This is a genomic window from Rhizobium bangladeshense (assembly GCF_017357245.1).
Lineage (GTDB): Bacteria > Pseudomonadota > Alphaproteobacteria > Rhizobiales > Rhizobiaceae > Rhizobium > Rhizobium bangladeshense.
Genome location: NZ_CP071612.1, coordinates 1476456 through 1590916, shown reverse-complemented (window position 1 = coordinate 1590916; position 114461 = coordinate 1476456). Strand labels below are relative to the sequence as shown.

General features: G+C 61.1%; 106 protein-coding genes, 1 tRNA gene and 2 pseudogenes (2 of these 109 cut by a window edge). 58 read left to right on the top strand and 51 right to left on the bottom strand.

The window, feature by feature from the left end:
- The 7 genes from J2J98_RS07680 to bcsN all read right to left on the bottom strand — a co-directional run.
- Positions 1 to 26, bottom strand: a tRNA-Pro gene (locus J2J98_RS07680); it reaches 51 nt to the left of the window's first position.
- 100 nt (positions 27 to 126) lie between these two features.
- A complete protein-coding gene (locus tag J2J98_RS07675) occupies positions 127 to 795 on the bottom strand; it encodes an HAD family hydrolase (RefSeq protein ID WP_207602784.1) in 669 nt (222 codons plus the stop codon).
- Between the two features lie 78 nt (positions 796 to 873).
- Complete coding sequence (locus J2J98_RS07670; RefSeq protein WP_207602783.1) at positions 874 to 3222, bottom strand: cellulose synthase; 2349 nt, start codon at positions 3220 to 3222, stop codon at positions 874 to 876.
- 11 nt (positions 3223 to 3233) lie between these two features.
- Positions 3234 to 4280 (bottom strand): family 8 glycosyl hydrolase, encoded by a 1047-nt coding sequence (locus tag J2J98_RS07665; RefSeq protein WP_207602782.1) that lies wholly within the window; start codon positions 4278 to 4280, stop codon positions 3234 to 3236.
- On the bottom strand, positions 4277 to 6727 hold the full coding sequence (locus tag J2J98_RS07660; RefSeq protein ID WP_207602781.1) for a cellulose biosynthesis cyclic di-GMP-binding regulatory protein BcsB: 2451 nt from the start codon (positions 6725 to 6727) through the stop codon (positions 4277 to 4279). The genes J2J98_RS07665 and J2J98_RS07660 overlap by 4 nt, the downstream gene beginning before the upstream one ends.
- Positions 6724 to 8916, bottom strand: coding sequence for a UDP-forming cellulose synthase catalytic subunit (gene bcsA / locus J2J98_RS07655; protein WP_138395088.1), 2193 nt, complete (start codon positions 8914 to 8916; stop codon positions 6724 to 6726). The genes J2J98_RS07660 and bcsA overlap by 4 nt, the downstream gene beginning before the upstream one ends.
- 58 nt (positions 8917 to 8974) lie before the next feature.
- Positions 8975 to 9949 carry a cellulose biosynthesis protein BcsN gene (bcsN, locus tag J2J98_RS07650; RefSeq protein WP_064706874.1) on the bottom strand — a complete coding sequence of 325 codons (975 nt, stop codon included), beginning with the start codon at positions 9947 to 9949 and terminating at the stop codon, positions 8975 to 8977.
- A 315-nt stretch (positions 9950 to 10264) separates the two neighbouring features.
- On the opposite strand from bcsN, the gene J2J98_RS07645 reads away from it, so the two are divergent.
- A complete protein-coding gene (locus J2J98_RS07645) occupies positions 10265 to 10579 on the top strand; it encodes a DUF1236 domain-containing protein (RefSeq protein ID WP_064706873.1) in 315 nt (104 codons plus the stop codon).
- A gap of 23 nt (positions 10580 to 10602) precedes the next feature.
- Here J2J98_RS07645 and J2J98_RS07640 read toward each other — a convergent pair whose 3' ends face one another.
- Complete coding sequence (locus J2J98_RS07640; protein WP_064706872.1) at positions 10603 to 12261, bottom strand: ATP-binding protein; 1659 nt, start codon at positions 12259 to 12261, stop codon at positions 10603 to 10605.
- Between the two features lie 271 nt (positions 12262 to 12532).
- On the opposite strand from J2J98_RS07640, the gene J2J98_RS07635 reads away from it, so the two are divergent.
- Positions 12533 to 12880, top strand: coding sequence for a response regulator (locus J2J98_RS07635; protein ID WP_064707074.1), 348 nt, complete (start codon positions 12533 to 12535; stop codon positions 12878 to 12880).
- Between the two features lie 356 nt (positions 12881 to 13236).
- Here the strand turns inward: J2J98_RS07635 and J2J98_RS07630 are convergent, their stop codons facing one another.
- The 6 genes from J2J98_RS07630 to J2J98_RS07605 all read right to left on the bottom strand — a co-directional run bounded on the left by J2J98_RS07630 (position 13237) and on the right by J2J98_RS07605 (position 17670).
- On the bottom strand, positions 13237 to 13779 hold the full coding sequence (locus tag J2J98_RS07630; protein WP_064706871.1) for a MerR family transcriptional regulator: 543 nt from the start codon (positions 13777 to 13779) through the stop codon (positions 13237 to 13239).
- 151 nt (positions 13780 to 13930) lie between these two features.
- The gene (locus J2J98_RS07625; RefSeq protein WP_064707073.1) at positions 13931 to 14269 is read right to left on the bottom strand and encodes an integration host factor subunit alpha; all 339 of its coding nucleotides are present in this window, start codon (positions 14267 to 14269) and stop codon (positions 13931 to 13933) included.
- A gap of 106 nt (positions 14270 to 14375) precedes the next feature.
- Positions 14376 to 15347, bottom strand: a complete 972-nt coding sequence (locus J2J98_RS07620) for a beta-ketoacyl-ACP synthase III (RefSeq protein ID WP_064711301.1) — start codon at positions 15345 to 15347, stop codon at positions 14376 to 14378.
- A 20-nt stretch (positions 15348 to 15367) separates the two neighbouring features.
- Complete coding sequence (gene plsX / locus J2J98_RS07615) at positions 15368 to 16414, bottom strand: phosphate acyltransferase PlsX (RefSeq protein ID WP_207602780.1); 1047 nt, start codon at positions 16412 to 16414, stop codon at positions 15368 to 15370.
- 99 nt (positions 16415 to 16513) lie between these two features.
- Positions 16514 to 17068 (bottom strand): YceD family protein, encoded by a 555-nt coding sequence (locus J2J98_RS07610; RefSeq protein WP_064711300.1) that lies wholly within the window; start codon positions 17066 to 17068, stop codon positions 16514 to 16516.
- Between the two features lie 11 nt (positions 17069 to 17079).
- Entirely contained in the window at positions 17080 to 17670 is a 591-nt protein-coding gene (locus J2J98_RS07605; protein ID WP_207603096.1) for a ubiquinol-cytochrome C chaperone family protein, read from the bottom strand.
- Between the two features lie 187 nt (positions 17671 to 17857).
- Between J2J98_RS07605 and J2J98_RS07600 the strand changes: the two genes are divergently transcribed.
- Positions 17858 to 18391 (top strand): outer membrane protein assembly factor BamE, encoded by a 534-nt coding sequence (locus tag J2J98_RS07600; RefSeq protein WP_064706869.1) that lies wholly within the window; start codon positions 17858 to 17860, stop codon positions 18389 to 18391.
- Between the two features lie 101 nt (positions 18392 to 18492).
- On the opposite strand, the gene J2J98_RS07595 is transcribed toward J2J98_RS07600, so the two are convergent.
- From J2J98_RS07595 to ribH, 3 genes are all read right to left on the bottom strand, one after another.
- Positions 18493 to 20631 (bottom strand): sodium-translocating pyrophosphatase, encoded by a 2139-nt coding sequence (locus tag J2J98_RS07595; protein ID WP_207602779.1) that lies wholly within the window; start codon positions 20629 to 20631, stop codon positions 18493 to 18495.
- Between the two features lie 198 nt (positions 20632 to 20829).
- Complete coding sequence (gene nusB, locus J2J98_RS07590; protein WP_064706868.1) at positions 20830 to 21312, bottom strand: transcription antitermination factor NusB; 483 nt, start codon at positions 21310 to 21312, stop codon at positions 20830 to 20832.
- 3 nt (positions 21313 to 21315) lie between these two features.
- On the bottom strand, positions 21316 to 21771 hold the full coding sequence (gene ribH / locus J2J98_RS07585; RefSeq protein ID WP_207602778.1) for a 6,7-dimethyl-8-ribityllumazine synthase: 456 nt from the start codon (positions 21769 to 21771) through the stop codon (positions 21316 to 21318).
- A 346-nt stretch (positions 21772 to 22117) separates the two neighbouring features.
- Here ribH and J2J98_RS07580 point away from each other — a divergent pair, with 346 nt between their 5' ends.
- The 9 genes and pseudogenes from J2J98_RS07580 (at position 22118) to rfbA (ending at position 30509) form a co-directional block, all read left to right on the top strand.
- Positions 22118 to 22477: a hypothetical protein gene (locus J2J98_RS07580; RefSeq protein WP_207602777.1), complete on the top strand. Its 360-nt coding sequence runs from the start codon at positions 22118 to 22120 to the stop codon at positions 22475 to 22477.
- Positions 22478 to 22648: 171 nt separating this feature from the next.
- On the top strand, positions 22649 to 23152 hold the full coding sequence (locus tag J2J98_RS07575) for a cupin domain-containing protein (protein WP_207602776.1): 504 nt from the start codon (positions 22649 to 22651) through the stop codon (positions 23150 to 23152).
- Between the two features lie 24 nt (positions 23153 to 23176).
- Positions 23177 to 23689, top strand: a pseudogene (locus J2J98_RS07570) (GNAT family N-acetyltransferase); the annotation flags it as partial.
- A 363-nt stretch (positions 23690 to 24052) separates the two neighbouring features.
- Positions 24053 to 24859 carry a hypothetical protein gene (locus J2J98_RS07565; protein WP_207602775.1) on the top strand — a complete coding sequence of 269 codons (807 nt, stop codon included), beginning with the start codon at positions 24053 to 24055 and terminating at the stop codon, positions 24857 to 24859.
- 254 nt (positions 24860 to 25113) lie between these two features.
- Complete coding sequence (locus J2J98_RS07560) at positions 25114 to 27108, top strand: CgeB family protein (RefSeq protein WP_207602774.1); 1995 nt, start codon at positions 25114 to 25116, stop codon at positions 27106 to 27108.
- Positions 27098 to 27676 carry a dTDP-4-dehydrorhamnose 3,5-epimerase gene (rfbC, locus tag J2J98_RS07555; RefSeq protein WP_207602773.1) on the top strand — a complete coding sequence of 193 codons (579 nt, stop codon included), beginning with the start codon at positions 27098 to 27100 and terminating at the stop codon, positions 27674 to 27676. Before J2J98_RS07560 ends, rfbC begins: the two co-directional genes overlap by 11 nt.
- A 6-nt stretch (positions 27677 to 27682) precedes the next feature.
- A complete protein-coding gene (gene rfbB / locus J2J98_RS07550) occupies positions 27683 to 28738 on the top strand; it encodes a dTDP-glucose 4,6-dehydratase (protein WP_207602772.1) in 1056 nt (351 codons plus the stop codon).
- A 3-nt stretch (positions 28739 to 28741) separates the two neighbouring features.
- On the top strand, positions 28742 to 29629 hold the full coding sequence (gene rfbD / locus J2J98_RS07545) for a dTDP-4-dehydrorhamnose reductase (RefSeq protein WP_207602771.1): 888 nt from the start codon (positions 28742 to 28744) through the stop codon (positions 29627 to 29629).
- A 10-nt stretch (positions 29630 to 29639) separates the two neighbouring features.
- Positions 29640 to 30509, top strand: coding sequence for a glucose-1-phosphate thymidylyltransferase RfbA (gene rfbA, locus J2J98_RS07540; RefSeq protein ID WP_207602770.1), 870 nt, complete (start codon positions 29640 to 29642; stop codon positions 30507 to 30509).
- A 93-nt stretch (positions 30510 to 30602) separates the two neighbouring features.
- Here rfbA and J2J98_RS07535 read toward each other — a convergent pair whose 3' ends face one another.
- The 7 genes from J2J98_RS07535 to J2J98_RS07505 all read right to left on the bottom strand — a co-directional run bounded on the left by J2J98_RS07535 (position 30603) and on the right by J2J98_RS07505 (position 37360).
- A complete protein-coding gene (locus J2J98_RS07535; RefSeq protein ID WP_207602769.1) occupies positions 30603 to 31232 on the bottom strand; it encodes a riboflavin synthase in 630 nt (209 codons plus the stop codon).
- Positions 31232 to 32536, bottom strand: coding sequence for a bifunctional diaminohydroxyphosphoribosylaminopyrimidine deaminase/5-amino-6-(5-phosphoribosylamino)uracil reductase RibD (gene ribD, locus J2J98_RS07530; RefSeq protein ID WP_207602768.1), 1305 nt, complete (start codon positions 32534 to 32536; stop codon positions 31232 to 31234). The genes J2J98_RS07535 and ribD overlap by 1 nt, the downstream gene beginning before the upstream one ends.
- Before the next feature lie 3 nt (positions 32537 to 32539).
- Positions 32540 to 33016, bottom strand: a complete 477-nt coding sequence (gene nrdR, locus J2J98_RS07525) for a transcriptional regulator NrdR (RefSeq protein WP_064706856.1) — start codon at positions 33014 to 33016, stop codon at positions 32540 to 32542.
- 9 nt (positions 33017 to 33025) lie between these two features.
- The gene (gene glyA / locus J2J98_RS07520) at positions 33026 to 34324 is read right to left on the bottom strand and encodes a serine hydroxymethyltransferase (protein ID WP_207602767.1); all 1299 of its coding nucleotides are present in this window, start codon (positions 34322 to 34324) and stop codon (positions 33026 to 33028) included.
- Positions 34325 to 34541: 217 nt separating this feature from the next.
- Positions 34542 to 35843 carry a L,D-transpeptidase family protein gene (locus J2J98_RS07515; RefSeq protein WP_207602766.1) on the bottom strand — a complete coding sequence of 434 codons (1302 nt, stop codon included), beginning with the start codon at positions 35841 to 35843 and terminating at the stop codon, positions 34542 to 34544.
- A 433-nt stretch (positions 35844 to 36276) separates the two neighbouring features.
- Complete coding sequence (gene ldtR, locus J2J98_RS07510) at positions 36277 to 36792, bottom strand: transcriptional regulator LdtR (protein WP_064706853.1); 516 nt, start codon at positions 36790 to 36792, stop codon at positions 36277 to 36279.
- A 130-nt stretch (positions 36793 to 36922) separates the two neighbouring features.
- On the bottom strand, positions 36923 to 37360 hold the full coding sequence (locus tag J2J98_RS07505; RefSeq protein WP_138395072.1) for a DUF6163 family protein: 438 nt from the start codon (positions 37358 to 37360) through the stop codon (positions 36923 to 36925).
- A gap of 132 nt (positions 37361 to 37492) precedes the next feature.
- Between J2J98_RS07505 and hemB the strand changes: the two genes are divergently transcribed.
- From hemB to J2J98_RS30265, 5 genes and pseudogenes are all read left to right on the top strand, one after another.
- Entirely contained in the window at positions 37493 to 38506 is a 1014-nt protein-coding gene (gene hemB, locus J2J98_RS07500; protein WP_207602765.1) for a porphobilinogen synthase, read from the top strand.
- A 74-nt stretch (positions 38507 to 38580) separates the two neighbouring features.
- A complete protein-coding gene (locus J2J98_RS07495; protein WP_207602764.1) occupies positions 38581 to 39039 on the top strand; it encodes an RDD family protein in 459 nt (152 codons plus the stop codon).
- A gap of 195 nt (positions 39040 to 39234) precedes the next feature.
- Positions 39235 to 40011 (top strand): arginyltransferase, encoded by a 777-nt coding sequence (locus J2J98_RS07490; protein ID WP_064706849.1) that lies wholly within the window; start codon positions 39235 to 39237, stop codon positions 40009 to 40011.
- Positions 40012 to 40887, top strand: a complete 876-nt coding sequence (locus tag J2J98_RS07485; RefSeq protein ID WP_207602763.1) for a DMT family transporter — start codon at positions 40012 to 40014, stop codon at positions 40885 to 40887. It begins immediately after the preceding gene.
- 1 nt (position 40888) lies between these two features.
- Positions 40889 to 40972, top strand: a pseudogene (locus J2J98_RS30265) (type II toxin-antitoxin system death-on-curing family toxin); the annotation flags it as partial.
- Here J2J98_RS30265 and J2J98_RS07480 read toward each other — a convergent pair.
- Positions 40962 to 41423, bottom strand: coding sequence for an SRPBCC family protein (locus tag J2J98_RS07480; protein WP_064711174.1), 462 nt, complete (start codon positions 41421 to 41423; stop codon positions 40962 to 40964). The pseudogene J2J98_RS30265 and the gene J2J98_RS07480 sit on opposite strands and share 11 nt — an antisense overlap.
- Positions 41424 to 41671: 248 nt before the next feature.
- On the bottom strand, positions 41672 to 43927 hold the full coding sequence (gene parC, locus J2J98_RS07475) for a DNA topoisomerase IV subunit A (protein WP_207602762.1): 2256 nt from the start codon (positions 43925 to 43927) through the stop codon (positions 41672 to 41674).
- 233 nt (positions 43928 to 44160) lie between these two features.
- Here parC and J2J98_RS07470 point away from each other — a divergent pair, with 233 nt between their 5' ends.
- The gene (locus tag J2J98_RS07470) at positions 44161 to 45348 is read left to right on the top strand and encodes a YdgA family protein (protein WP_207602761.1); all 1188 of its coding nucleotides are present in this window, start codon (positions 44161 to 44163) and stop codon (positions 45346 to 45348) included.
- 119 nt (positions 45349 to 45467) lie between these two features.
- Here the strand turns inward: J2J98_RS07470 and aspS are convergent, their stop codons facing one another.
- Positions 45468 to 47258 carry an aspartate--tRNA ligase gene (gene aspS, locus J2J98_RS07465; RefSeq protein ID WP_064711172.1) on the bottom strand — a complete coding sequence of 597 codons (1791 nt, stop codon included), beginning with the start codon at positions 47256 to 47258 and terminating at the stop codon, positions 45468 to 45470.
- Between the two features lie 255 nt (positions 47259 to 47513).
- Between aspS and J2J98_RS07460 the strand changes: the two genes are divergently transcribed.
- The 4 genes from J2J98_RS07460 to J2J98_RS07445 all read left to right on the top strand — a co-directional run bounded on the left by J2J98_RS07460 (position 47514) and on the right by J2J98_RS07445 (position 52884).
- Positions 47514 to 48905: a multicopper oxidase family protein gene (locus J2J98_RS07460; protein WP_138395066.1), complete on the top strand. Its 1392-nt coding sequence runs from the start codon at positions 47514 to 47516 to the stop codon at positions 48903 to 48905.
- 131 nt (positions 48906 to 49036) lie between these two features.
- A complete protein-coding gene (gene rnd, locus J2J98_RS07455; protein WP_207602760.1) occupies positions 49037 to 50182 on the top strand; it encodes a ribonuclease D in 1146 nt (381 codons plus the stop codon).
- Positions 50183 to 50355: 173 nt separating this feature from the next.
- Entirely contained in the window at positions 50356 to 51417 is a 1062-nt protein-coding gene (locus J2J98_RS07450) for an adenylate/guanylate cyclase domain-containing protein (RefSeq protein WP_207602759.1), read from the top strand.
- A 108-nt stretch (positions 51418 to 51525) separates the two neighbouring features.
- The gene (locus tag J2J98_RS07445) at positions 51526 to 52884 is read left to right on the top strand and encodes an esterase-like activity of phytase family protein (protein ID WP_207602758.1); all 1359 of its coding nucleotides are present in this window, start codon (positions 51526 to 51528) and stop codon (positions 52882 to 52884) included.
- A 158-nt stretch (positions 52885 to 53042) separates the two neighbouring features.
- On the opposite strand, the gene ppx is transcribed toward J2J98_RS07445, so the two are convergent.
- The 4 genes from ppx to J2J98_RS07425 form a co-directional block, all read right to left on the bottom strand.
- The gene (gene ppx, locus J2J98_RS07440; RefSeq protein ID WP_064706840.1) at positions 53043 to 54563 is read right to left on the bottom strand and encodes an exopolyphosphatase; all 1521 of its coding nucleotides are present in this window, start codon (positions 54561 to 54563) and stop codon (positions 53043 to 53045) included.
- Positions 54564 to 54575: 12 nt separating this feature from the next.
- Positions 54576 to 56780 carry an RNA degradosome polyphosphate kinase gene (locus J2J98_RS07435; protein ID WP_064706839.1) on the bottom strand — a complete coding sequence of 735 codons (2205 nt, stop codon included), beginning with the start codon at positions 56778 to 56780 and terminating at the stop codon, positions 54576 to 54578.
- Between the two features lie 64 nt (positions 56781 to 56844).
- Positions 56845 to 57558 carry a DnaA regulatory inactivator HdaA gene (gene hdaA, locus J2J98_RS07430; RefSeq protein WP_207602757.1) on the bottom strand — a complete coding sequence of 238 codons (714 nt, stop codon included), beginning with the start codon at positions 57556 to 57558 and terminating at the stop codon, positions 56845 to 56847.
- Positions 57551 to 58675, bottom strand: a complete 1125-nt coding sequence (locus tag J2J98_RS07425) for an AI-2E family transporter (RefSeq protein WP_064706837.1) — start codon at positions 58673 to 58675, stop codon at positions 57551 to 57553. Before J2J98_RS07425 ends, hdaA begins: the two co-directional genes overlap by 8 nt.
- Before the next feature lie 246 nt (positions 58676 to 58921).
- Here J2J98_RS07425 and purM point away from each other — a divergent pair, with 246 nt between their 5' ends.
- Together purM and purN are read left to right on the top strand one after the other, a co-directional pair.
- On the top strand, positions 58922 to 59995 hold the full coding sequence (purM, locus tag J2J98_RS07420; RefSeq protein ID WP_138395061.1) for a phosphoribosylformylglycinamidine cyclo-ligase: 1074 nt from the start codon (positions 58922 to 58924) through the stop codon (positions 59993 to 59995).
- A complete protein-coding gene (purN, locus tag J2J98_RS07415) occupies positions 59992 to 60663 on the top strand; it encodes a phosphoribosylglycinamide formyltransferase (RefSeq protein WP_064706835.1) in 672 nt (223 codons plus the stop codon). The genes purM and purN overlap by 4 nt, the downstream gene beginning before the upstream one ends.
- A 257-nt stretch (positions 60664 to 60920) precedes the next feature.
- Here the strand turns inward: purN and J2J98_RS07410 are convergent, their stop codons facing one another.
- The 3 genes from J2J98_RS07410 to J2J98_RS07400 all read right to left on the bottom strand — a co-directional run bounded on the left by J2J98_RS07410 (position 60921) and on the right by J2J98_RS07400 (position 64963).
- Positions 60921 to 62090, bottom strand: a complete 1170-nt coding sequence (locus J2J98_RS07410) for an alpha-D-ribose 1-methylphosphonate 5-triphosphate diphosphatase (protein ID WP_207602756.1) — start codon at positions 62088 to 62090, stop codon at positions 60921 to 60923.
- A gap of 147 nt (positions 62091 to 62237) precedes the next feature.
- A complete protein-coding gene (locus tag J2J98_RS07405) occupies positions 62238 to 62828 on the bottom strand; it encodes an NUDIX domain-containing protein (protein ID WP_064706833.1) in 591 nt (196 codons plus the stop codon).
- Positions 62825 to 64963 (bottom strand): molybdopterin-containing oxidoreductase family protein, encoded by a 2139-nt coding sequence (locus J2J98_RS07400; RefSeq protein ID WP_245296714.1) that lies wholly within the window; start codon positions 64961 to 64963, stop codon positions 62825 to 62827. Before J2J98_RS07400 ends, J2J98_RS07405 begins: the two co-directional genes overlap by 4 nt.
- 81 nt (positions 64964 to 65044) lie before the next feature.
- On the opposite strand from J2J98_RS07400, the gene J2J98_RS07395 reads away from it, so the two are divergent.
- Together J2J98_RS07395 and J2J98_RS07390 are read left to right on the top strand one after the other, a co-directional pair.
- Positions 65045 to 65914 carry a 23S rRNA (adenine(2030)-N(6))-methyltransferase RlmJ gene (locus J2J98_RS07395; RefSeq protein ID WP_064711161.1) on the top strand — a complete coding sequence of 290 codons (870 nt, stop codon included), beginning with the start codon at positions 65045 to 65047 and terminating at the stop codon, positions 65912 to 65914.
- A gap of 58 nt (positions 65915 to 65972) precedes the next feature.
- Complete coding sequence (locus J2J98_RS07390; protein WP_064706830.1) at positions 65973 to 66569, top strand: glutathione S-transferase; 597 nt, start codon at positions 65973 to 65975, stop codon at positions 66567 to 66569.
- A gap of 95 nt (positions 66570 to 66664) precedes the next feature.
- On the opposite strand, the gene J2J98_RS07385 is transcribed toward J2J98_RS07390, so the two are convergent.
- Positions 66665 to 67300, bottom strand: a complete 636-nt coding sequence (locus J2J98_RS07385; protein WP_064706829.1) for an outer membrane protein — start codon at positions 67298 to 67300, stop codon at positions 66665 to 66667.
- Positions 67301 to 67664: 364 nt separating this feature from the next.
- Between J2J98_RS07385 and J2J98_RS07380 the strand changes: the two genes are divergently transcribed.
- The 6 genes from J2J98_RS07380 (at position 67665) to J2J98_RS07355 (ending at position 72147) form a co-directional block, all read left to right on the top strand.
- Complete coding sequence (locus J2J98_RS07380) at positions 67665 to 68432, top strand: SDR family oxidoreductase (protein WP_207602755.1); 768 nt, start codon at positions 67665 to 67667, stop codon at positions 68430 to 68432.
- On the top strand, positions 68429 to 70468 hold the full coding sequence (uvrC, locus tag J2J98_RS07375; protein WP_207602754.1) for an excinuclease ABC subunit UvrC: 2040 nt from the start codon (positions 68429 to 68431) through the stop codon (positions 70466 to 70468). Before J2J98_RS07380 ends, uvrC begins: the two co-directional genes overlap by 4 nt.
- Before the next feature lie 162 nt (positions 70469 to 70630).
- Positions 70631 to 71221 (top strand): CDP-diacylglycerol--glycerol-3-phosphate 3-phosphatidyltransferase, encoded by a 591-nt coding sequence (gene pgsA / locus J2J98_RS07370; protein WP_011424811.1) that lies wholly within the window; start codon positions 70631 to 70633, stop codon positions 71219 to 71221.
- A complete protein-coding gene (gene moaD / locus J2J98_RS07365; RefSeq protein ID WP_064706826.1) occupies positions 71218 to 71472 on the top strand; it encodes a molybdopterin converting factor subunit 1 in 255 nt (84 codons plus the stop codon). The genes pgsA and moaD overlap by 4 nt, the downstream gene beginning before the upstream one ends.
- Positions 71473 to 71488: 16 nt before the next feature.
- The gene (locus J2J98_RS07360) at positions 71489 to 71692 is read left to right on the top strand and encodes a hypothetical protein (protein ID WP_207603174.1); all 204 of its coding nucleotides are present in this window, start codon (positions 71489 to 71491) and stop codon (positions 71690 to 71692) included.
- On the top strand, positions 71689 to 72147 hold the full coding sequence (locus tag J2J98_RS07355; RefSeq protein ID WP_064706824.1) for a molybdenum cofactor biosynthesis protein MoaE: 459 nt from the start codon (positions 71689 to 71691) through the stop codon (positions 72145 to 72147). Before J2J98_RS07360 ends, J2J98_RS07355 begins: the two co-directional genes overlap by 4 nt.
- Here J2J98_RS07355 and J2J98_RS07350 read toward each other — a convergent pair whose 3' ends face one another.
- Positions 72148 to 73044 (bottom strand): branched-chain amino acid ABC transporter permease, encoded by an 897-nt coding sequence (locus J2J98_RS07350; RefSeq protein WP_207602753.1) that lies wholly within the window; start codon positions 73042 to 73044, stop codon positions 72148 to 72150.
- Between the two features lie 64 nt (positions 73045 to 73108).
- Between J2J98_RS07350 and J2J98_RS07345 the strand changes: the two genes are divergently transcribed.
- Positions 73109 to 73654 carry a CGNR zinc finger domain-containing protein gene (locus tag J2J98_RS07345; protein ID WP_207602752.1) on the top strand — a complete coding sequence of 182 codons (546 nt, stop codon included), beginning with the start codon at positions 73109 to 73111 and terminating at the stop codon, positions 73652 to 73654.
- Complete coding sequence (locus J2J98_RS07340; protein WP_064706821.1) at positions 73651 to 74154, top strand: hypothetical protein; 504 nt, start codon at positions 73651 to 73653, stop codon at positions 74152 to 74154. Before J2J98_RS07345 ends, J2J98_RS07340 begins: the two co-directional genes overlap by 4 nt.
- An 86-nt stretch (positions 74155 to 74240) precedes the next feature.
- On the opposite strand, the gene ndk is transcribed toward J2J98_RS07340, so the two are convergent.
- Positions 74241 to 74663 (bottom strand): nucleoside-diphosphate kinase, encoded by a 423-nt coding sequence (ndk, locus tag J2J98_RS07335; RefSeq protein WP_011424805.1) that lies wholly within the window; start codon positions 74661 to 74663, stop codon positions 74241 to 74243.
- Between the two features lie 81 nt (positions 74664 to 74744).
- On the bottom strand, positions 74745 to 75434 hold the full coding sequence (locus J2J98_RS07330; protein ID WP_207602751.1) for a glutathione S-transferase family protein: 690 nt from the start codon (positions 75432 to 75434) through the stop codon (positions 74745 to 74747).
- Between the two features lie 138 nt (positions 75435 to 75572).
- Between J2J98_RS07330 and J2J98_RS07325 the strand changes: the two genes are divergently transcribed.
- The 7 genes from J2J98_RS07325 (at position 75573) to J2J98_RS07295 (ending at position 83964) form a co-directional block, all read left to right on the top strand.
- Positions 75573 to 76082 (top strand): DinB family protein, encoded by a 510-nt coding sequence (locus J2J98_RS07325; protein ID WP_064706819.1) that lies wholly within the window; start codon positions 75573 to 75575, stop codon positions 76080 to 76082.
- A 145-nt stretch (positions 76083 to 76227) separates the two neighbouring features.
- A complete protein-coding gene (locus J2J98_RS07320; RefSeq protein ID WP_207602750.1) occupies positions 76228 to 77277 on the top strand; it encodes a GGDEF domain-containing protein in 1050 nt (349 codons plus the stop codon).
- A 109-nt stretch (positions 77278 to 77386) separates the two neighbouring features.
- On the top strand, positions 77387 to 79270 hold the full coding sequence (locus J2J98_RS07315; RefSeq protein ID WP_207603095.1) for an ABC-F family ATP-binding cassette domain-containing protein: 1884 nt from the start codon (positions 77387 to 77389) through the stop codon (positions 79268 to 79270).
- Between the two features lie 127 nt (positions 79271 to 79397).
- The gene (locus tag J2J98_RS07310; RefSeq protein ID WP_064706817.1) at positions 79398 to 80246 is read left to right on the top strand and encodes a polysaccharide deacetylase family protein; all 849 of its coding nucleotides are present in this window, start codon (positions 79398 to 79400) and stop codon (positions 80244 to 80246) included.
- A gap of 87 nt (positions 80247 to 80333) precedes the next feature.
- A complete protein-coding gene (locus tag J2J98_RS07305) occupies positions 80334 to 80765 on the top strand; it encodes a hypothetical protein (RefSeq protein ID WP_207602749.1) in 432 nt (143 codons plus the stop codon).
- A 134-nt stretch (positions 80766 to 80899) separates the two neighbouring features.
- The gene (locus J2J98_RS07300; RefSeq protein ID WP_138395052.1) at positions 80900 to 82939 is read left to right on the top strand and encodes a prolyl oligopeptidase family serine peptidase; all 2040 of its coding nucleotides are present in this window, start codon (positions 80900 to 80902) and stop codon (positions 82937 to 82939) included.
- 98 nt (positions 82940 to 83037) lie between these two features.
- Positions 83038 to 83964: a Gfo/Idh/MocA family protein gene (locus tag J2J98_RS07295; RefSeq protein WP_064711152.1), complete on the top strand. Its 927-nt coding sequence runs from the start codon at positions 83038 to 83040 to the stop codon at positions 83962 to 83964.
- Positions 83965 to 84010: 46 nt separating this feature from the next.
- On the opposite strand, the gene J2J98_RS07290 is transcribed toward J2J98_RS07295, so the two are convergent.
- Positions 84011 to 84460 carry a DNA polymerase III subunit chi gene (locus J2J98_RS07290; protein WP_064706815.1) on the bottom strand — a complete coding sequence of 150 codons (450 nt, stop codon included), beginning with the start codon at positions 84458 to 84460 and terminating at the stop codon, positions 84011 to 84013.
- Positions 84457 to 85950, bottom strand: a complete 1494-nt coding sequence (locus J2J98_RS07285; protein ID WP_064711150.1) for a leucyl aminopeptidase — start codon at positions 85948 to 85950, stop codon at positions 84457 to 84459. Before J2J98_RS07285 ends, J2J98_RS07290 begins: the two co-directional genes overlap by 4 nt.
- 144 nt (positions 85951 to 86094) lie before the next feature.
- On the opposite strand from J2J98_RS07285, the gene J2J98_RS07280 reads away from it, so the two are divergent.
- The 7 genes from J2J98_RS07280 (at position 86095) to rsmA (ending at position 94555) form a co-directional block, all read left to right on the top strand.
- On the top strand, positions 86095 to 86868 hold the full coding sequence (locus tag J2J98_RS07280) for a phosphatase PAP2 family protein (protein ID WP_064711149.1): 774 nt from the start codon (positions 86095 to 86097) through the stop codon (positions 86866 to 86868).
- Between the two features lie 99 nt (positions 86869 to 86967).
- Entirely contained in the window at positions 86968 to 88149 is a 1182-nt protein-coding gene (lptF, locus tag J2J98_RS07275) for an LPS export ABC transporter permease LptF (RefSeq protein ID WP_064707065.1), read from the top strand.
- Positions 88146 to 89234 carry an LPS export ABC transporter permease LptG gene (gene lptG / locus J2J98_RS07270; protein WP_064706812.1) on the top strand — a complete coding sequence of 363 codons (1089 nt, stop codon included), beginning with the start codon at positions 88146 to 88148 and terminating at the stop codon, positions 89232 to 89234. The genes lptF and lptG overlap by 4 nt, the downstream gene beginning before the upstream one ends.
- Positions 89234 to 91564, top strand: coding sequence for an LPS-assembly protein LptD (locus J2J98_RS07265; protein ID WP_207602748.1), 2331 nt, complete (start codon positions 89234 to 89236; stop codon positions 91562 to 91564). Before lptG ends, J2J98_RS07265 begins: the two co-directional genes overlap by 1 nt.
- Before the next feature lie 184 nt (positions 91565 to 91748).
- Positions 91749 to 92693, top strand: a complete 945-nt coding sequence (locus J2J98_RS07260; protein ID WP_064706810.1) for a SurA N-terminal domain-containing protein — start codon at positions 91749 to 91751, stop codon at positions 92691 to 92693.
- A 6-nt stretch (positions 92694 to 92699) separates the two neighbouring features.
- The gene (gene pdxA / locus J2J98_RS07255) at positions 92700 to 93728 is read left to right on the top strand and encodes a 4-hydroxythreonine-4-phosphate dehydrogenase PdxA (protein ID WP_207602747.1); all 1029 of its coding nucleotides are present in this window, start codon (positions 92700 to 92702) and stop codon (positions 93726 to 93728) included.
- Entirely contained in the window at positions 93728 to 94555 is an 828-nt protein-coding gene (gene rsmA / locus J2J98_RS07250; protein ID WP_207602746.1) for a 16S rRNA (adenine(1518)-N(6)/adenine(1519)-N(6))-dimethyltransferase RsmA, read from the top strand. The genes pdxA and rsmA overlap by 1 nt, the downstream gene beginning before the upstream one ends.
- Positions 94556 to 94591: 36 nt before the next feature.
- Here rsmA and gmk read toward each other — a convergent pair whose 3' ends face one another.
- The 7 genes from gmk to fabD form a co-directional block, all read right to left on the bottom strand.
- Positions 94592 to 95254 (bottom strand): guanylate kinase, encoded by a 663-nt coding sequence (gmk, locus tag J2J98_RS07245; RefSeq protein WP_064706807.1) that lies wholly within the window; start codon positions 95252 to 95254, stop codon positions 94592 to 94594.
- A 3-nt stretch (positions 95255 to 95257) separates the two neighbouring features.
- Positions 95258 to 96145, bottom strand: a complete 888-nt coding sequence (locus tag J2J98_RS07240; protein WP_207602745.1) for a YicC/YloC family endoribonuclease — start codon at positions 96143 to 96145, stop codon at positions 95258 to 95260.
- A 19-nt stretch (positions 96146 to 96164) separates the two neighbouring features.
- Positions 96165 to 97382, bottom strand: a complete 1218-nt coding sequence (gene mltG, locus J2J98_RS07235; protein WP_207602744.1) for an endolytic transglycosylase MltG — start codon at positions 97380 to 97382, stop codon at positions 96165 to 96167.
- Positions 97383 to 97513: 131 nt separating this feature from the next.
- Positions 97514 to 98776, bottom strand: a complete 1263-nt coding sequence (gene fabF, locus J2J98_RS07230; protein WP_064706804.1) for a beta-ketoacyl-ACP synthase II — start codon at positions 98774 to 98776, stop codon at positions 97514 to 97516.
- Between the two features lie 93 nt (positions 98777 to 98869).
- Positions 98870 to 99106 (bottom strand): acyl carrier protein, encoded by a 237-nt coding sequence (locus tag J2J98_RS07225; RefSeq protein WP_003547058.1) that lies wholly within the window; start codon positions 99104 to 99106, stop codon positions 98870 to 98872.
- 287 nt (positions 99107 to 99393) lie between these two features.
- A complete protein-coding gene (fabG, locus tag J2J98_RS07220) occupies positions 99394 to 100131 on the bottom strand; it encodes a 3-oxoacyl-[acyl-carrier-protein] reductase (protein ID WP_064706803.1) in 738 nt (245 codons plus the stop codon).
- Between the two features lie 30 nt (positions 100132 to 100161).
- Positions 100162 to 101106 (bottom strand): ACP S-malonyltransferase, encoded by a 945-nt coding sequence (fabD, locus tag J2J98_RS07215; RefSeq protein ID WP_138395044.1) that lies wholly within the window; start codon positions 101104 to 101106, stop codon positions 100162 to 100164.
- 200 nt (positions 101107 to 101306) lie between these two features.
- Here fabD and J2J98_RS07210 point away from each other — a divergent pair, with 200 nt between their 5' ends.
- The 6 genes from J2J98_RS07210 to J2J98_RS07185 all read left to right on the top strand — a co-directional run bounded on the left by J2J98_RS07210 (position 101307) and on the right by J2J98_RS07185 (position 106992).
- Positions 101307 to 102350 (top strand): aldo/keto reductase, encoded by a 1044-nt coding sequence (locus tag J2J98_RS07210; RefSeq protein ID WP_138395043.1) that lies wholly within the window; start codon positions 101307 to 101309, stop codon positions 102348 to 102350.
- 313 nt (positions 102351 to 102663) lie between these two features.
- The gene (rpsF, locus tag J2J98_RS07205; RefSeq protein WP_064706801.1) at positions 102664 to 103122 is read left to right on the top strand and encodes a 30S ribosomal protein S6; all 459 of its coding nucleotides are present in this window, start codon (positions 102664 to 102666) and stop codon (positions 103120 to 103122) included.
- A gap of 12 nt (positions 103123 to 103134) precedes the next feature.
- Positions 103135 to 103383, top strand: coding sequence for a 30S ribosomal protein S18 (rpsR, locus tag J2J98_RS07200; RefSeq protein WP_004680498.1), 249 nt, complete (start codon positions 103135 to 103137; stop codon positions 103381 to 103383).
- A 156-nt stretch (positions 103384 to 103539) separates the two neighbouring features.
- On the top strand, positions 103540 to 104526 hold the full coding sequence (locus J2J98_RS07195) for a DUF2232 domain-containing protein (RefSeq protein ID WP_064706800.1): 987 nt from the start codon (positions 103540 to 103542) through the stop codon (positions 104524 to 104526).
- Positions 104527 to 104548: 22 nt separating this feature from the next.
- The gene (gene rplI / locus J2J98_RS07190; protein WP_138395041.1) at positions 104549 to 105127 is read left to right on the top strand and encodes a 50S ribosomal protein L9; all 579 of its coding nucleotides are present in this window, start codon (positions 104549 to 104551) and stop codon (positions 105125 to 105127) included.
- A 368-nt stretch (positions 105128 to 105495) separates the two neighbouring features.
- Positions 105496 to 106992, top strand: a complete 1497-nt coding sequence (locus J2J98_RS07185) for a replicative DNA helicase (protein ID WP_064707063.1) — start codon at positions 105496 to 105498, stop codon at positions 106990 to 106992.
- 24 nt (positions 106993 to 107016) lie between these two features.
- On the opposite strand, the gene J2J98_RS07180 is transcribed toward J2J98_RS07185, so the two are convergent.
- The 3 genes from J2J98_RS07180 to J2J98_RS07170 all read right to left on the bottom strand — a co-directional run bounded on the left by J2J98_RS07180 (position 107017) and on the right by J2J98_RS07170 (position 108924).
- Positions 107017 to 107319: an AzlD family protein gene (locus J2J98_RS07180; protein WP_207602743.1), complete on the bottom strand. Its 303-nt coding sequence runs from the start codon at positions 107317 to 107319 to the stop codon at positions 107017 to 107019.
- Positions 107316 to 108035: an AzlC family ABC transporter permease gene (locus tag J2J98_RS07175; protein ID WP_207602742.1), complete on the bottom strand. Its 720-nt coding sequence runs from the start codon at positions 108033 to 108035 to the stop codon at positions 107316 to 107318. The genes J2J98_RS07180 and J2J98_RS07175 overlap by 4 nt, the downstream gene beginning before the upstream one ends.
- Before the next feature lie 67 nt (positions 108036 to 108102).
- Complete coding sequence (locus J2J98_RS07170; RefSeq protein ID WP_138395166.1) at positions 108103 to 108924, bottom strand: AraC family transcriptional regulator; 822 nt, start codon at positions 108922 to 108924, stop codon at positions 108103 to 108105.
- A 187-nt stretch (positions 108925 to 109111) separates the two neighbouring features.
- Between J2J98_RS07170 and alr the strand changes: the two genes are divergently transcribed.
- Positions 109112 to 110275, top strand: coding sequence for an alanine racemase (alr, locus tag J2J98_RS07165; protein WP_138395038.1), 1164 nt, complete (start codon positions 109112 to 109114; stop codon positions 110273 to 110275).
- Positions 110276 to 110284: 9 nt separating this feature from the next.
- Here alr and J2J98_RS07160 read toward each other — a convergent pair whose 3' ends face one another.
- Complete coding sequence (locus J2J98_RS07160; protein WP_207602741.1) at positions 110285 to 110920, bottom strand: LysE family translocator; 636 nt, start codon at positions 110918 to 110920, stop codon at positions 110285 to 110287.
- Positions 110921 to 111085: 165 nt separating this feature from the next.
- Between J2J98_RS07160 and radA the strand changes: the two genes are divergently transcribed.
- From radA to purF, 3 genes are all read left to right on the top strand, one after another.
- Positions 111086 to 112486 (top strand): DNA repair protein RadA, encoded by a 1401-nt coding sequence (gene radA, locus J2J98_RS07155; protein WP_207602740.1) that lies wholly within the window; start codon positions 111086 to 111088, stop codon positions 112484 to 112486.
- 89 nt (positions 112487 to 112575) lie between these two features.
- Positions 112576 to 113193, top strand: coding sequence for a CvpA family protein (locus tag J2J98_RS07150; protein WP_138395036.1), 618 nt, complete (start codon positions 112576 to 112578; stop codon positions 113191 to 113193).
- 231 nt (positions 113194 to 113424) lie between these two features.
- Positions 113425 to 114461: the 5' portion of an amidophosphoribosyltransferase gene (gene purF / locus J2J98_RS07145; RefSeq protein ID WP_207602739.1), read on the top strand. The gene runs 454 nt beyond the window's last position; the window shows 1037 of its 1491 coding nt (coding positions 1–1037); its start codon is at positions 113425 to 113427; the stop codon falls past the right edge of the window.

The following is a 114461-nucleotide window of genomic DNA, read 5'->3' as shown; positions in this document are numbered from 1 at the left end:
GCGCTACCGGGCTGCGCTACGCCCCGACCTGCCGAAACGGCTTGCTTCGTTTAGTTTTTCGGAGCGTGCAATGCAAGCAGAAAAAGCCTGCATCGGATAAAAAGGAAGGAGTTCTCCGGGTAACCGTCAGATCGCCGTGAGCTTGAGCCGGCCTTCTGCGGTCTGGCGGGGCTGCCACGCCCGGTAGTTGGCAATCGAAAAATGTGGGGTTTCGAAAGGGGTGGCGTGGGTTTCGGTGATGACCGCGACGTCGGCGCCGGAGGCCTCGCCGGCGAGAATGCCGGCAACGGCATCTTCGAAGACCAGGCACTTCGCGGGTTCGACTCCGAGGCGGCTTGCACCGAGCAGATAACCTTCCGGGCTGGGCTTGCCGGCCCTGACCTCCTGGCCGCTGACCATGACCTTCGGCATCGGAATCCCGGCTGCAGCCATGCGGCGCCTGGCGAGCTCGATCGGCGCCGAGGTGACGATCGCCCATCTGCCGTCGGGGATGGCGTTAAGGAAGCGGACGGCATCGGGGATTTCGACGATGCCGGAGACGTCCTCCATCTCCTCGGCCAGCAGCAGATCCGCCTCGTAGGCCGGATCGACGCCCGGCAAACCGAGGCCGCGGATCACGTCGGAGGCACGGATGCCGTGGATCGTTTTCAGGAAAACCTCCGGCTCGAAGTCATGACGTCTTGCCCATTCGCTCCAGACGCGCTCGACGACGGCAATGGAGTTCAGCAGCGTTCCATCCATGTCGAAGAGGAAAGCATCATAGGATCTGTCGAGGATGTCATGGCGAGCGGGCACGGCTGTTTCCTTGCGAGCACGAGGCAGCGGGCGGCCCCTTCGACAGGCGAGTAACCGAGAGCGGCCACGGCGTCAACGTCAGTTGTTGACCTCCGGATGTATGACGTTGCGAACATCGGCCAGACCGCGTGCGGCGTCGCGATTGCCGGTAGCAGCGGCGGCTTCGAAGATCCGCATAGCGTCGTCGTACATTTTCAGATTGAGGTAGCAGTAGCCGCGCAGAACCATCAGATCGATCCGCTCCTGCTGTAGCTGGGCGCGCTGATCGAGATAGATGAGGGTTTCGCGGTAACGTCCAGCGTCGAAGGCCGATAAGGCACGATCGCCGAGGATCGCCACCTGCAGTTCGGCAGCACGCTGGCGGCTCTGCGGCGCCTTGGTTGCCGCAACGGCGGCATTGCTGGAAAGGCCAGCGCGCAGATAGGCAAGGCTCTGACCGTAGGCTGCGTCTTCCCGGATCTTGCGGGCCGGGCTCTGCAATGCCGTCTCAAAGGCAGAGACCGCCTCCATCGGCCGGTTGATATCCATGAGGCACCAGCCGCGCGACAGCGCCTCGCCCGGCCCGAGTCGTCCCGCGTCGATGGTCGTCGAGCAGCCACGCGCCTGGCGCGGGCCGCGCTCGACAGTCACCGCCTGCATCGGCGGTCGTGCGGCGCGGACGGCGACTTCCGGCTCCGGCTGCCGCCCAGCTCGCGGGTCGGCCGGAGGCGGCTCCGTGCGGGCGGTCGGATGCTGCGGCGGCTCTTCCGGCTGTACCGGCTGCTGCAGCGCAAGCGGCTGCTTTGCGGGCGTACCGGCATTCGAAACCGGCAAGGAAGTGTCCCTGAGATTGGCGATTCGCGCGGACCGGCCGGCCCAGGCGCGCTGGAGTTCGAGAACGCCCTTGCGGTCGTTCAGCTGCTCGCGGGTGACGGCAAGGCCATAAGCGGATGGTTCGTCGTCAGGTTTCCAGGCCAGCGCGGCTTCGAACCAGCGCGCTGCGGTCTGGAACTGGTTGAGGGAGCGGGCATACCATCCGAATTGCTGCGCCGTGGGCACATGTTTCCGGGCGATGACCTCGGCCGCGATCCGATGAAGCACATCCTCGGTCAGGTCGGCTGGCGGCTGCAGCGCCATCAGATTGGCGGTGGCGGCAAGATAGGTTGCGGTCGAATCATCGGAATCGGCGCGCCAGCGGAACATTACGTCCTCGGCTTCCTGAGGCGCCTTGCGGGCGATCAGCGCCAGCGCAAGCCCCTGCGAGGCAGCCGCCGTATCCTCCTTGGCTCGAGCGGCGCGAAACCACTTTTCAGCATCGGGAGGATTGTTGCGGCGCAGCTGGTGCCAGCCGAGCAGCAGCGCATCAGAGGCGAGCCCCTGGTTCGCGGCGAGCCTTTCCAGGCGAGCGATGTAATCCGGCGCGATGGTGAGCTTCGGATCATCATTGCTTTCGGCGACGAAGCGTCGCGCAAGGTTGTCGCGGATCGCGTCGAACTCCCTACTGCCGTCGATGGCGGGCTTCTCCATCGCAAGCAGCACCTGCATCGGCTGGTAGTCGAGCAGTGTCGAGGCTTTTTCGACCGTCGCCTGCCGTTCGGCGGGGTCGGTGCAGTTTTTCAGGATATAGGTATAGGCATCCTGGCCGCGCTGTGCCCTTTCCGTGCGAATGAAGGCTTCGGCGACACGCCAGAGCACGTCAATCTCGCCGCAGGTGAGCAGGCTCGGCGTCGCGGCGGCGATATCGACCACGGTCGCATATTGCTTGAGGTCCGAAGCGTTGATGAGGCGGGAGCGGGCCTCCGCCACACCAATCCGATCGATGAGATCGGCCGGTGGCTGCCACCCGACATTGGTTGCCTGGCGATCGGCGATCGCTTTGCGCAGCTCCGCATAGCGGCCATCGGAATAAAGCCTCCACATGGCCTCGAGCTGCTTGTCGCCATTCTGCGGCACGGCGAGCGGATCGGCAGGCGGAACCCAGTTCGGATAGAGCGCCTGCAGGCGGGAGATTTCAGCTTGCAGGCGCACCTTGTCGCCGCGGCTGGCAAAATAGCGAAGCGCGCTTTCATCGATGGCAGGCGGCGGCCCGCCGGCCTGCTGAGGCGCCGGCGGTTCCGAAACCATCGGCGGCGAGACCTGGTCTGGCGGTGCATCCGTCTGAGCCATGTCAGATTGCGGCGCTGCCGGCTGCTCAGCAGCGGTGTCCGGCTCGCGCGTGTCCGGTGTCGATGCCGGCGCAGAGGTAATCGCTTCGATCTTGTCGGCGACTGTCTCGGCGTTGAATTCGGAACTGCCTGCGGGAGCATCGGCCGGCTTGATGCGGCCCATCATCAGCAGCTCCGGCGCCGGGTTGGCTCCAGAACCAAGACCGAACTTTTCCTGTAGAGCGCGACGATCCTTCAGCCCCGTGACGAGAGTCGCCACCACGACTGCTGCTGAAATCGCCATGAGAGAAGACTTCACAGACACTCCGGATGCTTCTCCCCAATATAGGCCAGCCCCAACAGCTGAAGCGTGGACGGATAATAGAGTGTTGGCGCAAATTGCAGAGCCGAAACAGGCAGTTTGGTCCCGTCGACTACACAGGCCACAACATCGTTAACAATTCTATAACCAGGATCCGGCAACACCGTCTTCGGCCGGCCCGTGGCGAGATCGATCGTGGCCGGAATGCCATCCTGCGACATCCCCGCTCGCAGACGGTTCAACAGCGGCTTGTCGATGATGCCGCCGCGAGCGAGATAGAGTGGGATGCGAAGGGCATTATAGGCAAATTCCGCATCGAAACCTTTTGCCGGCCGCGGGGGGCCGCTGAGGCTGACCCATTCGGCGGGAAGCTTGCGCGGGCCGAACTGCATCGTCTTCAACAACGCCACGCCATCGTCGGACAGCTCCTTCCAGGCGCCGGAGGGAGCAAGCGCCGCCATGACAGGCATTGCCTCGTAAATCCAGTAGGAAGGATTGACGACAGGGCCGTCGTCACGATCGGCGGCGCCGAAACCTTCGTTGCCCGGCATCAGCAGCGTTCGGCCCGCCGAGCGTACGACGGTTTCCGCAAGTAGCGACTGCGCCATGCGGGAGGCAGCCAGGATATAATCGTTGCGCTTCCATGCGGTGCCGGCAAGCGCCAGGGCATAGGCGATCAGTATGTCCCCGTCCGTGGCATTATTGGTATCGGTCACGTGCGGCCGGACATTGGGATTCCATTTCCAGACAGCCAGGCCATCGTCGCGCAACAGCAGTTCGGTACGGGTAAAGTACCAGATCTGCTCAAAATCCGCGGGGCTCGCCGAGAGATAGGCGAGCAGCATTCCATAGCCCTGCCCTTCGCTATGGCTGATATTGCCGTTGCCGTTGTCGATGATCCGGCCGCTCGCATCGAGAAACTTCGCCTTGTAGGCGGACCACGCATCGGCATTGATCATCGCCTGCTGTGCAGCGGCGGGTGGGCTTGCGGGGGCGAACGTCACGGCTGCCGCAAAGAAGAACGTGCGCAGCCCCCTCATTCCGACCGGCCCAGTGTTTTGAGCATCTTGGACGTGGCGACGCCGATCAGCAGCAGGAAGACGACGAGCAGCGAGGCATAGGATAGGATATTCGTCGACAGCCAGTTGGCCGCGATCAAGCGGTAGTTGGAAATCGACCACGGCGTGGACGGGACGAAATCGAAACGAGTGACTGGCACTGTCTCGATCTTGCCCGTCTTGTTCGAATAGGTGGTGATGTGACCGGACATCTGCGACCAGTTCAGCTGACCGGTCAGCACCTCGAGCCCTTCGCGCAAGTCCTTCGCCGAGGGTGCCGCCACCACGGTCCACGAGCCCCCTCCCAAGGGGCTGGAGCCTTGCGCAACCATGAGGGTGTCGGCGTTGGACGGAGTGAAAACCTTCTCGGCGCCCGGGATGAATTGCAGCGAGCTGCGGGTGATGTCGAAACTGCGCCCAAGCCATTCGCGGAGGGCCGTGATGCGGCTGCGCAGGATGCCGCCGCTCACCTTTGAATTCCACTCCTCAAAGGCCGTGTCGGTATCAACAGCGCCTGGCTGCGGGTCGGCCACCGGACGCCATGAGGCTTGGCTCGCCGTGGAGATATTGGCCTGCGTCAGCGCCGTTGCCGGCATCTGCGAAATTGACCCGATAAAGATGGTGTCCCGATCACCGATCGTGTTCGGCGAAGCGACAGTCTCGACGGCGATTGGATGGCCGGCCATTACCGCCATCTGACCGAGCAACGTCGCGGCCGCCGAAAGCGTATCGGCATCGACGCGATCGATGAACAGCGGCGTCGGCTCCGCCGCTCGGCCATAGGGATAGGCCGTGCCTGACATTGCCGCCAGGTTCGGACGCTGCCCGACGCGGGCAAAATCCGGAATGTGCACTTCGGAAGTATCGAACAGGGCAAAACGGGGATTGGCAGTGGCCGTAGCACCCGGAGCGCAAGCGGCATCGTCTTTCGTCATCAGGATGGTCTCGATCGCAATCGTATTGAGACCGGGCTTGAAATGGCGCATCGTCACGCGGATCGGCAGATGACGGAGAATGCCGCCGGTGGTCGTGGTAAGCGGCACGGTGGAGGCGATATTATCGTTGACGTAGATATCGATGTGGCTGCCGGGCAACACGTTGTCGGTATAGGCGGCATCGAGCAGCACCTTCGCCTCGCCATAGCCATTGGCATAAAAATCGGCCGGCACGGCGATATTGAAGCTGGTACGGAACCTGCGGCCAGAGAATTCGGTGGTTTTTACGCCAAGCTGAGACAGAGCTATCCTGGTATCGGAAAAGACCAGCGGCGCGTTCGGCGCGCTCCAGCGCTCTGTGGTCAGCGCATCGCGGCGGACGCCGGCGGATCTGTCCGTTGGCGAAACGATCGTATCGATCGCCGACGAGACCGCCTGCCAGGAGGGGCCGCTGATCAGAAGTACCGGCGAGCCGCTGCGCGGATCGGTCACGAAAGCGGCGAGCGGCGCACTTTCGGCGCCGGGCGGCAGCCTGGGAAAGAGCGGCCGCAGTTCCGCGGCGGTGCCGACAAGTACCCCGAGCTTGCCGGGACCGGCGGCCGGAAGCGACGCGGTGCTGAAGGCAACTATCTGGTTCGGCATGCTGCTCAGCACCGACAGACCCTGTGCCAACCGCAACAGTGGTTTGGTCGTCCCCGGCTGCTCCAGCGCCGGGACGACGATGTCGAACTCCGTCCTTCCGGCGCCGTCGACGCCTATGGCGCGGATCGCGTCCGCACTCGAAAGCTCCGCGGCATTCCCGCCGGCAAAGCTCAGATAGGTTCCGGCCGGATCGATATTCGACCATAATTCATAGGTGGACTGGATGCTGCAATCGGTCCGATGGCGTTGCTCCGCCTGGAAGGTGACAAGATTGGCGCCCGGCTGCAGCAGGCCGGAGGGAACTTCGAAAGTGACGGCGGAAGAGCCGTCTGCCGAGCCGACCCGCTGCTGGCCGATCGGACGATTGTTGAGATAGACGGTCAGTGCGGAGGCCTCGGGCGCGACGACGATCGAATTCTGATAGGCGAAGGTGAAACTTGCCTTGGCGGCGGCCTGCTCCGGCGTCAGGTAGACAGACCATGACCGGCGATCATATTCGCCGCCGAGGCTGAATTTAGAAAAGGGCACGAGATAACGCCTGATATCGCGCGGGCGCGGCTGCGAAGCGGCATTTGCCGCCGCGCCAGGCTGAGATGCCTGCGCCGCCGGCTGCGGCAGGACAGTGATCGGCGCAGCAACGGGCGCAGGCGGCCTGGCCGGCGCTGGCGTTACGGAAATGGGCGGCGTGACGGGTACAGGCGGCGTCGCTGCGGGCGGAGCCGGCGGCGTCAGTCTCGGGGTCGTGGACGCGCCTTGTGGCCGCTCGCCCGACATGTCGAACGGCGCGGTCTGCGCCTGGGCTGCGGCGGAGGCATGCAAAAGGAGAAGCGAGGCGGCGACGATCTTTCTCATCCGGCATTGACCTTTGCCGCCTGCTGCTGCGCCTCCCGCTCCGGCCGCATGCTGCGGAAGAAGTAAACGAGGCCTCGGCTGGTCTGATAGAGCGACAGGCCGAGGAACCAGATAGTGCCGCGGATCAGGCCGGGATTGCGGCGGCGTGATTCCTGAAACTGGGTCCATTGATCGGAATTGGCAAACATCAGATCGGCTATCAGACGATGATCGAGCGCGCTCTTCGGCACATATTGGCAGCCGACATTGCTGATATCGCCTGATGGCTCGATGTTGCGGACGATGAGCGGCAGGGTTTCAAGATCAGCGCCGCTATAGGGCCGGAAGCGCATCTCGCCGGGGGTGCCGACGATCAGTTCATCGAGATGCTTGTTGAAGATATGCAGCCTTGCACCGTGAACAGAGACATCCTCGATCGAGGCCGCATACCACTTGCCGTTGGCATAGAACTCGCAGCGCCTGTTGACGCGGACGCGGCGGGACAAGGCACGTTCGCCGCGTTCCGACACGACGCCGAGCGCGCAGCCGGCCATGATCAGATTGATGACATTCCAGCCGCCGACGACGAGGGTCACGTCGGCCTTATAGGGTTCGGCATAGATCCTGTAGATGGTTATGACGAGCGCAATGATCTGCACCGCAAAGATCACGAAGAACGGACGGCTGATCTCCGAGAGGCGGCTGACGGCGATGGATTCATCCTTGGCGGTGACCTTGAAGGTGGGCTTTCTCGGATTGAGCATGACTGAAACGACGGCCGGCAGCAGGTGCACCGTCTGCACATATTCGTAAAGCTCGGAAATCCAGGGCCAGCGGAACGACCCGTAGAGATAATTCTGCATCATCAGGTTCACGAGCATGTAGGCAAGGGTATATGCAAGGAACTCGCCGCCAGACGCCGTGAAGATTTCCAGGTCGAAGAACAAGTAGAAGAGCGGCGCGAACAGGAAGATCGTGCGCGGGAATGGGAAGAGCCAGAAAAGCGTGGATGACATGTAGCACAGGCGCTGCGGGATCGACAGGCCGCGCTTCAGAAGCGGGAAGCGGAAGCGCAGGATCTGCATCATGCCCTGCGCCCAGCGGCTGCGCTGGCCGATGAAGCTCGCGAAGGTGGCCGGCTGCAGCCCGGCGATCAGCGGCTTGTCGACATAAATGCTGTTCCAGCCGCTGCCATGGAGCGCCAGCGCCGTCTCGCAATCCTCGGTGATGCTGATACCGGAAAAGCCGTTCTGGGATTCGAGCGCCTTGCGGCTCAAAACCGCGGCCGAGCCGCAGAAGAAGGCGGCGTTCCATTTGTCGAGGCCGCGCTGGATGATGCCGTAGAACATCTCATTCTCGCTCGGCATCTTTTCGAAAGTGCGCAGGTTGCGCTCCAGAGGATCGGGATTGATGAAGAAGTGCGGGGTCTGGACGAGAAATAGCTTCGGGTCGTCTTCGAAATAGCCGACGGTTTCGATCAGGAAATCGCGCGCCGGGGCGTGGTCCGCATCGAAGACGGCGATGAGCTCGCCGGTCGAATGTTTCATGCCGTTGTTGAGATTGCCGGCCTTCGCGTGCTCATTGCGGTCGCGCGTGAGATAGGTAACGTCAAGATCTTGGCAGAGTTGCTTCAGCTCGACATGTCGGGCTGCCGCCGCCTGGGCCTCGAGCAACTTGCCGGAATTGCGCTTCTGCAATGTGCCGCCATCGTCGAGCAGCCAGACATGCAGCTTGTCGGCGGGATAGTCCATGGCCTTGGCGGCAGCCAGCGTGTTTCCCAGGAGGCCGGCATCCTCGTTATAAGTGGGCACGAAGACGTCGACATGGGGCAAACGCCCCGGATTGGCGGCACGCGACCGGCGCGGCGGAAGCGGAGTGGCGACGATAAAAAGGCTGAGCGCCAGCATCGCGACACTGTACATTTCTGCAAGATAGAGCAGCAGGCCCGGAATGAAATTCTCCGGCTGATTCAAGGGCGGCAGCGTGTTGGTGGTGCGCCAGTAGACGTAGCGCAGCACGATCGACGTGCCGAAGGCCAGCGCGACCAGGCGCCACGTCCCCTCGCCTTTCAGTATCTTGATCAGCGCCATCACAGTGACGACGGTGATACTGGTGATGAGCTGAGTCTGCAGATTAACCGGCAAGGTGATCAGCACGATCATGCAGAGCGTAACCACGGCCCAGATGATGACACTGCGGGCTTTGCGCATCGACCTTCCTTCGAAATCGCTCGCCGGGGCCCCGTCCGTTCCCCGGGGGGCATGTTCATTATCTCCGGCAGACGGCCGCCGCGTCGCCTATGCAGTCCGGCGACGGCACGGTGACGCCGATCGCCCTTGCTGATTGTTTGAGCGAGGCGGCTGCTGCCTCCGGCGCTGCACTCGTCTGTGGCACCTCGCTCGGCAGCGGCACCCGCGGACCGATGGGCGCCGGCAAGGGTGCAGTGCCTTGCGCCGGTTTCGGACCCGGGTCGCTGCGAACCGGGGCCGTCCCCCGCGAACGGATTACGACGGGCGCCGGCTCATAACCGATCGGCATCGGGCTTGGGCGATATCCGCCCTCATCGGGATAGATCGGTTCACCGGTACGACCGAGCGACGCGCTGGCAGGCGGCGGGCTACCATACGGGTTCCAGGTAGGACCGTCGAAGGTGCCGGTGATGGTATAGCCGTAGACCATGCCGAGCAGCTGGCGCTCGGTTGCGCGGGCGTCACAGAGGCGCAGGCGCAGCTGGATCATGCCGAAATTGCGTGCCTGGGTATTGGCTGCCGCGCTCGAGCGGATCTGCTGCCAGGCATAGATGCAGGCATCGCCGGCGCGGCTGCGGCCAGAGGCATAGCCGAAGGGACCATAGGCGTTCTGCAGGAAAGTCGCCGATGTCGCCATCGGCACGCCGGGGACCGAACGGGCCACCTCGCGAGCAATGCCGCTCTCGTTGATCATGCTGAAGTTGGCATCACCTATTCCGGGATTGGCCCCGGAAGCGCCGAAAAACTGGGCCTTCAGAAAATTCTGGCCGGGTACGGAAGATGAGGTAAACAGCGATATGGTCTGTTCGACGCCATTGCCGCGCTTGCGCTCGACGACGCTGACGATCGAAGGGCCGCCCGGCGGCGGCAGAACCAGCGCTTTCTCAGGCGCCACCGTCTCCGGCCCCGAAGGATGGCGCACACCGCCTGTCGACGTGCAGCCGGCCATCACGCCCGCCACGGCTACCAGCGATATCGTCTTCCCCAAGCGCATGTCTCGAGCCGCCGTAATCGTCTTTCCAGATATCCATTCGCAGACCGAAACGCGACGGACCTTCGAATCAACAGCCGTCCGGCCGTTCACCTGACATAAATCGCCGACATGGTTAACGAAGGGTAAAAAGCCCGAACCTGATGCCATCGGACGACTCGCTGAACCTGATTCGGACGGCTCAACCGTATGGTGCATATATTAGTTTAGCAACAAACAATTGGCACCCCGCCGCGGCCACGATGGCAAGCCGGTGGCGGAACTATGCCCTACGGCCGGCGTTGCGTTGTTGTCCGACTTCAAAAAGGAGAACATCCCATGCGCAAGATCATGCTCGCTACGGCCGCCGTGCTGACCATCAGCTCGGCCGCCTTCGCCCAGAGCACCGTCGTCGTCACCGACCCCGCACCAACCGGCTCCGTCGTCCTACCCGGCGAGGTGCGCACCTATGTCATGGAGCAAAACACGCCATCGGTCGTCTATGACGGCGAGATCACTGTCGGCGCGACGCTGCCGGATACCATTGAAGTCCATACCGTGCCCAATGTCGACGGCTATGCCTACACCGTCGTCAACGAGCGGCGCGTGATCGTCGAGCCGAAGACACACCGCGTGATCCAAGTTCTCGAATAACGGATGTGGGGGGCTGGAGCGCGTCATGCGCGACTTCCCGTCCCCTCGCCTCCCGCGCTGACCGGCACATTCAGGAGTTCGCGGATCTTATGGGCGAGTTGCTCGAGGCTGAAAGGCTTGGCGAGCAGCGAGACGCCGTGGTCGAGCACGCCATTGTGGACGATGGCGTTGCGAGTGTAGCCGGTGGTGTAAAGAATCCGGATCCCCGGCCATTTTTCCTGAACGGCATCAGCAAGCTGACGTCCGCTCATCTGCGGCATAACGATATCGGTGAAGATCAGATCGACCTCGGGGTTCCCCTCCAGAAGAAGAAGTGCCTCCACACCGCTTGCCGCCTGCAGCACGGTGTAGCCGAGTTCGTGCAGACTTTCGGCGGTCATGGTGCGGACATGTTCATCGTCCTCCACCACCAGTATAGTATCGTTGACGCTTCCTTGAGGGATCGGCTGGGCGCCGGCGGCGGCGAGGCGGGCATCCGCCTTGCCGACATGACGCGGCAGATAGATCTTCACCGTCGTTCCCCGGTCAATCTCCGAATAGATCTTGATGTGGCCGCCGCTCTGCTTGATGTAGCCGTAGACTTGGCTAAGCCCGAGACCAGTTCCCTTGCCGGGTCCTTTGGTGGTGTAGAACGGGTCGAAGGCGCGGTCGATCACCTCGGGCGACATGCCGGTGCCGGTGTCGGTCATGCTGATCATCACATATTGGCCCGCCTCGACCTCCGAATGCATACGCGAATATCGCTCGTCAAGTTCGGTATTGGCGGTCTCGACCGTCAGATGGCCACCGCCGGGCATGGCGTCTCGCGCATTGACGGCAAGGTTGAGCATGGCGTTTTCGAGCTGGCTCAGATCGGCGAAAGTCGGCCAAAGGCCGCCGGCAAGCACCGTCTCGATCCGGATATGTTCGCCGAGCGTGCGCCGCAGCAATTCCGACATGCCGCCGACAAGCTTGTTGACGTCGATCACCTCCGGGGCCAGCGGTTGCTGGCGTGAGAAGGCGAGAAGGCGCGCGGTCAATACCGCGGCCCGCTGGGCTCCATCCCTGGCATTCTGAAGGGAGTTCAGCAGGCGCGGATCCTCGTGTCCGGTCATCCGCCGCTGGGCGAGATCGAGATTGCCGATGATGATCGCCAGCATGTTGTTGAAATCATGGGCGACGCCCCCCGTGAGCTGACCGATCGTCTCCATCTTCTGCAGCTGGCGCACCTGTGCCTGGGCGGCGGCGTTCTCTTCCATCTCATGCCGGAGTTCGGCAGTGCGCTGGGCCACCGTCTCTTCAAGGCGCGCATTGAAGCTGTTGAGTTCGCTGCGGAGGCGGCTTTGTCTGCCATGAGCGACAATAATCATCTCCATCAGGCTGACAATGATGACGGCATTGATAAGAAAAGTCGCAAGCCCTATCCACTGGACGGCGCTCACCGGCCAGAAAGCATCGTGCGGCTCGACGAAAAATTGCTGGACGAGGGCACCGGCGAGCATGGCCGCCAGCAGGCCCGGCCCGGCGCCGCCCACGAAGCTTGCGAGCAAAACCGCCGGAAGGAAGCTCAGGAAGGGAAACCCGGAGAGATCGTCGCCAGCGGCAACTCTTAGAAGAAAGGTCAGGCCAACCAAGGCAACGGCAAGCGGATAGGTATAGCCTGGCCTGTGACGCAGCCAATCGGTGGCACTCAGCAAATCCATTCCACACCCCTTCTCGGCCGTCACAGAAACGGCATTCTAGCTTTTGCACATCGAATTTCGCCGGGCAATATGCTGTTTCCAAAGGGCGGCGCGATCTTTCAGATTCGCTTGCCGCGCCTTAAGCTTTTATGTTTACACATATCGCCGTTGCAAAACGGCTGCACTGTTTTGTGCGACAAGTTTACCACCGCTGCGCGTGGCATCTTGACGAGCTGCGCAAGCGGTCCACATAAATCTTCGTGCCCGGCAGGGGGAATGGGTGGACGGGATCATGAAAGACATATTCATCGTCGAGGACGATGCACTGATTGCCATGTTGCTCGAGGACATGCTCAGCGATCTCGGCTATCGGGTTTGCGCGAGCGCGCCAGATCTGGAACGGGCGCTCGTAACCGCGAGGGACGCGGAGTTCGACGCCGCAATCTTAGACGTCTCCCTCGCCGGCAAGAGTTCACTGCCGGTCGCGAAGCTGCTCGACGAACGCGGTAAGCCCTATCTCTATGCGACTGGGTATGGCAGCGCTCCAGAAGGCAGCGCACCCAGCACACTCCCAGTGCTGCGAAAGCCGTTCCAGCTCAGCGAACTCGAACTGGCGATGAAGCAGCTTTCCGAAAGCTAGAGCCTTTCCGGGTTAGCTTGAAGCATTCTGCCGGAGCAGGTTTTCGTCAGGGCAAAGGCGATTGGCGACGGGCATACCTCTTGGTACGTCCGAGCCGATCGCCCTTGATCCTGGCCAGAGATGCCGGCCCCACCGGACGCACCGCTTCGCCGTGGCGAAGCGACAAGTGCGTCCGGCTGAATCTAAAGTCTCGCAGATTTGCGAGGCAAATCTGCGGGAGGGTTGGCTGAAACGGGCCGGCTGATCGACCGGCCGGCTTGGCCGTAGAGCTTGGCTACGGCGCGCGCCGGCCGGTCGATGGACTCCGTTTTGAGCCAACAGAATGCTTCAAGCTAACCCGGAAAGGCTCTCGACAATCAGCGCACCTGGTCGAGCAGACGCTTGCATTCCAGGAGGTCGTAGAGCGCCTCCTGAAGCAGTGCCCTGTCTTCCTTGCCGACGCTCGATTTGCCGATCGAAACTTCCGGTTGCTCATCGTCTCCGGCAACGAAATTGAAGAACCGGCGGGTGATCGGCGGCTTGGCGCGGCCGACGATCTGGTCTTCCTCGGCCATGGCGACACGCGGCTCCCCTGCGCCCATCTCCTGTGCACCCGAGGCGAGCGCCTCGACGCTGGCGAGATCGCCGTGGCCGACCGAGATGACGAACTTGTTGCCGTTGGTCTTCAGAAGCTTCTGCACGCCCTTGATCGTATAGCCGTGATCATAGAGCAGATGCCGGATGCCCTTGAGGAGGTCGACGTCCTCGGGCCGATAGTAACGACGGCCGCCGCCGCGCTTCATCGGCTTTATCTGGGGAAACCGTGTCTCCCAAAAGCGCAGCACATGCTGCGGCAGATCAAGATCGTCTGCGACTTCGCTGATGGTGCGAAAGGCATCGGGGCTCTTGTCCAACGTCATACTGCTACGCAACCTCGCAGGCTCGATCCAACGGCGACTCACCATATTTCAAAGGTTTGGCGCGGACAATTCAAGTCATGTCTCGACGTTGCGCACAGGGGATGGACTTGCGCCAGAAAAAAACGCCATTCCGAGGGGAGGAAGCTCGATATCAGGGAGCCGGATTCTGCGGCTTCAGCTTGACCTTGCGGGCGACATGGGCCTTGAGGATGCGCGTCTTCAGCACGTTCGACGCCTTGAAGGTCATCACCCGGCGGGGAGAGATCGGAACCTCCTCGCCAGTCTTCGGATTGCGGCCGATCCGCTCGTTCTTGTCGCGCACCTGAAAGGTGGCGAAGGAGGAAAGCTTGACGGTTTCACCACGCACAATGGCGTTGCAGATTTCGTCGATGACGGTTTCCACCAGTTCGGCAGATTCTGTCCGGGAAAGACCAACCTTCCGGAAAACGGATTCCGCCAGGTCTGCTCGCGTCACTGTCTTTCCGGTCATGGTTTCCCCGCCCATTACAAAATATTTTTTGAAAGCGAACGAAGAGTATTTGTCTTGCGCCTCACGGTCAAGCTCTTGTTCGCCGCCAGTTTTTTAGGATTCGTGCTTACCAGCGCAGGAGAACGGCGCCCCAGGTGAAGCCGCCGCCCATTGCTTCGAGCATCACGAGGTCGCCCTTCTTGATGCGGCCGTCGCCGGCAGCGGTCGCAAGCGCGAGCGGGATCGACGCGGCCGATGTATTGCCGTGCAGGTCGACGGTGACGACGACCTTGTCCGCATCGATGTTCAACTTCTTCGCCGAACCGTCGATAATGCGTCGGTTGGCCTGGTGCGGCACCAGCCAATCGAGGTCTTCGGCGGTGGTCCCGGTCGAATCGAAGGCGGCTTGGATGACATCGGTGATCATGCCGACGGCATATTTGAAGACTTCGCGGCCTTCCATGCGCAGCTTGCCGACGCTGCCCGTCGTCGACGGCCCGCCATCGACATAAAGCTTGTCCTTGTGCGAACCGTCGGAGCGCAGATGCGCGGTCAGCACGCCGCGGTCGGCAGACGTCCCCTCACCTTCGGCCGCCTCAAGCACGATCGCGCCGGCGCCATCGCCGAACAGCACGCAGGTGGTGCGGTCGTTCCAATCGAGAATGCGCGAAAAAGTTTCGGCGCCGATGACGAGAACTCGCTTTGCCAGCCCGCCGCGAATATAGGCATCGGCGGTCGTCACCGCATAGACGAAGCCGGTGCAGACTGCCTGGACATCGAAGGCGAAGCCGTGGCTCATGCCGAGACGGTTCTGGATATTGACCGATGTTGCAGGAAAGGTGTTGTCAGGCGTCGAGGTGGCGCAGATGATAAGATCGATATCGGCGGGCGTCAGGCCGCCATTGGCTAGCGCCGCACGCGCGGCCGCCTCGCCGAGCGAGGCCGTCGTCTCGTCGTCGCCGGCCACGTAACGCTGGCGGATGCCGGTGCGCTGGACGATCCATTCGTCCGACGTATCGACGATGGCCTCCATGTCACGATTGGTCATAACGCGCTTCGGAAGTGCGGCTCCGAACCCGCGAACCACTGAACGGATCATATTCGATTGAACCTCATCGCTCATGCCGCTTCCGGGCCCATCGGGGGCAAGCGCTTGGCATGATATTTCTTAAGATCGTTTTCTATTTTCTGATTGAGGCCGTTCTTGGCCATGTCGTAGCCGACCTCGATGGCAGCGGCGATGCCTTCGGCATTCGCGCCGCCATGGCTCTTGATGACAATGCCGTTCAGGCCCAGGAACACGCCGCCATTGACCTTGCTCGGATCGAGCTTCTCTCGAAGCATATCGAAGGCGCTTTTGGCGAAGACGTAGCCGATGCGGGCGAGCAGCGTGCGCGACATTGCGGCACGCAGATATTCGGCGATCTGCTTGGCGGTGCCTTCGGCGGTCTTAAGTGCGATATTGCCGGAGAAGCCTTCGGTCACGACGACGTCGACCGTGCCCTTGCCAAGATCGTTGCCCTCGACGAAGCCGGAATATTCGAGAGAATCGATATTCGCCTCGCGCAACAGCCGGCCGGCCTCCTTGACCTCTTCCTGGCCTTTAACCTCTTCGACTCCGACGTTCAGAAGACCGATTGTCGGGCGCTCGATCTCGAAAAGCGCGCGCGCCATGGCACCGCCCATCAAGGCGAAATCCATCAGTTGCTGTGCATCGGCGCCGATCGTCGCACCGACATCGAGCACGATGCTTTCGCCCTTCAGTGTCGGCCAGATAGCCGCGATCGCCGGGCGCTCGATATTGGCCATCGTGCGAAGACAGAATTTCGCCATCGCCATCAGTGCGCCGGTATTGCCGGCCGAGACCGCGACATCGGCATCACCCGCCTTCACCGCCTCGATCGAACGCCACATGGTGGAGACATAGCGGCCGCGGCGCAGCGCCTGGCTTGGCTTCTCTTCCATGCTGACAGCAAGCTCGCAATCATGGAAGACCGATTTTTCCTTGAGTTTCGGGAACTTGGCGAGAATGGGATCGCATTGTTCCTTAAGACCGTAGAAAACGAAGGAAATATCCGGATGCCGGTCCAGCGCCTTGGCGGCGCCGGGGATGACAACCTGGGGACCAAAGTCGCCACCCATGAGGTCGAGAGATATTCTGATCACGCGTCCCTGATCCTTCTTTTCGCCGAGGGGCGAAATTTCGGCCAAAATACCGGTTTTGGCGTCGCATACAACTGAATTGTGTCAAATGCCAGAGAGGCTTCAGTCCTTTTTCCAGTCCTTCAGGACCGCGAAAGCGGAAGGCTTTTTATCGTTTTCGCCGCTGTCCTCGATATGAGCTTGGAACTCGACGCCTTCCTTGCGCGGATAGGGATCGATCGCAAGGGCGGCGAATTCCGCGACCACCTCGCCGGCGTCGATCGTATCGCCAACAAAGGTCTCTGGCAGATCAGGACCGTCTGGGTCGAGCAGCATTTCGCCGGCGTCATTACCGGGCTGGCGGGCAAGCTTGGAACCCTCAGGCACGAAGATCTGCTCGAAGCTCTCGTCGATCAACGATTGGACCGGCTCCAGCGTCACGACGCAGGACTGGACGATCTTCGCCTGCACACGGCCTTTGACGCGCACGCCGTCGCGCTTCCAGCGGGCGATCTGCAGATCGGCGCTGAGATCGTCGACGGAGACCACGCTCCAGGCCTCGGCAAGTGCCTTCAACTCGCTGGGGTCGGCCTCGATATGGACTTCGACGGGGTTGGCGGAGATATGGCCGACCTTCACGCGATAGGAGAAGGGAACATCGTCCAGATTATCTTTCATCGTTTCCTCCTTCATGCAACTGGCGGCAGCGTTGCCGAACCGCTGGCAATCACCGCTTCCGGAACGGCGGACAGATGAGCTTCCGCGGCCACCATCCAAGCGGCAAGGCCGGACATATCCGCCGGCGCCTGGCTTTCGGGGTAGATATTGCGCTGGAGAGCAAGAGCGAGCGCTTCGGGATCGCCGGCATCCATCGCCTTGGAATAGGTTTCGAGCCGGCCATAGAACATGCCGGCGAGCTTCTTCATCCGTTTCGGCACGCTATTGTCGCCGATGCCGAGTTCGCGAATCGAATAGTCGATGTCCTGGAAGAAGGCGTCGACGATCTCCTGAGCTATCTCCTGGCCGCTGACAGCCGAGGCGCGCGTGCGCCGAAAAAACAGAATCATGACGATCGACAGCATTTCGAAACGGCCCATGACCGTATCCGGTACATTGAGCCGCTCATAGAGATCGGGCATGCGCGCAGCCGCCGTCAGCGCCGCATACTGCCGGTCGACGATCGCCTGATTGTTGTTTTTCTTACGGAAGAGCCCGAGGATCATTGTTTTTTCCGGAAATGCCTCATTCTTCACGCCGGCTGGCGTCCGGCCTTGTTGCATGATTTCGAAAGCTGGTTTACCGAAGCAGGCGCGAATTGCAATGCCGATCGTGGCCAGCTTCGGGACGACCCCTTCGAGACGCCAGCGAAGCAAATTCGGGAAACTCGACCCGGAATGGCCACAATGGTTTTGCAGGAGGAAAGCGTACAAGGCCCAAAATGGCTGCTATCGACACTCAAGGGAGTAGATGTCGTTGAAGAAACGGTATTTCAAGTCTGACATGAAATTCTTCAGCAGCGCGGCCATTGCCTTCATAATCGCCTCCACATCAGCTCTTTCAGGCTGCCAGACAGGCACCGTCCTCAACGGCGGCTATGTCGTCGATCAGCAGTCACTCGATCTCGTTCCGGAAGGGTCCAGCCGGGAACAGGTACTGCTATCGCTCGGCACGCCGTCGACGACGGCGACCTTTGACGGCGAGGTCTTCTATTATATCTCGCAGCGGCGCACGCGCGCCGTCGCCTTCCAGAAGCTGAAGGTCGTCGATCAGACCGTTCTGGCCATCTATTTCGACAAGGAGGGCGTCGTCAACCGCCGCGCCAACTACACGCTGCAGGACGGCAAGGTCTTCGATACGATCGGGCGTGTCACGCCGACCGGCGGCAAAGAACTCACCTTCCTGCAGCAGATGCTCTCCGGCGGCAGCGCAGCAAGTGCGGCCCGCAGCCTGTTCGGCGGCGGCGCCGGCGGCACGCCGCAAAATCCGAGCAGCCTGCGCTGATCGAACATGCCTTCAACGAAAACCCGCCGGAGCGATCCGGCGGGTTTTTCAATGAGCGTGCTTCGGCGCCGCGGCTGACCGCGGCGCCTTTGCGACGTGCGTCAGCCGGCGAGAACGGCGAGCAGCAGCAGCGCGACGATGTTAGTGATCTTGATCGCCGGATTGACGGCGGGGCCTGCGGTATCCTTGTAGGGATCGCCGACGGTATCGCCGGTGACGGAGGCCTTGTGCGCCTCCGATCCCTTCATGTGACGCACGCCGTCCTTGTCAACAAAACCGTCCTCGAAGCTCTTCTTGGCATTGTCCCAGGCGCCGCCGCCCGAGGTCATCGAGATGGCGACGAAGAGGCCGTTGATGATGACGCCGAGCAGCGATGCGCCGAGAGCGGCAAAGGCCGAGGCCTTGGAGCCGGAAATCAGAAGCACGCCGAAATAGACGACGACAGGCGCCAGCACCGGCAGAAGCGAAGGCACGATCATCTCGCGGATGGCCGCCTTGGTCAGCAGGTCGACCGCCTTGCCGTAATCCGGCTTTTCCGTGCCCTGCATGATGCCCGGCTTCAGCTTGAACTGCCGGCGCACCTCCTCGACGATCGAGCCGGCGGCGCGTCCGACGGCCGTCATGGCGATGCCGCCGAAGAGATAGGGAATCAGGCCGCCGAAAAGCAGGCCGGCGACGACGTAAGGATTCGAAAGTTCAAAGGAGATCGTGCCGATATTGGCGAAGTAGGGATATTGGTCGCCGTGGGCCGCAAAATATTGCAGGTCGTTGGCGTAGGCGGCAAAGAGCACCAGCGCGCCGAGACCGGCAGAACCGATCGCGTAACCCTTGGTGACCGCCTTGGTGGTGTTGCCGACGGCGTCGAGCGCATCGGTCGACTTGCGCACTTCCGGCGGCAGATGCGACATTTCGGCGATGCCGCCGGCATTGTCGGTGACAGGGCCGAAGGCATCAAGCGCGACGATCATGCCGGCAAGGCCAAGCATGGCGGTAACGGCGATGCCGGTACCGAAGAGGCCGCCGAGCTGATAGGTGGCGATGATGCCACCGACGATGACGATTGCCGGCAGGGCGGTCGATTCGAGAGACACCGCCAGACCCTGGATCACATTGGTGCCGTGACCGGTCACTGAGGACTGGGCGATCGAAACGACCGGACGCTTGCCGGTGCCGGTGTAGTATTCGGTGATGACGACGATCAGTGCGGTGACGACGAGGCCGACAAGCCCGCAGATGAAGAGGCTCGTGCCCGATACGTCGGCGCCTGCGACCGTGCCGAGCGAGCCCCAGCCGACGGTGAGCGACGTGGCGGCGCCGAGGCCCACGATCGAAAGCAGGCCGGTGACGATGAGGCCCTTGTAGAGAGCGCCCATGATCGAGCCGTTCGAGCCGAGCTTGACGAAGAAGGTGCCGATGATCGAGGTGATGATGCAGGCGGCGCAGATCGCCAGGGGATAGACCATTGCCGATTGGAGGATCGGCGCACCGGCAAAGAAGATCGCGGCGAGGACCATGGTGGCGACGACGGAGACCGCGTAGGTTTCAAAAAGGTCGGCGGCCATGCCGGCGCAGTCACCGACATTGTCGCCGACGTTATCTGCAATCGTTGCCGGATTGCGCGGATCGTCTTCGGGGATACCGGCCTCAACCTTGCCGACGAGGTCGCCGCCGACATCGGCGCCCTTGGTGAAGATGCCGCCGCCGAGACGGGCGAAGATCGAGATCAGCGAGGCGCCGAAGCCGAGTGCCACCAGCGCGTCGATGACTTCGCGCGAGCCGCTCTCATGGCCAAGCCCGATGGTCAATATCGTGTAGTAGATGGAGACGCCGAGCAGCGCGAGGCCCGCCACCAGCATGCCGGTGATCGCGCCCGACTTGAAGGCGATGTCGAGGCCGGCGGAAAGGCTGGTGGAGGCCGCCTGGGCGGTGCGCACGTTGGCGCGGACGGAGACGTGCATGCCGATGAAGCCGGCAGCACCTGATAGCACGGCGCCGATCAGGAAACCGATGGCGGCAATGGCGGAAAGGAGCAGCCAGGCAGCAATGAAAACGACGACGCCGACAATGGCAATGGTCTTATACTGGCGGGTCAGGTAGGCCTGAGCACCTTCACGGATATAGCCCGCGATCTCCTGCATCCGGCTGTTGCCCTGATCGGCGGCAAGCACCGACCGGGTTGCCCAGGCGGCATAGACCACCGAGAGCAGACCGGATGCAATTACGCATAAAAGAATGGTCATTTCGCTCTTTCCTCCCATAGGCCGGAGCTCACTCCTTCTCCGGCAGATACGCCGCCGAATCGCCTTTCCTCTCCACAGAAATGCCACAGCTAAGCCGTGCGGAGATTGCGTGGTCGATGACGTGGCGTCAAGACCGCAACGGGTGAAAACCATTGCGGTACGAAGAAAGACGCAGGGAGATTGTTCGGCGGCTAAGAGCTACTTCTTGGCCTCGCCGCGGACCTGCTTGGCGATGCGGTCTAGCACGGCGTTGACGAGCTTCGGCTCATCGTCATCAAAAAAGGCTCGGGCGATCTCGACATATTCGGTGACGATGACAGCCACCGGGACGTCTTTGCGATCGAGGAGTTCGAAAACTCCGGCGCGCAGGATGGCGCGCACGGTGCTATCGAGGCGCGACAGCGCCCAATCGTCCTGCAGTGCAGCGGCAATCAGCGGATCGAGACGGACCTGATCGCGCACGACTCCGGAGACGATGGAGCGGAACCAGGCGGCATCAGCCTTCAGATAGGTCGCGCCATCGAGCTCCTGGCCGAGGCGGTGCGCCTCGTATTCGGCGACGATTTCCAGAACGCCGGTGCCACCGACATCCATCTGGTAAAGCGCCTGAACGGCCGCCAGGCGGGCAGCGCCCCGCTGGTTCGCAGTCTTGACCGGCCGTTCCGTCTTGTCGTCGTTCATTCGTTATGCACCCAGTTTCTGCTTCAGCCCGATCATCGTCAGAGCCGCACGAGCGGCAAATCCGCCCTTGTCCTTTTCCGAACGGCGCGCGCGCGCCCAAGCCTGTTCGTCATTTTCCACGGTCAGAATGCCGTTGCCGATAGCGAGGGACTCGCTGACCGCGAGATCCATCAAAGCGCGCGAGGATTCGTTCGATACGATATCGAAATGATAGGTCTCGCCGCGGATGACCATGCCGAGAGCGACATAGCCATCATAATGCGTGCCGCCATTGTCCTCCCCATCGAGCGCCATGGCAATCGCAGCCGGAATTTCCAGCGCGCCGGGAACGGTGACGACCTCATAGGTGGCGCCGGCCTGCTCGAGCGCAAAGGTCGCGCCCTCGAGCAACGCGTCGGCCATGTCGTCGTAGAAGCGAGCTTCAACGATCAAAATATGGGGAGCGGTCTCTCTCGACATTGTTTACCTTCGGTTGGCGGGACTTTTTCCACTCGACAGCCCGCGGTCAAAACATGCCTTCAAGAGAATGGCAAGCACTTTCGGCCAGTGCCGCAAATGCGAAAGAGGAAATATCGGCAAGGGGATAGCCGCACCATCATCGCCGAGCCGGGCAGGCCTTCGAGATCTGCTTTCCAGGAAGCCCGAAAAATGGCAATTCGAAGGCCGCTTGCGTGAAGGTTTTGTAATGTATTTTCAGTTACTTAGACCATTGACTCGCGGAGGCTGCAACGCCAATTCCATCTCGTGACGCAGACGATCCCCTGCAACGACAGCCGACCGTCAAAGCAGATGAAAGGATAAAATCATGAACCGCGTTGTCACAATTACCATCGCCGCCGCCCTCTCCTCCCTCGCATTTGCCGGCGTCAGCCGGGCCGAGAGCTTCGGGATGAACTCCGCCCACGGCATCGAGCAGACGCTCAAGACCTTCCGGGGCAATAACTTCAATGTCGAGCAGGTCCATAACTGGCACAATCTCGACGACGAGACGACAGGTCCGCGCTCGGCCCCGGAACGTTCCGGCCAGGCCATACGCGGCATCCAGGCATCGATCGATGCCAACAGGTCGCTTGCCCATCGACTCAACAATGAGGGCGTCGACGTCCGCAACATCGTCAACGCCGAACAGGCGGCGGACGGAGGCGTGACGTTCTACGTCCGCTGAGGTCACCCAACTGCAAGCAACAGAGCGTTAGGCGTGTCCATCCCCGCGCCGCTCCATCCATGGGCGGCGCTCCCCTCTCCGCCCATGCGAGGATTTTCCCTGGTCAGCGAGCGATCGCCATTGAATTTTCCGGCAAGATGATAGCTTCTCTTCTTGCAACAGGAGGACATCATGGCGGCTGAACCGAAGGCGGTCATCAATATCGCCGATCTCAAGCTCGATAACTGGAAACAGGGGGAGTTTTACGAGGGGGCCGACGCCTCGTTCGGCGCGCTGCTCGGCCTGGCGGGCCTCGGCATCAGCTATAATGAGGTGCCGTCGGGCAAATCGAGCTGTCCCTTCCACAATCACCACGTCGAAGACGAACTGTTCTACGTGATCGCGGGGACCGGCGAATACCGCTTCGGCAGCAAGCGCCACCCGATCCGGGCGGGCGACGTACTTGGCGCACCGGCGGGCGGGCCGGAAACGGCGCATCAGCTTATCAATACCGGCACAGCCACGCTCGTCTATCTCGGCATTTCGACAATGGCGAAAACCGAGATCGTCGAATATCCCGATTCCGGAAAGTTCCTTGCCAAGACCAACAGGGACGCGACAGCAACCGGGCGTTTTCGCCATATCGGACGCACGGAAGGCGGCCTCGACTATTGGGACGGCGAGCCCGGCGCCTGAACGCGATTTCTGCAAGGGACCACCGTGATCGACATACCTACTCTTGAAACGGAGCGGCTGATGCTTCGTCCTCATCGCCTCGACGACTTCGAGGCGCATGCGGCGCTCTGGGCGAACGAGGATGTCGTTCGCTTTATCACCGGCGCGCCGTCGACGCGCGAGCAGAGCTGGAGCCGCATGCTGCGCATCGCCGGCATGTGGCAGCACATGGGCTTCGGCTTTCTGGCGATCGAAGAAAAGGAAAGCGGCAGGTTCATCGGCGAAGCTGGTTTCCTCGAAGCCAAGCGCGATATGGAACCGTCGATCGAGGGAACGATGGAGGTCGGCTGGGCGCTGATACCCGCAGCCCAAGGCCGCGGCTACGCCACCGAGGCGCTGACAGCTCTCATCGGCTGGGCGGAAACTCATTTTCCGGGGAAGCCGATGAGCTGCATCATCAGCCCGGAGAACCACGCCTCGTTGCGGGTCGCGGCCAAGCTCGGCTTTCGCGAGACAGTGCGCACAGAATACAATGGCGAAGTCATTCAGTTTTCCCGACAGGCAATTGCGCCAATCGGGCAGCGCAGCGCGGCCGTCGATATGGGTGACGACCCGCCGCCATTGCGGTCTTGCTGACAGGTGCGCTGTCGCCAACGGCAACGGCAAGCTCACGCAAAAGATGCCGACGACCCTCAGCTTGCGGCACCCGAGTTCATCCTTGGACGGCTTGGGGCTTCGCACCTGCTACGCGCAAGGAACGCGCTTTAGAGACATCACCAAGGCAGACACCTTCGCCCTCATGCTGACAGGAGGCAGAAACAGCTTGGAAAGACTGGCGTCCGCCACCTTGACACCCGAAAGCATTGGCGAGCCGGTGTTGCAGCCACAGACATTCTCCATCCATAGAGGCCGACCACAGATATGACCATTTTCATTGTTTGCCATAAGGACTTGCCGAGCTACCCTCCTCCGGAGGGCACGAAAATCATATGGCTCAATTCTAAACTTCCTTTGGACAACAGGGGAATGGATGTGATCGCCGGTTATGATTTTTTCAGCGATCCTGAGGAGCTCCACGCGAAATTGTCAGGATCGCTGGGAACGATAGTAATCGCAAAGGTCGTTTCGGAAGAAGCCGCGAAGCCTCGCAACATTACCATCTGGCAGTATCGTAAATTTTTAACACGCCAAAAAATCGGAACACCGAATCCCGACTACCCGGGGATGAATACTGCGACTTCAGAGGAAACGCGAAGCACAAAACCGGAAGATCCTGCGCTTTTTGCGGAAAATTTCTTTCTGCCTCGCCCATTGAATCTCCACAACATCTCTCAACACTATGCACGCTTTCACAATATTGTTGACTTCCTCAGATACACAGCGTTTTCGATTGAAACAAACGCTCTAACGCAAGACGAAGCCTTGCTTTTTTTCAATTCCAGCACTTTCGTTCCTGGGGGCATTGAACTCGGCACGTATCCGACGGACTGGTGGCTGGATACTTTCGTGCGCCTTGTGGCGCCGTCTTTTGAATTCGCGAAACGATATCAACCGTTTCAAGCCGAAGATCCCGTGCAGAAACGCGCGATCTCATTTTGCCAGGAGCGCCTGGGAAGCTATCTTCTGATCAAACGAATAACCGAACTCTATGGCAATACCGTACCGGGCAGCTTGTTCGGAGATATGGCTACCGTGTCGGATGATGGCGTCTATAAAAGCGGCGTATAACCGGGCGGCTCAACTCCAATCGCAACTCCGCAACTCTATGCGATACTGGCGGCAGAAGCGGCCGGGCGAAGAAGGCTGGCTAAAGAAAACTGACCGCTGACAGACGAACTGCCAGAACCCTCCAGGCTCACCAGCCAAAGGTCTGCGAACAGTGTGGCGCAAGCTTCACATCAAATAGTAGGCATCAAACAGGCTCGGATTGCCCTTCTGCGAATTTCCTATGCAGACGGCAGCCATTCGCGAAGGACAATAACTTGACGATCAATCAGCCCATTTCTTCTTTGCCGGCCGGTCTTCCTGATCTGGCGCTTCTCACGGAGAAAGCTGCCGGGACGGGATCTGTCATCGTCTATCAGCCTTATCTCGATCCTTCGCAGCGCAGCCAGATCGACGCGGCAGCCATGCCGCTCGACATCTCGTTCAATACGCAGGCCACCACCCGCGAATATGAACTCTTCCGCACCCTGCATCAGCATCACGAGGCGATCGGCCTCGGCGACGACGTATTTTGGGGGCTGCTCTCCAGCAAATTCGAGATGAAGTCGGTGACGAGCTTCCCGTCCTTTGTCACCGAGGCGGAAAAGGCCAGGGCAGAAGGTGCGGACGCCTATCTTTACAATCCGCTGATCGGCCATGCGGCGATCTACAGCAACGTTTGGGAACATTCGCTGCTTGGCGGTCATCCCGGCATGGACCCGATCTTCCTGCACATCCAGGAGCTCGGCTATCAAATCGCGCCGCCGCAGGACAAGACTGCCTTCGCGTTCTGCAACTATTTCTGCGGAAACCGGAAATTCTGGTCCGGGTATTTCGCCTTCTGCGAACGCATTCTCGAATCGCTGGAATTCCAGGCGCGCGCCGGCACGGCGGCAGGCATCGCCTATGCCGGTACGGCCCACTATTCACGCGATGCCAACGCGACCATGCGCCCCTTCGTGATCGAGCGTCTGCTCGGGCTTTATGTCCAGCAGGCCATTGCCTCCGGATTGAAGATCGCCGCCTTCGTACCGACCGTTGCCGATTTCGAATGGAAGTTCGGTGTCCGCCTAGGCCGGATGCTGCATGGCCTCTTCGCCGCCAAGGAAGCCTTTCTGCGGAGCCGTGACGAGGCTCTCCTGACCTCATGGCAGCAAGGCCGCCAACCGCTCATCAAGCAGCCGCACCTGATCTGGATGGCCGATGATCCGCCCGCCTGGATGCCGCGCGGCGAGTTCATCGGCGGCCGCGAATTAATGCGCGCCACTGCCCAGCAGCCTTCAGTCGCCTTACCGGTGCCGCAGCAGCCGACCGCGACGGAAAGGCCCGCCATACCGGCCGCACCGAAGATCGAGCAGCCGCTTGGAAACCAGTTGCAGCCCTTTGCCGGCGGATGGCAGGCGCACAAGGACCGCCATTGCATCTGGATCGTCACGCCCGAGAACTACAATCACAGTCACGCCTTCGACGAAGTCGCGCTCGGCCTGCAAGGCGCCTTCGAAGAACTCGGCGGCTCGGCACCGATCGTCCGCGACATGAACGCATTCGCCGGCCGTGCGCCGATCATCTACGGCGGCAATCTTCTCCCCGCCGAAATCGTCGGCCATCTGCCGAAGGACAGCGTCCTCATCAACCTCGAGCAGGTGTCCGAAGAAAGCAGCTGGATCAATTCGCGATATACGTCGATCCTGAGAGCGATGCCGGTGCTCGACTACAGTCCGCGCAACCGCGAAAACCTTGCCGCCAAGGGTATCGATCACGCCGGCGTGCTCGAAATCGGTTACAGCCGTTGCCTGAGCCAGATCCAGCACGCCCCCGTCAGGGATATCGACGTCCTCTTCTACGGCTCGATGAACGAACGCCGGCACCATATCCTGAAGACGTTGAACGACAGCGGGCTCAAGGTCGCTCATCTCTTCAACATCTATGGTGCGGAACGCGATGCGGCGATTGCCCGCGCCAAGATCGTCATAAACATCCATCATTATGCGAGCGGCGTCTTCGAGATCGTGCGGATTTCCTATCTGCTCGCCAATCGTGTTTGCGTGCTGACGGAAGGCGACATCCGCGATCCAGACCTTCAGCCCTTCGTCGGCGGCTTGGCAATTGAGCGCTATGACGACATGATCGAGCGCTGCTACAAGCTGATCGCAGATGCCGACGAGCGCGATGCCATTGCCGCGACAGGCCTAGCGGCCATTCGCAGCCGCTCGCAGGCGGACATGCTGATGAGCGTCATGAAGGCCTCAGAAAAGGTACGTCATGCACATTGAGACCGCGACCATCGAGGGCATTGTCGCAATCACGCCGCCACGTTTCGGCGATCACCGCGGCTACTTCTGCGAAGTATTCAAGGATGCCTGGTTCCGGGAAAATGTGGCCGACGTCACGTTCATCCAGGACAACGAATCGCTTTCAGCGCAGGCTGGAACCGTCCGGGGGCTGCATTTCCAGATCCCACCCTTCGCACAGGGCAAGCTGGTGCGCTGCCTTGCCGGCCGGATCATGGATGTCGTCGTCGATATTCGCGAGGGATCGCCGAGCTTCGGCAAATGGCTCTCTCAGGAGCTCTCGCCGGAAACCGGCAAACAGCTCTGGATACCGGCCGGTTTCGCACACGGATTCGCAACGATCGAGCCGAACAGCGTCATCAGCTACAAGGTAACCGCACCCTACAGCCCGCAGCATGATCGGGGCATCGCGTGGAACGATCCGATGATCGGCATTCGCTGGCCCTTCGATGAGAGAGACATGGTGTCGTCCGACAAGGACAAGACGCTGCCGCGGCTCGCCGATCTGCCAAGCCATTTTTCCTATACAGCACAGCAACCCAGGGATTGATCGCCTATGCGCATACTGGTCACGGGCGGAGCGGGCTTCATCGGATCGGCCTTGGTGCGCCATCTTGTCAGCGAGGTCGGCGCCGAGGTGCTAAATGTCGACACGCTGACCTATGCCGGCAATCTGGCATCGCTGAAATCCGTCGAATCGGCGCCGAACTATCAATTCCTGCGCGCCGACATCTGCGACCGCGCCAGGATGCAGGAAGCATTCGCGTCCTTCCACCCCGACATCGTCATGCATCTCGCGGCGGAGAGCCATGTCGACCGCTCGATCTCGGGCGCGGCCGATTTCATTCAGACCAATATCGTCGGTACATTCAGCCTGCTGGATACCGCACGGCACTATTGGGACGGGCTTGAGGCTCGCCGCAAGAGAGCCTTCCGCTTTCTGCATGTCTCGACTGACGAGGTCTACGGCTCGCTCGGCGCCGAGGGCCTCTTCGCGGAGACGACGCCTTACGATCCGTCCTCGCCCTACTCAGCCTCCAAGGCGGCGAGCGACCATCTGGCGATTGCCTGGCACCGCACCTACGGGCTGCCGGTCGTCGTCTCCAATTGCTCCAACAACTACGGCCCCTTCCATTTCCCGGAAAAGCTCATTCCGCTGATGATCCTGAACGCACTGGAGGACAAGCCTCTTCCGGTTTACGGCAATGGCGCGAACGTTCGCGACTGGCTCTATGTCGAAGACCACGCCCGCGCGCTCTTCACGATCGCATCCAGAGGGCGCCCCGGCGAAAAATACAATGTGGGCGGCCGCAATGAGCGCAGGAACATCGATGTCGTTCACCGCATCTGCGCTATTCTCGACGGCGTCTACAATGACAAGGCACCGCATGCGCGTCTGATCACCAACGTCACGGACCGCCCCGGACACGACGCACGCTATGCAATCGATGCCTCGAAACTCGAAAGCGAACTCGGCTGGAAGGCGCAAGAGACCTTCGACACCGGCATCGAGAAGACCGTGCACTGGTACCTGGAAAACGAATGGTGGTGGAAGCCGCTACGCGAAAACGTCTACTCCGGCGAACGCCTCGGCGTTTTCAAGGGACAATAAGCGATGCGCATCGCCGTCACCGGCAAACAGGGCCAGGTCGTTCAGTCGCTGCTCAGACGTGGCGCCGAAAGGGGCATCGAAATCATTGCGGTGGGGCGGCCGGAAATGGACCTTGCGGATCCTCCAAGCATCGCAGCCGCCTTCTCGGCTCTGCGCCCGGAAGTGATCGTCTCGGCCGCCGCCTATACGGCGGTCGACAAGGCCGAGAGCGAGCCCGATCTTGCTTTTTCTATCAACGCGACAGGCGCCGGGGCGGTGGCCGAGGCTGCCGCGCGGATCGAGGCCCCGGTCATCCACATTTCAACCGACTACGTCTTCAGCGGCGACAAGGCATCCGCGTATTCCGAAGAGGATGGGACGGCGCCGATTTCCGCCTATGGGCGTTCGAAGCTCGCGGGCGAGAAGGCCGTCGCGGCGGCGAACCCGAACCACGTCATCTTGCGCACGGCCTGGGTCTATTCGCCCTTTGGCACCAATTTCCTGAAGACAATGCTGCGACTATCGGAGACGCGCGATCATATTCGCGTTGTCGCCGATCAGACAGGATGCCCGACCTCGGCACTCGACATAGCCGACGCGGTTCTTGCGATCGCAACCCGTGTTGTAGCGGACCCAGCGCCATCGCTCCGCGGCACCTTTCACCTGACCGGCAGCGGCGAGGCAAGCTGGGCGGACTTCGCCGAGGAGATATTCGCGGAGCTTCTCAAATCCGGCGGCAGAAAGGTCAGCGTCGAACGCATCCCGACGGCGGACTATCCGACACCTGCGATGCGTCCCGCCAATTCGCGTCTCAGCGGCGACAAGCTCGCCAGAATATATGGGATCCGGCTCCCGGAGTGGAAGCAGTCCATGACGGTTGTCATGCAAGACCTTTTGAATAAAGGTCTTTAAGGAGATAGGCATGAAGGGGATTATTCTCGCCGGCGGCACGGGCACGCGTCTGCATCCGATTACGCAGGCCGTCTCGAAACAGTTGATGCCTGTCTACGACAAGCCGATGATCTACTATCCGCTGACGACGCTCATGCTCGCCGGCATCAGGGAGTTGCTGATCATCACTACGCCTCATGACGTCGAAGCCTTCAAACGCCTTCTCGGCGACGGCTCGCAATGGGGAATTTCGCTGACCTATGCCGTACAGCCGAGCCCGGACGGCCTTGCCCAGGCCTTCATCATCGGCGCCGACTTCGTACACGGCGACAGCTCGGCACTCGTTCTCGGCGATAACATCTTCTTCGGGCACGGACTGGCGGAAATCATGAAATCCGGCACGAGCCGGCAGGAAGGCGCGACGGTCTTCGCCTATCACGTCACCGATCCGGAACGCTATGGCGTTGTCAGCTTTGACAAAGAGATGAACGCGCGGTCGATCGAGGAGAAGCCGAAGGAGCCGAAAACGAACTGGGCGGTGACCGGCCTCTATTTCTACGACCAGCAGGTGGTCGATATCGCCGCCAACCTGAAGCCTTCACCGCGGGGCGAATTGGAAATCACCGATGTCAACCGCACCTATCTCGAGCGCGGCCAGCTTTTCGTCGAATTGATGGGCCGGGGCTATGCCTGGCTCGACACCGGCACACCGGACAGCCTGCACGATGCCGCAGGTTTCGTCAGCACACTGGAGAAACGCCAGGGCTTCAAAATCGCCTGCCCCGAAGAAGTCGCCTGGCGTATGGGTTACATCTCTCAGGACGAGCTCGCCAGGCTGGCGAAGAAGCTCGGCAAGAGCGCCTACGGCGAGTATCTGACGAAATTGTCCCCGGATTTTTGAATTGTCCGGCCCGCCCGATGCGCTGTCCCTTTCAACCGGCGCATAACCTCCAAAATGGACCGCGTGTTCTGTGTTATTTATTCGCCCGTAGCATCAGACGTTTCCTGCTGCTTGCGTGCTCGGAAATTCCGCCAGTCGGGCAGCGTAACGCGCCATGGTGTCAACTTCGAAATTGACGAAATCGCCAGCCTTTCGCTCGCCCCAGGTGGTGACTTCGAGCGTATGGCGGATGAGCAAAACATCGAAGTCGGTGCCGTCGACGGCGTTGACCGTCAGCGAGGTGCCGTCGAGCGCGATCGATCCTTTGGGGGCGACGAATTTCGCCAGATGCTCGGGAGCGCGTAAGCGATAGCGCGTCGCGTCGCCCTCGGATGTCACCGACAGGATTTCCGCCTTGCCGTCGACATGGCCGGAAACGATGTGGCCGCCAAGTTCATCGCCGATCTTCAGCGACCGTTCTAGATTGATGCGGCTGCCTTCTTGCCATGTGCCGATCGTCGTCAGCCGCAGCGCCTCTTCCCACGCCTCGACCTCGTACCAGCGGCCGTTGGTTCCTTCGGCAGGCAGGCCGGTCACGGTGAGGCAGATGCCGGCATGCGAGATCGACGCGCCCATATCGATTGTCGCCGGGTCGTAACTCGTGGCGACGCGGAGCTTGATGCCGTCCTTGAGCGGCGAGATGCTTTCGATCGTACCGACGTCAGTGACAATTCCGGTGAACATCAATTCTCTCTTTCATATTCATCCAGGCGATCGGCGCCGAATATATACGTGCCCCTATGGGCGAAACCGGATGGTATGTCGGTTGCCTGCAACGGCGATTCAATACCACCTTCGCCGATGATGACAGGGGCCTGGTAAAGATGGATGCGGTCGACGAGATCTGCTTCGAGGAAAAGCCGCGCGGTCTTTGCGCCGCCTTCGACCAGAAGTGAAGAGATGCCGCGGGTCGCAAGCGCCGGCAGCAGGACCTGGGGATGATAGGGATTGCAGTAGACAATCTCGACGCCGGCCGCTTCGAGTGCTGCGCGGCGGGATTCCACGTTGGCTGTCTCGGCGGGTGCATCACCCCCCTCTGCCCTGCCGGGCATCTCCCCCGGGGAGATCGAATCGTGGCCAACTCTCTTCCCAGCATCTTCAGATCCTGGTGATGAGAGGCCATCTTGGGAATGCGAATCGCGCTCCTTGCCGATCTCCCCCCTTGTGGCGGAGATCTCCGGCGGGACAGAGGGAGGTAATCCCTCGGCATCCGCAGCCAATGGCGATACTTCCTCGCTCGCCACCACGATGACCGGCACCTCCCGCGCCGTCTGAACCAGCTTGCTCGTCAGCGGCAATGCCAGCGAGGGATCGAGCACAATGCGGATTGGCGATTGCGCTTCGAGCCCTGGTGTGCGCACCGTCAGAAGCGGATCGTCTGCTATCGCCGTGCCGATGCCGACGAGGATGGCGTCGGTTTCGGCTCGCAAGGCCTGCACCTGGGCGCGGGCCTGCGGCCCGGTGATCGCCACCTGGCCCTCCCCCGGGCGGCCGATCATGCCATCGGCGGAAACGGCAAGTTTGAGAGTCACATAGGGCCGATTCTTCGTCTGGCGGGTGAGATAGGCGGCCAGCGAGCGCCTGCCCTCGACCTCCAGCACGCCTGTCGTTACCTCAATGCCTGCGTCACGCAGCATGGAAATGCCACGGCCCGAAACCCGCGGGTCGGGATCGGTGACGCTGATCACGACGCGGGCAACGCCATAGGAGATCAGCGCCTCGGCGCAGGGCGGCGTTTTGCCGTGGTGCGAGCAGGGTTCGAGCGTCACATAGGCAGTAGCGCCCCGGGCAAGTTCGCCGGCTTCCGCCAGCGCTTGAGGCTCGGCATGCGGGCGGCCGCCGGGCGCCGTGACCGCGCTGCCGACGACGACGCCGTTCCTGACGATCAGGCAGCCGACGGAAGGATTGGCGGCGGTGCGGCCGAGATGCCGGCGAGACAGGCGGATCGCGGCTGCCATGAAATCTTCGTCATCTCCCGTGACGCTCATGGCTCATCCGTCCAGCGGGTCGCGGGCGATCTTCGCGTTGATTTCGGAAATGACCTTCTCGAAATCCTCGGCAAGCGAGAAATCCCGGTAGACCGAGGCGTAGCGCACGAAGCCGACATCGTCGAGGCTCTTCATAGCTTCGAGCACCTGCAGGCCGATCTGCTCGGAGGAAATCTCGGTCTCGCCGGAGCTTTCGAGCCGGCGGACAATGCCGGATACCGCGCGCTCGATGCGATCGCGCTCGACGGGGCGCTTGCGCAGCGCCACTTCGAAGGAGCGCACCAGCTTATCGCGGTCGAACGGAACCTTGCGGCCGGTCTTCTTGATGACCATCAACTCGCGCAACTGCACGCGCTCGAAGGTGGTAAAGCGGCCTCCGCAATCCGGACAGATACGCCGCCGGCGGATGGACGTGTTGTCCTCCGCCGGGCGCGAATCCTTGACCTGGGTATCTTCCGAACCGCAATAGGGGCAGCGCATCGCTACTCCTTATCCCATGTAGTCATACATTGGGAAGCGGTCTGTGAGGCTGACCACCTTGCCGCGCACCGCGGCTTCTACGGCGGCGTTCCCTTCGTCGGAATTGGCGACTTTCAGGCCGTCCAGAACCTCGACAATGAGATTGCCGATTTCGCGGAATTCGGCTTCCTTGAAGCCGCGGGTCGTCCCGGCCGGTGCGCCCAAGCGCACGCCGGAGGTGACGAAAGGCTTCTCCGGGTCAAAGGGGATGCCGTTCTTGTTGCAGGTGATGTAAGCCCGGCCGAGCGCTGCCTCGGCGCGCTTGCCCGTGGCGTTCTTCTTGCGCAGGTCGACGAGCATCAGATGGTTGTCGGTGCCGCCGGAGACGACGTCGAGGCCGCCAGCGATCAGTGTCTCGGCAAGCGCCCGGGCGTTCTTGACGATCTGGGCGGCATATTCCTTGAATTCCGGCTGCAGCGCCTCGCCGAATGCTACTGCCTTGGCGGCGATGATATGCATCAGCGGACCGCCCTGCAGACCGGGGAAGACGGCCGAATTGAACTTCTTGGCGAGGTCCTCCTCATTGGTGAGGATGACGCCGCCGCGCGGGCCACGCAGCGACTTGTGGGTCGTGGTCGTCGCGACGTGGCAGTGCGGGAACGGCGACGGATGCTGCCCTCCGGCGACGAGGCCGGCGATGTGGGCCATGTCAACCATCAGATAGGCGCCGACGCTGTCGGCGATCTCGCGGAAGCGCTTCCAGTCCCAGATACGCGAATAGGCGGTGCCGCCGGCGATGATCAGCTTCGGCTTGTGCTCTTCGGCCTTGCGTGCGACCTCATCCATGTCGAGAAGGTGGTCACCTTCGCGTACGCCGTAGGAGACGACATTGAACCACTTGCCGGACATGTTGACCGGCGAACCATGGGTGAGGTGGCCGCCCGAATTCAGGTCGAGACCCATGAAAGTGTCGCCGGGCTGCAGCAGCGCCAGGAACACGGCCTGGTTCATCTGCGAGCCGGAATTCGGCTGAACATTGGCGAAATTGACGCCGAACAGCTTCTTGGCACGCTCGATCGCCAATTCTTCGGCGATATCGACGAACTGGCAACCGCCGTAATAACGCTTGCCGGGATAACCCTCGGCATATTTGTTGGTCATGATGGAGCCCTGGGCTTCCAGCACGGCTCGGGAAACGATGTTCTCGGAAGCGATCAGTTCGATCTCATGCCGTTGGCGACCGAGTTCCTTTCCGATCGCGCCGAAAATCTCGGGATCGACGTCCGCAAGCGAGCGATTGAAGAAGGATTCGGTGGAAGCATTGGTCATGGGCGGGCTCCTCAACTGGAATGCGGTGAGGTATTAGCCTTCCGCCGTGGCAAGGGCAATACGAAGAACGACATTTGCTGGGCAAAGCGCGCGCTGCGGCCCTTTTGTGACCGTTCTCTGCGTTTGCTGAGCGGCCGTGGTGCCGAAGCGCCCTCTCGGGCATGAAAAACCGCGCCGGAAAGCGCGGTTCTCAAAATCGTGATGCTCAGATCGCCGCTTACTGGACCGGCTGTTCCATGCCAGCCGTGGTGTCGAGCGCGAGTTCGGCATTGCCATCCATCTGATAGATGTCGTCGCGGAACTGGACGATCCCGTCTGGCATACCCCAGGCGGAGATGTAGACGAAATAGACCGGAATTTCCATGGCGAGCTTGATCGGCGTGTTGACGCCGCTTGCGATCACCTGCTCCATCTGCTGGCGGTTCCAGCCTGGAGTTTCGCGCAGCAGCCAGTTCGTCAGGTCACGAACGTTCTGAACGCGGACGCAGCCCGAGGATTCGAAACGCATGAGCTTGTTGAACAGGCCCTGCTGCGGCGTGTCGTGCATGTACTCGCCGTTCTTGTTGTAGAAGTTGATTTTCGTCGACGCCATGGCGTTGATCTTGCCGGGGTCCTGACGGAACATCAGGTTCGGCGCCTCGCCGTTCCAGTCGACGGTTTCGGGAGAGACTTCGTTGCCCTTGCCGTCGATCAGGCGGATGGCGTTCTTTTCGAGATAGGTTGGATCCTTGCGCATCAGCGGCATGATGTCCTTTTCGACGATCGAGCGCGGCGCAGTCCAATAGGGATTGAGGATGACTTCGTAGATCTTGGAGTTGACGATGTGCGTCGGGCGGCTGAGACGGCCGACGACCGCGGTGTGGCGCGTCGCAACGCTCCCGTCTTCGACAGCTTCCACATAGGCGGCCGGGATATTGACCATCACGTGACGGCGGCCGAGATCTTCGGGGAAAGTCTGCAGGCGGATGAGGTTGGTGTTCAACTGCTGCAGGCGGACATCGCAGGGGATGTTCAGCGCCTTAAGCGTGAATTCGCCGAGAACGCCATCGGCCGGAAGGCCGTGACGCGCTTGGAAGCGCTTGACGGCGCCGTCGACATAGGAATCGAAGGCATTGGAGAGGCCCGCCTCGCGCGGCAGATCGCCGGTGATCGCCAGACGCTGGCGCAGCGCCTGGACAGTGGGAGAGGAAACACCGAGCTGCAGGCGCTGATCACCCGGATTGACTTCGGGCCAGCCGCCGGCAGCGGCAATCTGCTGATACTGCATGATCGCCTGCTGGGCGCTAGCAACCGATTGGGGTCCCAGGATTGGTGTATTGGAAACGACGGCGGTTGCCGTGCGCGAAGCCGCCTTGGCGTCGAACTGGTCGTCCCAGTTGCCGCGCCGCGGCGCGTTGATCAGAGTATCGAGCGCAGACTGGGCAAAGGCCGGCGCGGCAATTGCGCTGGCGCCAACCGTTGCCGCCGACGCAAGGAAAGCGCGGCGCGAGAGAGCTTCATTTCCGTTTTTCTTCGACATAGTCCCAACCACTGAATGCCGCTACAAAGGAAGCGCGGCCCTTTGCGATATCACTGCGCCGTAACGCAGATCTCATCCATTCGTTACTCCCGGCACATCGGAAAATTCTGCCCGCCGCATCACAAGATTGCGATGCGAAAGCCTGAACGTTCCTGGTCCATTGAAAGCGCCGGTTGTCAACCTTCCGCTGCCACACCAATATGGCCAATTCGTGTTGCCAGGCCGAAGACAGCTGCCGATGGCCGAGTTCATTACGCAACGAACCATATGACGGGGTAAATCGTGCCGGTTAATAACGGCTAAAAAACGGCTTGAATACCGGCTCTTACGCTTGCCTGCCATGCGTTGCAAAGATGCCACGGGCGCAACGGCAAAACCGGACGCGCAGGGAACGCATCCGGTTTTCTTCAACCCTGAAAGGAGGTCGAGGGTCTTAGAGGCGATACATGATCGAGTCGTTCCAGAAGCGATCCAGGCGCTGGAGCAGCTTGTTCATCTGGGTGAACTCGTCGGTGCCGATGCCGCCGACCTTGTCGATTGAGGCGATGTGGCGTTCATAGAGCCTTGCGACCGTTTCGGCGATCTCCTGGCCGGTTTCGGTCAGGCTGATGCGGACCGAGCGGCGGTCGATGCGGGAGCGCTGGTGGTTGATGAAGCCGAGATCGACCAGCTTCTTGACGTTGTAGGAAACGTTGGAGCCGAGATAGTAGCCGCGGGAACGCAGCTCGCCGGCTGTCAGCTCGGAATTGCCGATGTTGAAAAGGAGCAGCGCCTGAATGGCGTTGACGTCGCTGCGGCCCTGACGGTCGAACTCGTCCTTGATGACGTCGAGAAGACGGCGATGAAGACGTTCGACAAGATGAAGGGATTCCATGTAAAGATCACGGATGCCCTGATCCTGCTGGTCACGGAAGTTCGATACCGCCTGCGGCTTGATTTTCGTGTTCATATTGACTGCCTCACTGTTTTGTTTGGCGGTGTCGTTTTCTTCCCGCCTTGAGTGAGACCCTATCGAATACATATAAAATTCGACTTAAACCGCAGGCTTAATGGAGCCTTACCGGAAACTCCACGTTGTCTCAGGGTAAATCAACACTTACCTGGCGGCGGTGCCGGCGCTTTTCCAGCCAGAGCAGCAGGCGGAAAATGCAGTAGACCGCAGCGACCATGAGATGCAGCAGGATGATCAGCTTGTTGGGCCCAAAAATGTCAGGCAACAGCCCATACATCAGGATTTGCCCGCCTGCGGCCAGCACCCAGATGACCGGTCCCCAGGAGACGGTGAGCCAGAGGCCGAGGGAAGCGACGGGGAAAAGCACGGCAAGGCTGGTGCTTGCGACCTTCCACGGCAGGCTCAAAAGATCGAAGCGGCCGGCCCCGACCAGGGAATAGCCGACGAGCATCGCCCAATATTGCAGCCCGAACCAGAAGCAGGATACGGCGACCAGCCTCAGAAAGAGGATGAAGAGAAGATCCGCCAGCGTGCGTTTCGGTATTGTCGGGGATTCGGTTTCCATGGCGCAAACATCGGTTCGGGATCGGATCGTTACAAGCAGGTTTTTCCGCCGCGGCCAATCGTCCGGTTTGGATTTTCCGGGCGCCATGATAATGAGCGCTCCGATAAATGGAATGGCGTGGGGATAGATATCATGCAGGATAAGACGCATCTCGTCGACGACATCACCGGCCATCGCCGCATGCGGCGCAACCGCAAGGCGGACTGGACGCGCCGACTCGTACGGGAGAACCAGCTGACGGTCGACGACCTGATCTGGCCGATCTTCATCGTGCCGGGCTCCGGTATCATCGATCCGATCCCGGCCATGCCGGGCGTCAACCGCATGAGCATCGACAAGGCGGTCGAGGCCGCGCGCGAAGCGGCCGGCCTCGGTATTCCGGCGCTGGCGACCTTTCCCAATATCGAGATGGAGCTGCGTGACGAGACCGGTTCGAATAGCCTTGAGGCCAACAATCTGATCAATCAGGCGACGGCGGCGATCAAGAAGGCAGTGCCGGAGATCGGCGTCATCACCGACGTCGCGCTCGACCCCTTCACCAGCCATGGCCATGACGGAATTCTGAGAGGCGGCGAGATCGTCAACGACGAGACGGTCGATCAGGTGTCCCGAGCCGCCGTGATGCAGGCCGATGCCGGCGCCGACATCATCGCGCCGTCGGAGATGATGGACGGGCGCATCGGGGCGATCCGCAGGGCGCTCGACGCCGCCGGCCATCAAAGCGTCGGTATCATGAGCTATGCAACGAAATTCGCCTCCGCTTTCTACGGCCCCTATCGCGAGGCAATCTCGACGGGCGGTCTGCTGAAGGGCGACAAGAAAACCTATTATATCGATCCGGCCAACGGCACCGAGGCGATCCGCGACGCCGCCCTCGACGTCGAAGAAGGCGCCGACATGCTCATGGTCAAGCCCGGCCTGCCCTATCTCGACATCTGCTGGCGGATGAAGGAGGCCTTCGGCCTGCCGACATTCGCCTACCAGGTTTCGGGTGAGTATACGCAGATCAAAGCCGCAGCCATGAACGGCTGGATCGACGGCGAGCGGGCGATGCTTGAAACGCTGCTGTCGTTCAAACGGGCCGGATGCGACGGCGTCCTCACCTATTTCGCGGTCGAGGTGGCGAAAATTCTCGCAAAGAGGTGATTTCAGGGCGGATGATTGTATTTCGCCCCGCTGACACCATATCAGCGCCATCGCTTTTGCGAGAGGAGATTAAGATGAGCTACAACCCCAATCCGCTTTATGCCGCACCGGAGGACTGGCGCGCCTATAGCGGCGTGTTGAGCCGCCGCGTCTTCGCCTTCATCCTCGATTACGTCATCGTAGCGCTGCTCTGGATTCCAGCTGCGGTCGTGCTGTTCTTCCTGTCAATCCTCACGCTGGGACTCGGCTTTCTTCTCTACCCCGCCCTGTTCGTGATCGTCGCGGGCATTTACTTCGGCCTGACCGTCGGCGGGCCGAGCCAGGCTTCGCTCGGCATGCGGGCGATGGGAATCGCGATGATGCGCTTCGACGGACGTCCGATGGATTTCCTGACGGCGATCGTGCATCTGGCGCTGTTCTGGATCCTCAACTCGGTACTGACGCCACTCATCCTGCTTGCCGGCCTGTTTACCGAACGCAGCCGTCTCATCCACGACCTCCTGGTCGGCACGGTGACGGTGCGCACTGCCTGAGACCTTCTGCCTGAGACCTTGGCGGCGGAGACGAAAAAACTCTCCGCCTTCCCTATACCCGGGATGACGACGCTCCATATCCAAAATTAGAAGACTGAAATGAAGGGCGAAGACCGCCGCGCTGTTGACGTTTTCCATTCTTAGGTCATGCTGTCAGAAAACGGCACTGTCTCGACAAGGAAACTTCCGCGACAAATGAATACGCAGACGACGCCATCCCCGCAGTTTTATCTGACGGCTCCGGCTGCGTGTCCGTATCTGCCGCATGAGATGGAACGCAAGGTCTTCACTCATCTGGTCGGCCCGCGGGCCGCCGAGATGAACGACATTCTCACCCAGGGCGGGTTCCGCCGTTCGCAGAACATCGCCTACCGGCCGGCGTGTGAATCCTGCCGAGCCTGCGTTTCGGTGCGAATCCTCGCCCAGGAATTCGAACCGACGAAATCAATGAAGCGGGTGCTTGCCGCCAATGCCGACGTCATCGCCACCGAATTCGCCGCTCAGCCTTCCAGCGAGCAATATTCACTTTTCCGGCGCTATCTTGATTATCGCCACCAACAGGGCGGCATGTCCGACATGACGGTGCTCGATTATGCAATCATGGTGGAAGACACGCATGTGAATACGCGAATCGTCGAATACCGCCGGCGCGAGGAAGGCTCCGGGCTGGAGGAGCGGCCGAAAGGCGAGCTGCTTGCCGCCGCACTGACCGACACGATGAGTGACGGGCTCTCGATGGTCTATTCCTATTTCAATCCGGCTCTTGAGCGACGTTCGCTCGGCACCTTCATGATTCTGGACCATGTCAGGCGCACGAGGGCGCTCGGCCTGCCGCATGTCTACCTCGGCTATTGGGTTCAGGGATCCCGGAAAATGGACTACAAGACCCGCTTTCAGCCGCAGGAGCATCTGACGCCGCGCGGCTGGGAACGTTTCGACCCCTCCTCCATGCCCGAAAGCACCCACGACTGAATGTCCCATACTTCCGACCACCGGAAGGGCTTGCTGCTGACGGCGATCGGCGGCCTGGCGCTTTCGATTGATATTCCGCTTGTCCGCCTCGGCGAGGGCGACATCTGGTCGATTCTCGGAATGCGAAGCGCAGCAACGGTTCTGGCCACGCTTGTCATCCTTGGAGCAATGCGCCTTGCCTCAGGCAAATGGCCGGTCCTTGTGCCGGGGCGACCCGGTCTACTCGCCGGTCTGCTCTATGGCCTCTCCTCACTTACCTTCGTGCTGGCCGTTTTCAATACGAATACAGCCAATGTCGTCTTCATCGTCGCCTTCAACCCCATGTTCGGGGCTCTTCTTTCCTGGATCTTTCTCAAGGAGAAGCCGCAGCCCGCAACGCTGATCGCCATGCTGTTCATGATCCTGGGTGTCGGACTGATCGTCAGCGAAGGGCTTTCCAGCGGCCATGCTTTTGGCGACGCCATGGCGCTTCTCAGCGCGCTTATTCTTGCCGCAGCCATCACGGTCGGGCGTGCGTCGCGCCGGGAAATGGGCTTCGTGCCGCTGCTCGCCGCCTTTTTGCCGGCTGTGCTTGGCCTCGCGCAGGCACTGCCCTCAGGCCTTGCCATCGCCCATCCCGGCTGGATTCTCTTCAACGGTGCCATCGTGATGCCGGTTGCGTTCTGGTGCCTGGCAACGGGGCCACGTTATCTTTCCGCGCCCGAAGTCGGCATGTTCTATCTGTTGGAAACGGTGCTTGCGCCGATCTGGGTCTGGCTGATCTTTGCCGAAACGCCGGCGGCGATGACACTCGTCGGCGGCAGCATTCTGGTGGCGACAATTGCCGCGCATTCCCTCTGGATGGCGCGGCGGAAGAGCATCAGGCAAGTGTTGTAACGTCCTTGCCGTCGCCGTCAGAGAGATCGACGAGGACGGCGCGACCCGCTTTCTTCGGGATTTCAGCAAACCGCTCAACCCGTAGCCTTAAATTGCTGCTGTTCCAGCTCCTTGCCGAGCGATTCGACCACATGCGCCCAGCCCTGCCGGGTCTTTTCCTCGTGTTCGGCCCACTCAGCGCACATTGTGTGGGTCAATGTCAGGCGGCTGCCGCTGCCGAGAGACTCGATATCGATCTCGACCCGGTCGCAGTTATGATCGTGTTCCTCGACGGTGAAGCTGAACGCCATGTGCCGGGGGCGCTTCAATTCCAGGAACACGCCCTGGTGAAAAGCGTCTCCTGTCGGGCGGCGGTCGACGATGAAGAAGCGCCCGCCGACGCGCGGGTCGATATCGGCCCGGATGACATGACCATCGTTGGTCGCAAACAGGAAACGGCGGGCGATTTCGGGGTTGAGCCAGGCGTCGTAGACGACAGCCGGCGACGCCTTATAGGTGTGGCTGACACGGCATTTGATCGTGTTGGCGGCAAGCATCGATTTTCCTCCGTTAAGGCGCGCGCGCCTTCCCTAAGCGCACGGGCAACAGCCGCTCCGTCCGCCCACGGAACCGGCCTTCTCTTATTTTTTGTAACAGGCATAAGATAGAGAGGTTCCGGAGCTCGCCAAGAGCCTATCGCAGAATTTACCGCACACCCCTGAATCGGGAGGATGAGTTCGGGAATATTATGAAGATTCAGGTGTTTACGGGCCGCGCCTGACGGCACACGCGGCCCAGTGAAAGCTCAGCCGGCGAACTTGCCGCTGCGCGGAAAACCCTTCGGCACGGTGCGGCCGGCGCTGGCGCGGTCGCCCAGCCATTCGGCAAGTTCGTCCCGGTTCTTCGTGAAGGTGCGGCCGGCGCTGTCTTCCCAGACGAGGCCGTCTGCTATCGCGAAGCAGCGGACGTCGGAAATGCCGCCGTCCTTGTAGCGCTGCAGGCGAACGCCCTTGCCGCGCGACATTTCCGGCACCTGCGCAAGCGGGAAGACCAGCAGCTTGCGGTTCTCGCCAACGACGGCGACATGATCGCCGCTAACGGGCACCAGCAGCTGCGTTTCCTCCGGCAGCGCGACATTCATGATCTGCTTGCCTTTGCGCGTATTGGCGACCAGCTCGGACTCGGGAACGACGAAGCCGTTGCCCGCCGTCGAGACGATCAGTTGCTTGCGCGAGGGATCGTGGACAAAGGCGGTCAGCACTGCCTGGTCGTTATCCATGTCGACCATAATACGCAAAGGTTCGCCGTGGCCGCGGCCACCCGGAAGCTTGTCGCCACCGAGCGTGAAGGCCTTGCCGCCCGTGGTGACGATCAGGATCTTGTCCGTCGTCTGCGCCGGGAAGGCCACCTTCAAGCCGTCGCCTTCCTTGAAGGTCAGCGTCGCCGTATCGGTGATATGGCCCTTCAGCGCACGCATCCAGCCCTTTTCTGAGATCACGACGGTGATCGGTTCCTTCTCGATCATCGCCTGCTGGATCGCATCCTCATCGGCCTCAGGCGCATCGGCGAACTGGGTGCGGCGGCGGCCGACTTCCGTCGCCTTGGCGAATTTCTTCTTCACTTCGCCGATTTCCCAGGCGACCGTCTGCCACTGTTTGTCGTCGGAGGCGAGCAACGCCTCGATCTCGCTCTTTTCCTTGGTGAGTTCGTCGAACTCCTTGCGGATCTCGAATTCTTCCAGCTTGCGCAGGGCGCGCAGACGCATGTTGAGGATCGCCTCAACCTGATTATCGGTCAGATCCCATCGCGCCATCATGACGGGCTTCGGCTCGTCTTCCTCGCGGATGATCCGGATCACCTCGTCGATGTTGAGGTAGGCGATCAGAAGGCCGCCGAGGATTTCGAGTCGCTTGTCGATCGCGGCCAGACGGAAGCGCGACCGGCGCTGCAGGACCTCACGACGGTGGTCCAGCCACTCCTTCAGCACCTCGTTCAGCGCCATGACCTTCGGGATTCGGCCCATGGACAGAACGTTCATGTTGAGCGGGAAGCGGCTTTCGAGTTCCGTCAGCTTGAACATCGATTCCATCAGGATCGTCGGATCGACGCTCCGGGACTTCGGTACCAGGACGATACGGATGTCCTCGGCCGATTCATCACGAATATCTTCCAATAGCGGCAGCTTGCGCGCGATCAGCAGCTCGGCGATCTTTTCGATCAGCCGGGATTTCTGCACCTGGAAGGGAATTTCGGTGACGACGATCTGGTAGCCGCCGCGGCCCAGATCCTCCGTCTGCCATTTCGCCCGCACGCGGAAACCGCCACGGCCGGTGCGGTAGCTCTCGACGATGCTGTCGCGGCTGTCGATGATGATGCCGCCGGTCGGGAAATCCGGGCCGGGAATGAACTCGACCAGCTTCTCGACGGTCGCGTCGGGATGCTTGATCAGATGCAGGGCCGCGTCGCAAAGCTCATGGGCATTGTGCGACGGGATTGAGGTCGCCATGCCGACGGCGATGCCGGAGGAGCCGTTGGCAAGCAGGTTCGGGAAGGCGCCGGGAAGCACGACCGGCTCGGAATTCGATTCGTCGTAAGTGTCGCGGAAATCGACGGCATCCTGGTCGATGCCTTCGAGCAGCAGTTCGGAAACCGCCGTCATCTTCGATTCAGTGTAACGCATGGCGGCGGGGCTGTCGCCGTCGATATTGCCGAAATTGCCCTGGCCGTTGACCAGCGTGTAGCGCTGCGAGAAATCCTGGGCAAGACGGGCAAGCGCGTCGTAGATCGACTGGTCCCCGTGCGGATGGTAGTTACCCATCACCTCGCCGACGATCTTGGCGCATTTTCTGAAGGCCGAAGTCGGCCTCAGGCCCATCTCGTTCATCGCGTAGACGATGCGGCGATGGACAGGCTTCAGCCCGTCGCGCACGTCAGGCAAGGCGCGGTGCATGATGGTCGACAGCGCGTAGGCGAGGTAACGCTGCTCGAGCGCCGCCTTCAGGTCGACCGGTTGAATGTTGTCGTCGTCTCCGCCGGAAGGCGGCAAAATCTCTTGTCCCATGGGTCCTGACTAGCTCAGAAGAGCCCGGCGGGCAAGGAATCCAGGCCATTGCAGCTGTGGATGAAGTCTACCGATCGACATTGAAGAACGAGATAAGCATCATCCGCAATTTGGATTTTGTTTGCCCTTCCTTTCAACAAAAAATTAGTGGGCCGCAATATAAAGCCGACCTAATCCGTAGTAGCGTAACTGCAGATTTCCAAACAGCCACACGCCACCAGAGGAATCACCCAATGAACTTTCACCGGACAACACGGCTGATGCTGTCGAGCGCAGCCTTTTTCTCGCTCGCCGGCTCGGCTTTCGCTCTAGATGGCGCCGACCTGCTGAAGAAGCTCAATGCCGCCTATGCCGCACAGGGCGGAACGATTTCGGCTGACGGCGTCGATGTCGAGGGCACCACCGTGACCTTGAAGAACGTCAGCGTCAAACCCACCGGCGGCGAGAGCCTCGCCATCGGCGAGGTCACTCTGTCCGGCGTGGAAGAAGACGAGGAAGGCGGATATTATATCGAACAGGCCGCCTTCCCGGACATCAACACCACCAACGACGGCGTCACCGTGACCGCGCAGGAGCTGACGCTCGGCGGCATTTCGGTCCCGGCCACACCGGGCGGCGACAGCCTGGATACAATGATGCTCTACGAAAACGCCCATACCGGCCCGCTGAAGGTGGTCAAGGACGGCGCGGAAGTGTTCTCGGTGCTTGAAAGCGACATGAACCTGACGTTGCGGGAAGACGAATCCGGCTTCGATTTCGACGGTGCCTTCAAAAGCATGAAGGCCGATCTCAGCAAGACAGAGGATGCACAGAGCAAGGATGCGATCGAGAAGCTCGCCCTACAACACGTCCAGGGCGACATCACCATGAAGGGCGCCTGGGAACTTGCGCCCGGCACGATCGACATTTCCGAATTTGCGCTGGACTTCACCAATATCGGCAAGCTCAACCTCGGCTTCAAAATCTCCGGCTACACCATGGCCTTCGTGAAGTCGCTGCAGGATGCGATGAAGCAATCCGAGACCAACCCGAACAAGGAGCAGTCGCAGCAGGCGCTCGGCCTTGCCATGCTCGGCTTGATGCAGCAGCTCTCCTTCGAGGGCGCTCACGTGCGCTTCGAAGATGCCTCGATCACCAAGCGCGCACTCGATTATGCTGGCGCGCAACAAAACATGTCGGGCAAACAGATGGCGGATTCGCTGAAGGCGATGACGCCGATCATGCTGGCGCAGTTGAATATTCCCGAGCTGCAGAATGCCGTTTCGGCCGCTGTCAACACCTACCTCGACGACCCCAAAAGCCTCACGGTCAAGGCCGCTCCTGAAAAGCCGGTGCCGCTGCCGACGATCGTCGGTGCCGCGATGGGCGCGCCGAACACGCTGCCGCAGGTGCTCGGCGTCAAGGTTTCGGCCAACGACTGATCGCTTACATCTTAAGCAAAGGGCCCGGCAGTTCCGCTGCCGGGCCCTTTCTTGTTTCAAATCAAACGATCCGCGCAAACAAAAACCGCTGGGCTCTTTCGTTCGACAATGAGCCGAACTCAGTCCTTTTTCGCCGGTGGGATCGGGCGGATCGCGAGTTCGCGCAGCTGCGTCGGCGTCGCCGGGCTCGGAGCGCCCATCAACAGATCCTGAGCCTGCTGGTTCATCGGGAAGAGCGAGATCTCGCGCAGGTTTTTAGCACCCACGAGCAGCATGACGATACGGTCGATGCCGAAGGCAGCACCGCCATGTGGCGGCGCGCCATACTGGAAGGCGCGGTAGAGGCCACCGAAACGATCCTCGACGTCCTGCTGGCTGAGGCCGACCTTTTCGAAGGCGGCGACCATGGTTTCCGGCGACTGGTTGCGGATCGAACCAGAGGCGATCTCGAAACCGTTGCAGACGGCGTCATACTGGAACGCCTTGATCGTCAATGGATCCTGGCTCTGCAGCGCTTCAAGGCCGCCCTGCGGCATCGAGAACGGATTGTGGGCGAAGTCGACCTTCTTCTCTTCCTCGTTCCATTCGAAGAAGGGGAAATCGACGATCCAGCAGAGTTCGAAGCGGTCGCGGTCGACGAGGTTCAGTTCTTCGCCGGCCTTGGTGCGGGCCTCACCTGCAAACTTGTAGAATTTTTCCGGCTCGCCGGCGACGAAGAAGCAGGCGTCGCCATCGCCGAGACCGAGCTGGGTGCGGATCGCTTCGGTGCGTTCCTCACCGATGTTCTTGGCAAGGGGACCCGCGCCTTCGAGCTTTTCGCTTTCGCTGCGCCAGAAGATGTAGCCGAGGCCCGGCTGGCCCTGGCTCTGCGCCCAGGCGTTCATGCGGTCGCAGAAGGCGCGCGAGCCGCCGGTCTTTGCCGGGATCGCCCAGACCTGAACCTTCGGGTTAGAGGCGATCATGCCGGCGAAGACCTTGAAGCCAGAGCCGGCGAAATGCTCGGTCACCGCTTCCATGACGATCGGGTTGCGAAGGTCCGGCTTGTCCGAGCCATATTTGCGGATTGCCTCGTCATAAGGGATGCGCGGCCATTCCTTGGTGACCGGCTTGCCGTCCGCAAACTCCTCGAACACTTTGGTCATCAGCGGGCCCATCGTGTTCCAGACGTCTTCCTGGGTCACGAAGCTCATTTCGAGATCGAGCTGGTAGAATTCGCCCGGCAGGCGGTCGGCGCGCGGGTCTTCGTCGCGGAAGCACGGCGCAATCTGGAAATAGCGGTCGAATCCTGCGACCATCAGCAGCTGTTTGTACTGCTGCGGCGCCTGCGGCAAGGCGTAGAAGGTGCCGGGGTGAATACGGCTAGGCACGAGGAAGTCGCGCGCGCCTTCCGGCGAGGAGGCCGTCAGGATCGGCGTGGTATACTCGGTGAAGCCCGCGCCGCCCATCTCACGGCGCATGGCCGAAATCACCTGGGTGCGCTTGACGATGTTCTTATGCAGGGTTTCGCGGCGAAGGTCGAGGAAGCGATACTTGAGGCGGACGTCTTCCGGATAATCAGGCTCACCGAAGACCGGCAGCGGCAGTTCCTTGGCGGCGGAAAGCACTTCTATCTCCTGCGCGTAGAGCTCGATCTCGCCGGTCGCCATGTTCTTGTTGACTGTCTCTTCGGTACGCGCCTTGACGAGGCCGTCGATACGGATGACCCATTCGCCACGGACGGTTTCCGCCGTCTTGAAGGCGGGGCTGTCCGGGTCGGCGACGACCTGAGTGATGCCGTAATGGTCGCGAAGGTCGATGAAGAGAACGCCGCCATGGTCGCGAACGCGATGGACCCAGCCGGAGATACGGACGGTCGAGCCGACATCCGTCTTGCGGAGGGCGGCGCATGTGTGGCTGCGGTAGCGATGCATGATCTCAAATCCTGGCATGTGGCTTAAGACGGCAGCAGGGGTTCGAAGACCCTCACGCGCCGACAAGAAAATCGGGCGGAAAAGCGCATGGACGCTCCGATTTGTCAAGGCTCGGCGCGCCCCGCCCCTGGGTTTGGCACGCGTTTATGGCGAGGCTGCGACCCCCAGGCTGCGGCAGTTTAGCCGCCATTCCCTTATTGATGAAGATGCGGCTCAACTTTAAAAGGAGCGGCATTCCCATCATGGAGCCTCCGCATGCCTCTCCTGACCCGCCGCAACCTTCTGAAGGCATCCGCCGTCGCGGGCGCCTATGGCGCCGGCATCGCCATTGCGGGCAAATTCGGGCTTGCCGAGGCTGCACCTGAGCCGCAGCTGCTGACGGCTGTAAAGACCGAGGCCGTGCTGACCAAGGCTGGACCGACCAGGAATATCATGAGCTGGGGCCATGAGGGCATGCCGCCGGTTCTGAGAATGACCAAGGGGCGGCGCTATGCGGCGAGGCTGAAAAACGAGCTCGACGAGCCGACCACAATCCATTGGCACGGGCTTCGCATCGACAACCGCATGGATGGCGTGCCCTTCGTGACGCAGCCCTATATCTATACCGGCGACAGCTTCGACTATGCGTTCACGCCGCCCGATGCCGGCACCTTCTGGTATCATCCGCATTGCAACACGCTGACGCAGATGGGGCACGGCATGACCGGCATGCTCATCGTCGAGGATCCGGCCGATCCGGAGTTCGACGCCGAGGTGCTGCTCAATCTGCGCGACTGGCGGCTCGGAGGCGACGGTCAGTTCATCGCCCCCTTCCGGCCGCGCGACGCTGCCAAGAGCGGCACCTACGGCACGCTACGCACCGCCAACTGGCGTCAGGAGCCGCAATATGATGCGCCGGCCGGCGGATTGGTGCGGCTGCGCATCGCCATCACCGACGTGACGCGCATTTTCTCGCTGAAGATGGTGGGCGCAGAGGCGACAGCCATCGCAATTGACGGCAATCCGGTGCCGAAACGCTTCCCCCTGGACCTCCTGCAGATCGGGCCTGGCCAGCGGCTCGATCTTGCCGTGCGCATGCCGGATGAAGAAGGCGCCGTCGCGACACTGGAAGATATTCGCGGCACGGCGCCAAAGACGATCGCCAGCCTGCGTTCGATGGGAGCATCGTTGAAGCGCGATATCGGCGATCTCGGACCTCTTGGCCAAAATCCTGTTCCGGCGCTCGATCTTTCCGCTGCCGAACAGATCCCGCTGGTATTGAGCGCCACCGCGGAAAATGCCGCCGCCGAAAGCATCTGCGGCACGCTCGGCTACAGCTTCTGGGCAATCAACAAGGTCCCGTGGCCGGGAGACACGCCGGATCCGACGGCGCCTCTCGCGGAATTGAAGCTCGGCAAGAGCTATGTGTTCAATCTCGAGAACACCACACCGCACGCACATCCTATCCACCTCCATGGAATGAGCTTCACGGTGATCTCCTCCTCGACGCGGGAGGTGATGCCGCTGGTGTCCGATACCTACCTCGTCCAGCCGGACGAGAAGGTGCAATTGGCCCTCGTCGCCGATAATCTTGGCGACTGGGTGCTGCATTGCCATATCATCGAACACCAGAAGACGGGGATGACCAGCTACGTCAGGGTGAGCTGAAGCATTCGCTTTGCCTCAGTTTGGACGTGATTCTTCTTCAGCAATGCGCGAAGCGTATGCTGTTGTATTGACATATCGAAGCGAAAGGAGAAGGAAGGTTCAACCAACCTTTTCCTTGCGAATGAATTGATATGATCGAAACCACCGCCGATTTGGCGGCCGCCTGCAAAGAGCTGGCCAAGTCCGACTTCATCACCATTGACACCGAATTCCTGCGTGAGACGACATTCTGGCCGGAGCTCTGCCTGATCCAGATGGCAAGCCCGACCTTGGAAGTTCTCGTCGATCCGCTGGCGAAGGGCATCGATCTCGCGCCCTTCTTCGAGCTGATGGCAGACACGAAGGTGTTGAAGGTCTTTCACGCGGCGCGCCAGGACATCGAAATCATCTTCAATCGCGGCAATCTCATTCCGCATCCGATCTTCGACACGCAGGTCGCGGCAATGGTTTGCGGTTTCGGCGACAGCGTCTCCTACGACCAGCTGGTCAGCCGCATCAAGAACGTCCATATCGACAAGTCGTCGCGCTTCACCGACTGGAGTCGCCGGCCGCTTTCCGAAAAACAGCTGGAATATGCGCTGGCCGACGTCACCCACCTGCGCGATGTCTACCTGTCGCTGAAGGCTGAACTCGACCGAGAAGGCCGCACGTCATGGCTTCGCGAGGAAATGGACATTCTCGAAGCGCGTGAAACCTACGACATGCATCCTGATGATGCCTGGCAGCGGCTGAAGATGCGTCTGCGCAAGCCGCAGGAGCTGGCGATCCTGAAATACGTCGCCGCCTGGCGCGAGCGCGAGGCGCGGGCGCGCAACGTTCCACGTTCGCGCGTGTTGAAGGACGATGCGATCTACGAGATCGCCCAGCAGCAACCCAAGGATGCCGAGGCGCTCGGCCGCTTGCGCACCATTCCCAAGGGCTGGGAGCGCTCGGCCGCCGGGACGGCAGTCGTCGAAGCGGTTAACGCTGCGCTCGCTCTTCCGAAAGCCGAAATGCCGCATGTGCCTCGTCAGGCGCAGGCGCCCGAGGGCGCAGCGGCGGCCGTCGAGCTGCTGAAAGTGCTGCTGAAGCTGATCTCGGAAAAACATGGCGTGGCGCCGAAGGTGATCGCCAACAGCGAGGATCTGGACAAGATCGCCGCCGATGGCGAAAAGGCTGATGTCGCTGCCCTGCACGGCTGGCGACGCGACCTTTTCGGCGAGCCGGCGCTGCAGCTGATTCAGGGCCAGATCGGGTTGCGCTTCGCTGGCCGGAAGGTTGAAACCGTCAGCCTCTGAAAACAAAGGCGCGTCGCATCAAGCAATTCAGGCGACGCACTTCAGTCCTTGTTTTATGCATGTCGTTATCCCCGCTGCAAACGTCGGGGCGACATCCATGAATTCGAATCCGCTTGACGCTTTTTTTCCAGCTGAAACAATGGCTGGAGGAAAGCTCAGCGCGAAGAGGCCGCATGCGGGAAATATCTCCGACGCAGAACTGGATCTTGATTACGATCGTGCTGGCTGCCAGCGGCGTCGTCTATGATATGATGTTCTACTCCAATCAGACTCCGGTTGTCGGGGCGATCTTTGCGCTTTTCATCGGCATTCCGATTCTTGCCTTCGAGCGCAAGCTGCTGTTTCGCACTCTCTACAGACGCATCCACAGGCTGCCGACCTTTGTCTTCATCATCACGGAGCTGGTGATCTACGAAATCCTGATGAGCGTCGGCTTTGCCTGCGCGGGCCTGCTGCTCTGGTCGCTCGGCATGCTGAAGCCGACGTCGCTCCTCGACCTCGTCATCATGCCGTTCGAGGTCTTCCTCTATGCTCTTGCCGTCTGCTCGGCGCTGATCTTCATCCTGCGCGTGCGGGAGCTGCTCGGCCGCGAAGTATTCGTCAGCATGCTCATCAGCCGCTATCGCAATCCGGTCAAGGAAGAGCGTGTCTTCCTGTTTATCGATCTCGTCGATTCGACGGCTTTTGCCGAAAAGCACGGCGACCTCCGGGCACAGCAGTTGCTGAGCTCCCTGTTTGCGACCTTTGCCGAGCCGGTCCGGCGCCACAAGGGCACGATCAATGACTATGTGGGCGATGCGGCGATCATTACCTGGCCACTTGCCCGCGGCGTCAAGGATGCCCGCTGCGTTCGTTGCATCTTCGATATCCTCGCCGATATCGAAGCCAATGCCGCCGGCTGGCGGAAAAATTACGGGCAGGTGCCGAAGCTTCGCGCCGCTCTTCATGGCGGCGAGATCATCACGGCGGAAGTTGGCGTCGACCACCACAAGATCAGCTATTTCGGCGATACGGTGAATACGACCGCCCGGCTGGAGACGCTCTGCCGTAGCCTCAATCGGCACGTTCTGATCTCCGCAGAGCTTGCCCGGCGCATGACTTTTCCCGAGGAAATTTCCTGCGAAGATCTCGGCATCCACGCCGTCAAGGGGCGCGGCCAAGCGCTCGGCGTCATGGCGCTTTCCTCACGTGCGGTGACCGTACTGAACACGCCCGCAGTCGTTCTGCACGGCTGAGCAGTATCCATTTATCCAGCGTCACCAAAGCTTCACTCAACCGTCAATTCGCTGACACGGAAGCCCTGTTAAGCGGAAGCCATTCGCATCCGTTCCATGGGGATATTTATGAAGAACGCCCTTTTTGCTTCCGTATCGCTTTTCATCCTGATTGCCGGCCCCGTTTCGGCCGACCAGCAGCAGTTCCCGGCCAAGCTCGCCGGCCAGGCGATCCTGCCTGCCAACACAATGGTTCCTGCTCCGGCCGACGCCCCCGATTTCCTCAAGCACTCCGGCAAGTTCACGACGTCGGACCGCAAGCGTACCGAAGCGCTCGGTACCGTTCCAGGCAAGGACGGCGCGCGTGTAACCGACCTGAAACTTCCGTTCGACGGCCAGCCGGTCCAGGGTTTTTCGGGCGTCAAGACGATGGCCGACGGGTCCTTCTGGACACTCTCCGACAACGGCTTCGGTTCCAAGGCCAACTCTTCCGATTCCATGCTGTTCCTGCACCAGATGAAGTTCGAGTGGGCCGCCAACAAGGCTGAGGTCGTCAAGAACCTCTTCCTCTCCGATCCGAACAAGATTGCCCCGTTCCCGATCGTGCTCGAAGGCACCGACACGCGCTACCTCACCGGCGCCGACTTCGACATCGAATCGATCCAGCCGGTTGCCGACGGCTTCTGGCTCGGCGATGAGTTCGGCCCCTATATCCTCAAGGTTGACACCGAAGGTCGCCTGACGGACGTGATCCCGACCACCCTCGACGGCAAGCCGGTGCTTTCGCCCGACAATCCGATGATCCAGCTGCCGGGCAACCCAGCCGCCAAGATGCCGGCCTTCAACCTGAAGCGCTCCGGCGGCTTCGAGGGCCTTGCCATGTCAAAAGATGGTTCCAAACTCTACGGCCTGCTCGAAGGCGCCATCTACGGGGATGACGGGACGATGGAAACAGCCGGCGGCCATACAGCTGTCCGCGTCATCGAATTCGACGTCGCCTCCAAGAAGTGGACAGGCCGCAGCTGGCTTTATCCCCTCGAAGACAAAGGCGTGGCGATCGGCGATTTCAACATGCTCGACGATACCACCGCCCTCATCATCGAGCGCGACAGCGGCGCCGGCACCAGCGATAAGGCCTGCGCCGATCCAAAGCAGCCGAAGCCGGATTGCTTCGAAGCTCCGGCCGTACTCAAGCGCGTCTACAAGATCGAATTCAATGACGCTAATGTCGGCAAGGCCGTCCGCAAGATCGGTTATATCGATCTCCTGAACATCCAGAACCCCGACAACAAGAAGAAGGCGGGCAGCAAGGACGGCGTCTACGACATGCCGTTCGTCACGATTGAAAACGTCGACCGCGTTGACGCCACGCACATCATCATCGGCAACGACAACAACCTGCCCTTCTCGGCTGGCCGCGCTGTCGACAAGGCTGATGACAACGAGTTCAGCTTGCTCGAGGTCGGCGAGTTCTTGAACGCGAAGTAAGCAGAAAATTCTGAGGACATCCGGAGGGCGGTGCGGTCAGCGCCGCCTTTTTTTTTCGCGAGGCACTACCTCAACCTCCCTCATTCCTGTGCTCGTCAGAGGAATGAGGGAGTGCGAACGAACCGCACCGCCGGAAGAGCCGCCGAAAGAATGCCTCTCTACTCGAACCGGAAAGCCAGCCGCTTGTTCGTCAGTCTCGACAACTGCTGCAGGCGGCCGTTCAGCCGCTCGCCGGCGAAATCGCGATATTCCGGCGGCACGACGAATTCGAGGTCGAAGTCCGGGTTCGACGATCTGCGGAAGGTCAGGTTCTTGACGATACCTGGCATGGAGGCCGAGAAGAGATAGACGACGCGCAGCATGCCGCCGAGCAGCTTGGCGCGCTCGATGAACTGCGGCGTGGCGATCTGTGCCAGCGGACCGGTCGCGCCGTCGTCGTGCAAGCCCTCGAAACGGTAATAATTGGTGAGCGCGATAAAGGCGCGGCCGGGATGGCTGATGCCGACGAAGGAGGAATGGGCGATGACGTTCAGCGCCTGCAGGCCACGATAATCGGGATGGGCGCGCCAACTGATATCGGCGAGCAGACAGGCGGCCTGGCGATAGCGGCTTTCCTCTTCGGTTTCCTGGACGTCGAAGAAGGGCATCATCCGGCCCGTCCATTCCGCCAGCTCGCGGGCATGCTCGGGCGAACGCGCACGCAGGATCGCCAGTTCGCCGGCGGCCGAAAGCAGCGGATCGAGGCGGCGCTCGGATTCGGAAAGCAGAGAATAGAGATAGCCCTCACGCACACCCTGCGCCGAGAAGGAAATCACCGAGGGCTTCATCGTGCCCAAGACTTCCTTCATGGCGATGGCGCCGAAGGGCAGCAGCGAGCGGCGATGTTTCGACACGGCCTGGAGCGCCGGCTCCCTGGAGTCGCGCGCGGTCATCACCTGATCGAGGAACAGCATCATCTCCTCGAACGATACCTCGTAGCCTTGCATCATGTGCAGCGGATAATGGGTGATCTCCATGTGCAACTTGGCTATGTTTCGCCAAGTGCCGCCAACGGCATAAAAGGTACGCCCCTCGCCTTTCGTCAAAAGCTTTGCCGTCTTCACCTGCTTGCGGGCGAAGTCGCGTGCTTTGGAAAGGGAGCCGCCGGCATATTCCGACAGGCGCAGGCCGCCGAGCGGCAGGGTGATGCCCTTGCCGATCTCCTTGCCCTTGATGTCGATCAGTTCCAGGGAGCCCCCGCCGAGATCGCCGGCGATGCCGTCGGGATTGTAGAAGCCGCTGATGATGCCGAGCGAGGCGAATTTCGCCTCCTCCTCGCCCGACAGCACGCGGATCTTGCGGCCGAGGATCGTTTCCGCCTGATGGATGAAATCAGGACCGTTGCTCGCCTCGCGCGCAGCCGCCGTCGCCAGAACATACATGGTAGCGGCGCGCGCTTGATCTGACAGGGCCTTGAAACGGTGCAGCGCCGCCAGAGCCCGGCCGACGCTCTCTTCATCCATCTTGCCGGTGACGGCTATGCCCTTGCCGAGGCCACAGAGGACCTTCTCGTTGAAGAGGATGGTCGGAGAGCGAGACATGCCTTCGTAGACGACAAGACGGATAGAATTCGATCCAATATCGACGACGGAGACCGGAGCGATCCCTGGAAGGCGCCCCTGGGCTTCAGATTCAACCATTTAGGTCCAGTTTTACTTGTTGTTGCGGCCTTCGAGCAGGCCGGCGATCAGCTTCGGCGCGCTTGATTTCAGCGCTTCACCGCGACCCGACAGGCTCGGATTGGTCATGAAATACTGTTGCGCATTGAAAGGTTCCTCGCCTCTGCGCACTTCCATGCGTCGGGACGTACCGTCGGGCAATATCTCGTAGCTTTGCTGATTGTCAATCACGTTGCCGAGCATAATCTGGGACAAGACCTGCTCGTGGACTGTCGGATTCGTTAGTGGGACCATGGTTTCGACGCGGCGGTCGAGGTTTCTCGGCATCATGTCGGCCGAGCCGATATAGACCAGCGCCTTGTCGGACGGCAGCCCGTGGCCGTTGCCGAAGCAGAAGATGCGGCTATGTTCGAGGAAGCGGCCAACGATCGACTTGACGCGAATCTTCTCCGAAAGACCGGGCACCTGCGGACGCAGGCAGCAGATGCCGCGCACGACGAGATCGATCTCGACGCCGGCATGGCTGGCACGATAGAGGGCATCGATGATGTCGGGGTCGACCAGCGCGTTCATTTTCATCCAGATCGCCGCCGGCCGACCGTTCCTGGCGTGTTGAATCTCTTCTTCGATGTGACGCAGGATGCGCGGGCGCAAGGTATTGGGAGAGACGGCGATCTGCATTCCTTCTTCCGGCTCGCCGTAGCCGGTGATGAAATTGAAGATGTTCGCCATATCGTGGGCGATAACGGGATTACAGGTGAAATAAGAGAGATCGGTGTAAATCTTGGCGGTGATCGGGTGGTAATTACCCGTTCCCAAGTGGCAATAGGTCCTGAGCTTGGCTTCCTCGCGACGGACGACCATCGACATCTTCGCGTGGGTCTTCAACTCGATGAAGCCGAAGACGACCTGCACGCCGGCGCGCTCGAGGTCGCGCGCCCAGCGGATATTCGCCTCTTCGTCAAAGCGAGCCTTGAGCTCGACCAGCGCCGTCACTGATTTCCCGGCTTCAGCGGCATCGACCAGCGCACGGACGATCGGGCTGTCGTTGGAGGTGCGGTAAAGCGTCTGCTTTATCGCCAGGACGTCAGGATCGCGCGCAGCCTGGAGAAGGAACTGGACCACCACGTCGAAGGATTCATAGGGGTGATGGACGACCATGTCCTTTTCGCGGATAGCGGCGAAGCAGTCGCCGGCATGTTCGCGGACGCGCTCGGGAAATCGCGCATTGTAGGGCTGAAACCTGAGATCGTCGCGCGGCGCCTTGGTGATCTCGGACAGTGTGTTCAACGCCAGGAGACCCGGCAGAACGGCGACGCGATTTTCCGGAATGCTGAGCGCCTGTACGACGAACTGGCGCAGCGATGGGGGCATTTCCGAATCGGTCTCGATGCGGATGACCTTGCCGCGGCGGCGGCGCTTCAGTGCCGTTTCGAAGAAGCGGACGAGATCCTCGGCCTCTTCCTCGACTTCGATATCACTGTCGCGGATGACGCGGAACGTACCGGAACCCTGTACCTCGTAGCCCGGATAGAGACGGTAGATGAAGATGTTGGCGACGTCTTCAAGCGTGATGTAGCGGATCGTGTTCGCATCATCCGGCAAGCGGACGAAGCGGTCGAGCGCCGGAGGCAGGCGCAGCAGTGCCGTCATCGGCTCGCGGCCATTCTTGCTGACGAGCTGCAGCCCGATCGAAAAACCGAGATTGGGAATGAAGGGGAACGGATGGGCCGGATCGATGGACAGCGGCGTCAACACCGGGAAGATCGCCTGTTCGAATTCCGCGGCGAGCCATTGACGGTCTGCGTCGCTCAAGGCGCCGGGGCGCACGATCAGGATGTCTTCCTTGGCGAGGTACTGCTGCAGCACGGCGAGCGAGGCCTGCTGCTCCATCTGCAGATGGTCGATCTCCTGCAGGATCGAGTCGAGCTGTTCGGCCGGCGTCTTGCCGTCAGGGCTGCGTATGGCGATGTTCTGACGCACCTGCCCCTCAAGGCCGGCGACGCGCACCATGAAGAACTCGTCGAGGTTGGCTGCCGAAATCGACAGAAAGCGGACGCGCTCGAGCAGCGGATGCTCTGTATTCAGCGTCTCTTCCAGGACGCGGCGGTTGAACTGCAGCCAGGAGAATTCCCGGTTGATGAAGCGCTCGGGGCTTGTCAGCAACTCTTCCAGAGGGGGGACGTTGTCGTTGGTTTCCGGAGTGAGTTCCTGATGTTCTGCGACTGCACTATCCATGGTCCGCTACCCCGTTTCAATCGCCGACGGCAATTATATCAGTTTCACGACGGAACTGTGACAGTCAATCGGCCCGTTCCGAATTTCCCAATTCATTCAATACCTCGGCAGCAAGCGGGCGGGTGATCCTGGTGCCCCGCGAAAGGGCCAGCCGGTCGAGCCTATCGACGATCGTCTGGGCCGCGTTGAGCGACCGCTCCATCCGGTTAACGATATAGAGCACGACCTTGTCATCTATATAAAGCTGCCGGTCGGCGAAGAGCTTGACGATCACCTGCGACAACAACGCCTCGTCGGGTTCGCCGATCTCGACGACGGTCGCGGCCTTCAGGCGCGAACGCAGATCGGGCAGGGAAACCGGCCAGGATATCGGCCAGAGACGGCTCGTTATCAACAGGCTGGTGCCGTTTTCGCGCACGCTGTTGATGACGTGGAAAAGCGCATTGTCGTCGAAACCGAGGCGGTCTGCATCCTCGAACAGCACCGGGCCGGCGGCCGCTGCCACGGCGGCGTCCGAGCCACGCTCGGGATGGATGCTGACGGCGCCGCTCAGCTCGCGCCAGATGCGGGCGAGGTGCGATTTTCCCGAGCCGACGGGGCCGGCGAGGACCACGACCGGCGACGGCCATGCCGGCCACGCATCGACGATTGCCACAGCGGCGGCGAGACGCTCCGAGATCAGGAGGTCGTCGCGCCCGCTTGCGGCAGCATGCGAAAACACCAGCGGCAGCTGCTCTCCGGCCTTGCGCTTCGGATCAGCGTTTTTCACGTCATTCATTGGGTACTGATTTCGTCTTCGGGGCGCGGCCGTCTGATGACCCGCCAAAATAAAGATCGCTCTGAAGGTAGCGCGAAAGCGCGAAGCGAACAAGAACGCCAACGGCGGCGGCGGCCGGCACGGCGATCAGAAGTCCGACGAAACCGAAGAGTGCGCCGAAGGCAAAGAGCGCGAACATCAGCCAGACCGGATGCAGACCGACGCTGGAGCCGACGAGCTTCGGCTGCAGGATATTGCCTTCGAGGAACTGGCCGCTGAAAAAGACGACGAGCACCAGCCCGATCCACGGATAATCCGGCCAGAACTGAACGAGCGCCACGCCGACGGAGAGAACGAGACCGACCAGTGAACCGACATAGGGAATGAAACTGATCATGCCGGCGAAGAGGCCGATCAGCAGGCCGAAGTTCAGCCCGACGAGAGACAGGCCGGCGGCATAATAGATGCCGAGGATGAGGCAGAGGGAACCCTGGCCGCGGATGAAGCCGGCGATCGCCTGATCGATCTCACTGGCGATCTGGCGGACATCGCTGACGTAATCGCGCGGGATCCATTGGTCGACCTTGGCGACCATGCGGTCCCAGTCGAGCAGGATATAAAAGGCGACGACGGGGGTGACGACGAGCAGCGATATGACGTCGACGATCGCCTTGCCGGAATTCCAGATCTGCGCGAAGAGCCCGGTCAGGAAGCCCATGCCTTCGGAAAGGATGCCGGAGAAATTGTCCTTGATCGTGCCGGCCTGGCTCCTGATCCATTGCGGCAGCAGAGAATTCTTCGAGGTATCAATGAACTGCTGGAGCTGGCTGATGTAACCTGGCAACCGCTCGGCGAAATCGTTGAACTGGCTGACGAGCACGGGGATGAGGATCATCAGCGCCAAGGTGAAGACGATAACGAAGGCGATCAAGATGACGATGGTCGCCATCATGCGGTTCAGGCCCAGCCGCTGCAACCTGTCCGCCACCGGATCGAGGAAATAGGCGATCGCCATGCCGGCGACGAAGGGCAGCAGGATCGAGCTGAAGACATAAAGGAAGGCGATGAAGAAGACGAGCACGGCCAGCCAGAAGAAGATCTGGCGCTTCAGACTGTTGCCGCTGACATGCTGTGGCATCGCTTCCCCGCTGATCGCTCGCCGCCGCTAAACGCCGCGTTCTATCCGACGCGGTCATTCAGCACATAGGATGCAGGCGCGAAGATGGTCAACCCTATAGCGCCAAATCCGGGAAAGGCGGGTTGAAGACGCGGGAAATTGGGGGCTTTTCCCATGCGACGCTTGCATAAAGGCCCCTGTCATGCAATTGCGACCGGCAGATGACGCGGCATGTTGGCCGCCTGGAAACAGCCATCGGAGACCAGCATGAGCCAGTCTGGGAAAAACGGCCTGACCTACAGCGATGCTGGCGTCGATATCGATGCCGGCAACCTCCTCGTCGAAAAGATCAAGCCGGCGGTGCGCTCGACCCGCCGCCCGGGCGCCGACGGCGAGATCGGCGGCTTCGGCGGGCTCTTCGACCTCAAGGCCGCGGGCTTTACTGACCCGGTCCTCGTCGCCGCCAATGACGGCGTCGGCACGAAGCTGAAGATTGCCATCGACGCCGATTACCACGACACCGTCGGCATCGATCTTGTCGCCATGTGTGTCAACGATCTCGTCGTGCAGGGCGCCGAGCCGTTGTTCTTCCTCGATTATTTCGCAACCGGCAAGCTCGATCCCAACCAGGGTGCGGCGATCGTCGGCGGCATTGCCGCGGGCTGCCGCGACGCCGGCTGTGCACTGATCGGCGGCGAGACGGCCGAGATGCCCGGCATGTATTCCTCCGGTGATTATGATCTCGCCGGCTTTGCCGTCGGCGCCGCCGAGCGCGGCAAGCTGCTGCCCTCGGGCGATATCGCCGAGGGTGACGTGATCCTCGGCCTCGCCTCCTCGGGCGTCCATTCGAACGGCTTTTCGCTGGTGCGCAAGATTGTCGAACTGTCCGGCCTGGGCTGGGATGCTCCGGCGCCATTCGCCGATGGCAAGAAGCTCGGCGAAGCCCTACTCGAGCCGACGCGTATTTATGTCAAGCCGCTCTTGAAGGCGATCCGCGAGACCGGCGCGCTGAAGGCGCTGGCGCACATCACCGGCGGCGGCTTCCCGGAGAATATTCCGCGCGTGCTGCCGAAGCATCTGGCGGCCGAGATCAATCTTGCCGCCATCAATGTGCCGCCGGTCTTCTCGTGGCTTGCCAAAACGGGCGGCGTCGAAGCCAAGGAAATGCTGCGCACCTTCAACTGCGGCATCGGTATGATCGTCGTCGTCGCCGAAGAGAATGTTGGCGTGGTATCGAAGGCGCTCGAAGCCGAAGGAGAAGCGGTCGTCACGCTCGGCCGCATGATCGCCCGTGACGAAGGCGCTGCCGGTACGGTCTACAAGGGCACGCTTGCCATATGACCACGCCGCGCAAACGCGTCGTCGTCTTCATATCAGGCGGCGGCTCCAACATGATGGCGCTGGTTGCGGCGGCCAAGGCCGCCGACTATCCGGCCGAAATCGTCGGCGTGATATCAGACAGGGCAGAGGCCGGGGGCCTTGCCAAGGCGGAGGCCGAAGGCATCGCCACCTTCGCCTTCCCGCGCAAGGACTATGCGAGCAAGGAAGCGCATGAGGTGGCGATCTTTTCCGCGCTCGACAGCCTTTCGCCCGACATCCTTTGCCTGGCAGGCTATATGCGGCTGCTGACCGCGACCTTCATCCAGCGTTATGAAGGCCGCATGCTCAACATCCATCCTTCCCTGCTGCCGTTGTTCCCGGGCCTGCACACGCACCAGCGCGCCATCGATGCCGGCATGCGGATTGCCGGCTGCACCGTGCATTTCGTCACCGAAGGCATGGATGAGGGACCGGTGATCGGCCAGGCCGCCGTCCCCATTCTCTCCGGCGACACGGCCGAAAGCCTAGCCGCGCGCGTGCTCACCGTCGAGCACCAGATCTATCCGCAAGCACTGCGGCTCTTTGCCGAAGGCCGCGTGACGATGGAAGGCGGCAAGGCTGTGGGTGCTGGGGGTCTGACCGCTGCGCCTAAGGCTCTGCTTATTTCTATGATTGGCGACAGCGCATAAAGCGCATTTCCATGTGGGGCAGTTCGGACAGCTACCGAAATCTGACAACGCCTTATGCTGCTCTGGCTTGTCTCAATGGCTCTGATTCGAGGGCTGCCCCTCATCCGCCTGCCGGCACCTTCTCCCGTTTTGACGGCGAAAGGGGATATGCCGCACCTTCTCGGTCTCCTGCAAACCCCTCGCATGGCACGTCCCCTCTCCCCGTCTTACGAGCAGAGGGTTCGGGTGAGGGGCGAAAACACAATTAGGGTAATGCATCAAGCGGCCAGCGCCCGCAGCGGATGCAGCGTGCCATCGCTGTAGACGAAGCGTCCGGCGCGGAAGGTGGCGCGGATGCGGTTGATCTCACCCCGCTCGACAGCGACCAGATCGGCGCGCTGGCCAATGGCGATCTCGCCGCGGTCCAGGAGGCCGGCGGAGCGGGCTGCGTTGCCGGTCGCCATGGCGACGGCGGCCGGCAGGCCGCCTTCGACCATATCCGCGAGCTTGAAGATGCCGGGAACGAAGGCCGCCGGATGATAATCGGCGGCGATGATGCCCAAGAGACCGGCCCTTGCGGCATCGAGGGCGCTGAGATTGCCTGACATCGACTGGCCGCGCAGCGCGTTCGGAGCACCCATCAGCGTCCAGAGGCCCCGCCGGCGCGCCTCTTCGGCCGCAGGTGCGGTGACAGGAAACTCGCTTATGGTGACGCCGAGATCATGCATTTCGGCGACTTTTTCGACGCTGTCATCGTCATGCGAGGCGAGCGACAGCTTGTGTTTCAGCGAAAGCGCGACGATCTCCCTCAGCTTCGCCTCGATCTCGGGATTGTTGCGCATGGCGATGCGCTTGGCGACGATCTCCGCTGCAATTTCCTCGGAGATTGCGCGGCGCTCGGAAATGCTGAGGATGTAGCTTTGCAGGTTGTTGTACTGACCTTGGCCCGGCGTGTGGTCGGTCAGGGACACCATATCGATCTGATCGGCATTCAACAACCGCTCGAGTGCGGGAGCGGCGCCGACATTGGTGATCTCGTAACGGGCATGGACGCGGTGGTCGACCAGAAGATCATCACGCAGCTGGTTGATGCCCTCGATCACCGCCGACGTCGTCTCCAGCGAGCGGACGTGACCATAGACGCTTTCGGTCGCGAAAGAGACGGCGGCAAAGGCCGTAGTGATCCCGGCGGCGGCAAGTTTTTTGTCGAGTTCGTGAATCCCGAAATCGATCGGCATCGTCGCATTCGGCCGCGGCGCGATCTCGCGCTCGATCATATCGCCGTGCAGGTCGACAAAGCCCGGCATCAGCAGCCGCCCGCCGCCATCGATCGCAGCCTGCGCGACCGGCTCCGGCCTGATCTCGGCGATGGCGCCGTCCTCGACACGGACTGACCCTTCGCTCACCACCTCGTCCGGGAGCACGAGGGTGAAATTGCTGAGCCACATGGGCTTTCTCCTGACTGCATCCGATAATCGATAAACCGCAGCGGATAGAACCGCTTCGTGACAGAGGTATGAATTTCCGAGCGCTGCAGCTCAATGCCGGAGCTGTCGTGGGGCAATCGACAATTCCCTCGCAGTCGTCCCTACCCGCTACCTGATTCTATCCCTGTTCAACGCGGCCCATTGCAAAAGCATGATCGTCTTGGCGTCGAAAATCTCGCCGGTCTCGATCATCCGCGCGGCTTCGTCGAGCGGAATTTCCAGCACCTCTATATCCTCATGCTCCTCATCGAGACCGCCGCCTTCGGCCACCCGGTCGGTGGTGTCGATCAGGGCTGCGAAGAAGTGGACGACTTCGGTGATCGCACCCGGCGACATGTAGCATTTGAAGAGAAAGTGCGCCTCGCGCAGGCGATATCCGGTCTCCTCCATCGCCTCGCGGCGGATCGCGGTCTCGGGATGATCGTTGTCGAGAAGTCCGGCCGGCACTTCAATCACCCAGGCGGGATCGCCGTTCATATGCACAGCAAGACGGAACTGGCGGACAAGGACGACGAGATCGCGTTTCGGATCATAAAGCAGAATGCAGGCGGCCGGCGTGCGGTGATAGACCTCCCGCTTCAACCGCTGGGTCGCGCCGTTACGGTCGATATAGTCGAGCAGATAGCTGCTCAACCGCGTCCACCCATTCGACAGCGTTTCCTCGCCGACTATTTCCACCCGTGATTTCGACTGCATCATGCTGCGTCCTTGCGAAGCCAGACTTTGTTGTCGTGCACGGCCGCTCCGCCATAGGGCGCGACCGGATCGGCGCCCGTAAGGACGTTGATGCCCTCGCCGTCTACATGCGCCTTGTTCGGCCAGAGCCCCTCGGCAATCAGCACGCCCGGTTTCACCTCGGTGGTGATACGGGCGTGGAGGCGGAGATCGCCGCGAGTGTTGCCGATGCGGACAAGATCGCCATGGACGATGCCGTTGGCTTCGGCATCAACAGGATTGATCATTACCTCGGGCCGGCCTTCCTTCTGACGGGAGGTCTTGGTCTCGGAGAAGCTCGAATTCAGGAAGTTGCGAGCCGGTGACGTAGCGAGACGGAAGGGATGCTCCGGATCGGCGACCTCGATGACGTCGACCTGATCGGGGAACGCTGGCAGCTGGGCATGCGGCCCGAGCGCGCCGATCGCGGCCGGCGGTTTGTTCGGCGCCGGCTGATTGATCCAGTCGGGGCGAAAGTGGAACTTACCGTCGGGATGGGCAAAGCCGTTCAAATAATGGGCCTCCTCGAAAACCGGCTGGCGATCGAACCATTTGTGTTCGAGGAAGTGGTCGTAGTCCGGCAGGTCGCTCGATTTAAGAATGCGGTCGATCATTTCGCGGGCGGTGAAGCCGAAACCCGGGCGATCCGCGACGCCCAAACGTTTTGCCAGTTCCTCGATCACGAAGAGGTTGGTGCGGACGCCAGACGGAGGCTCGACCAGTTTAGGCCCGAGCAGGATGTGGTTCTGGCCGCCGGCTCGATAAATATCGTCGTGCTCGACGAACATGGTCGCAGGCAGCACGATGTCGGCAATCTCGGCCGTTTCGGTCATGAACTGCTCGTGGACAGCGACAAAGAGATCGTTGCGGGCAAAGCCGCGTCTGACGAGGCGCTGCTCGGGGGCGATGTTGGCGGGATTGGTGTTCTGGATCAGCATCGCCGTTACCGGTCCGCGATGGCGCAGCGCCACCGCATCGCCGGTCAGCACTCGGCCGATCTGTGACTGGTCGAGCATGCGGATGTCGACATCCTTCATCGATCGGCCGGTCAGCTCCGCATTGTTCATGCGGAAGATATCGCTGTTCGAATGAAAGGCACCGCCGCCCTCATACTGCCAGGACCCGAGAACGGTAGCGACGGAGGCGGCCGCATGCATGGCGACAGCGCCGTTGCGCTGGCGGGTGAAGCCGTAACCGAGGCGGAAGAAGGTCTTCTTCGTCGTGCCGACCAGGCGGGCAAAGGCTTCGATCTCTTCGACCGAAAGGCCGGTGATGGCCGCCGCCCATTGCGGGGTCTTGGTCTTCAGATGCGCCTCGAGACCTTCGGGATCATCGGCATATCTCGCCATATAATCACGATCAGCATAGCCATCTCGGAAGGCGACATGCATGGCGGCGCAGGCAAGTGCGGCATCCGTGCCCGGCTTGACGATCAGCGCCATATCGGCCTGCTTCATCGTCGGATTGTCATATATGTCGATGACGACGATCTTGGCGCCGCGTTCCTTGCGCGCCTTGATGGCGTGGGTCATCACATTGACCTGGGTCGAGACCGCATTGGTGCCCCAGATGACGACGCAATCGGTGCGGCCCATCTCGCGCGGGTCGGGGCCGCGCAGCGCCCCGGTCGCCATGGTGAAGCCGGTCCAGGCCGGGTTGGTGCAGATTGAGGAGAAGAAACCGGAATAGCGCTTGGCGTGGCGCAGGCGATCGATCGAATCGCGCTGCACCCAACCCATCGTGCCGGCATAGAAATAGGGCCAGACCGCCTCGCTGCCGTCCCTCGCCTCGGCCTTCAAGAAGGCTTCGGCAATCTCATCCAGCGCGTCGTCCCAGGAAATCTGCTGCCATTGCCCTGCCCCTTTGGGGCCGCCGCGGCGTAGGGGATGCATCAGGCGGTCGGGATGGTAGAGCCGTTCGGCATAACGGGCGACCTTTGCGCAGATGACGCCCGAAGTGTAGGAATGGTCGCCCGCGCCGCGCACCCGACCGATGCGGCCGTCCTCGGATATCTCGACCTCCAATGCGCAGGTGGAGGGACAGTCGTGCGGACAGGCCGTGTGGCCGATCTTGCTGTCCAGCTTCGGGGATTTGGCGTCGATGGGGGTCGCAATGTTCATGGCATTTGTATATGCCAAGGCCTGCATGGCCAAAAGCCAGAAAAACGCCCATGACGTGAATTCATACGGACATCAGCGAAAATGAACTACCGCCACATCTACCACGCGGGCAATTTTGCCGATGTGCTGAAACATTCCGTGCTGGCCCGGCTGATCCGTTACATGCAGAAGAAGGAGGGCGCCTTCCGCGTGCTCGATACGCATGCCGGCATCGGCCTTTACGACCTCTCCTCGGAGGAGACGCAAAAGACCGGAGAATGGGTAGACGGCATCGGCAAATTGATGGAGGCGGAACTGGGGCCCCAGGTTTCCGAGCTACTGGAGCCCTACCTTTCGGCAATCCGCGAACTCAATCCTGAGGGCGGTATCCGCTTCTATCCCGGCTCGCCGAAGCTTGCCCGCATGCTGTTTCGGCCGCAGGATCGGCTTTCGGCGATGGAGCTGCATCCCGAGGATTATGCCCGCCTGCACCGGCTGTTCGAAGGCGATCACCACGCCCGCATCACCGAACTCGATGGCTGGCTGGCGCTCGGCGCACATCTGCCGCCGAAGGAGAAGCGCGGCATCGTTCTGGTCGACCCACCTTTCGAGGAAGAGGGCGAATATCAGCGTCTCGCCGCCGGGCTGGAAAAGGCCTATCGCCGCTTTCCCGGCGGCACTTATTGTCTGTGGTATCCGCTCAAGAAGGGCGCGCCGATCAAGGAATTTCATGAAACGCTGCAGGCGCTCAATATTCCCAAAATGCTCTGCGCCGAACTCACCGTTCGCAGCGACCGCGGCATTACCGGACTGACCGGCTCCGGCCTCGTCATCGTCAACCCGCCCTTCACCCTGAAGGATGAGCTGCACCAATTGCTGCCCGCATTGAAGGATCTTTTGGCGCAGGACCGTTTCGCCTCGCACCGCGCCTTCTGGCTGCGCGGCGAGAACAAGACGGTCAAGGACGATTGACCGGGCAATCCGCATCCGGGATAGTCCGTGCCGCAGCCCCAGTCTCATCAGGTGTCCCATGAAGCTCCTCTGCTCACCCGCCTCGCCTTATTCCAGCAAGGTGCGGATGGCCGCGCATTTTCTGGGCATCGAGTTGAACGCCGTCCGGGTCGACACCAATACCGCGCCGGCGATCCTGGTGGACAGCAATCCGCTCGGCAAGATCCCGACGCTGCTGACGGATGACGGCGTCTCGATCTTCGACAGCGTGGCGATCATGCATTATTTCGATCGGCTGACTAAGGGCGGCCTCTACCCTTCCAAAAACGGCAAACGCACGGATGCGGAAGTGCTCGAGGCGCTCTGCGACGGCATTTGCGACTGCCTGCTCACGATCGTCTACGAACGGCGCTTCCGCGACGAGGAAAAGGTCCATCAGCCCTGGATCGACCGGCAATGGAAGAAGGTGACGGCGGGACTTTCCCATCTCGGCGCCAAGCCGCCGAAGCTCGGCAAGAGGCTGAATGGCGGACATTTCGCACTCGCAGCTACACTCGACTACCTCGACCTGCGCTTCAAGGACCAGTGGGAAGCCGATCATGCGCCGCTGATCGACTGGCTGGGTCAGTTCGAAAAGAAATTCCCGGCTCATCGTGAGCTCAAAGCCAGCGCCTGATGCGGAAATCGCGACAAAGCGTCTGCTAACAACGAGCAAACAGCAAAAAGCCGGGCGATAAGCCCGGCTTCTGCATATTGGAATGTTCAATCGTCTTAGAACTTGACGCCGATACCGAGCTTGACGCTGTTCTCGTCGTAACCGCGCGAGAAGCTGCCGGAGTCGAGGTCGTAGTCCTTGCTCTGGTAGTCGGTGTAGCGATATTCCAAGCGCGTCGTGATGTTGTTGGTCACGAAGGCTTCGACACCGGCACCGACAGTATAGCCGTAGTTCGTCTTGCTTTCATCCGAGGTACCGTCGGAAACCTTGATATTGCCGATGGCAAGACCGGCCGTGCCGTAGAGCAGGAAGGGGTTCATGTCGTAGCCGACGCGGCCACGGACGGAGCCGTTCCAGCCATATTTGTTCTCGACGCCGCCCGAGGAAACGTCGTCGCCGCTGTAGCCGAGATCGGATTCAACGCCGTAAACGATCTGGCCTGCTTGCCAGTTGTAACCGGTGAAGACCTGGCCGCCGAAACCGTAGGTGTGGCGATCGGAACCGAAGTCGCCCATGTTGTAGGTGCCGGCGCCGCCGAGGTAGAAGCCCTCCCAGTTGCCGGCCGGCTTGACCGGAGCGTCCTGAGCAATCGGTGCTTCCGGAACCTGATCGACAGCATCGGCCGCCTGAGCTACCGAAACGCCCGCAATCGCAAAAGCGGAGGCCATGAGGCCAGCAATGAGTACACGCATACTTTTCTCCTTTCAGTCCCGCGCCGCTTTCATCTGTCTCTCAGCGAAGCATTGGCGGGGAAATTGCCAGATGTCCCTTCCGGATCGAGACTGAAATTGGAACTGAATTGCGGATTTGAAAGAGCCAAATTGTGATATCATTGTGGCTGCCACGTGGCGGAAATTCGATGTTGCTTGCGAGCAACATACCCTTCATTAACCTTACTCGGAAGTTAAACTTGAATTACTTATTTTAGGAAATCGCATTATTAAATAATACATAGAATATCCTGGTCGCGGAGGCAAGCGACACGGCCTATTTATATAATCTCCGCCCGCCCCTATATAGTCTGCCAACAGACTCGCGGGATCAGAAGGCACGATTTTGAACGACAAAAGACTTCGCGCGGCCCTTATAACAGGGGCTGCCAAGAGAATAGGCCGGGCAATCGCCGAAGACCTTGCTGCAAATGGCTTTTCCGTCGCAATTCACGCCAACGGTTCGATCGGCGAGGCCGAGGAACTGGCAGCGGAACTGCGGCGAAAAGGACAGAAGGCGATCGCGCTCAAGGCCGACCTTACCGATCTCGGCCAAACGGGCGAACTGGTCGCGAAGGCGTCGGAAGCGCTGGGGCCAATCGATCTGCTCGTCAATAATGCGTCAGTCTTCCAGCATGATTCCGCGCGCAGTTTCAACGCCGCCACATGGGCGCTGCACTTCGACCTCCATGCGCGCGCGCCGTCGATCCTTGCGGCCGCCTTTGCTCAGCAGGTGCCCGTTGAGGCAGCGGGGCTGATCGTCAACATCATCGATCAGCGGGTCTGGGCGCTGAGGCCCAGCTTTTATTCCTATACGCTCTCCAAGTCGGCGCTATGGACGGCAACGCAAACGCTTGCCCAGGCATTGGCGCCGCGCATCCGCGTCAACGCGATCGGCCCCGGCCCCTCGATGCCGAGCGAGCGGCAAACGTTGGAGGACTTCCAAGCGCAGGTCTCAGCCCTTATCTTGCAGCGAGGGCCGGCACTGGAGGAATTCGGACAAACGATTCGCTTCCTCTTCGACACGCCCTCGATCACCGGCCAGATGATTGCCCTCGACGGCGGCCAGCACCTTGCGTGGCAGACGCCTGATGTGGCGGAGATTAAGGAATGAACGGACGAAAGCTGCCGGACGGCGGCGTTCTCTACGACGATACGGATGAGAGCGAAGACGATATCGAGGTGGAAGGCGACCTTTCCGCCGCCCCTCTTGCGGCAACGGTCGACTGGAACGCCGGCAGCCTGAACGAAACCGGGCTCGTTGGCGCGGAACTGATCGGCGAATTCGTCAAAAGGCTGCCGAACAGCCCCGGCGTCTACCGCATGTTCAATGCCGAGGGCGATGTGCTCTACGTCGGCAAGGCGCGCAGCCTGAAGAAGCGTGTCGGCAATTACGCCGTCGGCCGTGTGCATTCCAACCGCATCGCCCAGATGGTGCGCCAGACGGCGAATATGGAATTCGTGACGACGCGCACGGAAACGGAAGCGCTGCTGCTCGAAGCGAATCTGATCAAGCGCTTGCGGCCGCGCTTCAACGTGCTGCTGCGCGACGACAAGTCCTTTCCCTATATCCTCATCACAGGGGACCACCGAGCGCCTGCGATTTTCAAGCATCGCGGCGCCAGGGCGCGGAAGGGCGACTATTTCGGGCCTTTCGCTTCGGCCGGCGCAGTCGGACGCACGATCAATTCGCTGCAGCGCGCCTTCCTGATCCGCACCTGCACCGACAGCGTCTTCGAAACGCGCACGCGGCCCTGCCTGCTCTATCAGATCAAGCGCTGTTCCGGACCCTGCACGCATGAGGTCAGCGACGAGGGGTACGCCGAGCTCGTGCAGGAGGCGAAAGACTTCCTGTCCGGCAAGAGCCAGAAGGTGAAGTCGCACATGGCTGAGGCCATGAACCGGGCGGCCGAGGACCTGGATTTCGAGCGGGCGGCGATCTATCGCGACCGCCTGGCGGCACTTTCCCATGTTCAAAGCCACCAGGGTATCAACCCGGCCGGCGTCGAGGAGGCTGACGTTTTCGCCATCCACCACGAAGGCGGCGTTTCCTGCATCCAGGTGTTTTTCTTCCGCACCGGCCAGAACTGGGGCAATCGCGCCTATTTTCCGAAAGCCGATCCGCAGCTTTCAAGCGCCGAAGTGCTGAATGCCTTTCTCGCGCAGTTCTATGACGACAAACCGGTGCCGAAGCAGATCATGCTCTCGGAAACGGTCGAGGAACTGGAACTTCTCGCCGCGGCCCTCAGCGAAAAGGCCGGCCACAAGGTTTCCATCCTTGTGCCGCGGCGCGGCGAGAAGCGCGATCTCGTCGAGCATGTGGTCGGCAATGCGCGCGAAGCGCATGGGCGAAAGCTTGCCGAGACGGCGTCGCAGTCGCGGCTGCTCGAAGGCTTTAAGGAAACCTTTGGGCTCGCCTATGCGCCGCAGCGCATCGAGATCTACGACAACTCGCACATCATGGGCACCAATGCCGTCGGCGGCATGGTGGTGGCGGGGCCTGAAGGCTTCGTGAAGAACCAGTACCGCAAGTTCAACATCAAATCGACCGACATCACTCCCGGCGACGATTTCGGCATGATGCGCGAGGTGATGACGCGGCGCTTCTCGCGGCTGATCAAGGAAGAAGGCATCCCTGACCGGACGGTGCAAACACCTGCTGCCGACGCCGCCGACATGCCTTTCCCCGCGTGGCCCGACGTGATCCTTATCGACGGCGGCCAGGGGCAGATGACGGCGGTGCGCGGCATCCTGGCCGAGCTCGGCATCACCGACAGCGTGATGGCAATCGGCGTCGCCAAGGGTGTCGACCGCGACGCCGGACGCGAGCGCTTCTTTGCGCCGGGACGCGAGAGTTTCACACTGCCGCCGCGCGATCCGGTGCTCTACTTCATCCAACGCCTGCGCGACGAGGCGCACCGGTTCGCGATCGGCTCGCACCGGGTGCGGCGCAAGAAGGAAATGGTCAAGAACCCGCTCGACGAGATCGGCGGCATCGGCCCGTCGCGCAAGCGCGCGCTGCTGCAGCATTTCGGAACGGCGAAGGCGGTTTCCCGGGCGGCTCTGTCCGACCTGATGGCGGTGGAAGGTATTTCGGAAGCAGTGGCAAAGCAGGTCTACAACCATTTCCACGACGACGCCGCGAAATAACCGGCGTCCGTCGCAAATTCCACGCAAAGGCAGTGAAAAGACAGAAAGAATGTTGACGGTCCATGGCCAAAGCCGTCATCTACCGCATCGGCCCGAAAATCGGAATCGATTTCGTAAAGAGGCGCGGCGCTGTGGCGGCGCATCAATTCAGAGAAACGATCCATGGCATCGCGTGCGTACAGCCTTCCCAACCTTTTGACTTACGGCCGCATCCTCGCCGTGCCGCTGATCGTTCTCTGCTTCTTCGTCGAAGGCAGACTGTCGATCAGCAATACGGCGCGCTGGGTGGCGCTGTGGATCTTCATCATCGCCTCGATCACCGATTTTCTCGACGGTTATCTCGCGCGCATCTGGAACCAGACGTCGAATATCGGCCGTATGCTCGATCCGATCGCCGACAAGCTGCTGGTCGCCTCGATCCTTCTCCTGGTGGCGGCCGATCAGACCATCGCCGGCTGGTCGATCTGGGCGGCAATCATCATTCTCTGCCGTGAGATCCTGGTTTCCGGCCTGAGAGAATATCTGGCGGCGCTGAAGGTCAGCGTGCCCGTGACACGCATCGCCAAGTGGAAGACGACGCTGCAGCTCGTTGCCATCGCCTTCCTGCTCGCCGGCCCGGCCGGCGACGAGATTTTCCCCTATACGACTCAAACCGGCATCGCGCTCTTGTGGATCGCGGCGCTGCTGACCATCTATACCGGCTACGACTATTTCCGTGCCGGGCTGAAACATATCGTGGATGACGAGGAATGACGCGGCTTGTCTATTTCGCCTGGGTGCGCGAGCGCATCGGCAAGGGTGAGGAGGAGATCGACCTCCCCTCCTCCGTCGTCACCGTCGCCGATCTCCTGAATCATTTGAAGACGCTGGGCGAGGAATATGAAGCCGCACTTCAATATCCCGACGTCATCCGCGTGGCGCTCGACATGGAACATGTCGAGCATGACGAGCCGATCGGCGCCGCACGCGAGATCGGAATATTTCCGCCGATGACGGGGGGGTGATTGCGGGAGGCTGATAATGAGCAGTATTGCATCTGCTTCTCTCTCCCTTATTCCTGCGCTTGTCACAGGAACGCGCGTCCGCGCGGTGAATGACTTCTTCCTGCTGCTAGCAATGTCTTCCGCGCCCAAGGACTTGGGCGCACTGGATTCCTGTGACAAGCACAGGAATGAGGGAGCTTGGGGATTTGGCAGCGCATCAAAGCGGAGGATTTCGCTGTGAACACACCCACCATCCGGGTCCAGCACGAAGACTTTGACCTGCAAACCGAGGTCGATCTCCTCTCCAAGCACAAACCCGGTGTCGGCGCGGTCGTTACCTTCTCCGGCCTTTGCCGCGACGAAGGCGGCACCCTGGCGGCCCTCGAACTCGAACATTATCCCGGCATGGCCGAAGCCGAGATGACCCGCATCGGCGAACTCGCCATCAGCCGTTTCGGGCTGCTAGGGCTGACCGCCATCCATCGCTACGGCAAAATCGTTCCCGGGGAGAATATCGTGCTCGTCGTCGCAGCCGCCCCGCATCGGCAGGCGGCCTTCGACGGCGCCAATTTCGTCATGGATTTCCTGAAGACCGCAGCTCCATTCTGGAAGAAGGAGCACGGCAACGATGGCGCCGAAGGCGACTGGGTTGCGGCAAAAGACGCCGACGATGCGGCGCGCGACAAGTGGAAATGATCAGAGAACCACTCGCTCCCGGCGGCTCATGACCAAGAGCAGGACCAGCAGCGAGAAGATCACCAAGTCCCGCCAGACAAAGGCGCCATAGGCGCCCCACATGGTTTCGACGACTGCAAGCCCGGCAGCACCGCCTGCCGAACGCAGCGGATCGGAATAGCCGCCCACGGCTGCGATCAGCAGTACCTTGAGCCCGAACATCAGGCCCGCGCCGAAATCCATCGAGCCGTAATAGAAGGTGGCGAGAATGCCACAGAGTGTGGCGACGAGGGCTGCTGCCGCATAGGCAACAAGAAAGACAAGCCTGGCGCTGGTGCCGCAGAGTTCGGCGGCCAGCGGATCGTCGGTGACGGCGCGCCAGTGGCGGCCCCAGGCGGTGCGCCTGAGGATCAGCGCACCGATCGCGACGATGGCGCACATCAGCGCCGTGTCGATCAGCTGGATATAGGTGAGCGTCACTTTAAACGAACCATCACTCCAGAAGACAACAACTTCGTTCAGGAAGGGCGGCAGCCAAATCGCGCGGGTATCGGCGGCAAGGCGGGCGGTTTCCATCAGCACGATCATGATGCCAAGCGCGGCAACGATGACCATATTCGGCGATTTGCTGGCGAGCGGCAGCATGATCGAGCGGCCGATCCAAATGCCCGCGGCCAGCGAATAGACAATCGCGGCGCAGGCTCCGATGGCAAGTGCGGCCGGCAGCACCAGCCAGAACCTGACATAGGCGATTTCGCTAAAAAGCAGCAGGATCTGGCCCGAGAAGGCAAAGATCGCTCCATAGGTGATGTCGGCCCGCCTGGTCACGCCGAAGGCGACGGCATAACCGAAGGCGAGCGCGGCATAGAGAGCGGCAAGCGGAACCGCATTCGCCAGCTGCTGCAGAAGATAGGCCATTTCGGAGACTCCGCGTCAGCAAATTATAACTGGTAAAACCCGTTTCGCCAGTTATAATTTCGTTATGAGCTTTTCCTGGACTTCTCACCGTTTCGCCGGCGGCGCGCTGGCCCTCGATGTCGCCAACAGCGTCGTACTGCGCCACGACGCGGCGCGACGGATCGACCGCTTCGCGGTGAGCGAACAGATGCGGAGCTTTCCGCGCGCCGCCGCCAAATTCTGCGCCGAACGGGCCCTGTTTGGCGAGGTCGCGCCGGTCGCGGCGCAAGACGAAGTCGACTTCATCGCGCTTCGAGAAGCGATCGACCGCTATTTCCGCAAGCGTATACTGGATGGCGGCGACGACCACTTGCTGGCCGGACTGCTGGAGGCGCTGGCGAAGACCTTGCGCCAGGCAAGCCCCGCAAGCTTGGCGGCGGCGACCGCCCATTCGGTGCTCCGGCTGATCGCTATGCCTGATCCGGAGCGCATGAAGATCTGCGGCAATTGCGGCTGGTTGTTCATCGATCGCAGCAAGAACAGGAGCCGTGCCTGGTGCGACATGGCGGTCTGCGGCAACCGCGCCAAGGCGAAGCGGCACTATCACCGCAAGAAGGAAGAGATGCCATGAGGAAACATCTAATCGCAGCGGCGGCTGCAACAGGTCTTCTGCTTGCCGCCTGCCAGCGCCAGGCCGAAAACCTGGTCGAGGTCACAGGCCACCTCTTCGTCTTCAACTACCGGGTGGCAAGCGCCACCTATCTGCTGACCCTGAAGAAGACAGGTCCTATCCCCGACGGTTCGGTGATCATCGCCGAATTTGAAAATCCCGCGGGCGGCGCCCCGCTGGTGCTGAACCAGAAGATCTATCCGATCGACGACAAGATCGCGCTGCAGAGCGAAAACCTGCACTGCGTGCGCAAGGACCGCGCCTATTCGGTGAATGTCCGGCTGGTCGATAAGGACGGCAATGTGCTGCAGCAATTGAAGACTGAGTTCCGCTCGGACCTCGACCAGACGGTGCTGCCGAGCAAGCCGCTCGTCATTGGCGCGCTTTATGAAAAGAACCCGGAGGTCTTCAAGCCTGACGGCAGTGTCGATTTTTCGAATACCGACAAATGCCCTTCGTGAAAAATTCCGGCACAAAAAAGCCGGAGCGAGGCCCCGGCTTTCGAGAGTCAATTCAAGGCATTGCAAGCAAATGCCGAAGCATGGCCTCAGCCGACGATTTCGGTATCGGAGAACCAGTACTTGATTTCCTGGGCAGCCGTCTCCGGAGCGTCGGAGCCGTGAACGGAGTTTTCGCCGATCGATAGGGCATGGACCTTGCGGATCGTGCCTTCGGCAGCGTTTGCCGGGTTGGTCGCGCCCATGATTTCGCGGTTCTTGAGGATCGCGCCCTCGCCTTCCAGAACCTGCACGACGGTCGGGCCGGAGGTCATGCCTTCGACGAGTTCGCCGAAGAAGGGGCGATCCTTGTGTACGGCGTAGAAGCCCTCGGCTTCGCGGCGGCTCATCCAGACGCGCTTGGAGGCGACGACGCGCAGGCCGGCATCTTCGAGCATCTTGGTGATGGCGCCCGTCAGGTTGCGCTTGGTTGCGTCAGGCTTGATCATCGAGAAGGTGCGTTCAATCGCCATAGTCAAATCCTCTGTTTTCTCGGGAAAAGTGGGCGGTCTTTACCCGCCCCAACGCCCGAAAACAAGAGGCCGGCGGCAATTTCACGCCGCTGTCACAGTCCTGCCGCGGCTTTCATGGAGATCGAGGCAGCGTTCGAACCAGGCGATGACGGGATCGGCGGCGGCCAGCATCGCCAGCCCTGCGGATACGCGCAGCCATTGCAGCGCGCCGAAGACGATATAGTCGCCAAAAAGCGGCGTCTGGCCGCCGATGAACGGCTGGAACTTCAGCATATGGCGGAGCGGCTCCAGCTTGGTGGCAAAAGCGGGCCTCTCCGCTTCGCTGTCTGCGGCGAAGACTTCCAGCGGCTTGCCGAGCCTGAGCTCGCGACTTTGACGGAAATAGGCCTTGTCGCCTTCGTCCAGGATGGCGTGGATGTCGAGAAGGGCAATGCGCATGATCGCCGGATGGATGATCATCTGCGAATAGCCTTCCACCATGCGCGACAGCGCCTTGCCGCCCTCGCCGCCGAACAGCGACGGACGCTCGGGATAAGCCTCCTCCAGATAGAGGGCGATGGCAAAACTATCCGAGATCAGCCGGCCGTTGTCGTCGAGCACCGGCAGGGTCGAAGACACGCCGCCGCCGATGTCGCGGATACGGGCGTAGGTCGTCGGGATCTCCTCGAAATCGAGTCCCTTGTGCGCGAGCGCCATCACCGCCTTCCAGCAATGGGGCGAAAAGAAGCGACGTTCGTCGGCGCCGCAGAGGGAATAGAGGGCTCTGGTCATGACAATCCTTTCGAGGTCCGATCTGCCTGCATTCGACGACACAAAGCGCGCACGATCAAATCAGGAAATTTCATGGCGCCATCACTCGGATTTCTCGGGAAACCGGCTAGACTGCTCCAGCAACGGCAGGGGGACCATATGCTTAGACATTTCAGGATGTTCGCGGCCTATAATCGCTGGGCCAATAGCTTGGTCTATACGGCTGCGGCCGAACTCGGGGCGGCGGAATTTCGCAGCGACCGCGGCGCCTTCTTCGGCTCGCTGCATGGCACGCTCAATCACCTGCTCGTCGCCGACCGGATATGGATGAAGCGCTTTACCGGTAGCGGCGAAGCGCCGGCGGCCCTCGATGCCATACTATTCGAAGAGCTGGATGCGCTTGCCGCCGCACGCAAGACAGAGGACGAGCGCATCATTGCCTGGACGGGGACGCTCGATGAGGCGAGCCTTGCCGGCGACTTCACCTATGTCCCGGTGACGCAGCCGATCCGGGTCACTCAGCCGCTGTCGAGCGCGCTCGCGCACCTCTTCAATCACCAGACTCATCACCGCGGCCAGTGCCATATGACGCTGACGGCGCTTGGCAAACCAAGCCTCGGGCTGGACCTTATATATTTTCTGCGCAGCGAGGGTCGCGAGTGGATGTGAGACAGCCTTTCTGATCAAGACAGCATTAACCGCCTTTGCCAGTTCCAAGGCAAACCCGGCGCTTCCCGCCTAAAAATTCAGCCTCTCTTAAAGCCTTGCAGGCATAGCGGAATGAAGGGAAAAAGCCGGACCGCGAGGGATCGTCATGCTGACTGCAAGCGCAAACGGACTGGTGTCGCGCGAGGCTGGGCGCGCCGGCCCCCTGACGGATATCCAGAAGATTGCCCAGCACATGGCGCGCCTCAACGTTACCTCGCTGCCGCGTAACTACGAACTCTTTCATGAGGCCATCATTGGGCACAATCCTGGTCTTGCGCAAGACATCGCCGCTCTCGGATCGCAGCCGGAACAGGCGATGCTCGACGAACTCGGGCTGAAATACCGCCTCGTCGGCCATTGCGGGTTGGTGGGCGAGACGTCGCGCAACGAGGCCAGCCGGACGCTACGCGAGGTGGCGGAGAGGCTTGCCGAAGGATTGAGGCACAGAGACGCCTTTGCCCGCGCCTGCGGCACGATCCTGAGATCTGTCGCCGGGCATGAGGACCAGAGCCTTGCCGCCTTCGTCGGCGAGGTCGATTACCTCTCCGCCTCGCTCGCGACGGTGATGTCGGCGGAGATGGAAATCGGCGCCAGACTACTGGACGACATCAACAAGCTGGAAACGTTGGAGCGCGGCATTTCGGCAATGCAATCGGCCACCATCGCCGACAGGATCACCGGCCTCGCGAACCGCGTCGCGCTGAACCGGCAGATCACCGAGCTCTACGAACGTGAAGAGGGTGCCGCCGGCAGCGCGCTGATCATGGTCGATATTGACGATTTCACCGAGCTCAACGACCGATACGGCACTCAGGCAGGCAACAAGCTCTTGAAGAAGCTTGCAGCCCTTTTTCGAAAATCGGTCAAGAAGAACGACTTCGTCGCCCGCACCGAGGCCGACGAATTCGCCTTGCTGTTTGCCAATGTCGGCATGCAGGATGCGATTGCTATCGCCGAGCGCCTGCGCGCCTCAGTCGAGGAAAATCTCGTTTTCGCCACCTCCGACAAAGGTGACAGCGGCAGGCTGACCATCTCGGTCGGCCTGGCGCTCAGTGCCGATGCGACAACACCGGGACAGCTCCAGGCCAACGCCCGCGTGGCGCTGCTCGCCGCGCAATCGAACCGCCGCCTGCCGGTGCAGGCTTTCGGCCGCTGAGGCGTATGATGCTCTCAGCACGGACGAGCAAGCTCGCCGGGGGACGAGTGAGCTCGCCGGGGGATAAGCGGTCTTGCCTTGGCAGGCAGTTTCGGCCACAACGCCGGCCATGATCACGCTCACCGATATTTCTGCCCGCATTGCCGGGCGCCTGCTTCTCGACAATGCCAGCCTTTCGCTGCCTTCGGGCACGAAAGCAGGGCTGGTCGGCCGCAATGGCGCCGGCAAATCCACGCTGTTTCGCGTCATCACCGGCGATCTCGGCTCGGAGACAGGGTCGGTGTCGATCCCGAAGGCGGCGCGTATCGGTCAGGTGGCCCAGGAAGCGCCGGGAACCGAGGATTCCCTGATCGAGATTGTGCTTGCCGCCGACAAGGAACGCGCGGCCCTGCTTGCCGAGGCTGAAACGGCAAGCGATCCGCACCGCATCGCCGAAATCCAGATGCGCCTCGTCGACATCGATGCGCATTCGGCCGAAGCGCGCGCCGCAAGCATCCTCGCCGGCCTCGGCTTCGACCAGCCGGCGCAGGCCCGACCCGCCTCCTCCTTCTCCGGCGGCTGGCGCATGCGCGTGGCGCTTGCCGCCGTGCTCTTCGCCGAGCCGGACCTGCTTCTGCTCGACGAGCCGACCAACTATCTCGACCTTGAAGGCACTATGTGGCTGGAGGATTATATCCGCCGCTATCCGCACACGGTCATCATCATCAGCCACGACCGTGACCTCCTGAACAATGCGGTCAATTCCATCGTCCATCTCGACCAGAAGAAGCTCACCTTCTACCGCGGCAATTACGACCAGTTCGAGCGGCAGAAGGCGGAGGCGGACGAGCTGCAGACGAAGGCCAGGGCCAAGAATGAGGCAGCGCGCAAACATCTGCAGAGCTTCATCGACCGCTTCAAGGCCAAGGCTTCCAAGGCCCGGCAGGCGCAATCGCGCGTCAAGGCGCTCGAGCGCATGGGAACGGTTGCAGCCGTCATCGAGGACCATGTGCAACCGATCACCTTCCCGGAGCCGGAGAAGCAGCCGGCCTCACCGATCGTTGCAATCCAGGGCGGCTCCGTCGGCTACGAACCCGGCAAGCCGATCCTGAAGAACCTCAACCTGCGCATCGACAACGACGATCGCATCGCCTTGCTCGGCTCCAACGGCAACGGCAAGTCGACCTTCGCCAAGTTCATCTCAGGGCGACTGTCGCCGGAAAGTGGCGAAGTAAGCCTCGCACCGAGCCTGAAGATCGGCTTCTTCGCGCAACACCAGCTCGACGACCTCATCCCGGAACAGTCGGCGGTGGAACATGTGCGGCGTCTGATGCCCGCCGAACCGGAAGCCAAGGTGCGCGCCCGCGTCGCGCAAATGGGGCTGGCGACCGAGAAGATGGCAACCGCCGCCAAAGATCTTTCCGGCGGCGAGAAGGCACGCCTGCTAATGGGGCTTGCCGCCTTCCATGCGCCGAACCTCCTCATTCTCGACGAGCCGACCAACCATCTCGACATCGACAGCCGCCGTGCCCTGATCGAAGCGCTGAACGATTACAACGGCGCCGTGATCCTGATCTCGCACGACCGTCACCTCATTGAGGCGACGGTCGACCGGCTGTGGCTGGTCAATGGCGGCACGGTCACCACTTTCGAAGGCGACATGGACGAATACCGAGACCTGATCGTCAGTTCCGGCAAGAGGAAAGAAGAGAAGCCGCAGGCCCCCGACGAGACGACATCGAAGGCCGACCAGCGCAAGCTGAATGCTGAAAGGCGCGCCTCGCTGACACCGCTGAAGAAAAAGATCAACGAAATCGAATCCTTGACGGCGAAGCTGGAGAAACAGATTCAGGCCCTTGATGCGGAACTTGCGGATCCGGCGCTCTATGAGAAAACGCCCGCCAAAGCCGCCGAAAAGGCAAAACAGCGCGGCGAGGCTGCGGCGAAGCTCGCCGCCGCCGAGGAAGAGTGGCTGATGCTGTCCTCCGAATATGAAGAGGCAATGGCAGGATAGTCACAGTCTTCGAGGAAACGCGGCTGACTGCGACGCGTTAACACAATTCCTCCCGATCTCAACCGGTCGTTAACCATAATCCGAAAGCTTGTCTCAACATTGATTACTGATTTGTTGAGCACTTTCCATGCATCGGTTTTTCGTCCTTTCCTGCATCGTCCTTGCGGCCGCCCTCTCCGCCTGCAGCACGACCAGAGAGCGCCCCGACACCTCGATCAAGACCGCCTCGGTGATTGCGCCTGAAGGGCGAACACCTTCCGGCAAGGCCGCCAATGACGATGGAACGCCGCCCTTTGCCGGCCCGCATCACCTTTCCGGGCGGACGCTGGAGGTCTCCTCGCTCGCCGATCTCAAGCTCAATGACAAGGAAGTGATCCTGAGCTTCGACGATGGCCCGATCCCCGGCCGGACGGATAAGGTGCTCGCGATCCTCAACCAGTTCGGCGTCAAGGGCGCTTTCATGATGGTCGGCGAGATGGCCGAGATGCATCCGGCGCTGGCGCGCAAGGTGGCGATGGAGGGCAACGCAATCGGCAGTCACACCTATGACCATGCCAACTTGACCTCTTTGGGCTTCGATGCGGCGATGGACGAGGTCGTCAAGGGCGAACTGGCAGTGACCAAGGCAACGGGGACAGACGTCTCGTTCTTCCGCTTCCCTTACCTCGCCGAGAGCCACAGGCTGCGCGCCGCCATCGCCATGCGCGGTCTGGTCGTGATGGATGTCGACATCGATAGCAAGGACTATTTCAGCGCTACACCGGTGTCCGTGACGCAATTGACGATGAACCTGCTGCACAAGCGCGGCCGCGGCATCATTCTGATGCACGACATCCACAAGCGCACCGTAACGATGCTTCCCACCCTGCTTTCGAAACTCGAAACCGAAGGCTACAAGGTCGTGACGCTGAAATTCAAGAAGCCGCAGGCGCCGAGCAACCTCGTTGCCTCGGCCGATCTGGTGATGACCCGCTAGGAAATGCTTTTCGGTCGAGTGCTGACTAAAACTTTTAGACCGCAACGCCGCTGCTTCTAGTCGAGAGGATTTTTGGAGGAACGTGGTTTGCTTCGCTATCTCTGCGGCGTGTTGTTAGCTTCCGTGCCGCTCGTTGCCGCCAATGCTGAATCTGCAAATTTCTGTAGAAACAGTTTCAATCCGAACGAAGCAGTCGAGTCCCGATTCATGGGACTTGAATACGCGCTCACTGCTCATGTTCTCGCGGAAAAATATTGCGGGGCTGAACCGAGGCCGTTGCGTCCCCGATTTCTAGGGTACATCGAGAAGCAGGGATGCGATTCAGGAACTGAGATCTACAAAGAAGTCGAGGCAGCTATCGCAAAAATGGAGGACGCAGGCCTAAACCTGCTCGCTCAAGAAAACCCCAAGCTAACGATGTCTGACGAACAGGTGCAGGAATGGGCTTCGACTGCTACGAAGGAGCTTGGGGGATGCGACGCGCTGAAAAAGGCTCATGACGCCGAAATTGGACAGTAAACACTCCATGTGAGCAGGCTGGCTTGCCAGGGATGAGCCCCTTGGACAATGAGAGCGTGAAGGAGAAAACCGCTCACTTTTATCCGCATCATGCGCTAGATCTATGCGAAATCAACGAAGCCGGCAGCTCAGACATGAACCTTCATCTCGAAGCGGACGAGGATCCGCGCACCCGCCAGTTTATCGACGAACACAATGCCTTTTCCGACGCGGCATTAAGAACACCGCAGTTTGTCGAGGATCGCGAGGCGATCAAGGCGCTGATCGAGCGACAGGACAGGCTGATCGTGCCGATGCGCCGCGGCGGATGGCTGTTCGATTTCCGGCAGAGCAAGGACAATCCCCTCGGGGTCTGGCTACGCTTGCCAGCCGAGCAGCCGCCGTTGCCGGAGGCCGATTGGGAGCCGGTCTTCGATCTCGACGCCTTCTGCCTCGACGAAGGCAAGCGCTGGACCTGGCGCGGCGCCGTCACCTGCCCGTGGGAGCCGACGCGCGTCCTGCTGATGCTATCGGATGGCGGCTCCGACCCGGTCCGCCTGCTCGAATTCGACGCCGAGCGCAAACAGATCGTGAAGGGCGGATTTGACACCCCCGCCGCGCGATCGCATGCCACCTGGTTGAGCCGCGACGAGATCTGTTATTTCGGCTCGATCGACCGATTTTCGGCGACCCGCTCGGGATGGCCGCGCGTCGGGCGGCGGTTGAAGCGCGGACAGCGGCCGGAAGATGCCGCCATCATGTTCGAAGCGGCGGACGAGGACGTTTACGGCTCCAATCTGGTCATCGACCCCGCCCTTTCCGGTGCTTCGCCGGATGCAGCATTGATAGAGATCTTCGTCGCGGGCCATGAGATCGGCGTCGCAAGCGCTTTCCTCATCGGAGACGACGGCAAGCGCCAACGCATCGATTTGCCTGAAGAAGCCGACTTTCAGTTCAATCGCGATCATTGCCTCTGGCGCGCAAAGACCGACGAGCGCGTTCCCACCGGTAGCCTCGTGCTGCAACGCTTCGAGCCGCAATCTCAGACGATACTCGGACCGGAGCGAGTCCTGTTCCAACCTGGCGAGGGCCAGTCGGTCGCGCAGATGATGCTGATGCGCGAATGGTGCGTGTTCATCATTTCGGACAGGCTGCGCCCGCGTCTTCTCGTGCTCGACCTCACAAAGCCCGATGCTGAACAGCGGGAAATCGCGTTGCCGGCGGAGATGCAGACGGCTCATTTCAAGCCTCTCTATGCAGATCTGCATCATGGGAACGACACGCTCCACATCGTCGGTCAGGGTTTCCTGCAGCCACCCACTTGCTACCGTCTCGAGCTCTCCGATCGCAGCAAACAGCCGGAGCCGATCTTCACGGCAGTGGCGCCGAGCTATTTCGATGCGACCGATATGTCGTCGGAGCTGCTGGAGGCTGTGTCCGAGGACGGGACCAGGGTCGCTTACCGCCTGGTCCTGCCGCGACAGTGGACCAAGGGCGCACTGCCGGTGCTGATCTACGGCTATGGCGGATTCGATGTTTCGCTGTCGCCGAATTACTCCGGCGTAACTGGCCGCTGGCTGGAGCAAGGCGGCGCCTATGTGCAGGCCTATATCCGCGGCGGCGGTGAATTCGGGCCTGACTGGTATCGCAGCGCCAAGCGGCTGGGGCGGGACAAAGCCTTTGCCGATTTCGTCGCAATTGCCAGGGATCTCGTCGCCCGCGGCTACACCGTGCCGTCGCGCATCGCCTGCCAGGGCGGCAGCAATGGCGGCCTTCTGACGGGCGTGATGCTGACACGCTACCCGGACGATTTTGGCGCCGTCTGGTGTCAGGTGCCGGTTCTCGATATGACACGCTTCCACCTGTTCAGCGCGGGAAAAGCCTGGATGGACGAATATGGCGACCCGGACACGCCGGCGGACCGGGACTTCATGCTCGGCTATTCGCCGCTTCACAATATCCGGCCGGCCAGTGAGATCACCTACCCGCCGATCTATATCGAAAGCTCCACCAATGACGACCGCGTGCATCCCTCGCATGCACGTCGATTTGCAGCGCGGCTGGAGGAAGAAGGACATAAGCCACTCTTCCACGAATTCGGCTTGGGCGGACATGGCGGCGATGGCAATTCCGAGGAGCGCGCCGCCCGCGCAGCGATGGGTTACAGCTTCCTTCGCGAGACCATCATGCGATAGGATACACAGGAATTGGGAGCAGAGCTTGTCGACGCTTCTCTTTCTGCTACAACAACCTCAATAAATCATACTTTTCCTAGAAGCCCGAGCGAAACACCATGTCCCCTATCAATCTCGCCATCGTCGGCGTCGGCAAGATCGTCCGCGACCAGCACCTTCCCTCCGTTGCCAAGAACCCGAATTTCGAGCTCGTGGCGACGGCAAGCCGTCACGGCACGGTCGAAGGCATCAACAGCTACACCACGATCGAAGCAATGCTCGACGCCGAGCCCTCGATCGATGCCGTTTCGCTCTGCATGCCTCCGCAATATCGCTACGAGGCAGCGTATAAGGCGCTCGTGGCCGGCAAGCACGTCTTTCTGGAAAAGCCGCCCGGCGCAACGCTGAGCGAAGTGGCTGATCTGGAGGCGTTAGCCAACAAGCAAGGTGCGTCGCTCTTTGCCAGCTGGCATTCGCGCTATGCCCCGGCCGTCGAAGCCGCCAAGGCGTTTCTTGCTTCGACGACGATCAAAAGCGTGCATGTGATCTGGAAGGAGGATGTCCGCCACTGGCATCCGAACCAGGAATGGATCTGGCAGGCGGGCGGTCTCGGTGTTTTCGATCCCGGTATCAATGCGCTCTCAATCGTCACCCATATCCTGCCGCGGCAGGTCTTCATCACTGGGGCTGTGCTGGAATTCCCGGAGAATCGCGATGCACCGATCGCCGCCGACATTCACTTCCGCGATGCAGACGGCCTGCCGGTTCATGCCGAATTCGACTGGCGCCAAACCGGCAAGCAGAGCTGGGACATCGTCGCAGAAACGGCGGCCGGCCAAATGGTCCTCTCCGAGGGCGGCGCCAAGCTTTCCATCGACGGTACGCTGACATTTGCCGAACCGGAACAGGAATATCCTTCGCTCTATCGCCGCTTCGCCGAGATCATCAAGGCGGGCAAATCGGATGTCGATCTCGCACCGCTGCGCCACGTCGCCGACGCCTTCATGCTCGGCAAGCGGAAATTCGTCGACGCCTTCCACGATTGAGTCATCTGGCGGTCCTTGCCCGTCGACTCCGACGGCAAGGACCCGCTCAAGCCTTCTTCTCCCACCGCCCTTCCGGTGTCTGCTGCCAATAGGTGAGGTTATGCCCCTCGCCTTTCAGCCTCTTCCACTGCGCTCGCGCAGCTTCCAACTGCTCCTGATCGTGGCCGTCGAACATGAAGACAACGCGCTCATAGGCATCGGGCGGCGGCGGCTCGGCGCCGTCGACAATGAAACGAACCGTCGCCGCATTGGCATTGTCCGAGGTTACCGTCAAAAGCACCGGCTGGTTTTCGGCGAAATCAGCCGTGTCGGTCCCATGCGGCAGGAAACTCTCCTCACGAAAAGTCCAAAGATGCGCATCGAGAGCATCGCGCCGCGCGACATCGCGCGTCTGGACCGCTACGCGCCAGCCGCGCTCGACGCTTTTGTCGAGGAGCGGCGGTAGCGCGTCTTCCAGCCTGGTTTCGGTGAGATGATAAAAGAGAATATCCGTCATCGGGATTCATAATGGGTGCGAACGAGCTCGTCGAGCAGACGGACGCCGAAACCGGAACCCCAGGACTGGTTGATCTCATCCTGCGGCGAACCCATCGCCGTGCCGGCAATGTCGAGATGCGCCCAGGGCGTGTCCTGTACGAAGCGTTTGAGGAAATGCGCCGCCGTGATCGAGCCGGCCTGACGGCCGCCGGTGTTCTTCATGTCGGCAAACTTGCTGTCGATCAGCTTGTCGTAATCCTTGCCGAGCGGCATGCGCCAGAGCTTCTCGTTTGTCGAAAGGCCGGCTGCCGCCAGCTGGGAGCAAAGCTGGTCGTCATTGGAGAATAAACCGGCATGCACATTGCCGAGCGCCACGACGATCGCGCCGGTCAATGTGGCGAGATTGATCATGAACTGCGGCTTGAAGCGATCATTGCAATACCAGAGCGCATCGCAGAGCACGAGGCGGCCTTCGGCATCGGTATTGATCACCTCGATCGTCTGGCCGGACATGGAGGTGACGATGTCGCCCGGACGCTGGGCGTTGCCATCAGGCATGTTCTCGACCAGGCCGATGATGCCGACGGCGTTGACGGCGGCCTTGCGCGAAGCGAGCACATGCATGAGGCCGGTGACGGCTGCGGCGCCGCCCATATCCCCTTTCATGTCCTCCATGCCGGCGGCAGGCTTGATCGAAATGCCACCGGTATCGAAGACGACGCCTTTGCCGATGAAGGCGACGGGACGGTCCTTGCCCCTGCCGCCCTTCCACTGCATGACTGCTAAGCGCGGTGGGCGCACGGAGCCCTGCGCGACGCCGAGCAGCGCGCCCATGCCGAGACGGCGCATTTCCTTCTCGGTCAGGATTTCCACCTCGACGCCGAGCTTTTCCAGTTCCTTTGCTCTGGCGGCGAATTCGACAGGTCCAAGCGCGTTCGGCGGTTCATTGACGAGGTCACGGGCGAGATTGACGCCGCCTGCAATCGCTTCGGAATCGGAAAACGCCTTTTTGGCACCGGCCGCATCGGCGGTGACGATCGTCACCTTGACGGATTTTGCCGGCTTCTCCTCATCGTCGTTCTTCTTTGTCTTATAGGCATCGAAGCTGTAGGCGCGCAGCAGCATGCCGAGCGCGAAATCGGCGGCTGCGCGTGCGTTGGTCTCAAGCCCGGGCACGTCGACGAAGATGGCGGCCTTGTCGGTATTCTTGATTTTAGATGCCGTGGCGCCACCGGCCTTCAGCCAGTCATGGGCGGTTAGTTCGCCAGCCTTGCCCAGTCCGACGACGACGATGCGCTCGACGGGTGCCCCTTCCGGGGCGACAATATCGAGCGCGGCCATTGACTTAGCGGAGAACCGAGCGATTTTCGTAGCCCTTGCGATCACGCCTGCAGGGTCGGCCGTTTCGGCGCCTGCGGCGCTCTCGGCCTCCGCAGTTTTCAACAGGATTGCCAGTCCGCCATTGAGCTTTGCCGACTTCGAGAATGAAATTTCGAACTTTGCTGACATGTCTTCTCCGCTGGGATTCTTTGAAATCCGTCCCTGGCGGATAATTTCGCGTTTGGCGGGTCTGTCAATGGCTTGCGACTATTGTTATGGTCGCCCGCGGCCGTCCAAGCCCTCATGTTTTCGTCAGTTTCGTAGATATTAGCGTTGACAGTTTTTTCGAAAAATCCATGGCGAAGGCCGGTGATCCGCCTGCCGAAAACGGCTTTCGGTGCATTCCTGCTTCTGTTCTGGACGTGGTGGGCGCTGCTTGCCGTCTTTCGCGCCTTCCCCGCAATAGACATCTATTTTTCCCAGCTTTTTTTCGTGGGCGCAGATTGTGACGCGACTGCCGCTGCCGGAAGCATCTGCGGCGGCTTTCCCTATCGCGATTCGGGGAATCTCGACCTGCTGCGCACCATCTTCTTCCGCCTGCCCTATGTCGTCGCGATCGTAATGCTGTGGAAATTCATCGAGTGTTACCAGCAGCACGGCGCGACCTTCAACGCCGAGCGGGCGCGCAAGCTCAAAGTCGCACTAGGAACGCTGCTGATCGGGCCGGTGCTGCTCGTCAATGTTATCCTGAAGGAACATTGGGGCCGGCCGCGACCGCTGCAGACGGATATGTTTGGCGGGCCCCTGCATTTTGTCGAGGCCGGTTCACTGGCCGGCAAATGTATCTCGAACTGCTCCTTCGTCTCCGGCGAGGCTGCGAGCGCGGGATGGCTGTTCTGCCTTCTGCTCTTCGTCCCGAAATCGCTGCGTTACGCGCTGGTGCCGCCTGTCGCCGTGATCTCGATCCTGACACCGGCCCTGCGGTTGTCCTTCGGCGCGCATTACCTCTCCGACGTAACGCTCGGATGGCTCTCCTCGCTTGTCGTCTTCGCAGCGCTGCTGGCGTTAACTGAGTCGCAACAGAGCCAAAAAAATTCTGAAATTTGAATGAATTTTTGACACCTGCTTGTCGCAAAAGCGCGACAAAGAGCGTAGAGGGTTTCTCCTGCAAGCCGTTTGGGCGTGCAGGTGCTTTCAAGGGCCGGCATGAAACTACTCGAAACATACATATTGCGGCGGGTCGGCCAGATGTTTCTCGTGGCGCTCCTGCCCGTGCTGGCGATCATTTGGACGACCCAAGTCCTGCAGCGCATCAACCTCGTCACCGACAGCGGCCAGTCGATCGGCTCGTTCGCCAAGCTGGCGACGATGATCCTGCCGTCGATCATTCCCGTGGTGCTGCCCTTCGCCCTCGTCATCGCCATCACCCAGACGCTGACGACGATGAACAATGATTCCGAGTTGACCGTCATCGACGCGGCCGGCGCACGGCGCAGCATTCTGGTCCGCCCGATCCTGCTGCTTGCCGCCGTCATCAGCGTCTTTTCCTTCTTCGTCGACAATATCGTCGAGCCACGAGCAAAGACCGTGGCGCGTCAGATGATCGCCGAGACCTACGCCGATCTTCTCTCCTCGGTCATCGAGGAGAAGACTTTCCGCAAGCTCGACGACGGTCTCTATGTCCAGATCTCGCAGCGCCTCGCGGGGCGTATGCTGAAGGGCCTGTTCGTCGCCGACGAGAGGGACCCCGCCTACGAACTCATCTATTACGCCAAGGAAGGCGCTGTCGACGATACCGGAACGACTCTGATCATGCACGATGGCGAGGTGCATCGCAAAACGCCCGACGGCAACGTCTCGGTCATCAACTTCGATTCCTATTCGTTCGACCTCTCGGACATGACGGAGAGCCGCGGTCAGGCGACGCTGAAGGCCAGCGATCGTGACCTGTGGTTCCTGTTCAATCCGGATCCGAACGACAAGGACTATACGATCCGCCCGCAGAGCTACCGCGCCGAACTGCATCGGCGGCTGACGGACTGGATCCTGCCCGTCGTCTTTGCACTGTTTTCGCTGGCGATCGCCGGCGACGCACGCTCGCACCGCGAAGCACGGCTGCACCCGATGGTGAGCGCGCTCGCCTATGCTTTCGCGCTACGTTGGGCTGCCTTCTACGCGGCAAACCAAATCGACACCGATCCGGAATATATCGCCGTTCTCTACGCCATCCCGATCGTCAGCAGCATCGTCTCGATCATCTTCCTTGGCCTGCACAAGCGACTGGTCATGCCTTCGTTCATCTGGGATCGGATATCGCTTTCCTGGAGACGAATGCAGGGAAGACTGCTTGCCGCGACCAGCAGGTCCGGCGGGGGCGCCGCCCAATGATGTTCGGGACATTGTCGCGTTATTTCTTTCGCCGCTACCTGGCGACGACTGGCTGGTTCCTGATCGGCGTGTCGGCCATCGCCTTCCTCCTGGATTTCAGCGAGACGGCCGGACGCATGTCTGGCCTGCCCGGCTATACGATCGGAGGCGGCATCGTGATGACCGCCGTGCGCCTGCCGCTCATATTGCAGCAGACAATCCCCTTCATCGCGCTCTTCGTCGGCATGACAGTGCTGATCGGACTCAATCGCAAATATGAGCTCGTAGTCACGCGCGCGGCCGGCATTTCGGTCTGGCAGTTCATGCTTCCCTTCATCGTCGGTTCACTGGCGCTCGGCGTGCTGACGATGACGGCGCTCAACCCGCTTGCCGCCTGGGGACAGCGCCAGGCGCTGCTTGTCGAATCCGACTGGCGGGGCGAAAATGCGGTTCTGCGCAAGGCGCCGCAGATTCCGTGGCTGCGCCAGATCAGTGGCCGCGACGACGTCATCATCGGCGCCCAGACGGTCCAGGAGAACGGAACCAAGCTGATAGACGCCGTATTGATCCATTTCGATTCGGGCGGTCGAGTCATTCTGAGACAGGATGCCGCCACGGCAAAGTTGGAAGATGGTTACTGGCAGCTTAACAGCGTCGTCGAGCGTAAGCCTGGCGAAATCCCGCTGCGCAAAGCTTCGGTCCAACTTCGCACCAATCTGAAACAGGATTTCGTCCAGGAGCGGCTGACAGCGCCGGAAACAATTGGTTTCTTTGACCTTTCCAACCGCATTGCGGCGGCTAAATCCTTCGGTATCTCGACCAAGGCATTGGAGACACAATTCAACTCTCTGTTGTCCCAGCCATTGCTGTTGGTGGCCATGACTCTCATTGCTGCAACAGTGTCCCTAAAATTTAGCCGGTTCAACCAATCCCGCTCCGTGATTCTGGGTGGAATCCTGTCGGGCTTCATGCTTTATGTCATCACCGTGCTTGTTAAAGCATTCGGAAGCAGTGGAGTCGTGCCTCCCTTCGTGGCGACCTGGATACCGGTTGTCGTCGCGCTGGCCTTGGGCGCGACTATTTTGCTTCATCAGGAGGACGGCTAGTGGCGGTAGGCGACCGCAAGTATTTTAGTAAACAATTGGTTGCCCTGCTTGTCGGTGCGGCTTTATGTTCCTATTTCGGCGGTGCTCCGGCCTCCTATGGCCAGGCCGGCACGCCCGAGCAAAATATCGAGAATAACATTCCCGAGGGGGCCAAGCTTCTGCTTTCGGCCAACGAACTCGTCTATAACCGTGACGCCGAACTCGTGTCGGCAATCGGCGGCGTACAGATCAACTATGGCGGCTACAAAATGGTCGCGCAGAAGGTCGAGTACAATCAGAAGACCGGCCGGATGATGGCGCTCGGCAATGTCGAGCTCGTCAGCCCGGACGGTAACCGCATCTATGCCGACAACCTTGACGTGACCGACAATTTCGCCGACGGATTTATCAATTCGCTGCGCATCGAAACAGCCGACAATACCCGTATCGTCGCCGAAACGGGCGAGCGCGTCGGCGGCACGAAGATGATCCTCAACAAGGGCGTCTACACAGCCTGCCTTCCCTGCGCCGAAGATCCGAAGCGCGCACCCTTCTGGCAGGTCAAGGCCAAGCGCGTGATTCAGAACGGTGAGACGCATACGATCCGTCTGGAGCGGGCACGTTTCGAGCTGCTCGGTTACCCTATTGCCTTCGTGCCGTTCATCGAAGTTCCCGACAATACGGTGAAGCGCAAGTCCGGCTTCCTGTTCCCGACGATGAGCCTGTCGCAGAACCTCGGCTTTGGCCTTTCCATTCCTTATTATTACGTGATCTCGCCGAGCATGGATGCGACGGTTACCGCAACCGGCTACACGGCCCAGGGATTCCTTGTCGAAGGAGAATTCCGTCAGCGTTTCGAGAACGGCACGCATATCCTGCGCGTCGCCGGCATCGACCAGGCAAATCCGGGTAATTTCAGCTCTGGTACCAGCGATGCCGAAGCCGAGCAGCGCGGCATGGTGGCGTCAAAGGCCGAATTCCGCATCAATCCGCGCTGGACGTTCGGCTGGGACGTCATGGTGCAGAGCGACAACAATTTCTCGAAAACCTACAAGCTCCGCGGCCTGAGCGGCACGGATCGCACGAACCAGATCTACCTGACGGGGCTTGGGAAACGTAATTATTTCGACATGAGGGCGTTTTATTTCGACGTCCAGGATGCCGACCGGACGAACACGGCCGAAAAACAGCAGGCCATCGTCTATCCCGCGTTTGATTATCACTATGTCGCACCTCAGCCGCTAGCAGGCGGCGAACTTTCTGCAGACGTCAACCTGACGAATATTTCGCGCACACATGACGATTTCTACACCGTCGACGGATTCGACCGCTTCCGCGGTCTAAAGGGCCAGACTTCGCGCCTGACCGCCGAACTTCAGTGGAAACGCACCTATGTCACGCCGACCGGCCTGGTGATCACGCCGCTCCTGGCCGCGCGCGGCGACGCTTTCGCGCTGAACATGGACAATCCGACCGGTTACGCCGGCGATTATCTTGATGACAATTCCGCCACCCGCTCGATGCTCACAGCCGGGCTGGAGGTGCGGTATCCGATCCTGATGACAACTGATAACAGCACGCATATTCTGGAGCCCATCGCCCAGATCTATGCGCGCCCCGACGAGCAACTCGCCGGCCGGCTGCCGAACGAGGATGCACAAAGTTTCGTCTTCGATGCGACCTCCCTCTTCGACCGAGATAAGTTCTCAGGTTACGACCGCGTCGAGGGCGGCACCCGCGCCAATGTCGGCTTCCAGTACACCGGGACTTTTGACAGCGGTTACAAGCTGCACGGCATTTTCGGCCAGTCTTATCAGATCGCCGGCCAGAACTCGTTCGCGACCGATGACCTCGTCAATGTCGGCGCCGATTCGGGCCTCGAAACCGACCGCTCCGATTATGTCGGCCTCGGCGGCGTGGAAACGCCGTACGGTGTTTCCGTTGCCGCCTCCTACCGGCTCGACGAGAAGGATTTCGAGTTTCGCCGTGGAGACCTGACGACGGCCTACCAGAACGACACTTTCCAGACGCAGGTGACCTACACCCATCTCAGCGCCCAGCCGGCCTATGGCTTCGCCGAGGATAATGACGAGATCCAGACGAGCAGCAGGGTCAAGTTCAAGGATTACTGGTCGATCTTCGGGGGTATCGCGTGGGACCTGAACAATGATGTGATCAGCCGCCGGACGCTCGGCCTCTCCTATGAGGACGAATGCACGATCTTCACGATCGCCTACACGGATAGCAGGGACTCTGAAGACGAGTCGGCAAGCGACTGGACGATCGGCGCGCGGCTGACGTTCCGGACGCTCGGCGACATCAAGATCGGCTCCGATACCCTCTCCAATTAATGGGCGAACGGCGCAAACATGGCCTCAAGTCATTCTTTCGCCGTAAGCCTGTGCAGGACATTGCCGCCAGTCGATATTCGAGGCATAGGGGTTTCGCGCCATGGCGGAGGCGATTTCCGCGTGTCTCGCACTGTGGTAAGGACGCCGCGAACAACGGCTCGCGGCGCTATTGGGAGGTCAACAGATGATTGACGCGAAAAAAGCCATAACCGCCTTTCTCACCGGCGCAGCGCTTGCCTTGCTGACGGGCCTTGCCGCCCCGGCGCTTGCAGCAAGCGAAGTCCAGGCCGTGGTGAACGGCACCGCCATCACCAGCGGCGATGTCGCCAAGCGCCAGGCTTTCCTGCGCCTGCAGAAAGCGCCGGCCGACGCCAAGACCGCCAAGGAGCAGTTGGTGGACGAAACGCTCAAGCGCCAGGAGGTCGCCCGCGTCCGCATGTCGGTTTCGCAACAGGACGTCGATGCGTCTTTCGCGCGTTTTTCGGCCGGCAACAAGCTTTCCGTCGAGCAGATGTCGCAGATCCTCGATCGCGCCGGCGTCGGCGTCGACCATTTCAAAAACTTCATCGCCGTACAGATGAGCTGGCCGCGCGTCGTCAATGCGCGCTACGGCTCGAGCTCGCGACTGTCGAACTATGACCTCGTCTCGCGCATGATGCAGAACAACAAACAAAAGCCGGTGACGACGGAATATATGCTGCAGCAGATCATCTTCGTCATTCCTGAGGCCAAGCGCGGCGCCATCACGGGCAAGCGCAAGAGCGAGGCCGAGGCATCGCGCGCGAAATATCCCGGCTGCGATCAGGCTAAGGTCTTTGCCGCGACGATGCGCGACGTTTCGGTGCGCGATCTCGGCCGCATGCTCGCTCCTGAGATCCCGCCGGATTGGAAGCCTCTGGTCGAGCAGGCCAAGGGCAACACGACAGGCACCCGCGTCACCGAGAAAGGCGTCGAATATCTGGCGATCTGCAGCCAGCGCCAGGTCTCCGACGACCAGGCCGCCGAAATGGTTTTCCGCCAGGAAGATCTCGACAAGTCCAAGGCCGGCAAGAATGGCCCGCCGGAAAACGAGAACAGCAAAAAATACCTGGAAGAACTGCGCAAGAAGGCGCAGATCGCCTATCGCTGACCGACGATGGCGATACCCTTTTCACGACCACTTGCGCTGAGCCAGGGCGATCCCGCCGGCATCGGGCCGGATATCACCCTGATGGCCTGGCTCCGGCGGCGTGAACTCGGGCTTCCGCCTTTTTTCCTGGCCGGCGACCCGGATGTCCTGGCCTTGCGGGCCCGCCAGCTTAATCTGGCGGTTTCCATCCGTGAGATCGACAAGGCCGGCGATGCAACAGGCGTATTCGCCGAGGCGCTGCCGGTCATGAGCGTGCCGGCCGGCATCGCGGTGGTGGCCGGCGAGCCGCATCCGGCAACGGCCAAGGGCACGATTGCCGCGATCGAGAAAGCAGTCTCGCTCGTCATCGGCGGCGAGGCGCTCGCGGTCGTCACGAATCCGATCGCCAAGGCCGTGCTGTACGAGGCGGGTTTCGGTTTTCCGGGCCATACAGAATTCCTCGCCGATCTTGCCGCCAGGGCGACCGGAAGGCCGGTGACACCGGTGATGATGTTGTCGGGACCAAGACTCAGGGCCATTCCCGTCACCATCCACATCCCGATCCGAGACGTGCCGCAGGTGCTGACGGAGGAATTGATCATAGAGACCTGCCGGATCGCTCACGAGGATCTGATGCAGCGCTTCGGCATCGAAGCGCCGCGACTCGCCGTAGCCGGCCTCAATCCGCATGCGGGCGAAACCGGGATGATCGGCAAGGAAGACGAGGACGTCATCCGCCCGGCAATCGAGCGCCTTCGCGACGAGGGTATCGATGCGATCGGCCCCCTGCCCGCCGATACGATGTTTCATGACGAGGCGCGGGCGCGATATGATGTGGCCATCTGCATGTATCACGATCAGGCCCTGATCCCGGCCAAGGCGCTTGGTTTCGACGACAGCGTCAACGTCACGCTCGGCCTTCCCTTCGTGCGAACCTCGCCGGATCACGGCACCGCTTTCGGCATTGCCGGCAAGGGACTGGCGCGTGAGCAGAGCCTGATTGCGGCGTTGAAGCTCGCCGCCCAGCTTGGCCGCACTGCGGAAAGCCGCCGCTGATGGCTGCACTCGATGGGCTGCCGCCGCTTCGCGACGTCATTCGGCGTCACGGCCTCGATGCGCGCAAAGCGCTCGGGCAGAACTTCCTGCTCGACCTCAATCTCACGCAGAAGGTCGCCCGCACGGCAGGCGCGCTCGAAGAGACCACCGTTTTCGAGGTCGGCCCCGGCCCCGGCGGGCTGACCCGCGCGATCCTGGCGCTTGGCGCCAGGAAGGTGATTGCCATCGAGCGGGACGCGCGCTGCCTGCCGGCGCTTGCCGAGATCGCCGATCACTATCCCGGCCGACTTGAGGTTATCGAAGGGGATGCGCTTAAAATGGATTTCGAGTCATTGGCACCCGAGGGCCCCGTCAAGATCATCGCCAACCTGCCCTATAATGTCGGCACGCAGCTGCTGGTCAACTGGCTGCTGCCGAGGACCTGGCCGCCGTTCTGGCAGTCGCTGACGCTGATGTTCCAGAAGGAAGTCGGCGAGCGTATCGTCGCCGGCGAGGACGACGACCATTACGGCCGACTCGGCGTGCTCTGCGGCTGGCGGACCGAAGCACGCATGGTCTTCGACGTATCGCCGCAAGCCTTCACGCCCCCGCCTAAGGTGACGTCGACGGTGGTGCATCTTGTCCCCAGGGAGAACCCCATCCCCTGCGCCGTCGCCAATCTGGAAAAAGTAACGCAGGCCGCCTTCGGCCAGCGCCGCAAGATGCTGCGCCAGAGCCTGAAGCCGGTCGGCGGCGAGAGCCTGCTCATCAAGGCCGGAATAGATCCGGCGCGGCGGGCGGAGACCCTCTCAGTCGAAGAATTCTGCCTTCTCGCAAATAGCCTTTAGAGCCACACTTGCTGTTGGACAGCATAACGAATGCGCTTAGAGTGCTGGAGTCTCTTCCAGCAACTCGCGGACAAAATCGAACATTCCGTGACGGCGATCGCGGCGCAGGCGTTCGGCCTTGACGATCGATTGGACGGCGTCGAATGCATTATTGAGATCGTCATTGACGATGACATAATCATATTCGCGCCAATGGGCGATCTCGGCGCGGCTGTTGACCAGGCGCGTCTGAATGACTTCCTCGGAGTCCTCGGCACGGCGGTGCAGCCGCGACTGGAGTTCCGTCATGGTCGGCGGCAGCACGAAAATCGAGACGACGTCGGCCGACATCTTCTCCTGCAACTGCTGGGCGCCCTGCCAATCAATATCGAAAAGCATATCGCGACCTTCGGCCATGGCCTGTTCGACCGGCTCGCGCGGCGTGCCGTAAAAATTGCCATGCACCTCGGCCCATTCGAGAAGCGCGTCGCTATCGCGCAGCCGCTCGAATTCGCGCACGCTCTTGAAGTGGTAATGCACGCCTTCGACCTCGCTCGGGCGGCGCTGGCGCGTGGTGACGCTGACGGAGAGGCCGATATGCTTGTCGGTCTCCAGAAGCGTGCGCGCAATGGTGGACTTGCCGGCGCCCGACGGCGACGAAATGACAAGCATTAGACCGCGGCGGGCGATCTGCACGGGCGAGGATTTCGCCGGTTTCATGTCCTACTCCAAATTCTGGACCTGCTCGCGGAACTGGTCGATCACGACTTTCAGTTCGATGCCGGCGGCAGTGATGGCCGAGGCATTCGACTTCGAACAGATGGTATTTGATTCGCGGTTAAATTCCTGTGCAAGGAAGTCCAGTCGGCGCCCTGCAGGTCCACCTTTCAGCAGGAGATCGCGCGCTGCAGTTATATGCGCCTTCAGGCGATCGATCTCCTCGCGCAGATCCGCCTTTGTCGCCAACAAGGCGGCCTCGGCATGCAGCCTGTCACGGTCAAGCGCGGCCATGCCCTCCATAAGTAACGCGACCTGTGCCGCAAGCCGGGACGCGATCTCAGGCTGAGATCGCGACGGATCCGCCTCGATCGTCCGCGTCAGCTCTTCGATCGTCGCGACATGATCGAGAAGAACGCGGGAAAGCGCCGCTCCCTCCTGTTCGCGCATCGCCCGGAGATCGGCAAGCGCGGCCGAGAGGCCGGCGACAATATCGGCATCACGGGCGGCAAGCGCCTCTTCGCCATCCTCGCCTTCACGGAACTCCACGATTCCGCGCACCAAAAGCAGCGTATCGAGCTTCAACGGCGCCGGATCGATCACGTCCACCAACTGCTCGCGCATGGCAAGCACGGCGGCAAGCGCTTGTTTGTTCAGCACCGCCTCGAAACGGTTCTCGTCGGCGGTAATCGACAGGGATGCCTGCAGATTGCCGCGGCTGAAGGTTTCGCCGGCAAGGCGGCGGACCTCCGCCTCCATGCGTTCGAGGCCGGGCGGCAGGCGCAGGCGCAGGTCGAAACCCTTACCGTTGACCGAGCGCAGTTCCCATGCCCAGCGCCAGCGGCCGCTCGTTCCCTCGCGCCGCGCAAAACCGGTCATGGACTGCAAAGCCATCCGAGCCTCCCGAAAGTTGTCAGTTGATCTTCTTTTTCTTCGGCGGCACGACGGCCGCGCCATTTTCGCCCGGCTGCTCTTCCGGCTGACCATCGACCGCTATGTTCGGGTCCGAACCCTTGTCGGCCTCGAGCTTGCGCCAGCGCTTGACGTTGGCATTGTGCTCCTCAAGTGTAGCGGCAAAAACGTGGCCGCCGGTGCCGTCGGCCACGAAATAGAGATCCTGGGTCTTCCAAGGGTTGGCGACGGCTTCCAGCGCATCCTTGCCGGGATTGGCGATCGGCGTCGGCGGCAGGCCCTTGATGACATAGGTATTGTATGGCGTGTCCCGCTTCAGGTCCGACTGGTAGATCGGCCGGTCGGCCGGTTTTCCCTCGCCACCGAAAAGCCCGTAGATGATCGTCGGATCAGACTGCAGGCGCATTCCCTTAGAAAGCCGGTTCAGGAAAACGGAAGCGACATGGGCCCGTTCGTCGGGAACGCCGGTCTCCTTTTCGACGATCGAAGCGAGGATCACGAACTCTTCTTTGGATCGCAGCGACAGCGAGGGGTCACGCTTATCCCAAATTTGATCCACGAGCTTCTGCTGTGCGGCCGCCATCTGTTCTATGATTTCCGAGCGCTTGGTGCCGCGCGAGAACTTGTAGGTGTCCGGGCGCAGGCTGCCTTCGGCCGGCAGTGCGGCCGGCAGATCGCCTTCCAGCACCGGGTCCTGGAGCATGCGGTCGAACATCTGGCGGACCGTCAGGCCTTCGGGGAAGGAAACTGAATAAAGAATGGACTTGCCCGATTTCAGCAACTCCATGATATCGCTCATGGAGGCTCTCGCTTTGATCTCGTATTCACCGGCCTTCAGGCTCTCGCCGGCGGAAAGATGCGTCGCCGTGAGATAACGGAAGATACGGGCATCGGAGATGATCGCGTTGCGCTCGAGATTCGAGGCGATTTCCGCCAGGCCCGCACCGTTGCGAACGATGAAATTGGTGTTGGTCTGCAGCGGCCCCGGGCTCTGATAGGTCGAAGTCGCGTAGTAGAAGCCGATGACGGCAAGGACGCAGACCAGGACCGTCATCGTCATGATGAAGTTCAGGAAAAGTACGATCTGGCTGCGGGCGTTCTTGGAACGTTTCGGCGGCTCCGGAACACGTTCGGGACGCAGAGCTTCGCTCGGCGATTTCGGGATGATCGGTCCCTTCTGCGCCTGGGTATCGCTGCTCTGGTTCGTCGTGTCGCTCACCGGCAATCCTCTATAACTGCGCCCTCATTTCGCTATTTCGCGAAGCAATGCGGCAAAAACAGGTTCTGCCACCGTTCAACGAAGCCGCTGCCGGTCGTTGTGCTTTCACACGGCCTGCTACGACGCGGCCCTTATTGTGCGTAGCGGCTCAGCACAAGCGATGCGTTCGTGCCGCCGAATCCGAACGAGTTGGACAGGGCCACGTTGATTTCTCGCTCACGAGCCTTGTGCGGAACAAGATCGATCGCCGTCTCGCGTTCGGGATTGTCGAGATTGAGCGTCGGCGGCGCAATGTTGTCACGGATGGCAAGTGTCGCGAAGATCGCCTCAATCGCACCGGCAGCACCGAGAAGATGTCCCGTCGCCGATTTGGTCGAGGACATGGAGATCTTGGACGCTGCGTTGCCGACCAGGCGCTCGACAGCCCCGAGTTCGATCGTGTCGGCCATGGTCGAAGTACCGTGGGCGTTGATGTAATCGATGTCGGCCGGCGTCAGGCCGGCGCGCTTCAGCGCCATCGCCATGCAGCGGCCGGCACCCTCGCCGTCTTCGGAAGGCGCAGTGATGTGATAGGCGTCACCCGACAGGCCATAGCCGACGACTTCGGCGTAGATCTTGGCGCCGCGGGCCTTGGCATGCTCCAACTCTTCGAGCACGACAATGCCGGCGCCCTCGCCCATGACGAAGCCGTCGCGATCACGGTCATAGGGGCGCGAAGCTTTCTGCGGATCGTCATTGTGCTGGGTCGACAGCGCCTTGCAGGCGGCAAATCCTGCGAGCGAAATACGGCTGACGGGAGATTCCGTACCGCCGGCGACCATGACGTCGGCGTCACCAAGAGCGATCAGCCGCGCGGCATCGCCGATCGCATGCGCGCCGGTGGAGCAGGCGGTGACAACCGAATGATTGGGTCCGCGCAGCTTGTGGCGAATCGAGACCTGGCCGGAAACGAGGTTGATCAGGCGGCCGGGGATGAAGAAGGGGGAGATGCGGCGGGGACCCTTGTCGCGCAGGGTGTAGCCTGCCTCGACGATGCCTTCGATGCCGCCAATGCCGGAGCCGATCAGCACACCGGTGGCAATCTGATCCTCATCCGTCTCGGGATGCCAGTCGGCATCGGCAAGCGCCATGTCGGCGGCGGCCATGCCGTAGATGATAAAGGGATCAACCTTGCGCTGCTCCTTCGGCTCCATCCACTGATCGGCACTGAACGTGCCATCGGTGCCGTCGCCGATCGGGATACGGCAAGCGATCTTGGCGGGAAGGTCATCGACTTCGAATTCGGTGACCAGACGGGCACCGTTCTGGCCGGCAAGCAGCCGAGACCACGTCACCTCAGTTCCGCATCCCAAGGGTGATACCATGCCGGTACCGGTGATGACGACACGTCTCATCGCGTGGTTTCCCCCGTCTCTTATATTCTATGGAGAAATATGCCGAAAAGAAAAGGGCGGACTCCAGGCCCGCCCTTTCTCAAATATACAGTATCAGGCCTGGGCCTTCTCAATAAACTTCACTGCATCGCCGACCGTCAGGATCGAGTCGGCAGCGTCGTCAGGAATTTCAACGCCGAATTCTTCTTCGAAAGCCATGACAAGTTCGACCGTGTCGAGCGAGTCAGCGCCCAGATCGTCGATAAAGCTGGCGCTCTCGACAACCTTGTCGGCATCGACGCCAAGATGATCAATAACAATTTTCTTTACGCGTTCTGCGATATCGCTCATGTCGGTTTCCTCGACCTTATGTCCTGATCGGAATGCCGTTGCGGCACCCCTACCCTGTTTCAGCCTGCGATGTTTTCAGACATCCTCGGCAAACTCGTTTACCCGGCTTCAGAGATGTCCCAGGCTTGCGAAAAGCCCGCCGGTCCGTCTGCTTTCTCGGGACGACTGTTCACAGTCATGGCCCGCTTAACATGGTTTAAGTCTGCCGCAAAGCCAGAAAATCAACGCTTCGTGATTGCTCAACATGCTATTGGCGGGAAATAATCCGATGCCAACAGTTTGTCGTTTCAGATCATAGCCATGCCGCCGTTTACATGCAGCGTCTGGCCGGTCATGTAGGCAGCCTCGGAGGACGCAAGGTAGGCAACGGCCGAAGCGACCTCGCCGCCGGTGCCCATCCGCTTCATCGGAATCGCCCCCATGATCGCTTCCTTCTGCTTGTCGTTCAGCTTGCCGGTCATGGCGCTTTCGATGAAGCCGGGCGCGACGCAGTTGACCGTCACGTTGCGCGTCGCAATTTCCTGCGCCAGGGACTTGGTGAATCCGATCATGCCGGCCTTGGAGGCGCAATAATTGGCCTGCCCCGGATTGCCGGTGACGCCGACGACCGAGGTGATATTGATGATACGGCCGTAGCGGCGGCGCATCATCGGATGCGTCAACTCGCGCGTCAGGCGGAACGTCGCCGTCAGGTTGACTTCGAGAACAGCGTCCCAATCCTCGTCGCTCATGCGCACGAAGAGGCCATCCTTGGTGATGCCGGCATTGTTGACCAGAATATCCACCCCTTCGAGATCGGCTTCCGCCTTCTGGCCGAGCGCCTTGACCTCCTCACGGTCGGACAGGTTTGCCGGGAAGATCTTGACGCGCTCGCCGAGCTCGGCCGCCAGCGCCTCCAGCTTCTCGACGCGGGTGCCGTGCAGGCCAACGATGGCGCCCTGCTTATGAAGAAGACGGGCAATTTCCTCGCCGATGCCGCCCGATGCGCCGGTGACGAGAGCCTTGCGGCCGGAAAGATCGAACATGGAAACGTTCCTTATATCTGAAAATATCAATCAGGCCATGAGGGCGGCGACGGCCGCGTCGATATCCGCGGGGCCGCCGACGGAGATGCCGTTGACTGTTTTGTCGATACGGCGGGCCAGGCCGGTCAGCACTTTGCCGGACCCAAGTTCGTAAAGCGTCGTGACGCCGTTTCCGGCAAACCATTCCACCGTCTCGCGCCAGCGGACCTGCCCTGTGACCTGCTCGACGAGAAGCGCGGCGATCTCCTCGGCATTGGTGACCGGAGCCGCGCGGACATTGGCGATGACGGGCACGGCCGGATCGGCCTTCTTCACGCCAGCCAGCGCCTCGCGCATGGCCTCGGCCGCCGGCGCCATCAGCGTCGAATGGAAGGGAGCGGAAACCGGCAGCAAGATGGCGCGCTTGGCGCCCCTGTCGGTGGCAAGGCCGGCCGCCCTTTCGACGGCCGCCTTCTCGCCCGAGATGACGATCTGACCGCCGCCATTATCATTGGCGATCTGGCAGGCGCCGATTGCGGCGGCCTCCTCGCAGACGGCCACGACGTCGGCATGTTCCAGGCCGATGATCGCCGCCATGGCGCCGACGCCGACGGGGACGGCCGCCTGCATGGCATTGCCACGGATGCGCAGCAGCCGCGCAGTGTCGGCGAGCGAAAAAGTACCGGCGGCGCAGAGGGCCGAATATTCGCCGAGCGAATGGCCGGCAACGTAGGCGACCCGGGACTTCAAATCGAGCCCTTTGGCCTGCAGAACGCGGACGACGGCGATGGAAACCGCCATCAGCGCCGGTTGGGCGTTCGCCGTCAGGGTCAACGTGTCCTCCGGACCGTTGAACATCACATCCGAGAGCTTTTCACCGAGCGCCTCGTCGACCTCTTCGAAAACGGCGCGAGCTTCCGTGAAATTCTCGGCCAGATCCTTACCCATGCCGACGACCTGACTGCCCTGGCCGGGAAAAGTGAAAGCAATGGTCATTCTCATGTCCCTGATTGCGCCTATCGAGGCTGTTTTGCCTCCAATTGACATTCTTTCCGGCAGAGTCAAGTGGCGGCAGATTCTCCGCAAAGCCTTTCGTCCGCGTGCAAAAGCCCGGTTTTTGCTCTTGCGCTCCGCCAAATCCGGCCTAGATTCGCGCAGACTTCCCCAAGGCTTCCACCTCTCTTCCAAGGTTTCCCATGAAGTACAATTCTCTAGGCCGCACGGGCATCTCCGTTTCAGAAATTTGCCTGGGCACCATGACCTGGGGCTCGCAGAACAGCGAAACCGACGCTCATGCGCAGATGGATTACGCCGTCGAGAAAGGCGTCAATTTCTTCGATACCGCCGAGCTTTATCCGACGACGCCGGTCTCGGCCGAAACCCAGGGCTGGACCGAAGATTATATCGGCAGTTGGTTCAGCAAATCAGGAAAACGCAAAGACATCGTGCTCGCCACCAAGGTCGCCGGACGCGGGCGCGATTATCTGCGCGGCGGAGCAGGCGCCGATGCGAAGAACATCCGCCTGGCGCTTGAGGCCAGCCTCAAGCGGCTGAGAACCGATTATGTCGATCTCTACCAAGTCCATTGGCCGAACCGCGGCCATTTCCATTTCCGTCAGAACTGGAGCTACGATCCGTTCAAGCAGGATCGGCAGGAGGCTGTCGCCAATATGCTCGATATCCTGGAAACGCTTGACGCGCTAGTGAAGGAGGGCAAGATCCGCGCGATTGGCCTTTCCAACGAGACCACCTGGGGCATCCAGAAATATCTGACGCTGTCCGAACAGAAGAGCTTGCCGCGCGTTGCAAGCGTCCAGAACGAGTACAATCTGCTCTACCGCCATTTCGACCTCGATCTCGCCGAACTCTCGTATCACGAGGATGTCGGGCTGCTCGCCTATTCGCCGCTCGCGGGCGGCATCCTGACCGGAAAATATGTCGATGGTCAGAGGCCGAAGGGGTCGCGCGCGTCGATCAATCCCGATATCGGCGGCCGGCTGCAGCCGCTGCAGGAGCCTGCAACCAAGGCCTATCTGGCGCTTGCGGCCCGGTACGGCCTCAACCCGGCAGTCATGGCGCTCGCCTTCTGCCGATCAAGGCCCTTCATGACCTCGGTCATCATCGGCGCGACGTCGATGGAGCAGTTGAAGGTCGATATCGGCGCGGCCGACCTGACGCTTTCGGACGAAATCCTGGCGGAGATCGCCAAGGTGCATCGGCAGTATCCGCTGACGCTCTGATCTATCCCCGCATCTGCCCGACGCCTGCCGATTGAGCTGCGTCGGGTTCAAATGTCCGATTGCGCTTGCCTTTCGCCGAAAAATCCGTATAAGCCGCGCTGTTCGTTAACCCGGTCTTCTGGCTGGTGGCTGAACGGAGGGCCGATTTTCACCTGGAAATCGTTCGGAACGGAAGCGTTCCAGCCTCCCGTGTCTCCGCTCTCGACCGTCTCGGAAACGCTTTTCTTGCCTGGGTACGCCCAATCAGGAGCAGTCGTTGAGGCTTAGCCGCCGAATATCGGGTTGAACCAAACGCAAGAAAGGCAAAGCTGTCATGGCTCTTTATGAACATGTATTCCTTGCCCGGCAGGATATTTCCGCTCAGCAGGTCGATGCCCTCGTAGAACAGTACAAGGGCGTGATCGAAGCTAACGGCGGCAAAGTCGGGCGCATCGAGAACTGGGGCCTCAAGTCCCTTACCTATCGCATCAAGAAGAACCGCAAGGCTCACTATGCCCTGATGGACATCGATGCACCGCCGGCTGCGATCCAGGAAATGGAACGCCAGATGCGCATCAGCGAAGACGTTCTTCGCTACATGACCATCGCCGTCGAAAAGCACGAAGAAGGTCCGTCTGCCATGCTGCAGAAGCGCGACCGCGACGATCGCGGCCCGCGCGAAGGTGGCGACCGCGGCCCGCGTCGCGAATTCGGCGACCGTCCGCCGCGCCGTGACGGCGAGTTCCAGCGCGCGCCGCGTCCGGATCGCGCTCCCCGCGAAGACCGTGCATAAGGAGATATAAGAATGTCTGAAGCTTCCTCCGCTCCGGTCCGCCGCCCGTTCCATCGCCGCCGCAAGACCTGCCCGTTCTCCGGCGCAAACGCGCCGCGGATCGACTACAAGGACGTACGCCTGCTGCAGCGCTACATTTCCGAGCGCGGCAAGATCGTTCCGTCCCGCATCACGGCCGTTTCCCAGAAGAAGCAGCGCGAACTCGCCCAGGCGATCAAGCGCGCCCGTTTCCTCGGCCTGCTGCCCTACGTCGTCGCCTGATCGGCTGAGACGATCACTTCAAAGGGAAGGCATTCGTGCCTTCCCTTCTCCCTTCCGCGATGGGCGCGGATCGGAATTCTTAAAACCCATGTTGAGACGTTTCTGAATTCAATTCAGTAACAGCCTCTAACTGCTTGACGAAGCAGGACAGCGACATTGAAACGACCGGATATCAAAACGCTGCTGATCGGCGCACTCGCCGGATTGACCGCCGCACTGCTGGTGCTGGGCGCGAGCATACAGCCATCGTTTTTCAGCGCGCTCCTTTATACGGCCTCGGCGCTGCCGATCCTGCTGGTCGGGCTCGGCTGGGGCAATGCCGCCGCGATTGCGGCGGTGGTCTCTGCAGCGGCGCTCGCTGCGATCTTCACCTCGCCGTCCTTTGCCCTGATCATGACTCTGGTGACGCTGCTGCCGGCGGGCTGGCTGAGCCACCTCGCCAATCTCGCCCGTCCCGCCTCCGAACTCGGCGGCCCTGACGATCTGCTGGCTTGGTACCCGCTCTCCGATATCCTGCTGCATCTGTGCGGCCTGGTGACGTTCGCCGTCATCGTCATCGGCGTGATGATCGGCTATGGCCCCGAGATCACCGATCCGATCGTCGATCTGCTGATCACCTCGGTCAAGCAGCAGCAGCCGGAATTCATGCCCGATCCCGCGGCAACCGCGCAGACCAAATCGCTGATCCTGCTCATGCTGCCGGTCGTGCAGGGCGGCATGTGGGTCAGCATGCTGTTTGCTGCCTATTACTTGGCCGTGCGCATCGTCGCCGCATCCGGCCGGGGCCTTCGGCCGCGCGAGGATATTCCGTCGTCGCTGCGCATGAACCGCAATTCGATCTTCATCTTCCTGGCCGGGCTCGCTGCCTGCTTCTTCGGCGGCGTCCCGGCGCTCGTCGGCGCCACGGTGATCGGCACCTTCGGCGCCGGCTTCATGCTCTCCGGCTTCGCCTCGCTGCATTTCCGCACACGCGGCAAGGACTGGCGGATACCGGCCCTCATTCTCTGCTACCTGGCTTCGATGCTCATGCTGCTGCCAGCTCTCCTCATCCTGGTCGTGGGTCTCAGCGATACGCGCAAGGCGATCGCACTGACCCCGGCGAAAGATGCCGATGCCCCCAAACAACCCGATACGAAAATCTGAGACACAAGAAAGGAACAAGAAAATGGAAGTCATCCTTCTCGAACGCATCTCCAAGCTCGGCCAGATGGGCGAAACCGTAAAGGTTCGCGACGGCTTTGCCCGTAACTACCTGCTGCCGCTCGGCAAGGCGCTGCGCGCCAACGCCGCCAACAAGACTCGCTTCGAAGCCGAGCGCGCGACGCTCGAAGCCCGCAACCTCGAGCGCAAGTCGGAAGCCCAGAAGGTCGCCGACGTTCTCGACGGTAAGTCCTTCATCGTCGTGCGCTCCGCAGGCGAAACCGGCCAGCTCTACGGCTCGGTCGCTGCCCGTGACGTCGTCGAGATCCTCGCTGCCGAAGGTTTCAATATCGGCCGCAACCAGGTTCATCTCAACACGCCGATCAAGGCGATCGGCCTGCACAAGGTCGAGCTGCAGCTGCATGCCGAAGTCGAAATCAACGTCGAACTGAACGTTGCCCGTTCTGCCGAAGAGGCAGAGCGCCAGGCCAAGGGCGAAGAACTCACTTCGGTCGACGCGATCTACGGCGTCGACGAAGACGCGCTGCGTCCGGAAGATTTCTTCGATCCGGAAGCCGACGGCATCGACGAAGACCAAGCATAATTCTCGCCGGACATTCCGCGAGAGGAAAGCCCGGCCACCGCGCCGGGCTTTTTCGTTTCCGTTCGTCTCGCCGCCATCGGATCACTTTTTAACAGGGGATTGCCCGGATGTTTTTGCTGCGTGCCCGATGTCCTCGCGCTAACATATCCTTCACCGGAACGGATGAGCTGAGTCGGATCCGTACCGTGTCCCGCGGGTGACACTGCCAGTATTTCTTAGTTGTGGCGCCCGGGACTGTGGAGAAGTCGAACAATGGGCACAGCGTTCAGGATTTAGGCGAGACGAACCTCCGCTCTTTTCGCGGCCCCTTGATTTTCTCTAGCCGGAATTGCAAATCCGGAGTTGGATAAAAGACAGAACGGATGATGATGAACGACGCCGCTCGAAAGATTGCAGCCGTTGCTCCGTCGGAGCAGCATTACCGCGAAGCACCCAACAATATCGAAGCAGAGCAAGCGCTTCTCGGCGCCATCCTGATGAACAACGACGCCTATTACCGGGTGTCGGACTTTCTGAAGCCGATCCATCTCTATGAACCGCTGCACAGGAAGATCTTCGAGGTTGCGGGCGACATCATCCGTATGGGCAAGATCGCCAACCCGGTGACGATCAAGACCTTTCTAAAGGCCGACGAGAAGGTCGGTGAGATGACGGTGTCGCAATATCTGGCAAGCCTCGTCAGCAATGCCGTCACCGTCATCAATGCCGAGGATTACGGCCGGGCGATCTATGATCTCGCGCTGCGCCGGGCCCTGATCACCATCGGCGAGGATGTCGTCAACATCGCCTATGACGCGCCGCTCGACATGCCGCCGCAGTCGCAGATCGAAGATACCGAGCGCCGTCTGTTTGAACTCGCCGAAAATGGCCGCTACGACGGCGGTTTTCAGTCCTTCAACGATGCGGTGGCGCTCGCCATCGACATGGCGGCCGTCGCCAAGGAACGCGACGGCGGCCTTTCCGGTATTTCCACCGGCATCCATTCACTTGATGCCAAGATGGGCGGTCTGCAGCGTTCGGACTTGATCATCCTCGCCGGACGCCCCGGCATGGGCAAGACCTCGCTTGCGACCAACATTGCCTATAATATCGCTGCCGCCTACGAGGGCGAGGTGCAGCCGGACGGCAGCATGAAGGCCAAGAACGGCGGCGTCGTCGGCTTCTATTCGCTCGAAATGTCCTCCGAACAGCTCGCCACCCGCATCATCTCGGAGCAGACGGAAGTCTCCTCCTCGAAGATCCGTCGCGGCGATATCAACGATGCCGATTTCGAAAAGCTCGTCGCCTGCTCGATGATGATGCAGAAAGTTCCGCTTTATATCGACCAGACCGGCGGCATCTCGATTGCCCAGCTTTCAGCGCGCGCGCGCCGCCTCAAGCGCCAGCGCGGTCTCGACGTGCTGGTGGTCGACTACGTGCAGCTGATGACCGGCTCGGGCAAGTCAAGCGACAACCGCGTCCAGGAAATCACCCAGATCACCACCGGACTGAAGGCGCTCGGCAAAGAGCTCAACGTTCCGATCATCGCTCTGTCGCAGCTATCGCGTCAGGTCGAAAGCCGTGACGACAAGCGCCCGCAGCTCTCCGACCTTCGAGAATCCGGTTCGATCGAGCAGGATGCCGACGTCGTGCTCTTCGTGTTCCGCGAGGAATATTACGTCAAGAACCAGGAGCCGCGCGATCCCCATGATCCGAAATATCCGGAATGGGAAGCGCTGTTCGACAAGGTGAAGGGCACGGCCGACGTCATCATCGCTAAGCAGCGTCACGGACCGACGGGCACGGTGAAGCTCGCCTTCCAGGCGGAATTCACCCGCTTCGCCGATCTCGCAGATCCTTCCTTCATACAGTACGAGGAACATTGACGCGCTACCCGCGCGTCAATTCCTTTAGAGCCCGGCTGCCCGCAACAGCGCGACCGTTGCGACGCCAACCACGACGCTCGCAAGCATCGGCAGGCGGCGTGCGGCAATTGCCGTTGCCGCACAGGCCAGCGTCTCCGCCCAGCCGGCCGCAAAGGCGGTCGGGGAAATGACGGCCATCAGCACGGCCGGCGGAATGGCTTCGATTGCCGTTCTCCGGCGCCCATCGATCTCGACATGCCGGATCAAGACGAGGCCGCTGATGCGGGTGAAGATTGTTGCCGCAGCCATCGCCAGGATGGCGAAAAAGATGCTGAGGTCGAGCGTCACGCCGCCTGCTCCCGCGCCCTGCCCTGCCAGAGGGCCACTGCCAGCCCGGCCAGCGCACCGGCGGCGATATACCAGACACCCGCTAGGAAATGATGGACCGCAACCGATGCAAGACCACTTGCGGCAAGAACGGCGCCGGTTTCCGGCCCTCTCCAGAAGCCCATGACGAGCACGACGAAGACGGCCGGAAAGGCGAAGTCGAGGCCAATGACGACTGGGTCGCCGAGAAAGGCGCCAAGCAATGCGCCCGCCAGCGAAGAGCCGACCCAGGTGAGGTAGAAGGGCGTGACGATGCCAGCATACCAGGCGGGTGTCAGCCGCATGCTGCCGGCACGAAACTCCGCCATGGCCCAGAGTTCGTCGGCAAGGAAGAGCATAGCGAGATAACGTTTGATACCGATAAAGTACTGCATCTTTGTGCCGATCGACGCACTCATCAGCACGTGGCGGATATTGACCAGCAAAGCCGCGAAGCCGACGCCGACCCAGCTTGCCGGATGCGTCCAGATGTCCATCGCCACGAACTGCGAACCGCCTGCAAAGACGAGTGCGCTCATTAGCGTCGTTTCCAGCGGAGAAAGGCCCTTGGTGGCGGCGACCGCGCCGAAGACCAGGCCAATCGGCAAGACAGCGACAACAAGCGGAACAATGGCACGCATTCCGGCAAAAAATTCGCCGATGAGAAATTCGCCGGATGGCCGGCTGTGATGCAACATGGCAACCTCCCGATCAAGATCGCGGAGAGTTAGCCCAGCGCGCCATGGCTGTATTGAACGAAAGTGATCAGCCCGCTCGGAATTGGCCGGGCGTCACGCCCGTGCGTGCCTTGAAATGCCGGGTGAAATGCGCCTGATCGGCAAAACCGCATTCGAGCGCGATATCAGCCGGCATGCGGCCCTGCCGCAGCAGCCGGCGGGCCACCTGCACGCGCCGATCAGTCAGGAAGGCGTGCGGCGTGATGTGATATTCCCTGCGGAAGGCGCGGATGAGGTGAGCGCGGCTCAATCCTGCCACGCCGGCCAACTCCTCAAGGCCGACATCGCTGTCGAAATTCTCGATCAGATATTCGCGGGCGCGGGCGACAGCGCTTCGCTCCCGCGTGTCGACGGGAACGATGATGGCGCTGCCGTGACGCGCAAAGATCGCCGCCAGCACGGAGAACATGCCTTCATCGGATTCCAGCGCGCCTGCACCGCTTTCGAGCGTGCGATGGGCGGCATGAAAGGCATTGGCGAGTTCAGGATCGCGCGGAAGCCCGCCGGAGAAAGACGGCGTCGCATGGAATGCCTTGCCGGTGACGTCCTCCAGAATGTCGACGAACAGCTTCATGTCCGGATAGATCATGCGGTAACGGTAACCCTCGCCGCCCGGAGCACCGTCATGAACGACGCCCGGGTCTATCAGATAGAGGTCGCCCGGCCCGGTTTCCTCCCGTCTGCCGCTGAGGGTGGCGATCTGGGTGCCGCTTTCTATCGCGCCGATGCTGAACGTGTCGTGCGCATGCGGCGCATATTCATGCGTTAGGAATGTGGCGCTCAGGCACTCCATGTCGTGGAAGCGGCTATCCCGCCAGAAGCGGGCCGATTCCACGTCGGCAAGCGGCATCGCCTCCGCCGCCTCTTTCTGCGATACATTCTGCATCCGCCTAAATTAACGCGGAAGCCTGCGTCCGTCTTGAACAAAAGTGATCGTACGATAGGCAAAGGTGATATGTGACCGCCTGCGCTTTTCCTCGGCCACAATGCTCTCTAGACTGGGCGAGGCAGCTCCTTTCATTTCTTCACGGCGACTCATGACAGATTTTCCAATCCCCTCCGAAGACGACGATCTTTTCACTTCCGCAGGCCTGCGGCTGACCGTCGATCTGAGCGCACTCACGGAAAACTGGCGCGACATGGCGCGGCGCTCGGGTGCAGCGCGCGCCGCAGCCGTCGTCAAGGCGGATGCCTATGGCATGGGCATCGAGGATGCCGGCGAAGCGCTATACCTTGCCGGCGCCCGGGATTTCTTCGTCGCGACCGTCGATGAGGGCGTCACGCTTCGCCTCTATGCGCCCGAGGCGCGCATCTTCGTACTCTCCGGCATATGGCCGGGCACGGAACGGCGGTTCTTCGACCATGATCTGGTGCCGGTGATTTCCTCCGACGAACAGCTCGCCTTCTGGATGGCGGTGCTTGCCGATTACGGGGATTACCCCTGCGCGCTGCATGTCGATACCGGCTTCAATCGGCTGGGGCTGCACATGGACGATGCCTTTGCACTCGCCGACGACGTCTCGCGGCCGGCAAGCTTCGCGCCAGTGCTCATCATGAGTCATCTCGCCTGCAGCGACGATCCCAGCCATGCGATGAACCGCCGGCAACTCGAATCATTCCGCAGGGTTACCGCCGCCTATGAAGGCATCGATGCAAGTCTTGCCGCCTCGGCCGGCGTCTTTCTCGGCGAGGATTATCATTTCGACCTGACCCGGCCGGGCATATCGCTTTACGGCGGCGAAGCGGTCTGCGGCATGGCCAACCCGATGCGGCCGGTCGCAACCGCCGAAGCGCGTGTCATCCAGGTGCGCACCGTCGAGGCCGGCGAGACCGTCAGCTACGGGCGGGCACTGCAGCTTCGCCGCGACAGCCGACTGGCGATCGTCTCAGCCGGCTACGCCGACGGTTATATGCGCAGCCAATCGAGCGGCGGCGTGCCTCTGCGCCAGGCGGTGCCGCAAGGAGGACAAGGCTTCATCGCCGGACATAAGGTGCCGGTTGCCGGCCGGATTACCATGGACCTGACGATCTTCGATGTCACCGACCTGCCCGAGAACGCCGTGCGCGCGGGCGATTATGTCGAACTGTTCGGAAAGAACATGCCTGTGGATGAAGTGGCGCGGGCGGCGGGCACGATCGGATACGAGATCCTCACCAGCATGGGGCTGCGCCACGAACGGCGCTACATCACCGAAGAGTAAGCCTGGCAATCATCGGCTACTCAGGGCAAGGCGCACACCGAGCGCCACGAACACCGCGCCCAGGCCGCGATCGAGCCATCGCTCGATCTTCTGGTTATGCCTGAGCGCGTCTGCAAGGCGCCCGCCAAGAAGCACGAGCGGCGGTTCAATGAAGGCGGCGACGGCGATGATGAGCCCGCCATGAAGCATGAGCTGCGCCCATGCAGGCCCTGCCCCCTCCACCACGAATTGCGGCAGGAATGCCAGGAAGAATATCGCCACTTTCGGATTGAGCAGAGACACCAGGATTCCCTGGCGATAGATCCTTGCGGCCGGCATTTCCCCACCAGATGCGCTTATCAGGCCACTATCGCCGCTGGCGCACAGAGCCTGAATGCCCAGCCAGACAAGGTAGGCGGCGCCGAGCCATTTGACCGCGGAAAAAGCGAAGGCAGAGGCGGCAAGCACGGCGGAAAGGCCCAGTGCCGCCATCAGAACATGCAGGCAGGCGCCTGACCAGACGCCGAACAGTGCGGAGAAACCGGCGCGTTTCCCGCCTCTCATCGTGTGGCCGAGAATGAAGGCTATGTCCGGGCCCGGCGAAAGGTTGAGCAAAACCGCCGCCGACAGAAATGCAAGCCAGTGCGCAAGCGAATAGTCGAACATCTTCCACCGTTCTGATGATCAGAGGCGAAAAGCATAGGCACGGCGAAGGCTGATGGGGAAATCATTAGTTTTGATCCGTCCCGATAGCCATTATCTCAGGCACGATAATGATTCGATGAAGCTCTCGACGGCTTCATCTGTGGAACGCGACTGAAAGAAAGATTGATGGCGAAGGCCAGGACACAGTTCATCTGCCAGAATTGCGGTGCGGTTCATAACCGCTGGGCCGGCAAATGCGACAATTGCGGCGAGTGGAATACGATTGTCGAGGAAGACCCGATGGGCGGAATCGGTTCCGGGCCCGGCAAGACGCCGAAGAAGGGCCGGCCGGTGACGCTGACGGCGCTTTCGGGCGAGATCGAGGAAGCGCCGCGAATCCATACCGCCATGTCGGAGCTCGACCGGGCACTCGGCGGCGGCTTCGTGCGCGGCTCGGCGGTGCTGATCGGCGGCGATCCCGGCATCGGCAAATCGACGCTGCTGATGCAGGCCGCCGCCGCTCTTGCGCGGCGTGGTCATAAGATCATCTATGTCTCCGGCGAGGAAGCGGTGGCGCAGGTCCGTCTGCGGGCACAGCGTCTTGCCGCTGCCGATACCGACGTGATGCTGGCGGCCGAAACCAATGTCGAGGATATTCTGGCGACGCTCGCCGAAGGCAAACGGCCTGATCTCGTCATTATCGATTCGATCCAGACGCTGTGGAGCGAACTCGCCGAATCCGCACCGGGAACGGTGACGCAGGTGCGCACCGGCGTCCAGTCGATGATCCGTTTTGCCAAACAGACGGGAGCCGCCATGGTGCTCGTCGGACATGTCACCAAGGATGGGCAGATCGCCGGGCCGCGCGTCGTCGAGCACATGGTCGATGCGGTGCTCTATTTCGAAGGCGACCGCGGCCATCACTACCGGATCCTGCGCACGGTCAAGAACCGCTTCGGCCCGACCGACGAGATCGGCGTCTTCGAAATGTCCGACAAAGGACTGCGCGAGGTCGCCAATCCCTCCGAGCTCTTCCTCGGCGAGCGCAACGAAAAATCCCCCGGTGCTGCCGTCTTCGCCGGCATGGAGGGCACGCGGCCCGTGCTCGTCGAGGTGCAGGCGCTGGTGGCGCCGACTTCGCTCGGCACGCCCCGGCGCGCTGTGGTCGGCTGGGACTCGGCCCGGCTGTCGATGATCCTGGCCGTGCTGGAGGCCCATTGCGGCGTCAGACTCGGCCAGCACGACGTCTATCTCAACATCGCCGGCGGTTACCGCATTTCCGAGCCGGCGGCGGATCTGGCCGTCGCCTCGGCGCTGGTTTCCTCGCTCGCCGGTATTGCCCTTCCCGCCGATTGCGTCTATTTCGGCGAAGTCAGCCTGTCGGGCGCTATCCGGCCGGTTGCGCACACCGCCCAGCGCCTCAAGGAAGCCGAGAAGCTGGGCTTTTCCGCAGCGCTGCTTCCTTCCGCCTCCGCCGAGCTGCCGAAGGGTTCCGGTGGGCGGTGGAGCGAGGTCGAAAGCCTGCCGGATCTGGTCGCGCGCATCGCCGGCTCGAAGGGGGCGCTACGTGTGGAAGACGAGGATTGATCCTTTCATTGCCGGGAACGGTGATGATATAGGAGGCACACGATAGGCGCGACACGGCCGCCGAGCGGCAGTCCTGGAGTTGAATTTACATGCCCATTACGATTTTCGACGGTATTGTCATCGGCGTCGTGCTCTTCTCCGCCGTGCTGGCGATGGTCCGCGGCTTTTCGCGCGAGATCCTTTCGATCGCAAGCTGGGGCGGTTCGGCCGCCGCCGCCTACTATCTCTATCCGTACCTGCTGCCCTATGCGAAGCAGTACACCGATGACGACCGCATCGCGATCGCCGGATCGGCAGCAGTCGTCTTCCTGATCGCGCTGATCGTCATCTCCTTCATAACCATGAAGATCGCCGATTTCATCATCGACAGCCGCATCGGCGCCCTCGACCGCACGCTCGGCTTCCTGTTCGGCGCGGCCCGCGGCCTGCTGCTGATGGTCGTCGCCGTCGCCTTCTGGAACTGGCTCGTCGATGTCGAACACCGGCCAATCTGGGTCAACGAGGCCAAGTCGAAGCCCTTCCTGGATTCGATGGTCGTGAGGCTGAAGGCGGTGCTGCCGGAGCAATTCGCCGAGATGATACAGGCGAGCTTCCGTGATAAGATGCAGTCGCCGGAGCAGGGCAGCCAAGGCGCCACGCCGCCGGCGACCGATCAAGCGCCCGCGGACGACACACCTGCAGGTGGCGCACAGCAGCCGGCGAATTGACGCAGTGCTCAGCAGCTTGACTCGCCTTTCGGCAATTGCCATTTGAGCGGGACGTGAAATAAGGGTCCGGCCGGGCATTCCAGCTCCGCCGGACCTAAGCCGTTTCAGAGCCGGCGACCGGCTTTGAAAGCAGATGTCGTTCAGCACGAAGTTATCGGAAACCTGCGAGAATTCCGGTATGGTGCTTTTGGTAATGCCGATCAATTCTTGTGAGAGCAGAGGCCCGCAGAAATGAACCAGTCCGATTCCTTCCCGACCGACGATCCGCTCGACGGAGATACGCTGCATGAGGAATGCGGCGTTTTCGGAATTCTGGGACATCCCGATGCCGCGGCACTGACGGCTCTCGGCCTGCATGCCCTGCAGCACCGCGGACAGGAAGCTGCCGGCATCGTCTCCTTCGACGGCAAGCGCTTCTATCAGGAGCGCCATATGGGCCTTGTCGGCGACCACTATACAAATCCGATGACCCTCGCCCGCCTTCCCGGCAGCATAGCGATCGGTCACACGCGCTACTCCACGACAGGCGAAGTGGCGATGCGCAACGTGCAGCCGCTGTTTGCCGAGCTGGAAGAAGGCGGCATCGCCATTGCCCACAACGGCAATTTCACCAATGGCCTAACGCTGCGCCGCCAGATTATCGCAACCGGCGCCATCTGTCAGTCGACCTCCGATACCGAGGTCGTCCTGCATCTCATCGCCCGCTCCCGCCACGCTTCCACCTCCGACCGATTCATCGACGCCATCCGCCAGATGGAAGGCGGCTATTCGATGCTTGCCATGACCCGCACGAAGCTGATTGCCGCGCGCGATCCCACCGGCATCCGTCCGCTTGTGATGGGAGAGCTGGACGGCAAGCCGATATTCTGCTCGGAAACCTGCGCGCTCGACATCATCGGCGCCAAATTCATCCGCGACGTCGAAAACGGTGAGGTCATCATCTGCGAAATCCAGCCTGACGGCTCGATCAGCATCGATGCCCGCAAGCCCAGCAAGCCGCAGCCGGAACGTCTCTGCCTGTTCGAATATGTCTACTTCGCCCGCCCGGATTCAGTGGTCGGCGGCCGCAACGTCTATACGACGCGCAAGAACATGGGCATGAATCTCGCCAAAGAATCGCCTGTCGATGCCGATGTCGTCGTGCCCGTGCCGGACGGGGGCACGCCCGCAGCGCTCGGCTATGCGCAGGAAAGCGGCATCCCCTTCGAATACGGCATCATCCGCAACCACTATGTCGGCCGCACCTTTATCGAGCCGACGCAGCAGAT

Bases quoted from the DNA above. Each gene is read 5' to 3' on its own strand.
- J2J98_RS07670 (WP_207602783.1), bottom strand. From the start codon at position 3,222: ATGGCGATTTCAGCAGCAGTCGTGGTGGCGACTCTCGTCACGGGGCTG.
- J2J98_RS07665 (WP_207602782.1), bottom strand. From the start codon at position 4,280: ATGAGGGGGCTGCGCACGTTCTTCTTTGCGGCAGCCGTGACGTTCGCC.
- J2J98_RS07660 (WP_207602781.1), bottom strand. From the start codon at position 6,727: ATGAGAAAGATCGTCGCCGCCTCGCTTCTCCTTTTGCATGCCTCCGCC.
- bcsA (WP_138395088.1), bottom strand. From the start codon at position 8,916: ATGCGCAAAGCCCGCAGTGTCATCATCTGGGCCGTGGTTACGCTCTGC.
- bcsN (WP_064706874.1), bottom strand. From the start codon at position 9,949: ATGCGCTTGGGGAAGACGATATCGCTGGTAGCCGTGGCGGGCGTGATG.
- J2J98_RS07645 (WP_064706873.1), top strand. From the start codon at position 10,265: ATGCGCAAGATCATGCTCGCTACGGCCGCCGTGCTGACCATCAGCTCG.
- J2J98_RS07640 (WP_064706872.1), bottom strand. From the start codon at position 12,261: ATGGATTTGCTGAGTGCCACCGATTGGCTGCGTCACAGGCCAGGCTAT.
- J2J98_RS07635 (WP_064707074.1), top strand. From the start codon at position 12,533: ATGAAAGACATATTCATCGTCGAGGACGATGCACTGATTGCCATGTTG.
- J2J98_RS07630 (WP_064706871.1), bottom strand. From the start codon at position 13,779: ATGACGTTGGACAAGAGCCCCGATGCCTTTCGCACCATCAGCGAAGTC.
- J2J98_RS07625 (WP_064707073.1), bottom strand. From the start codon at position 14,269: ATGACCGGAAAGACAGTGACGCGAGCAGACCTGGCGGAATCCGTTTTC.
- J2J98_RS07620 (WP_064711301.1), bottom strand. From the start codon at position 15,347: ATGATCCGTTCAGTGGTTCGCGGGTTCGGAGCCGCACTTCCGAAGCGC.
- J2J98_RS07610 (WP_064711300.1), bottom strand. From the start codon at position 17,068: ATGAAAGATAATCTGGACGATGTTCCCTTCTCCTATCGCGTGAAGGTC.
- J2J98_RS07605 (WP_207603096.1), bottom strand. From the start codon at position 17,670: ATGCAACAAGGCCGGACGCCAGCCGGCGTGAAGAATGAGGCATTTCCG.
- J2J98_RS07600 (WP_064706869.1), top strand. From the start codon at position 17,858: ATGTCGTTGAAGAAACGGTATTTCAAGTCTGACATGAAATTCTTCAGC.
- J2J98_RS07595 (WP_207602779.1), bottom strand. From the start codon at position 20,631: ATGACCATTCTTTTATGCGTAATTGCATCCGGTCTGCTCTCGGTGGTC.
- nusB (WP_064706868.1), bottom strand. From the start codon at position 21,312: ATGAACGACGACAAGACGGAACGGCCGGTCAAGACTGCGAACCAGCGG.
- ribH (WP_207602778.1), bottom strand. From the start codon at position 21,771: ATGTCGAGAGAGACCGCTCCCCATATTTTGATCGTTGAAGCTCGCTTC.
- J2J98_RS07580 (WP_207602777.1), top strand. From the start codon at position 22,118: ATGAACCGCGTTGTCACAATTACCATCGCCGCCGCCCTCTCCTCCCTC.
- J2J98_RS07575 (WP_207602776.1), top strand. From the start codon at position 22,649: ATGGCGGCTGAACCGAAGGCGGTCATCAATATCGCCGATCTCAAGCTC.
- J2J98_RS07565 (WP_207602775.1), top strand. From the start codon at position 24,053: ATGACCATTTTCATTGTTTGCCATAAGGACTTGCCGAGCTACCCTCCT.
- rfbC (WP_207602773.1), top strand. From the start codon at position 27,098: ATGCACATTGAGACCGCGACCATCGAGGGCATTGTCGCAATCACGCCG.
- rfbB (WP_207602772.1), top strand. From the start codon at position 27,683: ATGCGCATACTGGTCACGGGCGGAGCGGGCTTCATCGGATCGGCCTTG.
- rfbD (WP_207602771.1), top strand. From the start codon at position 28,742: ATGCGCATCGCCGTCACCGGCAAACAGGGCCAGGTCGTTCAGTCGCTG.
- rfbA (WP_207602770.1), top strand. From the start codon at position 29,640: ATGAAGGGGATTATTCTCGCCGGCGGCACGGGCACGCGTCTGCATCCG.
- J2J98_RS07535 (WP_207602769.1), bottom strand. From the start codon at position 31,232: ATGTTCACCGGAATTGTCACTGACGTCGGTACGATCGAAAGCATCTCG.
- ribD (WP_207602768.1), bottom strand. From the start codon at position 32,536: ATGAGCGTCACGGGAGATGACGAAGATTTCATGGCAGCCGCGATCCGC.
- nrdR (WP_064706856.1), bottom strand. From the start codon at position 33,016: ATGCGCTGCCCCTATTGCGGTTCGGAAGATACCCAGGTCAAGGATTCG.
- glyA (WP_207602767.1), bottom strand. From the start codon at position 34,324: ATGACCAATGCTTCCACCGAATCCTTCTTCAATCGCTCGCTTGCGGAC.
- J2J98_RS07515 (WP_207602766.1), bottom strand. From the start codon at position 35,843: ATGTCGAAGAAAAACGGAAATGAAGCTCTCTCGCGCCGCGCTTTCCTT.
- ldtR (WP_064706853.1), bottom strand. From the start codon at position 36,792: ATGAACACGAAAATCAAGCCGCAGGCGGTATCGAACTTCCGTGACCAG.
- J2J98_RS07505 (WP_138395072.1), bottom strand. From the start codon at position 37,360: ATGGAAACCGAATCCCCGACAATACCGAAACGCACGCTGGCGGATCTT.
- hemB (WP_207602765.1), top strand. From the start codon at position 37,493: ATGCAGGATAAGACGCATCTCGTCGACGACATCACCGGCCATCGCCGC.
- J2J98_RS07495 (WP_207602764.1), top strand. From the start codon at position 38,581: ATGAGCTACAACCCCAATCCGCTTTATGCCGCACCGGAGGACTGGCGC.
- J2J98_RS07490 (WP_064706849.1), top strand. From the start codon at position 39,235: ATGAATACGCAGACGACGCCATCCCCGCAGTTTTATCTGACGGCTCCG.
- J2J98_RS07485 (WP_207602763.1), top strand. From the start codon at position 40,012: ATGTCCCATACTTCCGACCACCGGAAGGGCTTGCTGCTGACGGCGATC.
- J2J98_RS07480 (WP_064711174.1), bottom strand. From the start codon at position 41,423: ATGCTTGCCGCCAACACGATCAAATGCCGTGTCAGCCACACCTATAAG.
- parC (WP_207602762.1), bottom strand. From the start codon at position 43,927: ATGGGACAAGAGATTTTGCCGCCTTCCGGCGGAGACGACGACAACATT.
- J2J98_RS07470 (WP_207602761.1), top strand. From the start codon at position 44,161: ATGAACTTTCACCGGACAACACGGCTGATGCTGTCGAGCGCAGCCTTT.
- aspS (WP_064711172.1), bottom strand. From the start codon at position 47,258: ATGCATCGCTACCGCAGCCACACATGCGCCGCCCTCCGCAAGACGGAT.
- J2J98_RS07460 (WP_138395066.1), top strand. From the start codon at position 47,514: ATGCCTCTCCTGACCCGCCGCAACCTTCTGAAGGCATCCGCCGTCGCG.
- rnd (WP_207602760.1), top strand. From the start codon at position 49,037: ATGATCGAAACCACCGCCGATTTGGCGGCCGCCTGCAAAGAGCTGGCC.
- J2J98_RS07450 (WP_207602759.1), top strand. From the start codon at position 50,356: ATGCGGGAAATATCTCCGACGCAGAACTGGATCTTGATTACGATCGTG.
- J2J98_RS07445 (WP_207602758.1), top strand. From the start codon at position 51,526: ATGAAGAACGCCCTTTTTGCTTCCGTATCGCTTTTCATCCTGATTGCC.
- ppx (WP_064706840.1), bottom strand. From the start codon at position 54,563: ATGGTTGAATCTGAAGCCCAGGGGCGCCTTCCAGGGATCGCTCCGGTC.
- J2J98_RS07435 (WP_064706839.1), bottom strand. From the start codon at position 56,780: ATGGATAGTGCAGTCGCAGAACATCAGGAACTCACTCCGGAAACCAAC.
- hdaA (WP_207602757.1), bottom strand. From the start codon at position 57,558: ATGAATGACGTGAAAAACGCTGATCCGAAGCGCAAGGCCGGAGAGCAG.
- J2J98_RS07425 (WP_064706837.1), bottom strand. From the start codon at position 58,675: ATGCCACAGCATGTCAGCGGCAACAGTCTGAAGCGCCAGATCTTCTTC.
- purM (WP_138395061.1), top strand. From the start codon at position 58,922: ATGAGCCAGTCTGGGAAAAACGGCCTGACCTACAGCGATGCTGGCGTC.
- purN (WP_064706835.1), top strand. From the start codon at position 59,992: ATGACCACGCCGCGCAAACGCGTCGTCGTCTTCATATCAGGCGGCGGC.
- J2J98_RS07410 (WP_207602756.1), bottom strand. From the start codon at position 62,090: ATGTGGCTCAGCAATTTCACCCTCGTGCTCCCGGACGAGGTGGTGAGC.
- J2J98_RS07405 (WP_064706833.1), bottom strand. From the start codon at position 62,828: ATGATGCAGTCGAAATCACGGGTGGAAATAGTCGGCGAGGAAACGCTG.
- J2J98_RS07400 (WP_245296714.1), bottom strand. From the start codon at position 64,963: ATGAACATTGCGACCCCCATCGACGCCAAATCCCCGAAGCTGGACAGC.
- J2J98_RS07395 (WP_064711161.1), top strand. From the start codon at position 65,045: ATGAACTACCGCCACATCTACCACGCGGGCAATTTTGCCGATGTGCTG.
- J2J98_RS07390 (WP_064706830.1), top strand. From the start codon at position 65,973: ATGAAGCTCCTCTGCTCACCCGCCTCGCCTTATTCCAGCAAGGTGCGG.
- J2J98_RS07385 (WP_064706829.1), bottom strand. From the start codon at position 67,300: ATGCGTGTACTCATTGCTGGCCTCATGGCCTCCGCTTTTGCGATTGCG.
- uvrC (WP_207602754.1), top strand. From the start codon at position 68,429: ATGAACGGACGAAAGCTGCCGGACGGCGGCGTTCTCTACGACGATACG.
- pgsA (WP_011424811.1), top strand. From the start codon at position 70,631: ATGGCATCGCGTGCGTACAGCCTTCCCAACCTTTTGACTTACGGCCGC.
- moaD (WP_064706826.1), top strand. From the start codon at position 71,218: ATGACGCGGCTTGTCTATTTCGCCTGGGTGCGCGAGCGCATCGGCAAG.
- J2J98_RS07360 (WP_207603174.1), top strand. From the start codon at position 71,489: ATGAGCAGTATTGCATCTGCTTCTCTCTCCCTTATTCCTGCGCTTGTC.
- J2J98_RS07350 (WP_207602753.1), bottom strand. From the start codon at position 73,044: ATGGCCTATCTTCTGCAGCAGCTGGCGAATGCGGTTCCGCTTGCCGCT.
- J2J98_RS07345 (WP_207602752.1), top strand. From the start codon at position 73,109: ATGAGCTTTTCCTGGACTTCTCACCGTTTCGCCGGCGGCGCGCTGGCC.
- J2J98_RS07340 (WP_064706821.1), top strand. From the start codon at position 73,651: ATGAGGAAACATCTAATCGCAGCGGCGGCTGCAACAGGTCTTCTGCTT.
- ndk (WP_011424805.1), bottom strand. From the start codon at position 74,663: ATGGCGATTGAACGCACCTTCTCGATGATCAAGCCTGACGCAACCAAG.
- J2J98_RS07330 (WP_207602751.1), bottom strand. From the start codon at position 75,434: ATGACCAGAGCCCTCTATTCCCTCTGCGGCGCCGACGAACGTCGCTTC.
- J2J98_RS07325 (WP_064706819.1), top strand. From the start codon at position 75,573: ATGCTTAGACATTTCAGGATGTTCGCGGCCTATAATCGCTGGGCCAAT.
- J2J98_RS07320 (WP_207602750.1), top strand. From the start codon at position 76,228: ATGCTGACTGCAAGCGCAAACGGACTGGTGTCGCGCGAGGCTGGGCGC.
- J2J98_RS07315 (WP_207603095.1), top strand. From the start codon at position 77,387: ATGATCACGCTCACCGATATTTCTGCCCGCATTGCCGGGCGCCTGCTT.
- J2J98_RS07310 (WP_064706817.1), top strand. From the start codon at position 79,398: ATGCATCGGTTTTTCGTCCTTTCCTGCATCGTCCTTGCGGCCGCCCTC.
- J2J98_RS07300 (WP_138395052.1), top strand. From the start codon at position 80,900: ATGAACCTTCATCTCGAAGCGGACGAGGATCCGCGCACCCGCCAGTTT.
- J2J98_RS07295 (WP_064711152.1), top strand. From the start codon at position 83,038: ATGTCCCCTATCAATCTCGCCATCGTCGGCGTCGGCAAGATCGTCCGC.
- J2J98_RS07290 (WP_064706815.1), bottom strand. From the start codon at position 84,460: ATGACGGATATTCTCTTTTATCATCTCACCGAAACCAGGCTGGAAGAC.
- J2J98_RS07285 (WP_064711150.1), bottom strand. From the start codon at position 85,950: ATGTCAGCAAAGTTCGAAATTTCATTCTCGAAGTCGGCAAAGCTCAAT.
- lptF (WP_064707065.1), top strand. From the start codon at position 86,968: ATGAAACTACTCGAAACATACATATTGCGGCGGGTCGGCCAGATGTTT.
- lptG (WP_064706812.1), top strand. From the start codon at position 88,146: ATGATGTTCGGGACATTGTCGCGTTATTTCTTTCGCCGCTACCTGGCG.
- J2J98_RS07260 (WP_064706810.1), top strand. From the start codon at position 91,749: ATGATTGACGCGAAAAAAGCCATAACCGCCTTTCTCACCGGCGCAGCG.
- pdxA (WP_207602747.1), top strand. From the start codon at position 92,700: ATGGCGATACCCTTTTCACGACCACTTGCGCTGAGCCAGGGCGATCCC.
- rsmA (WP_207602746.1), top strand. From the start codon at position 93,728: ATGGCTGCACTCGATGGGCTGCCGCCGCTTCGCGACGTCATTCGGCGT.
- gmk (WP_064706807.1), bottom strand. From the start codon at position 95,254: ATGAAACCGGCGAAATCCTCGCCCGTGCAGATCGCCCGCCGCGGTCTA.
- J2J98_RS07240 (WP_207602745.1), bottom strand. From the start codon at position 96,145: ATGGCTTTGCAGTCCATGACCGGTTTTGCGCGGCGCGAGGGAACGAGC.
- fabF (WP_064706804.1), bottom strand. From the start codon at position 98,776: ATGAGACGTGTCGTCATCACCGGTACCGGCATGGTATCACCCTTGGGA.
- J2J98_RS07225 (WP_003547058.1), bottom strand. From the start codon at position 99,106: ATGAGCGATATCGCAGAACGCGTAAAGAAAATTGTTATTGATCATCTT.
- fabG (WP_064706803.1), bottom strand. From the start codon at position 100,131: ATGTTCGATCTTTCCGGCCGCAAGGCTCTCGTCACCGGCGCATCGGGC.
- fabD (WP_138395044.1), bottom strand. From the start codon at position 101,106: ATGACCATTGCTTTCACTTTTCCCGGCCAGGGCAGTCAGGTCGTCGGC.
- J2J98_RS07210 (WP_138395043.1), top strand. From the start codon at position 101,307: ATGAAGTACAATTCTCTAGGCCGCACGGGCATCTCCGTTTCAGAAATT.
- rpsF (WP_064706801.1), top strand. From the start codon at position 102,664: ATGGCTCTTTATGAACATGTATTCCTTGCCCGGCAGGATATTTCCGCT.
- rpsR (WP_004680498.1), top strand. From the start codon at position 103,135: ATGTCTGAAGCTTCCTCCGCTCCGGTCCGCCGCCCGTTCCATCGCCGC.
- rplI (WP_138395041.1), top strand. From the start codon at position 104,549: ATGGAAGTCATCCTTCTCGAACGCATCTCCAAGCTCGGCCAGATGGGC.
- J2J98_RS07185 (WP_064707063.1), top strand. From the start codon at position 105,496: ATGAACGACGCCGCTCGAAAGATTGCAGCCGTTGCTCCGTCGGAGCAG.
- J2J98_RS07175 (WP_207602742.1), bottom strand. From the start codon at position 108,035: ATGTTGCATCACAGCCGGCCATCCGGCGAATTTCTCATCGGCGAATTT.
- J2J98_RS07170 (WP_138395166.1), bottom strand. From the start codon at position 108,924: ATGCCGCTTGCCGACGTGGAATCGGCCCGCTTCTGGCGGGATAGCCGC.
- alr (WP_138395038.1), top strand. From the start codon at position 109,112: ATGACAGATTTTCCAATCCCCTCCGAAGACGACGATCTTTTCACTTCC.
- J2J98_RS07160 (WP_207602741.1), bottom strand. From the start codon at position 110,920: ATGTTCGACTATTCGCTTGCGCACTGGCTTGCATTTCTGTCGGCGGCG.
- radA (WP_207602740.1), top strand. From the start codon at position 111,086: ATGGCGAAGGCCAGGACACAGTTCATCTGCCAGAATTGCGGTGCGGTT.
- J2J98_RS07150 (WP_138395036.1), top strand. From the start codon at position 112,576: ATGCCCATTACGATTTTCGACGGTATTGTCATCGGCGTCGTGCTCTTC.